Origin of the sequence: Pseudomonas baetica, assembly GCF_051216495.1 — a bacterium.
GTDB lineage: Bacteria > Pseudomonadota > Gammaproteobacteria > Pseudomonadales > Pseudomonadaceae > Aquipseudomonas > Aquipseudomonas baetica_B.
In genome coordinates this window covers 286368-401710 of the sequence record NZ_JBPKAM010000001.1, presented here as the reverse complement: position 1 = coordinate 401710, position 115343 = coordinate 286368, and the positions used below count along the sequence as shown (strand labels likewise).

Below are 115343 nucleotides of genomic sequence, written 5' to 3'. Positions count from 1 at the left end.
CCTCTGCTTGTTATTGTTGGAAATGCAGACCCTTGGGGGTAGGTGGCCTGTAGTATAGGTGGCATTACGCCGCTGTCAGGTTGGGTCTCCAGCCCCCTGAACCAACGCATTTCAAGGTCTGAGCTAGCATTGCCAGTAAGGTCTGAATCCAGCCATGGGAGGAAAGCCGCAATGACCGAGCGCCATCTGGAACATAAGGAAACGCTGTCGAACGGATGCAGCATCAAGGTCAAGGCCGAGATATTGAAAGACGGTTCGTTGGGCATGTTCATCGGGGTCTACTGGCCGGATGGCTCGGTGATTGACGAGAACCATGATCCCAAACCTCACATGCTGGACATGGAGGCGGCGATGGACTGGGGGATCGATATTGCCAAGGGCATTGGCAATAGCCAGCGCACGTTGTGAGGCAGCGTTGAACCTGTGGGAGCGGTTTGAAACCGATAGCATTTTTCTGTCCTGCGACGCGGGTCACAGTACGAAATCGGTCTAAAAACACCATTCCATTTCCGGAGCGCTTTGCTAGTCTGAATCTTGTAGGTGAAAACGCAGACTGATGCGCAAGCGGATAGCGAGGACGCGTGGGGCGCGCTCCGAAGGGTACACGGTTAGAAAGATCTCCGCGCTGAGATCCAGCCCTTATGCCGTGTGAAGCAGGACAGCGCATATTGCTGTTGCTGTGGGAGTCCTGATAAACCTCGTAAGCCAGAGACCAGCACTGGCCACCTACTAAACCCACTAGAGCCCGCCTTGTGCGGGCTTTCTAATGCCTGTTGATTCTGTAGGAGCGAGCTTGCTCGCGATGGAGGCACAAACACCGCTGGGTGTCAGACAGCCAGCGTTATCGTTAGCGTTCATCGCGAGCAAGCTCGCTCCTACAGGTATCAGGGTTAAACCAGGTTGATCGTGACGTCGATGTTGCCACGGGTGGCCTTGGAGTAAGGGCAGGTCTGGTGTGCTGCATCCACGAGGGTGCGGGCCAGCACCGGGTCAATGCCCGGCAGGCTGACGTTCAGGCGCGCCTGCAGGAAAAAGGCGTTGTCAGTCTTGCCCAGATCGATTTCGGTAGCGACGCTAACGTCAGCTGGCAAACCAACCTTCAGCGCCGCCGCGGCCTTGCCCATGGCGCCAATGAAACAGGCCGACCAGCCGGCCCCCAGCAGTTGCTCAGGATTGGTGCCGCTGACGGCAGAGCCCGGCGGGGAGAGTTTGACGTTCAGGCGTCCATCGTCGCTGCGCGACTCGCCCTGGCGGCCGCCGGTGGTGACAGTCTTGCCGGTGTACAGCACGGTTTCGATTTGATTGATCATGGGGGCTCCTGAAGGTTTCGGTGCTTGGGCCGTGACGGCGTTCGTTCAATCGAAGACCACCGAAAGGCGACCGCTGCACTTTTTCACCCCCATGTACGCCGCATGTGTCCTTGATACCCCCGTTGTGTATCGCTGTGTACCGTCGCCGGGCAAACCTACACAACGATACAAATCGCCTGACTCGACAAGTTCACACAACAACCGGGTGGCGTTTGCTAGCCTGCGTCTTCCGTCATTCAACAGGCACCTTTCGATGTTCAAGATCCGCGTCATGACCCTGGACGATTACGAAGCGGTCATCGACCTCATGTGCAACACACCTGGCATCTCCCTGCGCGATGCCGACTCCCGCGAGGCGACTTCCCGTTACTTGCAACGCAATCCGGACATGAGCTTCGTGGCCGAAGTCGATGGTGTGCTGGTCGGCTGCGTGATGTGCGGGCATGACGGTCGACGGGGCTATCTGCAGCATTTGCTGGTGTTGCCGGCGTATCGGCAGCAAGGCATCGCCGGCGCGCTGGTTGAGCGATGCCTTTCCGCTCTGGAGGAACAAGGCATCCAGAAATGTCACCTCGATGTGTTCAAGAGCAACGAAGCCGCTGCACGTTATTGGCAACGCCAGGGTTGGCAGTTGCGCACGGATATCGATCGGTATTCGTTTATCCGCTCGGGAAACAGCAATGCCTGACAGCCCTTTGTAGGAGCGAGCTTGCTCGCGAAAAACGATTGGGCAATGCGTTCATTCAGAGAGCACGTGTAATCGTTGACCTCCATCGCGAGCGAGCTCCTACAGGGTCTATGGCGTTCAAAGGGGTATCTGATGCGTCGATAACACCTGGCGCAGCCCCATGAACGAGCGGATCTGCCTGACACCCGGCAGGTACAGCAATTGCTCGGCATGCAGCCGGTTGAAGCTTTGGCTGTCCCGGGTCCGTATCAACATGAAGTAGTCGAATTCGCCGGTCACCACGTGGCATTCCATGCAGCCCGAGACCTTTTGCGCGGCAGCCTCGAAGGCGGCGAAGGATTCCGGCGTGGAGCGGTCCAGCACCACGCCGATCAGCACCACCATACCCGCGTCCAACGCCTCAGGTTCAAGCAGGGCAACGATGGCCTTGATCAGGCCGGCCTGCTTGAGCCGCTCGACACGCCGCAGGCAGGCCGGGGGACTCAACTTCACCTTTTCCGCCAAGGCCACATTGGAGATGGACGCGTCCCGTTGCAGGGCCTTGAGGATGGCGCGGTCGGTCCGGTCAAGCTGCGTAAGCTCTGTAGCTTTGATGCTGGATTTCTTTTGATTGTTTGTTGCGTTCATATTGGTTTTCACGCAATAAAAGGTTTTTATTGATTGCTTAGATCGATCAATAGTTCGAAATTACGGCTAAGTTTGCAACACCAATTTTCAGGTTTTTCCCTAAGATTGATTCATCGAAGCCCTCGCGACAGAGCTTGGATATCCCAACCTTCAAGGAATAGCGCCATGAACCTGAATCGTTTCAAACGTTATCCGTTGACCTTCGGTCCATCTCCCATCACCCCTTTGAAACGCCTCAGCGAGCACTTGGGCGGCAAGGTGCAGCTGTATGCCAAGCGGGAGGACTGCAACAGTGGCCTGGCCTTTGGCGGGAACAAAACCCGCAAGCTCGAGTACCTGATTCCCGAGGCCATCGATCAAGGCTGCGACACCCTGGTGTCCATCGGTGGCATTCAGTCGAACCAGACCCGCCAGGTCGCCGCGGTCGCCGCACACCTGGGCATGAAATGCGTGCTGGTGCAGGAAAACTGGGTGAACTATTCCGATGCCGTTTACGACCGCGTGGGCAACATCGAAATGTCGCGGATCATGGGCGCGGATGTACGGCTTGACGCTGCAGGCTTCGACATCGGCATCCGGCCGAGCTGGGAAAAGGCCCTGAGCGATGTGAAGGAGGGTGGTGGCAAGCCGTTTCCGATTCCGGCGGGTTGTTCCGAACACCCCTATGGCGGCCTCGGATTCGTCGGCTTCGCCGAGGAAGTACGGCAACAGGAAGAAGAACTGGGCTTCAAGTTTGACTACATCGTGGTCTGCTCGGTGACCGGCAGCACCCAGGCCGGCATGGTCGTCGGTTTTGCGGCGGACGGTCGCTCGAAGAACGTGATCGGCATCGATGCTTCGGCCAAACCCGAGAAAACCAAGGCGCAAATCCTGCGCATCGCCCGGCACACCGCCGAGCTGGTGGAGCTGGGGCGCGAGATCACCGAGGACGATGTGGTGCTCGATACCCGTTTCGCCTATCCCGAATACGGTCTGCCCAACGAAGGCACGCTGGAGGCGATCCGGTTGTGCGCCCGCCTTGAAGGCGTGCTGACGGACCCGGTGTACGAGGGCAAGTCGATGCACGGGATGATCGAGAGGGTGCGTCGCGGCGAATTTCCGGAAGGCTCGAAAGTACTCTACGCCCACTTGGGCGGGGTGCCGGCATTGAACGCCTACAGCTTTCTGTTTCGTAACGGTTGATCGTAGGCCGCTTGGTTGAATGAAGAATCCTGTGGGAGCTGGCTTGCCAGCGATAGCGGTGGATCAGTCAGCATTCATGTTGAATGTAAAACCGCCATCGCTGGCAAGCCAGCTCCCACAGGGATTGTGGTCATACCGGGAGCACCGCCATGCACGCGATATCGCAATCCGCAATCTGGGTCAAAGCACCTTCAGCGAACGCTGGCGTGGTCATCGTGACCAGCGCCGCGTTACCCCAGTACATGATCGATCAGCTGCGCCTGGCGATCGATGACTGGGACCAGGTGGGTTATTTGGTCGTCAGGCAATCCACTGCGTTAATGCTCGACTGGTTGCGAGTCGGCTCCAGCACCATCGAGTCGACGCAGGTCGACACCTGTGATGCCCGTCAACTGCTGAGTGGCGTCTCCAAAGGCTGCTTTTTACTGGATGTCGAAATTGACCCGATCCCTGGCCTTGCGTGGCTGGGGTCGGTTTGTGGCCACACGCTGCGCGTCCTCGAAGTGGGACAAGTCGAGTCATCCAGCGCAGCGATGGATCGACAGGTGGAAAGCATTTTATCGGTGACCCGGGCGCTGGCGAAAAACGTGCTGCAAGAGCGCTGTGTCATTTAGTGAAAGTCGGCCATATTGACTGAAATACATCATGGTTTCCGAGCGTCATCCGACACTGGCAGGAGTTGCCCATGAACCCTTCCGATACCCTTGCCCGTTTCCTGGGGCAGACAGCAGAAGAGACCGAGGAAATTGCCGAGTGGCGTGATGCATTGCTATCGGTCATCGCCCATGGCGGTACGGCACAGGCCAAACAGATCCTCGACATGCTGGTGGCGGTGGCAGGCACCTCGGACATCGGGTGGCGGCCCAGCCTCGGCACCCCTTACATCAACACCATTAGTGTCGAACACCAACCGCCGTTTCCGGGGGACCTGGCCATCGAAGAACGCTTGGCGTCGATCATGCGCTGGAACGCCTTGGCCATGGTCGCCAGGGCCAATTTCGCCTATGGCGAATTGGGCGGGCACATCGCCAGTTATGCCAGCGCCGCCGATCTGTTCGAAGTAGGGTTCAACCATTTCTTCAAGGCCCGCACCGAAGGCAGCGGCGGGGATCTGGTGTTCTATCAGCCGCATTCGGCACCGGGCGTTTATGCCCGGGCCTTCCTCGAAGGTCGTCTCGACGAACAGGACCTGCAGCACTATCGACAGGAAATCGGTGCTCGCACCCACGGCGCGCGGGGCCTGTCGAGTTATCCGCACCCGTGGCTGATGCCGGACTTCTGGCAGTTTCCGACCGGGTCCATGGGCATCGGTCCGATCAGCTCGATCTACCAGGCCCGTTTCATGCGTTACCTGGACCATAGAGGTCTGCTGGACACTGCGGGCAGGACCGTGTGGGGTGTGTTCGGCGATGGGGAAATGGATGAGCCGGAAAGCATGTCGGCACTGACCCTGGCGGCACGGGAAGGGCTCGACAATCTGGTGTGGGTGGTCAACTGCAACCTGCAACGGCTGGACGGGCCGGTACGCGGCAACGGTCGCATCATCGACGAGCTGGAAGCGTTGTTCGGTGGCGCCGGCTGGAACGTGATCAAACTGGTCTGGGGCTCCGATTGGGATGCCTTGTTTGCGCGGGATGCGGATGGCGCGCTGGTCCAGGCGCTGTCCAGTACCGTCGATGGCCAGTTCCAGACGTTTGCGACCAAGGACGGGCGCTTCAATCGCGAGCAGTTCTTCGGCCAGAACGAAGCATTGGCGCGGCTGGCCCAGGGGTTGACCGACGAACAGATCGACCGCCTGAAACGCGGTGGACACGACGTGGTGAAGATCTTTGCCGCTTATCAGGCCGCTTTGCGCGAAGGCCGCAAGCCCACGGTGATTCTGGCGCAAACAAAGAAAGGCTTCGGCATGGGAGACGCGGGGCAGGGCAGGATGACGGTGCACCAGCAGAAGAAGCTCGACAAGGAGGCGTTGATCGCATTCCGCAACCGTTTCAACCTGCCGTTGAGCGATGAACAGGCCGCTGCGTTGAGTTTCTTCAAACCCGACGAAGACAGCGTTGAAATGCGTTATCTGCATGAGCGCCGTCGGGCGTTGGGCGGTTACCTGCCGGCGCGATCATCCGCTTGCGAGCCGTTGGTCGTGCCCGGTATCGACAGTTATGGCGCCTTTGCCATCGCTGCCGAAGGCAAGGAAATGTCGACCACCATGGCCTTCGTGCGGATGCTCGGCGGGTTGCTTCGAGACAAGCAACTGGGACCGCGCATCGTGCCGATCGTGGCGGATGAAGCCCGCACGTTCGGCATGGCCAGCCTGTTCAAGCAGATCGGTATTTATTCCAGCGTCGGGCAGCGCTATGAGCCGGAAGACATCGGTTCGATCCTCAGTTACCGGGAAGCCTTGGACGGGCAGATTCTGGAGGAGGGCATCAGCGAGGCCGGGGCGATCAGTTCCTGGGTGGCCGCCGCGACCAGTTACTCGGTGCATGGCCTGCCCATGCTGCCGTTCTACATCTACTACTCGATGTTCGGCTTCCAGCGCATCGGCGATCTGATCTGGGCTGCGGCGGATCAGCGAGCCCGCGGTTTCCTGCTTGGCGCCACGGCAGGGCGCACGACCCTGGGCGGGGAGGGACTGCAACACCAGGACGGCAATAGTCACCTGATGGCGTCGATGGTCCCTAACTGCCGCGCTTACGACCCGGCCTTCGCCGGTGAGTTCGCGGTGATTCTCGACCACGGCATGCGCCAGATGCTGGAGCGTCAGGTGGACGAGTTTTACTACGTCACATTGATGAACGAGAACTACCCGCAGCCCAACCTTCCCGAAGGTGTTGAACAAGCAATCATCAAGGGCATGTACCTGTTCGCCCGACATGAACTGACGGATGCCCGGGGACGCGTGCAGTTGCTGGGTTCCGGCGCCCTCCTGCGCGAAGTCATCGCCGCCGGCCAATTGCTGGCCAGCGACTGGCATGTCGACAGCCAGGTGTGGAGCGTCACCAGCTTCACCGAACTGGCCCGCGAGGCCCGGGACGTCGAGCGCTGGAATCGCCTTCATCCAGGGCAACCGGCGCGCCGAAGTCATCTTCAGGATTCGCTCAACGACCCTGCGCCGATCATTGCGTGCACCGACTATGTGCGTGCCTTGCCGCAGTTGATCGCCAGTTACCTGGATGCCCGTTACACGGTACTTGGCACCGATGGTTTTGGCCGCAGTGACACCCGCAGCAGGCTGCGCTCGTTCTTCGAAGTGGATCGGTATCAGATCGTCTTGAGCGCGCTGACGGCACTGGTCCGGCAAGGACAACTCGATGCCGGTGTCTGTGTCGAGGCGATTGCCCGGTACGGAATCGCCGTTGACAGCATGGCGCCCTGGACAGTGTGAGGCTGACGAAACCGACTAAAAAATCAGTCTCGCGGGACTATGAGGTGGGGTTGAGTCAGCCAGCGGCTCGCTCGCAGGCTGCGCCGGCAGCTTCATATTCAAGAAAGCCATTCTCGAACTGCAGGGCGTCATTGAACATCAGGCCTTGCCAGGAGGAAGCCGCGCTGGCTGCCGCTTCATTGCACTTATGGAACGGGGTGAACAGCACCCCGAACTTTTTACCTTCGGCCTCGAGCGCGGCCAAATCGATCGCCAGTTCGCGTATCTGGATCGGATCCGCCTGTTGGTGATCAAGCTGGGACAATCCGCGTTTTACCGTAGCATCCAGGCGCTTGATGAAGTCCTGTGCTTCGGAGGCCGGAATTCTTGCCGCGGCGTTCTGCGCGTCTATCAAGGCCTGGCCGACTTTGAGGTCTTCCTTTGTCGTATGCCGATTGCTCAGGTCAATCACCTTTGGCGCTTCCTGGGCTGTTGCCGAGAAGGCGGTGATGCACAGCAGCGTGGCTAACAAAGTCTGTTTCATTGCGGTGTCTTCGCGCGGTTGTTAATGACCGCGTACTTTACGATGCGCCATAGGCGAGTCCAATCAGGCAATCCTGAATGCTCGGGTCAGTTTGAACGCGTCACGAGTCTTCAACCGTTGCCCGCACAATCCGTTCGCTTTTCACTTCGTCCGCGTAGGTCGTCAGCCGATCTTCCGTCTCCTGAAAGCCCAGCGCGATCTTCATCAACTCGTTGGCGCCGTCGTCATCGCCAAACGCCCGAAGACGTTGGGCAATCGTGAACAAATCCACGCCCGACCACTTGAGCAGGGCAGCCGCCTGCTTGAGGTCGCGTCGTAATTGTTGATTGGGCTTGGTCAGGTTCATGGCACTCCTACAGGCTTATTGCCGTTCAATCGGGTCAGTGTAGACATCACGATTCGGCGCCATAGGCCATCAGGGAAAACTGATTATCCACATCGGGGGTTTTCGGATTTGACTGATGTCTGTCACTGACACCGTCTGGTTAAGGTGTATGGGCTGATAACTTCGCTCAGCTTGATCGCTGGTGCCAAAAGATTAAAAACCGATGCATTGAGAGTGGGACTAAAAAAATGATGATAAGACGCATCAGACTAAGCGCGCGTGCAACTCTTTGCTTTGGCATCATTAGCCTGTTACTGCTGTGTATGGGCGGTTTGTCTGTTTGGAAAATGTCACAAATCGGCAGCGAAGCGAAAAGGCTGGAAGTCGATTGGCTGCCGAGCATTCAGGGCTCTGCGGCCGTCAAATCGACCGCTTACAAACTGCGTCTCGCGCTGCTTTATTACGTGATGGACAGTGCGACAGATAAGGATGCATCGAAAGCAAAGGTTGTCGACCTGGAAAACAAGCTCGCGGAGGTTTCTCGAATCTATGCGCCCAATGTTTCCTCTCAGTCTGAACAGGTCAAATACGAGAAAGTTCTGGATGCGGTCAAGAATTACAACGATAAGGTTCAGGTTCTTTTGGAGCGGGCTGACAAACAATCCCAGACCGAATCCTTTGCCTACATCCGGACGGTGACGGCACCGGCAGCGGAAGAACTGATGGCCGATATTGATCGGTTGGCAGCCGTGAATACCGAAGGTGCGGCCCGTTCCGGAGTCGGGGCACGTGAAGCTTTTGATAGCGGTCTCGAATGGGTGATCACGATTATTGTCCTAGGCCTGATACTCACCGTATGCATCGCCATTTTCTTCACACGAAGCATCGTGTTGCCGATGCAATCGCTGTTACAGGTCAACCAGAAGATTGCCGAGGGCGATTTGCGGAGCACGGTGGAGGTATCGGGTGAAGATGAATTGACCGAGCTGCAAAAGTCCGCCTCGGCGATGCTGACGAACCTCAAGGGCACGATCAATCATATTTCCGAGTCGGCTTCCTTGCTGGCATCGGCGGCTGAAGAAATGAGCGCCATCACCTATGAGTCGAAAGCCGGCATACAACGGCAGAACCTTGAAACCGAGCAGGCCGCGACGGCCGTCAACGAGATGACAGCGGCGGTCGAGGACGTCGCCCGCAATGCGGTGTCCGCTTCCCAGTCCACCCAGCAGTCCAGTACAGCCGCCCATACGGGCCTGGATCGGGTCACCCGGACGATTTCCTCGATCGAGAACCTGGCGGGATCCGTTGGCCAGACCAGCAGTGACCTCGAAGTGTTGGCGCAGCAAACCCAAGGCATCCGGAAAGTGCTGGATGTCATTCGGGCCATCGCCGAGCAGACCAACCTGCTGGCCCTGAACGCCGCTATCGAAGCCGCTCGGGCCGGTGAACAGGGGCGTGGCTTTGCCGTGGTGGCCGATGAAGTCCGGGCCTTGGCTCATAGGACCCAGGAGTCGACACAGGAAATCGAGCAAATGATGAGCGGCATCATGTCGGGCTCGGACAAGTCCGTGCATTCGATGCAACAAAGCAGCGTCGAAGCCATTAGAACACTCGAAATCGCACGGGAAGCAGGGGAGGCGATCAGGGAGATTTCCCGGGCAGTGACCGATATCAACGAAAGAAACCTGTTGATCGCTACCGCGTCCGAGCAACAGGCGGAAGTCGCCCGCTCCGTGGACCAGAACCTGATAAGCATCAAGGATTTGTCCATCCAAAGCACGTCGGCAGCCGATCAGACGTCCGTGGCTAGCAATGAGCTGTCAAAGCTGGCCATTAATTTGAGCAAGATCGTGGCTCAGTTCAAGGTCTGAACACGCTGTGAATTTATGACCGGCTTTGCGGGAAGGGATGTCGGCTGCCGATCGACGATGTCGGCGCCGGCTTCTCGTCCTTGTAGAGATGATCTTACCTATTCAATCCTGTTGACCACTCCCACTCTCCTTTCCATACGCAGGGCGGCATAGCCAGGGGCATACAGGTCCGGCTCGGCCCACTCTTCATGGGCATTGCCGTGTGGCCGAATACCAGGGCCTAAGGCGCGTTTCAAATCACCCGATAAGAAAAACCGATACCCGCTTAAGGATTTCCCAGAGGCGGGGCGGGCACTTGCGGCTTTAGAGTCACGGCCAGTGTTCGACGATGGGCTGGCCTCGACGCCATGGCGGACCCTGTCGGAATTTCTACAAAAATAAGAAGGTGAAAAACATGAGTCTCGAAACGGTCGACATCAAAGCGTGGATCGATAACCGCCCGGTTGCCAGGTATCAATGGCTCATCATGAGCCTTTGCTTCTTCATTGTGCTGTTCGATGGTCTTGACGTGGCAGTGATGGGGTTTATCGCACCTTCACTGATTCAGGAGTGGGGTCTTTCCAAGGCCGCATTCGGCCCGGTCATGAGCGCGGGCATGGTCGGGCTGGCCATCGGTGCGCTGACGGCCGGCCCTTACGCTGATCGCCTGGGGCGCAAGAAGGTGCTGCTGTTTGCCGTGACCGGATTCAGCGTGCTCAGCCTGGCGTGTGCGTTCGCCCGTAACCCCTATGAGCTTGCCGCTTTGCGGCTGTTGACCGGCGTGGCCCTGGGGGCCGCGATGCCGAACACCACCACGCTGCTGGCCGAATACCTGCCGGAGCGCAATCGCTCGTTGTTCATCACCATCATGTTTACCGGTTTCAACATGGGCTCGGGGCTGGGCGGCTTGCTGGCGGCCTGGCTGATTCCGCTGCACGGCTGGCAATCGGTGTTGCTGGTCGGCGGCATCCTGCCACTGATGTTGTTGCCTTTCCTCTGGTTGCTGTTGCCTGAGTCCGCACGCTTCCTGGCGGCGCGTCATGCACCGGCCGCGCAGATCGCCAAAGTGCTGAACAAGCTTGGTGGCACCTTCTCGGCAACCACGCACTTCACTCTCGCCGAACCCCAGGCCCAGCACAAGGCACCGGTGCGCATGCTGTTCACTGATCGCTATCGGACCGGCACGCTGGCGCTGTGGCTGACCTACTTCATGGGCCTGCTGGTGATCTACCTGACCATGGGCTGGATGCCGACCCTGTTGCGTGAAGGCGGTCTGTCCATTGAGCGGGCGGCGACCATTACCGGTCTGTTCCAGATCGGCGGTACGGTCGGGGCTATCGTGGTCGGCTGGATCATGGATCGGCGCAACCCGAACGGGGTTATCGCCACCTCCTATGCATTGGGCGGCGTCTTTATTCTGTTGCTGGGGGCGTTCAGCCTGGAGTCGAGCCTGCTAGCGGTGGGCGTAATTGCCGCGGGATTCTGCATGAGCGGTGCGCAGACCGGGCTCAACGCTTTTGCTCCCGGCTACTACCCGACCGATTTTCGCGCCACCGGTGTGAGCTGGATGCTGGGCATCGGTCGCTTCGGGGCTATCTTTGGCTCTCTCATCGGTGGTGCGGTACTCAGCCTCGGCTTGGGCCTGCCGTTGCTGTTCGCCCTGTTGAGCGTGCCGGCGTTCATCGCCGCATTGGCAATCCTGGCCAACGGTCATGCCCGGCGCCGGGTCAACCAGGCCCTGGTGGCGCAATAGTCTTTTGCGAACACTTTTTATCGGCCCTTTTTTCGAACACTTTTTATCAAAAGCAGGAACTCATCATGGCACGCATCATCGGTGGCCTCGCTGTCTCCCACACACCCACCATCGGCTTTGCCGTCGATCATGACAAACAGAACGAGGCGGCCTGGGCGCCGATTTTCGAAGGCTTCGAACCGATCAAGGTGTGGTTGAAGGAGCAGCAGCCGGATGTGCTGTTCTACATCTTCAACGACCACGTGACGTCGTTTTTCTTCGATCACTATGGGGCGTTCTCCCTCGGCGTCGATGAGCGTTACGAAGTGGCGGACGAGGGCGGCAACCCGCGCTCGCTGCCGCCGGTCGGTGGGCATGCGGCGCTGTCGCGGCACATTGGCCAAAGCTTGATGGCCGATGAGTTCGACATGAGTTTCTTCCGTGACAAGCCGCTGGACCACGGCTTCTTCTCGCCGATGTCGGCACTGTTGCCGTGCGATCCGCAATGGCCGGTACAAATCGTGCCGTTGCAGGTCGGCGTGTTGCAGTTCCCGATCCCCAGCGCCTTGCGTTGCTACAAGTTGGGACAGGCCCTGCGCCGGGCGATCGAAAGTTATCCCGAAGACCTGAAGGTGGCCATTGTTGCCACTGGTGGCGTGTCCCATCAGGTGCATGGCGAGCGTTGCGGTTTCAACAATCCGCAGTGGGATGAGCAGTTCATCGATCTGCTGGTCAACGACCCGCAGCGCCTGACCGAAATGACCCACGCCGAGTACGCCACCCTCGGCGGGATGGAAGGCTCGGAGGTGATCACCTGGCTGATCATGCGTGGGGCCTTGTCGGCCACGGTGAAAAACCTGCATCAGGACTACTACCTGCCGTCCATGACCGGCATCGCCACGCTGCTGCTGGAAAACCAGGATCGGCCGGTTCCGGCGGATGTGAATGCACGGCACTTGCAGCACATGCAGCACCAGTTGGCCGGTATCGAGAAGCTGGACGGGACCTATCCGTTCACCCTGGAACGCAGTGCCAAGGGCTACCGCTTGAACAAGTTCCTGCATCGCATGATCGAGCCGCAATGGCGTCAACGCTTTCTCGAGGCGCCCGAGGCGCTGTTCGAGGAGGGGGGCTTAAGCGAAGAGGAACGCGATCTGCTGCGACGCCGTGACTGGCGCGGGTTGATCCAGTACGGGGCGATTTTCTTCGTGCTGGAGAAACTCGCGGCGGTACTGGGGATTCCCAACTTGCAGGTCTACGCGGCGATGCGAGGGCAGAGCCTGGAAGCGTTCATGCAGACCCGCAATCAGCAGGTGCTTTACTCGGTGGCGGGCAAGGCCCCACGCTGATCTTCGGGAGCGATCGCTCCGTCAGTTCTCGGCGGCCCTGATCGGGTCGCCATTCACCATTTTCTGTTTGATCTCACTGTGCCCGGCACTCAAGGGCGCAGGGCATTTCTTTACCCAAAAACCGGAAAACAATAACAATGAAAACCCCCGTCAATCATCGAATCGCTTGCTCGCTGGCCGTTATTTGCGTGGCACCTCTGGGCGTTCAGGCCGCAGGTTTTGTCGAAGACGCCAGCGTCAACCTGAATCTGCGTAACTTCTACATCAACCGCAACTTCACCAACCCGGCTTACCCGCAAGGCAAGGCGCAGGAGTGGACCCAGAATTTCATTCTCGATGCCAAATCCGGTTTCACCCAGGGCATGGTGGGGTTTGGCGTTGATGTGTTAGGGCTTTACTCGGTCAAGCTGGACGGTGGCAAGGGCACTGGTGGTACGCAGTTGCTGCCGGTCGATAGCGATGGTCGTCCTGCCGATGATTTTGGCCGTCTGGCCGTCGCCGGGAAAATGAAAGTGGGGAAAACCGAGCTGAAGGTCGGTGAATGGATGCCGGTGCTGCCAATCCTGCGCTCCGACGACGGGCGCTCGCTGCCGCAAACCTTTCGTGGTGGCCAGGTCACTTCGCAGGATATCGATGGCCTGACCCTGTACGGTGGCCAGTTCCGGCAGAACAGCCCGCGCAACGATTCGAGCATGGAAGACATGTTCATGCAGGGCAAAACCGCGTTCACGTCCGATCGCTTCAACTTCGTCGGTGGCGAATACAGCTTCAACGAGAAACGCACGATGATCGGCCTATGGAATGCCGAGCTCAAGGACATCTACCAGCAGCAGTACCTGCAACTGGTTCACAGCCAGCCACTGGGTGCCTGGACCCTGGGTGCGAACCTGGGCTACTTCTGGGGGCGTGAGGACGGTAGCGCCCGTGCCGGCGACCTGGACAACCGCACCTTGTCAGCACTGCTGTCTGCCCGCTATGGCGGCAACACGTTCTACATTGGCCTGCAAAAACTCACCGGCGATGATGCATGGATGAGGGTCAACGGCACCAGCGGCGGCACACTGGCCAACGACAGCTACAACAGCAGCTATGACAACGCCCGGGAAAAATCCTGGCAGGTGCGCCACGACTACAACTTCGTCGCCCTGGGCATTCCCGGTCTAACCCTGATGAACCGCTACATCAGTGGCGATAACGTCCACACCGGCAGCGTTACCGATGGCAAGGAGTGGGGGCGGGAGTCAGAACTGGGTTACACGGTGCAGAGCGGCGCCTTCAAGAATCTCAATATGCGCCTGCGCAACTCCAGTATCCGTCGTGACTACAGCAGCAACGAATTCGATGAAAACCGTTTGATCGTCAGCTATCCCTTCAACCTGCTCTGAAATCAGACCCATTGTAGGAGCGAGCTTGCTCGCGATGGACGTCAACGATAACGCGTGCTGTCTGAATGAACGCGCTGTCCATGCGACCATCGCGAGCAAGCTCGCTCCTACAGGGGAATGGCAGCGTGCCAGTCACGCGGCCGCTTCGCGAATCACTTGGCGAATCATATCCAGCAGGGCCTGCGCCACCGGCGAATGCAGACAGCCCGTACGATAAGTCAGGCCGATGGCCCGGGTGGTCTGTTTCAGCTCCAACGGCAGGATGCACAACTCGCCCGAGGCAATCTCCTGTTCCAGCTGGTGGGCGGACACCGCCGCGAGCATGTCCGAGCGCAGCAACAGCCCCCGGATGATTGCCATGTCGCCGCTTTCCACGACTGGCCGGGGCGGCGCAATGCCGAACCGGTTGAAGCATTCATCCAGCATCCGTCGGGCTGGCGAGCCGGCGCGAGGCAGCACCCATCGGGCGGCGCCGAGTTCATCGTGCAGGTCCGGTTTTGAACAGAGCGGATGATCGCGCCGCGCCAACACCACCATTTCTTCCGTGAGCAATGCCTCGCCGGTCAGGTCGCTGGCGTAGGTGTCCGCGCGCAGGGCGCCAAAAATGAAGTCGACATCGCCAGCTCGCAGCTCGCTCGCCAGTAGATCGAACGGGCTTTCATTGGTGATCACCTGGATAGCGGGGTGCTCGGCCATCAGGCGCACGATGGCCTCGGGCAATATGCGCGTACGGCCCAAGGGCAGGGCGCCGACATTCACCACGCCTTGCAGCGTACCGCGGATTGCAGTGATGTCCGTTTCGATGTGGCGCAGTTCATTCAGCGCCCGGCGAATCGGGAACAGGATGTCCTGGCTGGCGCGAGTCGGCTGCAAACCGCGAGGCGTGCGCTCGAAGAGTGTTTGCCCGCAGCCGTTCTCCATGACCTTGATGGTCGAACTGATCGCCGGCTGACTCAGGCCGAGCAGGCTGGCGACGGTCTGCATGTGCTGGGTTTCACAGAGTTTGACGAACACTTGCAGGCGTCGGGCCTGGAACAGGTAAAGCGGTTCGACAGCGCGTTTGTCCGCGCCGCCGAGCAGTCGCGGGACGCTTTCCAGCTCCGCCAGCACGCGGCGCGCCCGCGGCAGCAACCGCGCGCCGTAATCGGTCAGGCGCATACCGTTGGCATGGCGTTCAAACAGCGGCACATCGAGTCGGGTTTCGAGCTCGGAAATCGATCGCGTCACCACTGATTGCGCCCGGAACAAGGCCGCAGACGCTTTGGATACGCTGCCGTAATCGGCCACCCTGACGAAGGCGCGCACGTTCATCAGGTTGGAGAGTTCTGTGGATTCCATTGGGGCGGGCTCGGGGGATCGGTGTCTGAGCCGGACTATGCATCGGCCTATACCGGCTAGCAATAAAAAAAACGCATACCTCCAACACTGCAACGCATTACTCCACCGGTGAGTCGCGGTGCGATGCTCTTTGCAACCGCAGGAGGAGTATCCGCAATGATCGATTCACCGAAAAACGCGCTGGTCGTCAGCGCCCACTCTGCCGATTTCGTCTGGCGTGCGGGCGGCGCCATCGCGCTGCATGCGCAACAGGGTTACAACGTGCACATCGTCTGCCTGTCCTTCGGCGAGCGCGGCGAGTCAGCCAAGTTGTGGCGCAAGGGCGAGATGAGCGAAGAGAAAGTCAAATCCGCCCGCCGTGAAGAGGCCCAGGCCGCTGCGGACATACTGGGCGCCAGCGTCGAGTTCTTCGACATCGGCGACTACCCGATGCGCGCCGACAAGGCCACCCTGTTTCGCCTCGCCGATGTGTTTCGCCGGGTCCAACCGGAATTCGTCCTCAGCCATTCGCTGAAAGATCCCTACAACTACGATCACCCGCTGGCCATGAACCTGACGCAAGAGGCGCGCATCATCGCCCAGGCCGAAGGCTACAGACCGGGAGAGAAAATAGTCGGCGCGCCACCGGTGTACAGCTTCGAACCGCACCAGCCCGAGCAATGCGAATGGCGTCCGGATGTGCTGCTCGACATCACCCAGGTCTGGGACAAGAAGTACGCCGCCATCCAGTGCATGGCCGGTCAGGAGCACCTGTGGGAGTACTACACCCGTGTCGCCTTGCAGCGCGGGGTACAAGCCAAGCGCAACGTCGGTATCACCTCCAGCCGCGACATCGTTTATGGCGAGGGTTACCAGAGCATCTTCCCCCGTGTGACGGAGAACCTCGGATGAGCGGGTTGATCGGAAAAACCGGCATTGTCGTGCGTCACATCGACCGCGCCGAACAGGCGTTGGTCGACGAACTGGGTCACTTCGGTGTCGCGACCATCCACGAGTCCCAAGGCCGAAAAGGCTTGCTGACGTCTTCGATCACACCGATCCAACGAGGCGTGGCCATCAGCGGCTCGGTGGTCACGGTGCTGGTCGCCCCGGGCGACAATTGGATGTTCCATGTGGCGGTGGAGCAGTGCCGGCCTGGCGATATCCTGGTGGTCGCGCCCAGTTCACCCTGCACCGACGGTTACTTCGGCGACTTGCTTGCCACTTCGCTCAAGGCCCATGGCGTGCGGGCGCTGGTGATCGATGCCGGTGTGCGTGACACCCACACGCTTCGGGAGATGGGCTTCCCGGTCTGGTCCCGCGCCATCAGCGCGCAAGGCACCATCAAGGAAACCTTGGGATCGGTGAACCTGCCGCTGGTGTGCGGCGGTCAATTGGTCAACCCGGGCGACGTCGTGGTCGCCGATGACGACGGCGTGGTCATCGTGCGTCGAGGTGAGGTCTCGCAGGTTCTCCAGGCCAGTCGCGCGCGTGCCGATCTGGAAGAACAGAAGGCGCTACGACTGGCCAGGGGAGAACTGGGGCTGGACATCTACAACATGCGCCAACGGCTCGCGGAAAAGGGCTTGCGCTACGTCGACAGCCTCGATGAACTCGGAGACTGAGCATGGGCCAGACACGTATTCCATGCCTGTTGATGCGTGGCGGAACGTCGAAAGGCGCTTACTTCCTGGCCCGTGACCTGCCTGACGACCCGGCGCTGCGAGACCGCGTACTGCTGGCGGTCATGGGGTCACCGGATGCGCGGCAAATCGATGGCCTCGGTGGTGGCGACTCGCTGACCAGCAAAGTGGCGATCATCAAGCCCAGCATCCGCGCTGATGCCGACGTCGATTACCTCTTCGCGCAAGTACTGGTCGATGAACCGCGCGTCGATTACGGCCAGAACTGCGGCAATATTCTCGCCGGTGTCGGGCCCTTTGCGATTGAGCGCGGATTGGTGGCGGCGTCGGGTGATGTCACCCCGGTGCGCATTTACATGGAAAACACCGGGCAGATCGCGATTGCTCAGGTACCGACCCCCGATGGCACCGTCAGCTATTCGGGCCAGGCACGGATTGATGGAGTGCCCGGCTACGGAGCGCCGCTGGTGGTTGAGTTCGAGGACATCGCCGGCTCCAGTTGCGGGGCACTGCTGCCCACCGGCAACGTGGTCGATGTGTTCGATGGGGTGGAGGTCACCTGCGTCGACAATGGCATGCCGGTCATTCTTGTCCGCGCCGACGACCTTGGTCTCAGTGGTTACGAGCCTCCGGAACAATTGGACGGCGACATCCCATTGAAGGCCCGGCTTGAATCGATCCGTTTGCAGGCCGGACCACGGATGAACCTGGGCGATGTGAGCCAGCGCAACGTGCCCAAGATGTGCCTGATTGCGCCGGCTCAAAGGGGAGGGGCATTGAGCACTCGCACCTTCATCCCCCATCGATGCCACACCAGTATCGGTGTGTTCGGTGCGGTCAGCGTGGCGGTTGCCTGCCTGATCGAGGGCAGTGTGGCAGCTGGAGTGGCGCGCGTAGTTGAGGGCGAGATCAAGCAACTCTCGGTTGAGCACCCCACGGGAGAGTTCACTGTAGAGCTGCGTCTTGAAAACGATCGCTTGGTGAGCTGCGGCTTGCTGAGAACCGCGCGGTTGTTACTGGAAGGGGCCGTATGCGTTCCGACGACGTTATGGGGAGGCAAGCGGGGCTAGTCGATCCTCACCTGTGCAAAGCGCTGAACCCCACGGGGACGTGGGGTCAGCTCAAGGAACAGATCGCAGCCTCAACGCTCCATGACATAGGTGCCCGGTGCGGGGCAGAGGGGTGGGTACTTACGTGAGCCGGGCTTTTTCGGCGCTGGCAGGCTGTCGCCCGAGCGCTGTCCGATCCATTCGCGCCAATGCGGCCACCAGCTCCCTTGTTGACGCTCGCCGGCGTTCTCCAGCCAGTTTTCCGGGGTCTCGGCGGCGGCAGGGGCCGCGTAGTAGAACGACTTGGGGTTACCCGGCGGATTCACCAGGCTCTGCAGGTGGCCGGCGTTGGACAGCACGTAGGTGGTGTCCTCGCCAAACAGTCGGGCGGTGCCGTAGCAGCCCTGCCAGGGGGTGATGTGGTCGGTGGTGCCGCCGACCACATAGGCACCCACCTTCACTTGGGTCATGTCGATCGATTCCCCGGCAATCTCCAGGGTGTTCGGGTTGCTGTAGGGGTTCTGCTGGACCAGGTCGAGGTAGTCCGCGTGCAGTTGGGCCGGCAACCGCGTGGTGTCGTTGTTCCAGGCCAGGATGTCGAAGGCCGGCGGCTTGTTGCCCAGCAGGTAGTTGTTGACCCAGTAGTTCCAGATCAGATCGTTGGGCCGCATCCAGGCAAACATGCGGGCCATGCCCTGGCCGCTCAGCACGCCTTTGCGCCGGGAGCTGGCCTTGGCCGCACGCAGGGCGGACGGGGTGGTGAACAGTCCAAGGGTGGTGTCGTCCAGCGCCGAGGGCATGTCGAGCACGCACACCGCCCAACTGGTGTTGGCCACCTTGTGGCCCTCGCCGCGGGCTGCCAGCCAGCCCAGGTAGGCTGCCAGGGTGATGCCGCCCGAGCAAGAGCCCCACATGTTCACATCCGGGCTGCCGGTGATCCTGCGCGCTACGTCCACCGCCTGGTCGAGGCACAGTGCGTAATCGGACAGGCCCCAGTCGCAGTGCTCGCGGGTGGGATTGCGCCAACTGATGACGAAGAGGGTGACACCGCTGTCCTGGATCCACTTGATCAGGCTTTTCTCCGGCGACAGGTCGATAGCGTAGTACTTGTTGATTTGCGGCGGCGACATCACCAAGGGGCGGGCATAGACATTTTCGGTGGTGGGCGCGAACTGCAGCAGCTCGAACATCTCGTTGCGAAACACCACTTGACCCTTGGCCGTGGCGACGTTTTCCCCCACCTTGAACGGTGTGCTGTCGACCTGCCTTGGGAGCCCACGGTTGGTCAGCATATCCTGGCCGAACTGGCGCATGCCCCGGGCCAGGCTCATGCCACCGGTGTCCACCAGCTTGCGCAGCGCCGCCGGATTGGTCAGTGGCGAGTTGCTCGGTGCCACGGCATCGGCCAGGAGCGCTGCGACGAACCGGGCCCGGCTCTTTTCCATCGGGGCCAGATCGGTGGAGTCGATGAAGCGGGTCAGCTCACTTTGGCCGGCCAGGTAGCTCTGCAGCAGTGCGCGCAGGAAGGCGTTGGTTTGCCAGGCCGGATCGGCGAAGCGCTTGTCCTTCGGGTCCGGCGCGATGCTGGAGTTACCCCCGACGATGCCGCGCAGTGCCTTCAGGTAACCCCCCAGATGAGCGCCAGCCTTGAGCGGCGACTTGCCCACGGCCTTGAGCAGGTAGCCGGCCGAGCTGGCCAGGTCCGCCGCGCGCACACTGACCAGCGGATTACCGGCCAGGGTCTGGTTGGCAGCCGTGCCGATCAGTTCTTGTTGCCGGGTGTTGTCCGGGAGATCGCCATCGTTGCGGACACGACGCTTTCGGCCGGTCGCCGAGGCGCGTTGGGTAGGGGGTGTGGACTCGCTCGTTCGGGTGGATCTGCTCATGGCGGCTCTCGTGCTTGCGGGCACTGTGTTGTTGTTTTGCACCGACTCTAGGGCAGCAGCGGCTGAAGCCACCTCGCATTGCACGACAGCGAGTTTTCATTTCATGACAAAAGGCAGCGTGGGCCGACGAGCTGAACGGGAGGTCTGCGGGACGGCCCCTTGGCCGATAGCCACTGAGTGACTGTTGCGCACCCATTCAAATGACTTCTGGCTCAACCACCCACACGCTGCATGGCATCTTGTACAGAAGATGTTCAACGGTACTGCCGACCAACCGCTCCATGGCTCGGTGACCGACGCGACCCATGACAATGACATCAGTGTCGTAAGCCCCGGCATAGCTGGAAAGCACCTTGGCCGGATTCCCCATGATCATGTGCTGGCGCTCCGGCGCAATGCCGTTGCGCTCCGAAAGCATGCGGAACGCATCAGCCTGCGCATCGAACAGTGTCTTGGCTTTGCTCGAAGAAAAAAAAGCCGAACCATCACTAAAACCAAATTCATCTGCGCTGATGGACGAGAGGTCATGGGCGTAGACCACGTCGAGTTCGGCGTTGCAGGTAGCGGCCAGTTTTGACGCCTCGCGCAGAATCCTGTCGTTGAAACCTTCATATCGGTCATCACGATGAAAAGGGTCGACGGCGGCGACGATTTTGCGCGGCAATGCGTGGTGCGCATGGCTGACAAAATGCAGCGGTACCGGGCATTCCCGTAGCAGATGAATATCCAGTGGCGTAAACATCAGGCGTGACAGCAGGGATTCGTGTTCCAGCGCCTTGATCACAACGGCCATCTGCTGTTCTTTCAGATGTATGAGGATTTCCTGCAACGGCCGCTCCACCCACACCACTTCAGTGGTGACGTGCACCCCGATTTTACGTAGTGGCCTGGCTTGATCTTCAAGCCATTGACGATGGCGCTCGACATAGCCCAGCCGCATCTGTTCCAGCGCTTGTTCATTGACCATTCCAGCCGTCGCAAGCCCTTCAAGGTAGTCGAACGCCACGATGTGCAGTGCCGCGTCCGAAGCCTTGGCCAGTGCAGCGGCCCGGTCGAAGGCAGGGCTGTTTTCCATCAAGGGAGAAACGATCAACATGAAACGTGATTGATCAGACATGACAGATCTCCGTTAGGTAATCGCGTAACGGCTTGCACCAATGGCTGCGGCGCCGGGCAGTGAAGCCTTGCACTTATCCTGCTGGAGGCCAGGGCGACGGGGTTGATCTTTGTCAATTGGAATGAGGCAGGACGATGGGGTCCGACGTGCGGTTGTCCAGTTCGCGTCCAGCGACGAGATTGTTGATCGTTATCAATCTTTCGTCCGTCACCTCGGCGCAGTCTTGGGGCTCATGCTGGACTTTGGTTTGTACAAGACAAAGGAGAGAACACCATGGCAACCATGAAAGCGGCTGTTTTCGTCGAACGAAACCGGATCGTGCTGGAAGACAAGCCCATCCCTGAAGTCGGGCCGCTGGATGCATTGATCCGTGTCACCACCACGACCATTTGCGGCACCGACGTGCACATCCTGCGCGGTGAGTATCCAGTGGCCAAGGGCCTGACCGTGGGGCACGAGCCGGTCGGCATCATTGAACGGTTGGGTTCACAGGTGTACGGCTTCGTGGAAGGGCAGCGGGTGATTGCCGGTGCCATCACGCCCGGCGGACAGAGTTATGCCTGCTTGTGTGGTTGCGGTTCACAGGACGGTTCCGACACTCGCCATGGTTTCCGCGCTACCGGCGGCTGGAAGTTCGGCAACACGATTGACGGCTGCCAGGCCGAGTACGTACTGGTACCGGACGCCATTGCCAATTTGTGCCCGATTCCCGACGGACTCAGTGACGAGCAGGTGTTGATGTGCCCGGACATCATGTCCACCGGCTTTTCCGGGGCTGAGCGGGGCGAAGTGACCATCGGCGATACGGTTGCCGTGTTTGCCCTTGGACCGATAGGCCTCTGTGCGGTGGCGGGTGCACGGCTTAGAGGCGCGACGACGATCATTGGCGTCGATGCCGTGGCTGAGCGGATGAGTGTTGCCCGGCGGTTGGGGGCTACCCATGTCGTCAACTTCAAGGATGGCAATGTCGTCGAGCAGATCATGGCCCTGACGGATGGTCGGGGTGTCGATGTGTCCATCGAGGCGCTCGGGACCCAGGGGACGTTCGAGTCCGCACTGCGGGTGCTGCGTCCGGGCGGACGGCTGTCCAGCCTCGGTGTTTACTCCAGCGATCTGCGCATTCCGCTGGACGCCTTTGCCGCGGGGTTGGGTGACTACAGCATCGTCACCACCCTGTGCCCCGGCGGCAAGGAACGCATGCGCCGCTTGATGGCGGTGGTGCAGAACGGTGGCGTGGACCTGTCGCCGCTGGTGACTCACCGTTTCAAACTCGATGATATCGAGGCGGCTTATGAGTTGTTTGCCCACCAACGGGACGGTGTGATGAAGGTCGCGATTACGCCGTGAAGGTATGCAGGGCGAAACTCGACGTCGAAGCCGGTGCACCTGGTGACCACGCCCCTGAATCCCCGGCCACGTAACGTATTGGCCATCATTGATGTGTTGCCCTGCATCGGGCGCCATGCAGTGTGCTGGCGATCAAGCCGGGACGAATGCTGCAATCCTGAAGACTGGATCGCCCCGTGATGGACCGTTGGCCGGAAAATCGCGGGGCGCTCTTTTTACAGGTAAAGGCGATTCACGCGTGTTTGATGTAAATCAACTCGCACAACGTACCAGGGCGCAGTGTTAAAGCACGCCGGCACCTGAAGGCCGGGGTCGAACGGAGGTGTGTGATGTATCAATATCAACGGTTGCTGTTGATCGTCGATCAAAGCCTGCGGCAGTCCCCCGCCGTGCAACGTGCCGTCGCACTGGCCAAGGCCGTTGGCGCGGTTCTGGATGTTCGAGCCTTTGTCGAACCGACACCGGTGGTGCATTTGTGGGAGGAAAAAGTCGACGACGCAGAGCAACAGCGCTATGTGCGCCGCTATCGCCGCTGGGAGGCTGAGGAGTTCGATCGGCTCTGCGACCTGGGTCTGGAGGTGACGGTCAAGGTTGTCTTCACCACCCATCCGCTGCTGGATATTTTGAAGACAGTCGAAGATCTCAAGCCATCCCTGTTGATCAAGGATGTGACCCTTGAACCCGCTCTGAAGCGGGTGTTCATGACTCCACTGGATTGTCATTTGTTGCGTGAATGCCCGGTCGCCGTGCACCTGGTCAACCAAATCCGGTACAGCTTGCCTCACCGGATCGTGGCGGCAGTGGACCCGTTCGATCCAGCGACACAAATCAGCGGTTTGAATGACACCATCATCCAGACTGCCAATGCCCTGGCCCTGCAATGTGATGCGCCGTTACACCTGCTGTACGCCTATGACTTGTCGCCCGTCTTCAACAGCGATGCGCCACTGGCCGGAGGCAGTTGGGGCGTGGACTTTATCGAGGAACTGCGTCAGTCCCTGCATGAGGCGTTTATTACGCTGGCGGAGCGCTACGGGGTACCGCCTGAACGACGCCATTTCGTCATGGGGTTACCGGTACCGGTGATCAGCGGATTCGTCGAGGAATATTTGGCCGATGTGGTGGTAATGGGCGTTGAGCAACGCGTGGGAATCGACCGGCTGATTGGCAGCAATACAGAGCGGGCCCTGTACTCGGTGCCGGGGAGCATTTTGGCAGTCAGGCAGTGAGCGCTATCGGGCCGTTGAATTGGCCGGCCCGCACCGTTCAAGCGTATGCCTCCGTGTAACTGGAATAATCATCGGTGCAGAAGCACCCTGGACGATCTTTAGATCCAACTTATTGTGGATGCAACAGACGAACGGATGTAAGTCCCGTTCCGTCGGCGAGTTGCCCTTGCATTCGTGCGCTATTCAACTCGAACACAGTCCTTGAGAGTTGATGTAAATCAAGTCATGAACGCGTCAGGCTCTCAAAATCGAGGAAAAGCTTCGATGTCGATGATCTGGCAGCCGGCATCGACCGATGGGCTGCAAGCGCCCAGCATCGTAGCTTGCTTGAAACGATGTTCTTGCTGGAGACCCTACATGAGCCAGTATCAAAGGTTATTACTCATCATTAACCCGACCCTGCGTCATTCCTCAGCCATGAACCATGCTGCAGCGCTGGCCAAGGCCAGCGGCGCGAGTTTGCATATCGCGGCGCTAATCCCTTCTTTCAAATGGTTATCGCTACTTGAAGAAGGGGATCGAGAACTGGCTCGGGAGCGTTACCTGCAGGACCATCACGACTGGCTTAAGGTCCAGGCAAAAAATCTGCGGGGAAGAGATATCGACGTGACTACCGAGGTGGTTTGGGCTGAGGATATGAAACAGGACATCCTTGATCACGTCGCAGCGTTGCAGCCCGACCTGTTGATCAAGGAAATTCAGCATGAATCGGCGCTCAAACGGGCCTTCTTCACGCCTTTGGACTGGCATTTGCTGCGCGGCTGCCCTGTTCCGGTTTTCCTGGTGGGTGGCAGCGGCTTCGTGTTGCCACGCAGGGTAGTGGCGGCGGTTGAGGTCTCGGACCGTGAGTCCGCCGACAATGAACTGAATGAGCGGATCATCAAGCAGGCTTCCAGCCTTGCCATGCAGTGTGATGCCGAGCTGCATTTGTTGTACGCCTGCGATATCACGGCTGATTATCTGGCGGACATGGGCGGCCTGACGCTCGCCGACCTGACCAAAACGCTACGCAGAGATTTGGAAGCGTCCTTCTTGAGGTTGGCCGGCCGCTTCGGCGTACCCTCTGATCGTCGACATTTCATTCTGGGGCATCCGGTTTCGGCGTTGAGCGAGTTCGCTAATGAACACAAGGTGGATGTCATCGTGATGGGAAGGGTCCAGTCCCATGGGGTGGGCAAGCTTCTGGGTAGCACCACCGAGCATATCCTGTATCAGGTGCCATGCTGCGTTCTGGCGGTTTAGATCGAGCGGGGGCGGGACTGGATCGGTACAAACTGGGGACATCCTTAACGTTTTAAACCAGAGACATCGTTTACAGGTATGAAACACGGTCAGGAGGTGCCTGACCGTGCGCTGGAATCGTTGGTGGTTGATGTGATCACGCTGAGTTGATCATGGAAACGAGCAATGTGGATTGCCGAGCGATGGAGTCAAACAGGACGTGCACTGTTGTAATGCTCTGTGCTTAACAAAGTGCACCACTCGGAAGCGACGCGATGGACTTTCACTTCCATTGGCCCAAAGCTCATCGATTTGCTGACCTTGGACATTCACTTTCTCGGGATATCTGCCCAGGCCACTGAAACTCGATTGGATCGCGGTCGCTGTGATCGTTCAGGAACCTGGAGTTCCGCACAGGATGAAATGCATATGCTGCCGGCTGGCACAAAGGCTGCAAGACCTACATCAGGTTTACCTACCACATATTCAGCTGGGCTCCTCCTCGGTCAACGATGATCGATGTTTCGAACAGCCCATGAATAATGTGGGTACCTCAGACAGGGATCATTGGCTTTAACACTGCAAAACAACAGGCAAAGGCGCCTGGAACCGAATGGTTTCAGGCGTTTTTTTTTGCGTTTTTTATCCGTAATTATCCTCGGAGCCATCCATGAAAACAGCCGCACAATTGCTGAAACTAAAAGTCTCGCAAAACCAGCAGGTACATAGCATCGCGCCAGATCAGATGGTGTATGAAGCGCTGAAGATGATGGCTGAAAAGAACGTAGGTGCTTTGCCCGTAATAGAAGAGGGTCAGGTAGTTGGTGTTATCAGTGAACGCGATTACGCGCGCAAGGTTGTTCTCCAAGGGCGATCTTCAGTAGGTACACCGGTCAGGGCCATCATGAGCGCACCCGTCGTGACGGTAGAAAGTCAGCAAAGTATTGAGCGTTGCATGGAAGTCATGACCGATAGACATCTGCGCCATTTACCGGTGGTTGAAGGTGACCAACTGATTGGCCTTTTATCGATTGGTGATTTGGTGAAAGAAGCCATCGTCGAGCAGGCCGACCTGATCCGGCAGCTGGAACACTATATTCGCGGGCACTAAGCGACTGATTGTGCTGCGGATGTAGAGCTTATGGGCCTTGTTGATATGAAGGTGATGCCCATCGAGCAGGAATTAATCATGGAGCTTTTGATATGGCCAAGCTAACCACGGCACGACGTATTTTTATCGGTTTTGCAATTGCGCCGATGGTTCTGATTTGCCTGACTTTCTATGCGTTGCACGATCTGGCAACGCTGAAAGACCAGGCAATGGTGATTGTGAAACAGGACTGGCCGAAAATCGATCCGATCCTGGTCATTGCCACAGGCGTGCGGGACAACGCCAGGAACACCAGGGATTTGCTGATCGACAAGGAAAATCAGCAAGCGCAACAGGCGATTGATGCCACTAAAAAGCGCATCAGCCAAGCACTCGAAACGCTTGAGCCATTGTTCGATTCACCGGATGGCAAGGCCGCCTATTTTGCTCTGAAAAAGAATCGCGAGGCCTACGTCTCCGCGTTCACCCAGGTGCAGCTATTGATCAAGCAAGGCGCTTTTGATGGCGCGATGACGCAGTTGAAACAACAAGTCATCCCCGCCGAACAGCAAGTTTATAAAAGCCTGGATTCCTTGATGGTGACGCAAGGTCAGATCTTTGCCGATCGCGAAAAGTCGGCACAGGCGCTGTACAGCGATGCGCGATTTAACATGTTGGGATTGCTTGTGTTCTGCCTGGCCTCGGTCATCGTCGCTGCGGTTATCGTGACGCGTAGTGTCACTCGACCTTTGGGTGGAGAACCCGATGATGCTGCGCGGGTCTTGAGTCAAATCGCACAAGGTGATCTGACGATTGAAGTGCCAGTGAATGCTAGTGCTGGCGACAGCGTAATGATGAACATGCACCAGATGCAGCAAAGCTTGAATGCAATGGTCAAACACATCGCGGCGTCGGTCGAACAGGTGGCGAGTTCGTCCGAAGAGCTGAGCGCAGTGAGCTGCCAGGCCAGCAGCAGCTTGCAAATGCAGGGTCTGGAGATCGAGCAGGCTGCGGCGGCGGTCAATCAAATGACGGCGGCCGTCGATGAGGTCGCACGAAATGCAGTCAGTACGAGTGAGGCTTCGCGGGTGTCCGAGCAAACCGCGCAACGCGGCCGTGAGCAGGTTCAGGAAACGGTATCCTCGATAGGGGCACTGGCGGGGGGCATGACGGATACCTCGGAGCGTATCCAGCAATTGGCCAGGGGTGTTCAAGATATCAGTACGGTGCTGGACGTGATTCGCAGCATTGCGGAGCAAACCAATTTGTTGGCCCTAAACGCGGCGATTGAAGCAGCGCGTGCCGGCGATGCCGGACGTGGTTTTGCGGTGGTCGCTGACGAGGTGCGGGCGCTGGCCCATCGCACTCAGGTGTCGACCCAGGAAATCGAGCAGATGATTGGCACTATTCGTCTCGATACCGTGCACGCTGTTAACGCCATGCAAAGCAGCAGTCACCTGGTGCAGTCGACTCTGGAAGTCGCGCGACGCTCCGGCGTTGCCCTGGAGGAAATCGCCTACTCGATCTCGCAGATCAATGAGCGCAATCTGCTGATCGCCAGTGCTACGGAGCAGCAGGCCCTGGTGGCACGTGAGGTTGATCGAAACTTGATGGGGATTCGTAACGTGTCCAACCAGGTCTTGGTGGGTGGGCAGCAAACCCAGGTAGCAAGTTTGGAGTTGGCGCAGATGGCAGGAGCACTGAACGAGACGGTAGCGCGTTTTAGAGTCTGAGCTAGCACTTTCTGTTCTTTCTCAGTTACGCCTTTGAATCGCCCCGGATTCTCTAGACAGAGGGTGGGGGAACAGATGGGGGAACAAAAACTGCTGAAAGCAAAAAGGCCCCATAAAATGGGGCCTTTCGGTGCGAATATGGCGGAGGCGATGGGATTCGAACTCTTATCATAGGTTACCCCCTCTATTGCCTAAAAAATAGTAGATCAGACCCTACCCCTAGGTACACAAAACATAACAAAACCGGACGTTTTAGGGCGCATATGAACGTCTTCTAAGTGCGCAACCAGTTGCATACTTGCGGAAGACCCACCAAAGATCCGTAAGCTCGTTTTTCGATTTTCAATACGGCGCGCTGGTAGGAAGTGGAAGATCCGTCACTGTATGTAAAACCAGTGTTATGCTTGGGCGAGCATTTCCTTCTGACAAAAATATGCAGTGAGGTAGCCGTGGCCGTATTCGAGCGAGAATCGATGTACCAGATGTTGGCTAATCGTGACTGGGAGGGCTTATCCAATACACTCGTGGTGCATGCGAAAGAGCTAACAAATGATCCCATCACCCAGCAGGCGGTTGGATTTTTTGAGACCGAGTTTTTTGCCGATTGTGCCGACTACCCGAGTAAAGCCAGGTATCAAAAATTCGAACACATTGCGCTGATGATAGAGTTGGGTAAACACGGATTCTCAAAAGCGTTTCAAGATCGCTTTGTGGATGAAAAACTCAAAGTGATGCAGGAGTTGAGCTTGCCATCGCTTTTGAGCTTTGCGTTATCCAATCAGCACCGGCCACTTGCGAAGCAGATCATCCAAGAGCGCAGATCAGTTCAGCCTGAGCAAATCGCTCAAGCGCGTCGCGGGGACATCAGCATAAAGGCCAACCAAATACACGACGCAGCCCCCAAAACTGTGAAACTCTTCAAGTCGCAACAGGAGGAAAACTTCTTTGAAGCTGTGCGGCGGGTATTCCCTACGTATAACCCTTACCCCAATGTGGCCCTAAGTAGTGTGCTGGACATCAATGCGTTCAAGGACGACCTGACGTCAAAGGAGCACAGCTACTTCTTCAGGGCTGTCGTGGACAGCGTCGTATTCGATGCTCGCGATAGCTATACCCCAAAGTTTTTTTTCGAACTTGACAGCGTTCATCACGACAGCGCCCAAGCTCGAGAAAATGATTCAATGAAGGACGCGATTTTCAGAGCGGCCAATGTGAAGTTGACTCGGATTCGTGGGTACGGTTCTAAGGCACTCACCGTTCAGGAGTTTGAACGATTGGTCGTTGATGTCATGCAAGCTGGCGTCCTTCGGTAGCGAAGACGTCTCGCTTGATGTTCGACCCGTTTTAGAGGGTTCAAGTTTGTTGGAGTAATGGCGGACTGCCCACAGACCTGCCCGCCGACGCCCTGAACAAATGGAACAGCTCCGGTACTGCGCGGCTACTCACACATCTCACACCTAGTGACGTTACTTACGTACGTACCTGGCTCACGGTGAACGTCTCGGATGCGCTTGGGGTGGTAGTGCGCCTTGATGCATTCTGGCGGGATATCCTGATGGATGACGTAGCAAGGAGAAGAGTCCCTGCCAAGCTGCCTGCCTGTGACGTTCTGCCCCCACGCAAAGAGGATCATTTTCGCTAGTTCAACCCGCTGTCCCTCTCGGACAAGGGCGAATGGAATATCCACCTCAAGAACCGTGGGTATCCCGATTTCGCGAAGCCTCCAGCGATAATCCTCCCCATAGAGGTCAAAACGGGTCAGCCTGGCGGTAAGTGCCATCAAGTACTCACTGCCGTTGATGGCTTAATGGCCAAAGTCGTTGAGCATTTTACGGTCATCCCCGGTTAGCCAGATTTTCCCTTTTTCACAGTTGCTTCGATCCTGCAGTTCGTCGAGGGCCTTCTGGATTTTATCTGGATCAACATCATGGAATAGCGCTCGAAAGCGTGCCTGGATGCGGTCAGTCTGCTGTCCCCGCAACCCTTGCTCGTAATAGGATCTGGGGTTTTCAGGGCGGCACCCATGGAAGGCCTTCGCGTGGGCGTAGTAGCCCACCATGTTCTCGCAAAATGCGGAAATGATTTCCTCATGGTCAGGCAACTAGGCTAGATCATCTGACCAGCATTTCGGGCGTCTCCGCTCCAGATACCGGCGCAGGGCCGGGTCTAACAAGTCGCACGCGTAGATCCGAATTGAAGGCAGCCAGCTACGGCGGTTACGCCAGTCAAGAGTGCGGTGTTTCATCTGCCATTCCTTGGGCAATGTCTCTACTACCGGTGGATTAGCAGGTGAGACGGTATTGAGATGATCATTGATTCAAGTGGGCGCGCCGAGCAAATCGAAGCAGCGTAAAACCAAGTCTGAGAGGTCTTACAGGGGTACACAACATGGCGCTTTGCTTGTCGCTTCAGATGGTAATGCGTCACGAAGCTGAAAGCACTGGAGTGCCGGCAGGCAGCTCACCTATTGCTAGCTATGTTTTACGGTTGTAGGAGGCGAGCTGTGCAGTACCTGCGAGGTCAATCGTCAAGGTTGGACGCAATGTGGTGGATGATCTTGAACGGAGTTAGGCTGTCCACTCCATCGTGCGCACCGGAATACGCTTCTACCCAATATCCCAAGCAATGTAGTCAGATGCTTGGTGCAATGCGGATACTCTCTGGCGTGGAGGGGAGCATCTATCCAGGTCTTCACCCGCACCAGCTATCGGCATCCGGTCTCCTAGACATCGTCACCCAGGTCGAGTGCATGGAAATTGCATGAGGGTGGGCAGGCTCGCTGGGTCGCCTTTGGTAGGTTGTCTTTGGTCAAAGCTTCTCCTCCCGATCACGGATTATTTTGTTGCCCATGTGCAAGCACTGCCGTTACTTTTGACAGGTAGCTGATTCGTTTTCCATTTTCAGTGCGTTCTCAAAAACATAGTCATCACTCCCTTCGGGCTCGAGAAATCTGAGGGATTCATCATGCATCACTTCCGTACTGGTAAATAAGTACACTCAGTGTACTTAGTTGGAATGGAAAGTATTTTTTTTGGTGATAATAAATACACTTGGTATATATGTTTAAAAGTACACTTTGTGTACTTATTTTTTGTTGTTAAAAGTTTAAAAAGTGCTCTTGCGCGACATAAGATTTCTGTGGAATGATCGTTATACAAAACCACCCTAGGAAGTCCCCGTTGTTAAGAGCACCCACCAATAACCCGCGCATCTCGGTGCCGCACGTAGATATGTTCGAGACGGTGCGTGATGGTCGTAGAACGTTCAGGCTTGTCTCCGCAGATGAGCTTCAGAATACGTTTTTTGATAACTGGGCCTATCAACTTAGTCGTAAGCTTAAGTACAAGACCGTATCGACTTACTGTTATGCGGTTAAAACCATGTTGAACTATGTGGCTGAGGTGGGATTTCAGAATGGCGGGCTGACGCCCGAGCTTCTGGCGGATGCTCTGGACGCCTATGAGAGTTTTCTGGTGTTTGGCACCTCCAGCAGTACCGAGATGGTTCGAAAAGCAGCTCGGGTATTGGGGGATCGAAATTTATCTGGCTCTTCGGTAGTTACAAATTTTGCCGGTGTTAATCGATTTATCGATGCAAGCGAAATGCTGCGCAGAGGATTGATTGAACTCGAGGAGCGTGGCGCTATTAGGACAGCATCCCTGTCAGGCTTCTCCTTACAGACGACTGTTAAAAAGAAGACACCTGAAAAAGTTAGATCCGCAATAAAGTCAAACAGCTGGTTGGCAGGGTGTATAGCTGGTGGTGCCAAGCGAATCAAATGTGCTGGTTTGTCACCCATTTCAAAGCCTTCGGAGCTGGCGTTCACCGACGAGTTTGGTGGGGATGAGCTGACATTTCCAATTGACATGTGCGTCGAGCTGATTAAGAGAGCGCCAAACCTTCGAGATAAGGTTCTTTGGAGCCTGATTGCTGCTACGGGATGCCGTGTGTCTGAAGCGCTCACGATGATGATGAGCGATCTGAGGCCTAGCACTAACGCTGATATAAGTAGCAGTGTGGTGATAATCGATCCGGCAACGCGGCGTCATGTGTTGATCAATTATATATCTGAAGAAGACATCAATAAGCTTCCCCACAAAGGTCGGGCTCATGCTGAGACCTACATGATCGAACCCTTTGCCTCTATGTTTTGGATTGCTTTGGCTGAGTATAAGCAAGCGGAACGAGAGAAGGAAAAGCTCCGTTTATCACCTGTACGACACAAATTTCTGTTTCGTAATCTGAGAAACGGTGATCCGATGCCGCTTTCTTATCAGACCGTGTACGAGCGGTTTACAAAGGTAGCATTCAAAATAACAGGTGAAACATACGGATTCCATAGCCTGCGTCATATGTATGGTTATTACCTGGTAAACCACTGTGTGAACCCTAACCCCAATAGCACTCGGCGCTACGGATTAGATCTGCACCAAGTGCAGAAATACATGGGGCATAGTCAGATATCGACCACCAAACGTTACGCGCGTCAAGATGCGCAGATGCTCCACGCTACCTTGGCTGCAATCAACCTGGCAAAACTGGGAGGAGGACCGCGTACGGTTCGAGAGGCCCGAATTGCCTACCTGAAAGACGAACTTTCCCTCCTCGAAAATCAAGCGTTGGAAGCAGCATGATTAATCTATCGAAAACTGATGCAATATGGCTTGTGCCACAAGAAGATATCGCTATTGAATTTGATGAGGCGGTAAGCCTGGTAAGAGGTATGTATAAGCGTAAGTATGATGCCTTTTCGAGATGTGCTGCAAAGTCTTTTTTGAAAAAGTTGGAGGCGCTTGGGCCTGTAATATTTCGGAAGTGGAGTCAGGATCGCATATCCGAAATTTTGCGTTGCTGTGCATGGAAGGGTAGAGATATTCGATCACTTGATGAATTTCAAAATTTAAACCTTTCTCAAGCAGGTGTTGCACATACATTTTTCAAAATGGCTTTTGTTGTGCTTTGGTGTGAGCGCAAGATATTGTTGCCACTGAATTTTACAGTGCCTCATAATCAAGAGGATCTGGTTGATAAAATTACGCTTCGTTATGGATCTAAAACTCTTACCTATGCGCGTAGTGTAAACCCTTGCTCATCAATACCGTACACAGGCGCGCTTGATGAGAAGGATCGCAGCCTACGAGGCACGTTTTGGTATCGGCTGGTGCTGTGCTCTACTATATACGATCCCGATGATCTAACGGAGGAGGATATCCGGGTATTGCACTCAAACTCCATTGGAACCGAATTTGAGTTCCTGAGGCGTTATTACGTCAAGGATTTTTTGCTAGTCGTTGCTGAAAAGACGCCAATGCGGGAGGTGCTTGCAAACTATCTCATGGTTGAGGCTGAGAAGGCTGCTTTGCAACGAATTGAGACAAAAAAGAACAAAAAGCAAACGATCAGAAAAAACGCGAACGCTGTAGCAGTAGAAACCACATTAAATTATCTGGAGGGAAATGATCACTCTCTAGATGGGCTCGTTCGTTTTTATGGCAGCACTGGCATTGTTCGGAAATGCTTTGCCATTGAGGATGAGAACTCATTACCGGAAGGTTACCTGCATTTACCTAAAAAAGTTACAGATTTTTGCATTTTGATTGACAGGACGTACAAGTCGTTTATTCGCTACAAGCGCCTGCAGGAGGAGAAAAACGTTGTGACTCCTCTGAACTTTATGTTGTGTTATTGCGCAATGTATCTATTCAAATATTACATGGATAGGGATGGTCATTTAGGTAATTATCCGACAACCTTGAATGATTTTTCCTGCTCACTCTACGTGACCGCAGATGAACTTTTACTTGAAGGCTTTGCTCAGTTCATAACAAAGCCCCCCCAGACCCTTCTCAGCTTTATAAATGGGGTGAGCAAACGCAATTTTTGGACCAATGATACCCATTACATGCGTATCCAACCCATTGATCATTTTTTTAGCTACATCGTAGATAACAACCGTAGATTTGCAGGCGCGGACAGGGTCGAAAACACGTTTACCGATGCATGTTATCCAAGAGTGAAAAAGCGCCACGGCACCGTAAAAAAGCCAATTCCACGTGCCTACTTTGCTACTTTCCTCAGTATGCTCTATTCGTTGGAGTATCTTGTGATGCATCTCAACGAAATGGCTGGCGGTGAAGTGCCGGGAGTTGTGAATGGCAACCTGGTTTACCCGAGTGTCACTGAGCTCAACGAACATCCTTATTGGTCAGGTATCTGGGGTTCCGAAGGGTTAGCCTGCGAAAACGTAAACTTTGCAGTCCTTAACTATTCACCGATCTTCTATCATGAAGACAAAATTCAACGATTTGAGTATATCCCTCGGTTTTACCGGATAGCCGAGATGGAGATTAATAACCGCGTTGAACGTAGGGTTGTTCCGAATGATATCCGGCTGACTATATTAATGTGCGAAACAGGGATCCGCCAGAAGCATTTGATCTGGCTTGATAAGGAGCAGTATGACCGCTATCTGGACCGTGGTAGCAGGAGGGTTCTTGCGCCATTGTTTGTGAGTACTGACAAGGCTCATGGCGAGTGGAGTGCTATCACTTCGCGACATGTTATCGACTTGTTAGATCGCCAGCGCGATTGGTACGACGCCTGTACCAGTTCAGAGTATCAAGACAACTTGTGGTACGGCATGAAAGAAGAATCGCAGTTTGGCATGTTCAAGCCACTTTTTCGTACCGCTGGCATCGCTAGGCACTGGGCCAATTACAAAAGCTTTCCTTTGTTGTTGTTGTGCCTACAGTATTTTATTCGTGCTCAGCTCAAGGATTTCGAGCTTCGAGACATAGTTTGGGAGCGGGATAAGGGGCAGGCGAAAGAATTTATCTCGGACTATCGTCTGGATAGTTTAGCGACCGTGCCCGTCGCGTCTGTTCGAAGTGATATAACACCACACGGGTTACGAGCAGGTTTTGTATCCGAGGCGATAAAATTCCTTCCACCCTCATTGGTAGGACGCTTTTTTACGGGGCAGACTGAAGAGCTCGTCTACTACTACGCGCTTATAGATGATGACCCTGTCGTGAGTCACGAGCAGTTGCTTTTCAGTGCGGTCATGAAGAATGTCGATAAGGTTCAGAGGGGAGAAGCGCCGCATCTGTCAGATGCGGTGTATAAACTCAATAAGAGACTTATGGAGGCCATCCAAAGGGATCCAGAGGAAGCCATTGCAAATCATCGATTGATGAGTCTATCGAGGGTGAAGGGTGCCAAGAGTGGCATCGATATCATTCGTGCTAAGGAGTCGACGACGCCAGCTTACAACGCTACCCATATCTGTCCATTTAATAACATTTGCCCGAAAGAAGTGGCCGAGATGTTTGGAATCACCAACGTCTGCGCTATATGCCCGTTTGCCATTCGCGGCGTTGACCACCTCCCAGCGATCAGTGCAGAAAAGGATAAGTACAAGGAGTTGATGATTGGTGTCCTTAAAATGATTGATGATTTACTTCAACGCAAGCCAGAAAATCGTAACGAGGTCGAGCTCGAAAAGCTTGAACGCGAACACGATCATTTCGCCCGTCAGGCTGTTGTCCTTGAAGCAATCGAAATGCAGTTGGTGGAGATGGCCAATAGCGGCCAGCGGAATGAGTTGGTTGTTCAGAAAAAAGAAGAAATCATAGGTCACTATCAGCGCACTACGGTGGGTGACAACGAAAAACTGCTCAAGCGATTGATTGATGCACAGAACTTCCCTGACCTCACTAGTCCTGATCTTGACTGCCGGCTCGCTTATCTTCGTTCTGTACTGTTGATGCAATCAGGTGACCTCAAAGAGCATTTAGGGATCCAGTATAGGTCGTCCGGGACAGTAGCTACACAGCTTGCTGGCCAAATCAGCAGCATGGTGAACGCTGGGGCAATTGACGTATTTGATGTTTACAGTGCGTTTGAGGGTGAACAACAGCAGTATAAACTGTTGGAGCAGCCCGTTAAACGTATTTCTCAGTACATTGCATAATATGGGTACCCAATTGAAGAGGCAGTCAAAATTTGGCCCGTATATAGCCAGGCGATCCGCGCATATAGAAGCGATGATCGGGCTGGCGATAAGCACGATTGATGCTTCGAAATACGGGCTCATCACTGATTACTGCAGGGCACTGAGTGCGATCATTACAGAGCTTAGGGCAGCAAAGTCGGCCAGCCCCAGCTCTCCGTATTTCAATAGAAAAGTTAAGCCATTCAGCCACGTTACGTTAATGCGGAATACAATATATCGTGAGATGGTTGAAAAGCCATTTAACAGCAGCAGAATGATTGTTGAGGAACAGAAAAATAATGAAGATGAAGATGAAGATGTCGAAGAGTTGAAGTACAAGGTGGTTAGCCTTATGGCGCAGACTAATCTTCTGAAGGAGAGGGTCATTGCATTGGATGCCGGTAGGGGGCTTACAGCTATCGATAATGCTGAGGCAGAAAAAATTATTGATAAGCTCAATCAGCGGATTGAAATGCTCATTCGGGTTAATCAGGACGTCCTGGATTCAGTTAATGGCGCGTTTCGGCTCGTTTTAGACCCCACAGAAAAGCAACCAGTGGCGGGTATGTATGGGCCTAAGGGGCTAGTCGCGAGCCTTGATGATCTAGAGGAAATTAAAAAGGCAATGAAGGAGCACCCTGTCACTCTCTCGGCATGACAGATTTGTCATAGTGCACTTTAGCGACCCAAGTGCTGCCTTTTCAGCTGGACACAGTACTTCTTCGTTCTAAGATGGTTGTCCGACAAAAGACAGAACATCTATCGGCGATCATCTTCAATTACCGTCACTAAGCTTGTGTATTGATCGTATTTCAGTTGGACTCATCCGATACAGATTGTGGAATTTTCTTTGCTCCACATGTACTAGGGTATGGCACCCATTACATAGCGAAATCAGATCGAAATCGTTTTCAGCTCCTAATCTGTCGTAGAGGATGTGATGCACGCATTCGGCGGTGTTCTTACATGACTGGCACTGATAGTCATCCCTATGCAGTATGCGGGCACGCGTCCTTGCCCATTCCGGCGAGTCATAGTAGGTACCAAACGTGGAATTATCTTTCCAGCTCAGTTCTCTTCGTTGAAGCCTCTGCTGGATGCTGGACTTGTAATCCTGAAAGTCACTGCTCAAAGCTTCAGACCGTCGCCGATGCCACGCTGCGAGCTCCTCCTTCGATCTTTTGGTTAACGCCTCATCGAAAGGAGAAAGAAATGCCCAGTTGGGGTATTTACTTTTGCTTGATGCTCCGACATGGTGACCACACGTTATGCATTGCATAACCACAGCATTTCCACCCGATGGATAAGTCCGAAGGCGAGCGTCTATCAGCTTATGGTCACAGCCTTCCAAGCATGGGGCAGGATCCATCCTTTGAAATTTGTCTTCAAAGGCCTTTCTGTCGTAATCCGGTACATCACTGCCATTTCGCATCTGCGCTTCATATACGGCCCAGCGGGCCTCTGCCCAAAGGGTTCGCTCAGCAGTGAGACGGTGGTAGAGCCCTTCATCAAAGTCTGGCAGTGTGCCAAGGTCATACTCGTTTTTGGGAAGCGACCTCGGCTGCGTTCCGCACTCAGGGCATTGAAGTACCACATGCAAGCTACCGTCACGGAAAACCCGTTTCGCGGGCTTGGCCTGGGTATGTTGGCAGCTGGAAATATTTAACTTTGGAGGCTCTGGATGCTCTCGGTCGAAGCGTTCAACGGCAAGTTCGGCGGCGCTTTTGTAGCGATCAAACGCCCTCTCAGGAAGATCGTACTCCAGCTTGAGTGCCCGAATTTCTTGCTGTAAAGCCAGGATGGTTTTTACTGCGCTTGCCCTTGAGTCCGGAGCGGCGTCTTCATCTAGTGTGATGCAACTCGCTTCGAATTCCCGAAACCGCAGATCGAAGAATTTGCCCAGGTATTCATCGAGAGGATTGTCATAAAAGGGGTATCCCATCTTGCTTCGTGCTTCCTTGATGGCGTGCTTTTATAGCTTGCCGCATTTATCGGTACTCAACAGGGGTGGCGAACCTGCAGGAGGTTCGCCTGCATCATCTGTCACTTGTTGAGATGAGCACGCACATCGTCAGCCCAGGTACCGACAGCATCGACTGCCTTTTTGAGTTCAGTCTCGGTGCAACTTAGGGATTTGCACCAGTTTTTGACCTCAAAGGGGTCGTTGATGTCGATGCGCTGAGCGTCGGTAGGGTGGGTAATGTGCTTATTGTCCGGCATGATGAACATCCTTAATGATTGATGGCGAAACGCCATCCAAAGGAGTGAGGGCGCCCATACCTGATTTCAAGAGGGCGAGTAAGCTATCCACCACTCGTTCTAGAGTGGCTGCGTGCATGGCTGCCCATCCAATGGATCAACAGATAGTCAAACTAGTCATCAGTAGCTTCTAACTCAACCTGTACTTGGCCGCTATGCGGTACCTGTCGGATACGGCAACCAGATTCGATTAACACTTTGCCTATTCGATGCGTGAGGTCAGCAGGCAATTCCTGCACCGGCTTGTACCTGATGCTGAGGTTGTAAGGTGCCCTTGGTATAGGCGCATCGCGATAGAGGAGGGAGCCATTGCCAGGTCGGTGCGAGCTGCCTAGGCTATCCACGGTGATCTTCCTGAGGGGGAGCTAGGGCGAAACTCTAAGACTCGATATCGTTGAGATGATCAAGTGCCTGAAGGTCGGCAATCGACGGGGTAGCTATACGCATGATGTTTTGAAACGAATGGGCGGGTAACGGCAACCCAATTCCTAATACGTATAACGGTAAACCAAACAAAAAACATTGTTCCCATGTGTTTCTGAATCCATCGAGCACAGGGTATCCAGGGAAGTAAATTCTGTATGCACATCAGTCGAATCACCATCAAGAATTTCAGGAACTTTAAGCATCTCGACGTTGAGCTTGGGCAGCATGCTGTTGTCCTTGGCGAGAACAAGGTGGGCAAGACGAATCTGTTGTTCGCTTTGAGGTTGATCCTAGATCCGACCCTTCCTGACTCAGCACGCAGATTGCGTCTTGATGATTTCTGGGATCGCCTGCCTAGGCCGCTGAAGGCTAATGATGTAATTGAAATTTCGGTGGAGTTCAGTGACTTCGAAGGCAGCGAAGAGCTGTTGGCAGTGCTCGCCGACCATCTGATCCAACCTTCGCCTATGGTGGCGAAGGTTACGTACCGCTATCAACCAATCGCAGGCATTGATCGAGTACCACGAAGCGAAGCGGACTATGAGTTTGTAATCTTCGGTGGTGATCGCCCGGAAAACTCGGTCAGCTACGAATTGAGACGGTGGATGCCAATGGACCTGTTTCCCGCGCTTCGCGACGCTGAGTCGGATCTTGCACGATGGACGCGTTCCCCACTGCGACCGTTGCTGGACCGAGCGGCTCAAACCATTGACGAAGAAGAGCTGGAAGAGATCGCCAAAGAGGTGCACACAACGACATCAAGGATTGCAGGCTTACCTCAGCTTGCTGACGTGGTGAAGCAGGTCAATGGCCAACTCACAACAATGATCGGTGATAAACATGCAATCGAAACGGCTCTGGGCTTTGCGCCAACGGAACCCGAACGGTTACTTCGTGCATTGCAAATGATGATTGATGGAGGTAAACGAAGGGTTGCGGAGGCCAGCCTTGGCTCCGCAAATGTGCTGTACCTTGCGTTGAAGCACCTTGAGCATCAGTACTTGGTGGAAGAAGGGGAGCGGCAGCACACGTTCTTGGCAATCGAAGAACCCGAGGCGCACCTGCACCCCCATCTGCAACGCTTGATCTACCGAAACTACTTAAAAACTCGTGATGAGGATCAGCAAGGTCAGGAGCTGCGTAGCATCCTATTGACAACGCACTCGCCAAACGTCGCCAGCGTTGCTCCTCTCGCCAACGTCGTAGTGCTAAAAAATGTTCCGAAGGGAGGGCATACGGTTGCTAGATCCCTCACGGGGATCAAACTCGAGTCTGCTGATCGAGAGGATCTGGAGCGCTACATCGACGTAACGCGCGGTGAGCTTTTCTTCTCTAAGGGCGTCATCTTGGTAGAAGGCGATGCCGAAAAGTTCCTCCTGCCTACGCTAGCCAAGTTGTACGATAAAGCTTTCGATTTCGATGCCATGGGCATCACTGTCTGCTCGATCGCCGGGACCAATTTCGCTCCTTACGTAAAGCTACTTGGGCCTAAAGGGCTCGACATCCCATTCGCTGTACTCACCGACTTCGACCCGAAAGGCTCAGAAGTGAGCCAGGAAGATGACGACCCGGAGGGCGGTGGAGTGAACGACAACTACGGGGAAAATCGAGTGGTGAATCACATCATGGAGAATTTGATTCCCGAAGATATGTGGGATGGGCTCGAATTCCATGAAGTGCTTGAGCATGCACCTGAGTACGGCATTTTCCTCAATGAGTTCACCTTTGAGGTCGATGTATTCAAGGCCGGTGCTGAGGAGCACTTCAAGACGGCCGCTCTGGCGCTGTCGACCAACAAGAAGATGCATGCACGCTTCAGCGCCTTGGCAATTGACCCCACGTCCTTGGATGCGAAGCAGTTTCTCAAAGACATCGACTCTATCGGCAAAGGGCGGTTTGCCCAGCGGTTGGCTTCAGCACTGCTCGCGGCAAAGGCTGATGTATGTCCCGACTACATCAAGAATGCCTTGAAGTACATGCAGGAGAAACTGGGATGAGCATCGTCAAACCAGCCTATCTCGTTGCCGCTGAGGATTTGCGTGGTAACGAGGATCAATGGAATGCCTACGAGTCGACAGGCAACTGCGTCATCCTGGCAGGCCCCGGTAGTGGGAAGACCAAGACCATCACCGTCAAGATCGCCAGGCTGCTCGCGGAGACAGTGCGCCGCCCGCAACGCATCGCCTGCATCACCTATAGCAATGCCTGTATTAGCGAGCTGAGATCGAGATTGACAAAGCTTGGTGTTGAAGATGGGAATCGCACTCTCATCTCCACCGTGCACTCGTTCTGCTTGACGGAGCTCGTACTACCTTACGCGGCAATGGCTGGACTTGCCGTGCCCACCCCACTGGCCGTGGCGACGCCGGCAGAGTCTCGCCAGCTCTTCGGCGAGGCTTACCGTTCCGTGTATGGCGCAGCCCCGAGCAGCTCGTCTCGCACGGCGTGCGACAAGCTGCGACGTACCGTCGTGGATCGAGACTCTGAGGAGTGGCGGTCGTGCGCTGAGCGAGAAACACGAGTTGTCGAAGCCTACGAAGATCTCCTCCTTGCACGGGGGCTGATCGATTTTGACGGCATAGTGCTCGCAGGTCTGGAATTAATCGAGAACCACGACTGGGTGCGGCTGGCCTTACGGGCGAAGTATCCCGTCGTGGTGATTGACGAGTACCAAGATCTCGGTTTACCACTGCACCGTATAGTGCAGGTATTGCTTGATGCGGGGGTGAGGATCATTGCCGTAGGAGACCCGGATCAGTCGATCTACGGATTTACCGGTGCCAATCCGGCCCTGCTAAAAACCCTGGCGCAGAACCACCGTGTTGAAGCCATAACACTCAGGATGAACTATCGCTGTGCCGATCGCATCATTGCCGCGTCCAGGTCGCTCTTTCCGGACCGCGCGGAATTCCAATCCCATGATGACCGGCAAGGTGAAATTCGTATCCACAAGCTAGAGCGTGACCTCGCGGGACAGGCAAAGTATGCGCTCGAAACGCTGGTCCCAGCCCTGCTCGACGCCAATCCGACTTGGAAGCCAGGAGACATAGCCCTGCTGTACCGATCCATGGCTGAGGGTAAGCAGATCGCCATGGCAGCTGATCGTATACAAACGCGCTACTTCCGCCTCGACAATGGTTCACCTATCAAGCGTACACGCCTCACAGAGTGGCTAACAGAGGCCGCGCAATGGTGTGCCGGGGGATGGCAAACGGGGCAGGTGCAACTTTCGCAATTGCTCAAGTCCTGGCAACGCATGCAACGCACAGGAAAGAGCGAAGCTCAGTGGCTTGCTTCTCGTAAACGGGTGATTGCAGCTCTTTTCTCATTGCGGGATGGCCACCTGTCGCTTTTCAAATGGCTAAAATCTCTAGCTGACGCTGTCCTCGACGAAATGCTCCGCAGCGAACTTGGCCTGAGCGACGAGATCGACATCCTCGCTGACCTTATCAACGAGGCGGATACGGGTGGGGCGCTTGAAGAGTTCACCGTCGAGATCTTTGGCAACCAGGGTAAGAGCCCAGATCAAATCAACCTGATGACGCTTCATAGCTCAAAAGGACTGGAGTTCCAGGCTGTCATCATGGTCGGTCTTGAGAAAGGCGCATTACCAAGTAGTTATGATAGGACTCCCGAGCAGGTGGAGGAGTCCACACGCTTATTCTACGTAGGCGTTACCCGCGCCAAATCCCAGGTCCACTTGACGTTCAATACTATCGAGTCGCCACTACTCACTACGATTCGAACGGCGACCTAGCAGTGTCCACGGTTTCCCTCGGGAATTTGGGCGGGTAAACGGACAACTCATGGGCTGAGTTGATCGTCTTTGGAGTTGGCTGCTTCAAAGCATGACATTGAGGGAGCCTCTCGGTCTTGCCAAAGGTAACGCTGTTGGCAATGACCGGAAGTGAATGAATCGAAGGTTTGACAGGTAACACTCGTCGGATCCTGAATAATCCTGAGCTATTGTTTGTGAGTACATAATAGAAAAAATGGATCGATAGTTTTAGATTTGCCAATGAGCCAACCGTCCGTCGAGTGGGTACAGTTCTCTCCATCAACTTCTCAACCCCTGACGGAGAGTCAACGATGCCTATCATCAACAGCCAAGTTAAACCGTTCAAAGCTGACGCCTTCAAAAATGGCGACTTCGTAAAAGTCTCGGACGCTGACCTGAAGGGCAAGTGGTCTGTGGTTTTCTTCTACCCAGCCGACTTCACCTTCGTATGCCCGACCGAGCTGGAAGACCTGGCTGACAACTACGACGCATTCCAGAAACTGGGCGTCGAGATCTACAGCGTTTCCACCGATACCCACTTCGCCCACGCAGCCTGGCACAACACTTCGCCAGCCATCGGCAAAATCCAGTACACCATGATCGGCGACCCGACCCACGCCATCTCCCGCAACTTCGACGTGCTGATCGAAGAAGCCGGTCTGGCTGACCGTGGCACCTTCGTGATCAACCCGGAAGGCCAGATCAAGATCGTTGAACTGAACGATGGCGGTGTAGGCCGTGACGCTTCCGAGCTGCTGCGCAAAATCAAGGCTGCCCAGTACGTCGCTGCTCACCCGGGTCAGGTTTGCCCAGCCAAGTGGAAAGAAGGCGAGGCCACTCTGGCTCCGTCCCTGGACCTGGTCGGCAAGATCTAAGTCAGTGACTCGCTCCACAGGGCGGACTACCGCACCTACTCAGTAAGCTGCACCGCCCAATAAAAACGCCCGGGCGAGATTCGCTCGGGCGTTTTTTATGCAAAAAATTTGATAAAGGAAATCGCCCGTATGTTGGACGCCAATCTTAAAGCCCAGTTGAAATCGTACCTGGAACGGGTCACCCAACCGATCGAGATCGTTGCTTCGCTCGACGACGGTGCGAAATCCAGTGAAATGCTCAAACTGCTGAAAGACGTAGCCAGTCTTTCCAGCCAAATTACCTTGCTCGACAACGGTGACGATGCACGCAAGCCATCGTTCTCGATCAATCGCCCGGGTCAGGACATCAGCCTGCGTTTCGCCGGCATCCCGATGGGCCACGAATTCACCTCGCTGGTACTGGCCTTGCTGCAGGTCGGCGGTCACCCATCGAAAGCCAGTGCCGAAGTGATCGAACAGATCCGCTCGCTCAAGAGCGAGTTCAGCTTCGAGACCTACTTCTCGCTGACCTGCCAGAACTGCCCGGACGTGGTCCAGGCGCTGAACCTGATGGCGGTGCTGAACCCGAACATCCACCACGTCGCCATCGACGGCGCGCTGTTCCAGGCCGAAGTCGATGAGCGCAAGATCATGGCGGTGCCCAGCATTTACCTTAACGGCGAAGTGTTCGGCCAGGGCCGCATGGGTCTGGAAGAAATCCTCGCCAAGATCGACACCAGCGGCGCCGAGCGCCAGGCCGAGAAAATCAGCGCCAAGGATGCCTTTGACGTGCTGGTGGTCGGCGGTGGCCCAGCCGGTGCTTCGGCAGCGATTTACGCAGCCCGTAAAGGCATTCGCACCGGTGTCGCGGCGGAGCGTTTTGGCGGTCAGGTGCTGGACACCATGGCCATCGAGAACTTCATCTCGGTGCAGGAAACCGAAGGGCCGAAACTGGCCAGCGCCCTGGAAGAACACGTCAAGCAGTACGACGTCGATATCATGAATCTGCAGCGTGCCACCGCGTTGATTCCGGCGAAGAACCAGGGCGACTTGCACGAAGTTCGCTTCGAAAGCGGCGCCAGCCTGAAAACCAAGGCGCTCATTCTCGCCACCGGTGCCCGCTGGAGAGAAATGGGCGTGCCGGGCGAGCAGGAATACAAAGCCAAAGGCGTGTGCTTCTGCCCGCACTGCGACGGCCCGCTGTTCAAGGGCAAGCGTGTTGCGGTGATCGGCGGCGGCAACTCCGGTGTCGAAGCGGCGATCGATCTGGCGGGTATCGTCAGCCATGTCACGCTGCTGGAATTCGACAGCAAACTGCGTGCCGATGCGGTGCTGCAGCGCAAACTGTTCAGCCTGCCCAACGTCAATGTCATCACCAGCGCGCTGACCAGCGAAGTGAAGGGTGACGGCGAGAAGGTGAATGGTCTGGTCTACAAGGATCGCGATTCGGGCGAGTTCCACACGGTCAACCTCGAAGGCATCTTCGTGCAGATCGGTTTGCTGCCCAACACCGACTGGCTCAAGGGCACCGTCGAGCTGTCGCCTCGTGGCGAGATCATCGTCGATGCCCGTGGCGAGACTTCGCTGCCAGGTGTGTTCGCCGCCGGTGACGTGACGACTGTGCCGTACAAGCAGATCGTGATTGCGGTGGGAGAGGGCGCCAAGGCTTCGCTGAGTGCCTTCGATCATCTGATCCGGACTTCGGCTCCGGAGTAAGTACCAAGGCTGACCAAGAAGCCCTGCAAGTTCTAGCTTGCAGGGCTTTTCCCATTTCCGACGGATCATTTGTATCAAACGGATGAAGCCTTGCCGGAGTGGACTGATGATGGCTTTCGGGTAGCAAAAGGACGTCTGTGATGCTTGCCATTGTCCTGGTTGATTGCGATCATTTTGCCATTATTTGCAGTCAGATTTTATCGAGTAGGCATCGGTGCGAAGCTTGCTGAACTCAGGGGAACTGGTGGGAATGACGGAACGACTCAAGGATGAATTTTTGGCGTCGATCAGTGGCGTAGTCACACCCGATATCGTGGTATCCAGCCCATCGGTCGCACGGTTGTTAGGGTGTGAGTCGATTGCCAATATTACCGCTTGATGGGGAACACTGAAGTGACGCAGGGAGATATTCCTCTACGGGATATGGAATCGAACGCTGTGTCTCGATTCTCGAAAGCCTTCGAAGCCAGGTTCGACACCACCCATGGTGAAGAGAGGGCCGGTTGGGCTAACACGACACTTGGAGCGCAGGACACGGAATTCGCAGATCACCTTGTCGCGGCAAACGCCCGCTTCGCAATCATTGAGTTCAAAGCAACGCTTGAAGCGATAAGGACTGAGGCAGGTAAAGATCTCCGAAAGAAGCTCTTCAACGAATTGGCGCTGAGACGAGATTTTCTCAGGCGTTGCCTGGATCTCCACATGATTTGTTGGAGCACAATTGAAACCCACCAACCGGCAGGATATCCGATACCGATCCATGAAGAGATTGACCTGCTTAACCGCTACGCCGTGAAGGTGGCGCGATTTCTAAAGGTAGACCTCCAACTGAAGGCAGACCGGGACATGTCGACCGAAAAATTCCTGGATCGATTCATTGGGGCCCGTATAGTCGGCGGTACGTACAAGCGCTTTAAGAAATATCTGGACGAGCTCGGCGCGATTGCCGGCGGGGTGAGCGGGGACAGTTCAACTATTCAGGGTATGGTCTTTGTTTACCTCCCGGGAGACGAAAAGGCCCCTGGGAGATACGCTCATGCCCGATTTCGAGGGCTGGAGGAGCTTAATCTTCTGATGCAGCCACTTGGTATTGAGAAAGATCATCAGCTCCAACGCTCCAAGAACCTCGAACGCGATACGCCTTCTGACAGAAGCTTTGGCCCCAGCTTCTAACGGCTGGCTGGTGGCGCAACAGGCGCAGCGGGTAGGCGGCTCCAAATTTTCTGGAGCTCAGCCTTCTCTTTGGGGGTGGCCTTACTCCAGATTAATTCGAAATGCGCAGCATTTTGCCGAGTCTCCCGTTCAAGAGGGGACTCCCGGAGGCTGGCAAAATAAACAGCACCGAAGATCGCCAAGCCACTGACCACAAGAAATCCGATTCCCAATCTGAAAATGAATTTCCTAGATTGTGTAAAGCTCTGGTCGACCCGATTGGCTGCCAGCTGGTTCGCCTGGGCTGATTGGGCGAGTGCCTCAGTGGCGCCGGTAAGTGACGCCTGCACGCCTCGGAATGCTGCTTCATGAGCGTGCTTTGCAGCGACCAGGGCCACCTTATCCGCATTAGCCCACGCGCGCTCTGCAGTCACAACTTGCTCACCGATTTTTTTACTGGCAGCGTCAACTTGCGCAGTGAATTGTCTAGCCTGGACAAGCACTGCTTTGCTGTCGCGAATCTCATCGTGAAATCGGTCGAGCTCTTCGGTAAGTCTTTCAGAGCAGGCGAGGAAGTCCTCGTAGGTCGCCGTCCAGGTATTTACATTCTTCATTTCTTAACCATTAGCCTTGACTGTCATTGCCGGGCGGTCGTTACTCGCGTGGCCGCTCAAGAGATAGATCGAGACGTTGTGAATTGTCGCAGTGGCGAAAGAGGTCTGGGCTGAAATTATGCCTCCCACCAAGGCCGCCATCTTTAAGAGGATCATTTAACCTCAAGGGAAGGCGTCGAACATTTAAGGATTCTTCGACTGAGATGTCGGCCATGACCGGAGGTGTGATGGATTGAATTTCTGCCTGAGGTTCGATATTTGGTGTGAGCGACTGCTCGACTGTTGGGTTACTCGTTGATGCTCCTGAAAAATGCAAGTCGAGAGCGAGGCCAATTTGCTCCATGATCCTCTGCATATGGCGAAGGGAAAAGCTTACATCCTTACGCATTGGATTTGGCACCAGTCTCAGCTTTAGTGAATACTCTAAGGGCCTACTGAAGAACGGAACCTTACCCCTGAATCGCAAGCTCGCACTCTCCAGTATTCTTGCCAGTCGGTCCGTAAGAAAACCCTATCTTGCGATTACTCAATGTTTTCTATGAGAGCCAACCCTAATCGATAGCCACCTCGAGCGGTGGTTGGCTAGACGAGGGAAGAGTACGAGCACTGGTCTACTCTAATGTGCCAAGCTTAAGACTGACGGTGCCAATGGCGCCGAACCGTCGACTCCGCCATACCCAGTTCCCGTGCAATTTCAGCTTGCGTAAAGCCTTTATCCTTCAGCTCCTGTACTTCGCTTCGAGCTTTCGCTGCTGCAGCCACTCGAGGGTGTGGCCCTTTCTCAGTTTCCAGCGCAATGGGGGTCTCGAGTAGAGATCGGGAATGAAGGTCTCTTTGGGCAACCTCCAGGACCTCACTCGCCGTCAACTTTTCATGCGCTGCACACACCAGGGTCATCAACGCGACGGGATGTAGCTTCAGAGCATTGCTCAGTTCGATGATCGCCTCAAGGCTGGGCGAGGTCTTTCCACTCTCAATTTGGCTCACGTGTGATTGAGCGAGCGTATCGCTCAGATCATCTTGCTTGATGCCGCGTCCCGTTCTTAAGAGCTTTAGCGCCGCGGCGAATGCGATTCGCACAGACATTTTTCTGTCCCATAAAAACAGAGGTGTATGCCGCGTTTGCCATCCGCCACTCAAATCTATATATTGATATGAGTGGCGGTATCGGATCCTTTGTGCATTCATGACGCATCAAAACCCAGCCCCACTCTCGAGTTGGTTGTTTCAATTTAGCTTTAAATCGAGATCGGTCTACAGATGAAGCTATACGTGCTTTCAGATCTGCATAACGAATTTTCTCCCTTCGAGCTTGTGCCCGCGGAGTACGACTTGGCCGTTTTGGCGGGGGATGTTGATGTCAAGTCGAGGGGAGTGGGGTGGGCAAACAAGGCTTTCTCGTGTCCCGTGATTTACGTGGCTGGCAATCATGAGTTTTACGGTGGCCACATCGACTACACGTTGCAGAAGATGAAGGAGGCTGCCCTCAGTCATGTCCATGTTTTGGAAAATGAGGCCTTCGTTTTCAACCAAACACGCTTCCTTTGTGCAACAAGCTGGACTGATTTTTCTGCAACGGGAGACGCAGTGGCTGCTACCCAAATTGCTCAGGATTGGATGAACGATTTCCGAGTTATCCGCGCTGAAAACTACCGGCGTTTACGCCCGTCCGATGTCGTCAGCCGAAACCATTTCTCGCACGAATGGTTAGCGGCGGAATTACGAAAACCGTTTGATGGAAAAACTGTCGTCGTGACGCATCACGCGCCGCTCTACGAACTGGTCGGTGATAAACATGATGGTCATCTGAACGCTGCTTATGCGAACAATTGGCAGGACCTTGTAGAGAAGGCAGACCTTTGGATCTTTGGTCATACCCACCGATCCATTGATGTCCAAATAGGTCGGTGCCGCGTGGTCTCGAATCCTCGCGGTTATCCCAACTCACAGACCGGTTTTAATCCCGCTCTGGTGGTCAACGTCATCTGAGTTGCGTCTTGAAAGCCACTGATAGTCGATGGCTTCTTCTCATTCCCGATTTTCTAATGCGACTGGGATCGTTGTTCAGGCTCAGCGTGAAGGGTGGGCTGGGCGGTACACAATTTGGATGAAATCAGGAGCTGTGAGTGGAATACGGCACGAACGAAAGCAAAATCGCGGTAAATAGTCTGATTGATTGTCCAGGGATATCACAGCATGAATGACCCACTGTGCGTGTCCATTCCAGAGACCGTCACAACGGCAATGGCAATGGATTTTGGTATGCCCGTTACCGCTTACTTGCTGGCAGCTGTCGACAGCCCACCGATACTCATGGGCACGGTGTATGGCGATACCAAAGGACGGTTCAGAGAGGGCGCCAGCATAAGAACATCGAGGATACAGAAGGCCCATTTTATTGAGGGGTATTGGCTGTTTCAGACGATCGGAGGCAGCACTTATGTTGTGGTGAGTTGGGTTCCGCCTGGTGGCAATATTTATATGAATCGCATTTATCACTGACACCTCATGGGAGGTTTGGAGCGATCCAGTCCGACGTGCTGTCGAGTGATGGTAGTACTGGATTCCATGCAATCAAGATCCTGCCAAGCAACAGGCAGGGTAAGAGCAGATTAGAGTGGCAATGAAGAAGACGACCGTAACGGATGCCCAGCTACTGGGTGATTTGCTTTTTGGCGCTGCGCAAATAATAGGGGGTTCCAGACTCGATGATGATGAGTTGATCAGGGTCGCCAAAGAATTATTTGTGGAAAGGCAATTTTGTATCGTCCGACACTGGATGTTGGTTGATGTCATGCTGCCACAATTCCACGCACGGGAAATCCAAAAGCAGGGGTTAGAGGCGACCATCTTGTTTGCCCAGCAGGCTGTATTCGATAATCAAGGTAAGCATCAGGAGGGGGACATCATCCTCAGCGACTACCAGCGTGATTTTGACGGCTGCATTTTTGAAAGCAAAGACACGCTGTACATCTTGGCCGGCCGTGGAGCGCGCAAGCATGCGAGTTTGCCTGCAGTCGAGGCGCTCGGGGACTCGATCGATGACTCGTCATCCTACACTTGGAAAACGCATGGCAACTGAAGGTCTGATGAGGCGGTATGTTGAGGTTTGAGCCTTCAGTTGATGACTATTGGATTTTGCTCAGATGTTCCTATCACTATTTTTGGATCGGAAATGCTCCTGATTCTGATAGGTAATAAAATTGAGCTTTTATCCCAATGCTCTGCCCTAAATGATAGTAGTTGTTGCAGAGTATTTCGGAACTGATCAGCGACTCCACTGGAGTTGTGAAGGGGATATAGCCAATGAACACAGGCTTGTCTGGTTCTGAGGGGTGGGTGTTTAAGTGAAATACAGCAAAAGAGTCCTTATGCTCTTCGTCGGTGGAAAGCTGAATCTCCCAATCGCAATGCTCGCTCAGAGTTTTGTTGTACTGCTTGATGTATTTTGCAGAGTTGTAGTTCATGATACTCTCCTTTTTTTTGTTATGAGTTAATTATAAAAATGGAGCAATGACGGTCGCAACCCTCTTTTTCGAAGTTTTAAGTGCCCTGCTGTGGCACGATAATATGCTGAGGCGTATGGAATCCATCACACTTCAAGTTCACGCGGATGGCCGTTGGCGCGATGCGATGGTGGTCAGCTTCGATTCACCTGGAGATAGCCTGCGAAGTCGGTGCAACATCAACTATGTGCCCGAATACCTTGCGGATCAGTTCATTCAACTGGGTACGGTTAAGGCGCCGGCCGTCAGTGCGAACCTCCCATTGGAATGGGAGATTCGGCGAGAGCTTGCCCCTGCTTTTCTGCACGATATCATCCCGGCCGGTGCTGCACGTCGGCACATCTTGTCGAGAATGGCGGTACCGCCAGGGATGTCGATTGATCTCTTTCTGCTTTACCAATTCGCTTCTGCTCCCATTGGAAACATGCGCGTAAAAAGCGCGGGCGAAACGCTGTATCCCACAGGCAAAGTGCCTGATGGAGCTACACGAGCAGAGGTTGTTCAGGAAGGTATGGGCTTTCTCGACCAGGCCAGGGAATCGGGAATGCCAATAGACGGTGCCCTAGGGGTCGGTGGTCAAGCTAAAAAAATGCTGCTGGTCGAGGATGCTGCGGGACGGCTTTATCCCGACGGAGCGGTAGGCGACGCAGTTGCGTGCCGCCATTGGTTTGTAAAATTCCCGCGTAATAACGGAACCAAATTAGACCGGGACATCCTGCATTCCGAATACTGCTTTTACCGCGCGTTGGGCGCGTTGGGGATCGACACGATCGCCGCCGAGGGGCTGACATACGAAGCGGCGAAGGTACCCAGTATTTGGATGCAAAGATTCGATCGCAAAGTCTCTCCGTGCGGGGTTGAGCGTATCGCAGTAGAGTCAATGTACTCGCTCTGTGGCGTCACTAATTCGGTTGTCCGTATGGATCATATCGATGTCGTGGATCGGCTAGCGAAAACATGGATTGCCGCAGACCAAGAATCTGAAATACCCGACATGATTAGCGAATACCTGCGACGGGATTTGATAAATCTGATTGTCGGGAACACCGATAACCATTGCGGAAACCTCTCGATCCTTCGGAGTAAGGAGCGAGTGAGCTTTGCACCGGTTTACGATCTTGCACCCATGGTACTGGATGTTGAAGGCATAGTGCGGATTACCCGGTGGCCAACAGCAATGGAACGATTCGGGTCGGTCGATTGGGCGGCTGTTTGTTCAGGCTTCGCGCATTGGGCAGATCCGCAATGGTTGTTCGATCGCTTAAAGGCGGACGCTCAATTGCTGCTGGCGTTGCCGGATCTGCTATCGGAGCTAGGGTTACCACAGCAAGTTTGGCGCTCGCCGCTGATTCCGTTGAGTCGTCTGGAAAATACGTTTCGTAGTTGGAAGTTGAAGTGATTGATCCAGGCAACCACTTGAGTGGACTTGATCGACCAGCAGCTCGTAGAAATCTTCGTCTTTCAGATCCCCCTGGTGCAGCTTTGTTTCGCAGCAGCGCTGCCAACCAGGTGGCGACAATGAGGTTTGTCTATGTTTATCCGTTACTGAAGAAAAGCGTACAGGTCTACCCAGAAGTCCTCCTGACCTCCTAGTGCGAAGTCTTAGCGAAGTGCGATGCAACTGACTGATGAGGCGATGCGAAAGAATGGGTATTTCTGTATGACTACCTAAAGAGTCTTCAACACACCTAAAAATCCCGTATTCACTCGGGTAATCATCTATCGGTACGAACCCTCATACTGCCTGAGCAATACCTCGCGGCCGTTTGTGTTCAAATCAAAATCAATCCATGTTGCAGCACTCTCTATGTGCGGCAAGGTGCTGCACCTCGCGTACCCAGCCCCTGAGGAAGCGGCGCCAGTTGCTTGCGTAACTACCTTCAAGCAATCGAGTAGACAAGGCGCTCGCCACTTCGAATCTGTCGCGCTAGGGCTGGGGTATATGCTGGTCGAGCACAATCATAAAAGGGTAGCCATCGGTACCCACGTATTGCGTTTCGGGTATCCATCAGTATTTCCCGAGCGCAGTAATCGAACTTCAAACCGCAAAATGTCTAACCACATACTAACAGCGTTAGTTCGCTGAGAGCGTTCAGAATTGCGTTGAGCAGTGTCGGGTGCGGAGCAGGAGGGGCCATCTTGGGGGCTGTTCGATCGTGGTTGGCCAGGCTGTATTTCACTGTTTAGTCGTGTTGAAATTTTATTCATTTTCAACCCTTGAATGTTTTTGAGCGAAGGGTCTTTATGCCTGCACGGCGTTCGTTGAACGCCGACTCTCGAATCACTTCATGTTGGTCGCCGGATTGACCTGGCAACACAGCGAAGACTATGCGCGCGAGCCGCGCCCTGTTGTATTTGCATGACACCTTCGATCCTTGCCAAGGACCTGCCATTGCCGATTGAGCCGATATCGTCATATGCAGATATGCGCTGAGGGATTGAGGCGTCAAGATAAAGCCAGAACACCGACGGCACCGTAAGCCTTCAACACGCAAAACACCAAATGTCGGCGGGATCTCAAACCTGTCGCAGGGATTTAATGCGGGTCAAACCGCTTTCGCCTGGAGAGGCGTGGAGAGGAGATCGAGAAATGGTGCAAGAGGATCCCGGGGGTCATATCCAATAAGAACTCGCTCACCGTGCGTGCCGGTTCTCAGGTCGTGCCATCTTCACCACTTGACGTTCTACCAAAGTTCGAGAAAGCGCATTAAAACTCACCGACTCTATACACAAAATTATTCCAAGAAGAATTACGGTGTGTTCAGTTGAATATTCGTTTTCGACATTATATCTACTGGTGAATATCAGTGTGACAATGGGGTAGGTATACTCCTGTCTTTAGTAGGGGGTCCCTTATTAATTTTCAGAATTACCCTGCTGTTATAGTCGACAGTTTTCGATAAGATCTTACCGTCAAGGAGTCCAAGTGGAGCAAGACGCGTCCGAGGGGACGGCTGAGAGAACCCACGCTAAGGAGCTAACCATGTATGATTTTGAGAAGGACCTGATTGACCAGTATCTCAATGAAATTGGCGTTCTCTATGCAAAAGCAGCGAGCGGAGAAAACGTTTCCGAAAGAGTAAAAGAGTTAGCTGCTCAGTACTGCGAACGTATCAAGACTTTAGAGTCCAACATGCTGATGCGAAACACTGAGTAGCTCAAAGCGGTTGAAGAAAAGGCGGCGAGGTCGGTAGCTAGCCAGACCGATTTGTTGAGCCCTAAGTTGGCACCTAGGTAGGCTGCGGCGAAAGCAGGCAGGTTACAGACGGCAAATGGTGCTTGCAGTTAACCTCAGATTAGATTGCCTTTACAGTTACACAGACGCGGCGGGTATGCTGGTCGATACGGCTAACATCGGTTTTCCTACTGCTTTTTATTTTTTCGAAATAAATAATTCACGAAGCTGTAATTGAGTTTCTAATTGACGATTGCACAGCATTCTCTCCCCAATAGCGGTAAAGAGCCATATCGAGGGATTGAATATGTACCCACCCGCCCTCGTGGGGAGGCTGTGCCTGGCTTTGCTGTGCCTTTCTTCGCTGAATCTTGCTCACGCCGCCCCCACCCCTGGTGAAACCGATCTGATCCGCGAGCGTCTGGATCGCTTGCTCGAAGAGCAGCGTCGGCGTCTGGAGGAACTCAAGGAATTACCCGGAAAGGCAGCCAAACCTACTCAACCGACGGCCCCGGCCGACGCCCGTTGTTTCCCCATCAAGGACATCGAACTCAAAGGCGCCGACAGTCTCTCGGACCGCGAGAAAAATCGCCTGCTCAAGCCATATATCGGTCAGTGCCTGGGCGTCCCGCAGCTCAACGAGTTGCTGAAAGTCATCACCGATCACTACATCGAAAAAGGCCTGGTCACCAGCCGTGCCTACTTGCCGCCGCAGGATTTGTCCGGCGGGCATCTGAAGGTGCTGGTGGTCGAGGGTCGACTTGAAGGGTTGAAGGACGCGGAGGGCAGCCAGCTGTCGGACCGTGAACTGAGGATGGCTTTTCCCGGCAAGAGCGGTGAGCTGGTCAATCTGCGGGAAATCGAGCAGATGGTGGATCAGCTAAACCGTCTGCCATCAAATCAGGCGCAGATGGAGTTGTCCCTGGGCAAAAAGGTCGGTGGCAGCGAAGTGCTGGTCAAGAACACGCCGCAGAATCCGTGGCGTGCCGGGTTGTCGCGCAGTAATGACGGCCAGCGCGGCACTGGCGAGAAGCAGTGGGGCACGACGTTTGATTGGGACAGCCCGCTGGGCCTAGCCGATCAGTTGATGCTGCGCGGCGGTCACGATGCGATGACCGATCACCAGCACACCTCCAACAACGCGATGCTCAATTACTGCGTGCCGTGGGGCTGGTGGAACTTCAATTATACCTACAGCCAGAGCGAGTACCGCTCGCGAGCTCAGGCCAACGGTTTCAATTTCAAGCAGACCGGCGACAGCGAAAATCATCAACTGCGCGTCGAGCGGGTGATCCATCGCGACGCACTGAGCAAGACCTCCGTCAGCACCGGCCTCTCGTACCTGCGCACCAACAACTTCATCGAAGACAGCAAGCTCAAGCTGAGCAGCAACCGCATCAGCGAAGCGCAGTTCGGCATCAACCACGGTCGGCGGGTCGGCACTGCCTTCGTCAACCTCGACCTGAATATGCAAGAAGGTAGGGACGCATTCAAGGACAAGCATGGCTGCGCCCGCATCTGCCAATTTCATCGCGTCCTCTCTCAACTGACGAGCTTTCAATTCATCACGGCCCTGTACTTTGAAACTGCCAAACACGTTGACTGATTGCAGAGTTAATCCGAGATATGGACACACAGGAATGCCCATTTTGAGTAGTTGTGCGACAGCACTTTTAAGCCATTCACCGCCTTTAATCTTGACCATCTCGGCACTTGCCTGCATGACCGTCACGGCATCTTCCAGCATCCGATTAAGCGATCATGCAGAGCTGAAAGGTAGATCCGCGACGATGAGCGCATTGCTATTACTAGTCGACAGGCACCGAGTGTTGTTAGCGATATCTTCGATGGTCACCGGCAGGGTAGTGGGGCGGCTTTGAGAAACCATACCTAACGAATCTCCAATAAGGAGTACTTCTACACCCGCTGGCTATCCGATGCTGTAGGTAGGCGGGAAATCATTCTGTCTTGAAAAAACGGATAAGGGTCTGCACAAATCGGATAGTCCCGGCTTTTAACCTCTCGCTAGCATGAATAGCCATTACGCCTTTTTGAAGGCTTGGGTGCATTTATCTACACCTGTCCGACCCGGTTGTTGCGGGTTGTACCTATAACAATAACGAATCGAGTCCGACAAGCCTTACAGGCATGCGGGCCGGGGAATCATGATGCTGAGACTCACGAAGCGCACTCACTTGGCGGCTCTGATGCAGGGCGGCGCGGTAATGGCCTGTCTTGCCACAGGTTTTTATCCCCAGCACCTTTACGTCTGTTTACCGGTCATCGTGCTGGCGCTGATCGCGGCGGGCTGGCTGTATCACTTCGAAAGCGTGGAGAGGGTAGAGGTGCGGATCGAAGTGCCGGTAGAAGTGCCGGTAGAAACCAGGTTGCTGCCAATGGAAACCTCTCTCGAATCCGACGGTAAGCCTGAGTATGAGCCACTAACGCTTCATCCGCTTCTACGCAGTAATGTGGGCGAGTTGAGCCTAGCGATCGGAGAGACCGAGAAAGACATGCATTTTGCCAACCAGTTGGCACGCGAAGCGGGTGGTAAGGTTAATGCCAGTTCGCAGAGCATCCAGACCTCAGCCACTATTTTCTGCGAGCTCAATCAGTCTATGGAGAAACTGGCTCAAACGTTCGTCGAGCTGGGTGGCCAATCCGTGCAAATCAGAGGGTTGGTCGGCAGCATCCAAGACATCGCCCGGCAAACCAACCTACTGGCCCTCAATGCCGCTATCGAAGCGGCTCGTGCGGGCGAGCATGGTCGCGGCTTTGCCGTAGTGGCTGATGAAGTGCGTAACCTTTCCAAGCGTGTCGCTGATTCCAGTGCGCAGATCCTTCAGATCGCCCAAGGCCTGGAGCGTACCGCCGATGACGCCCGTGGTGGTATCGATGACCTGAGCGTGTCGGCGCGCAACGGCCTAGCGCAGTCCGATGAGGCGCTGCAGTCGATGCAAAGCTTGCGTGACGCTGCCGTGGCTCGAATGGAGATTGTCGAACGAGTCATGTCGCGGCTGGCCGAGCAGCAGCTGCTGGCAGCTCAGGTGGAGTCGTTGCTGCCTGAGTCGGTGCATGTCGAGCACGTGTCTTATCCGGGACGGGCAAGCCGGCGACCAGCCCGTGTTCAATAAACTATTACCAGCGTCGTCAGAGGGGAAGAGGTAACTCCGTCCTGAGGCGTATCCGGAGCAAAACGGTGTCCTATCTTTGATGGGCCTCGTTCGGGCACAAGGTCACGCTGGGCCATCACTCAGGTATGTAGTGCGTCGATAGTGAGTGCCGCTACGCAGGACATATCAGTTTGTGATCGCTCACGACCGGCCGAACCTGAAATGTCTATGCGTTCCAGCCTGGCCTGGTCGGTTCAGTTTCTATCCTGTACTGCCTGACCAGCTTATTTGGTCAAAGTCTGACTCTGTGCAAAAACGATAGCAGTCGAGATATCCAGCGATATAGAAGCAAACGATTTCATCAGCAATGACTCCGGCAATGCCCAATCCCATTTCTCGCGCAGCATGTTCTCCACATTCGCAAGAATCGAATCGAGATCGCCTGCATCCAATCTACCGACATCCTCCAGCGCTGCTAGGGTTCGACTGATGTCGGCGTCAATCTCAATGGCAAGGCCTGAGTTATCACAAGAATGACCTACATGATTGAGCAGCAGGCGCAGTGCATCGTTGGCATGATCGCCCAGCCAACTGATCAGATAGCACTTGCCACTCGACTCGATGATGTGGCGCTCACCGAGGCCCAATGAGGCAAATGTCTTCCGCGCCTCGTCTAGCAGCTCTTGAGCACCGCCATCAATAAATCGGCAGGGAGTCGTATCCGCCAGCACCGCACGCATTTCTTCGCGCACAGTGTCATGCACCATTGCACCTAACCCATCGAACTGGGGAGGCGCACCGCCGCGCGCGGCTGCCACAATGATCACCTTGGCCTGGAGGTCGACGTCATGCACTTGCCATCGTCGACCCCCAAAGATGATTCGCTGACCTTTGGTAAGCGGTCGGCTGACTGGCACTGACCCCAAGGTTTTTCCATCACACACGAGGCGAAACTCTTCATCGCTGGAAAAGGCGCTGTAGAACTCGTAGTGGTTGATCAAGCGCTCTCCAACCGTCCCGGGAAGCAACAATCCTGAACTGTCTTGAACAATGAGTTCATGCTCGCCCAATGACCTGAGCAGGCCCACGAAATCAGTTTTTTCGACCTTGGAAAAAGCCCCATCGGCGATCAGGCTCTTCCAGAGATCCGCCGCTGATGCACCTCCACACTGGGCGATGATGGAGAGGGCTTGCTGAACCAAGGTGGAGGCGTGAACGCCTTGAGCTCTCGGGGGTTCGAACCATCCACGAATCAGTAGGCGAACCATGGCAATGGTCTGTACCAGGCCTTGGCGCAGTTGGTCGGAAAGGCTCGAAGAGTCTTTGAGTGGCGACTCTTTGCAATACGCACGCAATACCGCATTTTCCCCTGGGCGTCTTCCCGAACGACCTAAGCGTTGGCGTAGACTCGCCACCGAGGGAGGGGGGCCAATTTGCACCACGGTCTTGATGCTGCCGATGTCTATTCCCAGCTCAAGGGTTGTGGTGCAGATCGCCGATGCTGCCTGGTTGCCAGCCTTCAATGCATGCTCAGCTTGCTCACGTAGATCCTTCGAAAGGCTGCCGTGATGAGGCCAGAACTCGTTGGGCATACCGTCTTTCTCGCAGCGCCGACGCAGTTGGTCTGCGTACCATTCAACCTGCTGGCGGCTGTTCGGGAAAATCAGGTTATTGCTTCCTCGCAAAACCTTGTAGAGGTGATCGGCGATTGCAAAGTCAGGGCTTGCCTTGTTTTCCGTTTCGTCTTCATCGCCGTCCTCATCAGAGGACTGGACGGCAATCTTTCTAAGCTCGCTCATGGGCGGCTGGATGTAACCGCGGATTTGCACCTGGAGTGTCTGATTGGAGTTTTTGGACTCGATCACGGTCACTGTGTCGGCGCCCGCCGGACGAAGAAACTCTGCTGCCAATGTCATATCGCCCAAGGTCGCTGATAGCCCAACTCGGGGAAGGCGACGTCCTGTTACAAGCTCGACTCGGTGCATCAAGGACTGCAACTGTTTGCCGCGCTCGCTGCCAATGAATGCATGAAGTTCGTCAATGACGATGTAGCGCAGGTTCTGGAAAACGCCGGCCAGGCTTGAGCCTCGGTTAACGAACAATGCTTCAAGGGACTCAGGTGTGATCAGTAACACACCCTCCGACGACTTCAGAAATCGATGCTTTTTGCTCGATGAGATGTCCCCGTGCCAGCCGACCACAGGAATTTCAAGTTGCTCGCAAAGACGACTGAGTCTGCCCCATTGATCGTTGATCAAGGCTTTGAGTGGGCTGATGTACAGCACAGAGCCAGGAAGGTCATTGTGGTTCAGTAAATGGGTGAGGATGGGGAGGAACGCGGCCTCGGTTTTCCCCGCTGCTGTTGCGGCGGCGATGATGACATCCTGGTCTGCATCCACCAGAACAGGCACTGCCCATTCTTGGGCGTCACGCAAGGACGTCCAGCCTTCATCCCAAATCCATCGCTGGATACGGGGTTCTAGCTGGTCGAAACCCGATGACTCAGAGTGAGAAGGTGGCAAGTTCATCGTCCGCGTCGACCTTCGTGTCCTCTTCTCCGCCGAGGTCTTTGGCTACCTCGACACCTCCCAGCAGCGTCCGCCAGTTAGTTCCCGGGTTTTGTTCCAGGATGGCCAGCAGATTGATGAACGCAGTGATAGTGGTGCGCGGCGTACGGAAGTAGGCTTCACCCAAACGCTGGTTACAGTGCGCCATAAACAGTGGGAGTGCTTCGTCAGGCAGTAGATATTTTTCTGCATCGCCGCCTGCGTAGACATGACGAAGCTTCTGAAGCAATACATAGAAGTCTTCAGGGGTGAGGCTGGTTAGGCGAATAACAGGGCCCGAAAGATCAACCAACCCTGTTTTTGCGAACGAGTTTTCGGCTAGTCGCGATTGCAGGGCAGGGTAGCTGAAGAGGCCTCGGCGAGTGTCCATCAGGAACTCGGGAGTGCCGCCCAATACGAAACCAAGCCCTTCAGACGAACCTTGCAACGAATCATTGAGGATACGCAGAATCTGTTCATAGTTTGCATTTCGAGCTTGTGTGTTCGCCAGCTTGTAGAGGTTTACAAGCTCGTCAAGGCAGATCATCAGACCGCCGAAGCCCGCAAGTCTTACGAATCTCGACAGCAGCTTGAGCTGATCGTAGACGGAGGCGTCATCAATGATCGTTCGCACACCCAGAGCCGCCCGCGCATCGGTTTTGGTGGTGAACTCACCACGTAGCCAGCGGATGGCGTCAGCCTTGAGTTGCTCATTGCCGTCCTCGAAACCTCGGCAATACGCAGCGATCACTTCAGCGAAATCGTAGCCGTTGACCATCTCGGTCAACTCAGCCAGGTGTGTACGGATGACAGTCTCACTGTCAGTACCCGCCGCCTTGGCTTCCGTTTTGGCTTGGGAGATGAATTTCTCGACGATGCCTTGCATAGCCCTACCGTCAGGCTTTGTGCGTGTCGACATGTTCTTGGCCAGCTCGGAATAGAGTGAGCGTGCCTGTCCCCCAGTGGCATGCAGCCTGCGATCGGGGTTTAAGTCAGCGTGCATGGTTACGAGTTTGCGCTCCATCGCAATGGCTCGTACCAGATTGAGAAAAAACGTCTTGCCGGCGCCGTACTCGCCAATCACAACGCGAAATGCCGAACCGCTTTCAACCAGGCGGTTAACGTCGGTGATCAGCGCATCCAGTTCGCCCACCCGGCCGACCTGAATCAAGTGTTGGCCGACACGAGGGACGACGCCGGCGCGTAGTGATTGGATGACCGCGTCGCGATCCTTGGCTCTGATAGTGGTCATAAGGCTAACTCTTCCAGAATGTCTTTATTGATTTCGATGGGATCATCACCTTCGGTGATGGGCATGTCGAAGCGGTCAAAGGCCATGTCGTTGATTTGCTCCAGAGCACCGTCGAGCATCAGCTCCATGTCGCTCGCAGCGGACTCAAGTTCAGATCGACTCCACTCTGGACGTGAGACCAATAGGCGTAGGAACGCCGAATGTTCCAAGTCGAGACCCGCAACGTCGGCACTCGACGCAGAAGTCGATTCGGCATACTCAACAAGCTGCTCAGATTCCTTAACCTGGTCATCAGTGAACACCTGAGCCAGTAGGGCGGATACCTCAGCTGTTTCTCGTTGCAATTCAGCAATTCGCTCATGATCGAGCACGAACCCTTGCTTGGCGTTAACTGGGAGGGGCACCCCAGGCTCGGACTGAGTGGTGTTGGCGGGTGGTATGACGGATGCAACACTTGCTCCGGATGCAGCACCGTGAAGATCGCTGTAGAGCAGCTGACTGTCCAGTTGCAACGCTTTATACACTCGCTCCAGAAGCTTCACCTCCGAAGGGCTGACGGTGCCATCGGCTTGTGCGAGGTGGGCCAGGAAGCTGGCAATCGCGCGCTTTGCTTCGACGGTTAATGGGTCGAGCTTTTTCTTCAAACTTGCGAGTGTGGGAGGTTGCTGAATTTGGATTCGTAAGTGCGCCTTGAGACGTTTGCGATGGGCAACACTCAGGTGACTCCATGAGTCAATGTGCTGACCCAGCATGGTGACTTCTTCATTTGAAGTATCCCCGTCGGCAGATGCCACTGCACTGGCGAGGTCAAGAGTGACCGAGGCCGCGTTATAGGCCGCCGAAGCTCGCAGTGATCCGTCCTCTGGTTGGGTCACGAACAATGCAATTTGGTCTTCGGTTTTCGGTGTTTTACTGCCTGCCAGAACGTCAGGTTCCATACCGATATGGAGTGACTCCAGCGCGCGGGCAAGTGCCAGTACTTTGTCGCGAGACAACGCCCCTGCGCTCTTGAACCGTCCAGCGAGTTCGCCAAAACTCATGGCAATCAGGTCATCACCGATCCTGTGTTGAAGATCGTCCAATTCTGCACGGGCCGGCGCCGGCCATAGCGCGACAGGAAGCTGCAAAAGGCCCTCCAGCGCGTCTGCGCTTTCAGGGTTTCGGCCCAGATAGCGGCTATAGGGTTCCAACTCGCTGGTGCAGAGCTCAACAATCAATTGCAGGTTTTTACGCGTTCCTGACGTCGCCATGACATCAGGAAGATCCCCCAGGTTAACTGCGGGTGCCATTAACACTGCGGAGGCCGATCGATAGCTTGCTTTGAGCTTGGTCTTGTTTTGCGCGAGGATTAGCCCGGCAGGGTGGGTACTCGCGTACTTGAGCTTGAACAATGCAGCGAAGACATCCTTACACCGAGTTACCGGGGTGCGCTTGCTGATGTTGGGGTCGGCTAGCGCCCATGCCAATGCCCAGTCGGCATGAAGTGGCCGTTTGTTTGCGGCGAGTTGCCCTAACCCTATGCGCAGTGGAAGCGGCATTTCGTAGCTGTAAGCAACGGCATCAGGAGGTGGGCCAAGGTAAAGGTTAGGATCGAGCGCTTGATTGCTCAGGTAATCCAGAAAGCCCTCCGCGTACCCCCTGAACGATCGACTGTCCCCATAGATATCCAGCAGCCGTTGGACTTCTTTGGTGATCAGAGGAATCTCGGCCTTCACCTGCGGATCGCTTACTGCATCAACAAGTGCACGGCGCTCAAGGCCATAAAAAAATAAAAAGACGTAGCCGGTGTCTGCCAGTGGATCACGACGTCCGCCTTCTAGCCACTGCAGGTATCCGCGCCGAGCCTCTGGCGAAATGGAGTGAAAACTCGGCCAGTAGGGCATCAGCCGCTCTTCGATATCAACGTACGATTTGGCTATCCGCAGTTTGGGATTGATCAGTGATGGTTCTTGCGCATCGTATCGACCCAGTGCGCTTCCTACATAGAGCATTCCACCGGGAAGTGAAAAGCCAGCCACAGAAACTGACTCGCCTGCTGGCACCCAGCGGGTATCTGATGTCTGCTTGCTTGCGTCTGGAATCTTAAAGGCGGTGGAAGGCGAGGAGCCGAGTTGGACGGTATAAAACTCGGAGGTTTCTTCAGGCATATTGTTTGACGAAACCTCTTGCATGGAGAAGGTCACGTCTTTACTGCGCGGCTCCCGCAGGTGCGTTGTCGCTGAAGCAGACCTTTGAATCTGTTCAAGCTGTCGTTTAGTGCGAGTGGCTAACAACCACATAATGGCGACGATGCAAGCGACGACGCCAATAGCGATCCATGCATTCTTCGGGATCGAAGCGACTGCTCCAAAAGCGAGCGCAAAAATAATCAGGATGCCGGTGCCGCTGGAGTTTTTTGCCTTCTTCCTTGCCATGAGTATTTCAACCTTGAAAGATGGATGCTGGCTCAATGGAAGTATCCGATAAATACCTTCAGAGAACCATGGTCTGCGCAGCGCTTCTGATCGGAAAAATGCCCATCAACGAACCCTTCAGCGCTAGCTGTCACAGTCATCCCAATGATCGAATGATTGGGCTACGGAGGTTTTGCCCACCGGTTTATGTCGTTAAAGCCTGTGAAAGCGACGTTCGATTCATCTAGGCAGCTAGGAAGCTGCGGGTACGTAATAGGCCTACGATTGACGACGCCTGCGGCTTAGCCTCAGCTCCAGTCTTTAACAGTTCTGTCGTTTCACAGGTATAGACGGTAGAGCGGAAGGTATGGCCTCTATTTCTCCGTCCACGTCAACAAAAATATTTTTTTGATAGCCCCCTTAAAAAAATTTTTCAGCGACGGATCTTTATATTTGAGGACAACAAAAAAGCAGCGATCTCGGCGCTCCTCCTTACGCCGTTCCTTCTGGGGAAACGGTGTTGGTTTTTGCTTTTGCAGTGCTCTTGCTTCTGGCTTTTTCTTGCGATTTATCCTGCTGACGCTGACGTATGGCCTGCCCCATGGGCATAGCAAAATCGGCCCTGTGCGGCGTAAGCCGCTGCTTTCAGGTTTGATTTCAAACACAGAGCGTTTTTTTTGAAAAAATACCCGTGTTGGACAACATCTGGATGGGAAATCCCAGTGGACGGGCGATGGGGGGGTAAATGCACGGTGAACTCGAATCTCAAGTGTGGCTATCGGTGCAGAAAACTTGTGGCGTCACAGCGTTTGAAGCATTAATTCAGCGAGCTGTGGATAGCTTCAAGAGGCATCCAGGGTTCGACCCCCTTGTGCGGTTGCATGCGTCACATATCGGTCAGCTAGGCTTTCAGGTTTTGCGCGATGTACTGCGCAGTCGTGGGGTTCGTTATGAGTATTCTGCTGATCTTCCTGGTTTCCTTGAACTAAGGTCTCGCCTCAAAGAGCACATACGATGCCAGCTGCAGGAATATCTGGTGAGAGGGGGGCATTCAACTGAAGATATGCAGGAAGATCAGTTGGGTAGAGATTTAGGTCTATAAAACGCTATATTATGTTTACCCTGCATTCTGTGCTATCCAACCACTAAGGAAATTGCCATGTCTCGTCTCGCTGAGTTTCGCAAGTTGGAACAACAACTGGCCGCCCAGATGGCGGAGCTTGAATCCATGAAAAGTGATTCCGGCCTGAAAAAAGAAATGGAATTTGAGAACAAACTGCGCGCATTGCTGGGTGAGTACGGCTACAGCTTGAAAGACGTGATCAACCTGCTCGACCCGCAGGCCGGTCGTCGCGCTCCAGTCACTGAGTCTAAAGCCGGCACCCGCAAACCCCGCCAGGTTAAGACCTACAAAAATCCGCATAGTGGCGAAGTCGTCGAAACCAAGGGCGGTAACCACAGAACACTGAAAGAATGGAAGGCTAAGTACGGCTCTGACACCGTCGAGTCTTGGTTGATCAGGTGATGTTGATTTGAGTGCAAAGGGCCCAGTGGGGCCCTTTGCATTGGGGGTTGTATGGAGATCATAGAAATAGAGCGCCGTAAGCGTCCAGCAAGCACGCCGTTCTGACGCCATCGCTATCCGCGAAAGCCTGACATCGCGTAAGCGTGGTGTTAAAGATTCGGCTTAGGTTGCAGTTGATGAGATTCGATCGCGCGCAGTATTGAAGACGGAATTTTGACTGATACTCCTTATCCTGATGCTGCAGCTGAACTCGCCGCACTCAACAGTCGTGAGCACGGCGTCCTTCATTTCAAGCGCTTCCCCATACCTGCTAATAACAACATCAGCCTTTAGGTGTTGAGAGCAGATCAGGACGGCTAGACTTCAAAGCCGCTTCGCTGATCTTGCCTTGAATCGAGCAGGTCAACATGCTTTTGCTGCCCTTGAGATCCTCAGGTGCTGGCTCAACCATGAAAACTCGTTCCGAGGTATCCGCTACCAACTTGCCCGCTGACTCGTCAGAGATTTCCGGTAGCCACGCCAATTGTTGTTCGGACCAAATCTCCGGCCGCGCAAACACACTGTTGGAGACCAGCAAATCGAGGGCGTGCGACCTCTTCAGCGAGGCCGCGACTTGCTCAGGCGACTGCTGAGAATAGAAGCCCCAACTGATGATGCGTGCCCCCATTAAATCAGTGTCCTCGGCAAAGAAACCGGTTAGAGATATACCGTCTACGACAACTGGCTTATCGAAAATCCAACGCTGGCCCATATCACTCTTGCTACCCCCTTGCAGCTTGATATGGGCATTTTCAAGCTTGTTGGAAATCAGCGATTTGAAAGGCGCTTGCGCAACTACCGAGAACGACTGAGCCCCACAACTTATATAGTCAGACAGTGGTGCGGTAGCGGCGAAACCTGCTGGTGGCCCATTCCTTTGGTACCGGGCTGGCTTTGAGCGCCTTGCTGGAACAGCCGCGACGCTTGCCCGAGGTGAATGTCGCGGGCGCCTTTTTGCTGGGCACCCAGTTGGAGCGCCCCTTGAGTCGGGGTGGCCTAATGGCCTTGCCCACGTGGCTCCTGGAAATACTCCGGCCCCTGCTGTCCAGGGGGGCGCAAGCGTGCCTGGCACCCCGCGACCGATCCGGCGCTAGTGGCCTACGAGGAGCAACTGACCCGGCGCAATCGCCTGCACGTCTTCAAGGCCTTGCTGCAAAGCGCACAATGGCCGGACGCGAAGGCCCTAGCCAACCTAGCCTTGCCGACCTGGGTACTGGCCGGCGACAGCGACGGCTTGACCCCTGCCAGCGGCGGTGAGGCCCTGGCGCGGCGATTGCCGACTGGGAGTTTCCAGCTGCTGGAGCAGTGTGGTCATCAATTGATGCTGGAGCGGCTCGTCGAGGTGCTGGCGGCCTTTCAATCACTGCTGGAAAAGCTCGATCAGACGTTAGGCCTTGTCAGATAACGCTCACCCTACGAACAAGGCCGATGACTGCTTGCTCGCAGGGACGCGTTTGGGTGCAGGTGGACCGGACATCACACCAATGAAAATGCCTAGGCAATGGTGGTTTGGTCGGTCTCGGAAGGACTTTGACCGGAAACTGACTGGATTTTGCGCATCCCGAACGACTGCTCCTTTTACTTCGATGTAGAAACAACTTCGGTGTGGGCTTGGCAAATAGCCTTCGTCGATGATTCCGATAGGCCGTTGAGCGTGCATTGGGTCAAGTCGAATGGGACTCTACAATCTGCTATATTTCGCGCCACGTTCTCTTCCCATCAGGGTGATAGTGAGAAAATAGAAGCCTTGGCCGGCCACGCACCGCCAAGGCTTTGCAGAAGAATGCAGCCATCTCCCCCGGCAGAGTGTTGAACTTTTTTTGAGTTTGCAGGAGTGCACAATGGATCTCAGTAAACCTGGGCAGGGTCTGAAGCGTGACCTCCAGGGCATTGCCTCGGACCTTAAATGGTCTGCGGTAGAACTGATGCGAATTGCCGAGCGATTGAGTTTGGCCGGTAATGAGTCCGATGCTCAGGCCATTTATCGCATGATTACAGTCTTTCAAAGTGATGAAGCCCGACTTCAATCCCATGCAGCCGGGATCGTGAGTGCCCTTACGTAGGTGACCGTTACGGTACTCAACAAGTCGACGCAAGTCTTGACGCAAGACCTAAAAACCTCGCTCCACTTCGAGTAGGCAACCAACGAAGTGCTAATAAGTTAAGCCCTGACCAAGGCAACTTACTCGACGACCTGCTCGACGCTGATATCGCGGCCATCGAAGCCGAGTTGAAAGCGGTCAATCCGCCATATGCACCAGCTAAGCCACGTCAGAGGCCCAAGCGTGCGCCGCGGCCACCGCAGTTTCCACGCATGGAAAATGGGCCGGCTGCCAATGCATAACACTGATCCAGGCTAAACACTGGGTAACGCTAACGCGCCACCTGAACGACGGGGCTGTGCCCATCGACAATAATCAGGTCGAGAATCCGATAAGGCGCGTGGGCGCTTGGACGCTCGAACTGGTTTTTCACCGAGTCACTTCGCAGCAGCAAGCGGGGCAGTTGGGATCATGAGTTTTATCCAATCTGCGCGGTTGATATGGCCATGATCCGTATGCCTATCTGAAGGGATGCTCTTACGCGTCTTCCTATTCGGCGATCGTGCGAAAAATCAATCAGTTGCTGCCGCATAAGTGGCAGCCAGCTCAATAACGCTAGACGGGTTGCCCGGGGTGCATATTGTCGACCTTCCTGAAGCCCTGCGGTTATCCCGACTAGGATTCCTAACTGTATCGTGCCGTGCATCCACGCGACGTCGTGCCACATCACTCCAATGTTGATAGCGCTAAGGGGACAAAGTGTCTAAATGCGCCCGAATACTATATGGCGCAGCACCAAATGTGATCCAGCGACCCTTTAATTAGGTGCGAGCCTCCTCAAACAACCAGTCTCGAAAAGCTTTTAATCTCGGCAGGCTTACACATTCCGAGCGATAGACAACGTAGTAAGCCAATGGAGAGACAAACGGAATGTCCGGAAACAAGCGGATCAACCTGCCAGCAGCCAAATCATCTCGGGCCATGACGCTGCGCGCCAGCGCGACCCCTTGTCCATCTATTGCCGCTTGAAGCACCGCTGCAGAGTTGTTGATCTTCATCCCCCGCTGCGTCGATACGTCTTTCACCCCAACTGTTTTCAACCAGGTAGCCCAAGTTGTGAATCCGGCGTGCCCATCCATCGACAGGTCATGAATCAGCGTTTCATTTGCCAGTTCAGTCAGCGTCTGCAAACAATCTGGGGTGTTTTTCAGTAGAGGTGAGCAAACAGGGTAGATGTCCTCTTCCATAAGTTTTTCTGCGATCAGGCCAGGCCATTGACCGGAACCGTAGCGCACCCCGATGTCAACTCTCTGAGTCAGGAAGTCTACTGCCTTGAGTTGGGTATCAAGTCGGACATCAGTATCTGGCCAAGCGGTTTGGAAGCGTTCAATACGCGGTAATAACCATTTTGCGGCAAAGGCGGGACTGACCGTGACAGTCAGAACCCCGCTGTGTGAGCTCTCCCTCATGCGCTCTATTCCCAGTGTAAGCCGCTCGAAACCGGCCCGAATGTCAGGAAGCGCACGCTCAGCGGCCTCCGTAGCGACCAACCGCGTCTTGCCACTGGAACCTCGATGAAACAAGGGCGTGCCTAACCACTGCTCAAGAGTGCGCACTAACTGCCCAACGGCTGCCGGGGTGACATTCAACTCTTCAGCAGCAGCAGAAAAGCTTTGGTGCCGGGCACTAGCTTCAAAAGCCCTCAGTGCATTGAGATGGACGGGCGTTGCCATGGCGGTAAACCTTTTCTTTATCGTATTGACACTTTATCTCGTTTGTACCGCCATCGATAGAGGCCAATAATTCGCTCATACCTTAGCAGCACATTATGGGCTGGGATGGTTAGGGGCCGAATTTTAAAGGCTGCTGATGATCGGTTCTCGGTTTCCCGAATAGCCTCACTCACTATCTGGAGTATTTAAATGAACAGTCAATTCACCGGAAAGAAATTATTGGTCGTCGGCGGCACCAGTGGAATGGGCCTGGAAACCGCGCGATTGGTATTACAGCAAGGCGGTAGCGTTGTCATCGTGGGCAGCCGAGCAGAGAAAACCGAGCAGGCTCGTCAGGAGCTGGCAGCATTCGGCCAGGTAAGCGCGCTGACTGCAAATCTGACCGACGCGCAGAGCCTGGCGACGCTGCTGCAGGAAATTGATCAGCATCACGCTGATGTCGACCTTCTGGTCAACGCGGCGGGCGTATTTTTCCCCAAGCCTTTTCTGGAGCATCAGGACGCCGACTACGATCAGTACATGCAGCTGAACAAGGCGTCGTTTTTCATCACCCAAAAAGTCGCTGCCAACCTGGTTGCCAAGGGGCGTCCCGGCGCAATCGTCAATATTGGTTCCATGTGGGGCAAGCAGGCAATCGCCGCCACCCCGTCATCTGCCTATTCGATGGCAAAAGCCGGCTTGCATTCGCTGACTCAGCACTTGGCGATGGAACTTGCATCCGAGCATATCCGCGTCAATGCCGTATCGCCTGCGGTGGTGCAGACCCCAATCTACGAAGGTTTCATCCCCAAAGCGGAGGTTCATTCAGCGCTGCAGGGCTTCAACAGCTTCCACCCAATCGGACGGGTGGGTACTCCTGAGGAGGTGGCGGAGGTGGTCGCCTTCCTGTTGTCCGAAAAGGCCAGCTGGGTCACTGGCGCAATCTGGGATGTCGATGGTGGTGTCATGGCCGGGCGTAACTAATGTAAATCCAAGCATGTCTACTGAGGCAGGCATGCTTGATTGCTATCAACTGAATCTGCTGGAGACTCTGCAATGATGCAAGACTGGAATGCCTATCGCGACGTTCTTCTCGATCGCGTAGGCGAATACGCCAAACAAAGCCCCGATGTTGTGCGCGGTTTGACGACGATGGACGGTGCAGCTGCCAAGACAGGCCATCTGGATGCCAAGACGCATGAATTGATTGCCTTGGCTGTGGCGGTGACTACCCGCTGTGATGGGTGTATCAGCGTCCACACCAAGAAGGCCGTCGAGCATGGCGCAACCCGAGGCGAGATTGCCGAAGCACTAGGTGTTGCCATCGCGCTCAATGCGGGCGCTGCATTAGTATATTCGGCAAGAGTCTTGGAAGCACACGCTCAACTGCCTGCTGCTTGAGATCCGAATGACGCGGCGGCGGTGATCGCCGTCGCTAACAAATGCATTTAATTTCTTGGAGAACAGACTTGCTCGTTAATGCGGACTTCACCCAGCGTGCCGCTGTCGCTATTCATGACTACCACTGGGTTGCATCGCCACAGCCGGGTGTTGAGCGAGTCATGCTTGATCGAGTCGGCGGCGAAAAAGCTCGTGCGACGAGTATCGTTCGTTACTCAGCCGGTTCCAGTTTTGCCCCTCATCAACATCCCGGTGGAGAGGAAATCCTCGTCCTGTCTGGTACTTTTGTGGACGATGATGACAGTTATTCCGCAGGCTGGTATCTGCGCAACCCTCCAGGTTCCAGTCACGCGCCTTCGAGCCCTGAAGGCGCGGTCATTTTTGTGAAGCTCTGGCAAATGTCTGCGGATGAGCGATCCAAGGTACGGATCGACACGCGGCGACCAGATGCATGGTTACAAGAAAATGGTCGCGAGGTCTGCCCGTTACATGCCAGTGAATCTGAGGCCGTTTGCCTGGTGCGCTTACCTGCGGACGCGCTGTTATTCAATGCATCTATCGAGAACTCCGAGCTTTTGGTCTTGGCTGGAAGCTTGGTCGAAGCCGGACGGCATTATGAGCCTGGCAGCTGGCTGCGTTTTCCATCGGGAGAACACCCGCAGCTGTATGCCGCAAAAGAGGGGTGCACGATCTATTTCAGACGTGGACGCCTGATCGGTCTCTCAAGCGAGGCATTACCGTGAACCAGGCTCGTATCGCGATCATTGGCGGCGGCATCAGCGGGCTCTACGCGGCTTATCTACTCGAACGCCAAGGTATCTTTGATTATGTACTGCTCGAAGCCCGCGAGAGACTCGGAGGACGGGTTCTATCTGTCGCACTTGATGGCACAGTCGCGGGTCTATCAGATCCCATCGAGCGCTTTGATCTGGGGCCGTCCTGGTTTTGGCCTGATTTCCAGCCGCAGCTTGACAGTCTGGTAGCTGAACTCGGTTTAGAGCGGTTTGTGCAGCCCGTACAGGGCGTTAGTGTGATCGAACGCGTTGCCGGAGCGGTGCCTGTACGCATACAGGGCTACGCCACCTCGCCATCTTCAGTGCGTTTGCTTGGAGGCATGACGGCTTTAGTCGATGCGCTGGCTGCCAACATAAATCCTGACAAAGTGCGCACCGGGCAGGCAGTACGCTGTCTTCGTGCCTGCGAGCAGCACTTGGAAATTGAGAGTGTGAGTGGCAATGGCAGTCAAGAATCATGGGTGGTTGAGCACATGCTGCTAGCCGCTCCGCCGCGACTGCTTACCCGAAACATAGAATTTTCACCGGCATTACCCCCTTCGGTTGCACAGCTATGGCGAAGTACCCCAACCTGGATGGCTCCTCACGCCAAATACCTCGCCGTATTCGAGTCCGCATTCTGGAACAAAAGCGGATTGTCCGGACAAGCACGGAGCGCAGTAGGGCCTATGGTGGAGATTCATGATGCCTCGTCGCCTGGTGGGCATGCCGCATTGTTTGGCTTTATAGGAATGCCGGCTCAGACGCGCAACGTAATGCCTCAAGAGCAGTTGCAGGCGATGTGTCGCGCTCAGTTGGTGCGGCTTTTCGGGCTAGAGGCGGGTAACCCTGTGGCTGAATTCCTCAAAGACTGGGCGCAGGATCCTCTCACCTCTGTTGCTCAAGATTTGCTCGACGGCGGGCAATATTCATTCAGCTTGGAGCCAACTTTCGATACCTCCCCTTGGGCGGGGCGGTTGATTGGAATTGGTAGTGAATGGTCACCACAGTTTCCGGGGTACATCGCAGGCGCCATCGAAGCAGCTGCGTCAGGCGTGCGCATGATACTCCAAAAACAGAGCTGATCAGGCTCGGCAGACTCGGCCAGGCAAGACAAAGCCTCGAGTTTGGGGCCGCTTCTGAAAACATCAGCCATGCCGTTCATGACACCAGCTAACAGCTCGTGCGCACCACTCACGTAATGAGCGGCCATTTCAGCCACTTTCGGCAAGAGCACGTTCTGGTAACCACGACTCGCTCCAGTCCGGTTGTCCCGAGATTAATATTTCTGTTCAGACTTTGACTTTCGGAATTTTGGCACTGAGAACAGTCAACCGACAAGTACTGTCTCGGAAAGGGTGTCATGCATATTTCGGGGGTGAGCAAATGCCTACCAACCCCCACCCAAATGCCTACCAAAAAAACAGCGAAATCCCGATGTTCCGCCGTTGCGCATGCTCTGCATTATAGAGTGATAGCATTTTGATGTTGTTTTTTTTCGATGCTGGGCTACTCCATTGGCGAGCTTATGGCAACTGGCTGACCAAATGAATCGTCTTCTAGGCCTATTCCCGGTTTGAGCCGTACGTCGATTACTACTCACTTAAGGCGTTTTAGAGTTTCCATGCGCAAACGTTCATTGCATTTCAAGCTTTTCTGTACCGCTCTGATTGGATCTATCGGAGTCATGGCTCTTCTGCTTGGTTCGTTCGCCTACATCGCTTATGGCTCATCGGTAAAAGCAAACACCGCGTTGATAGATGAGATTGTGAAATCGAATGCCAAGGAGGTAGAGGTCGAATTGAGCGTAGCATGGACGGTGGCTGAGTCGGTCGCCAGTCTTGCCAAAGCGATGCAGCAACAGCATCTGGATCGCGCGACAGCCGATGCATTAACGCGTCAACTATTCGAGTCAAATCAACAGATATTGGCCTTTGGTCACTATTGGGAGGCGAATGCTTACGATGGTAAGGATCGTGAGTTTATAAATCAGCCTAACAACGACGCCACTGGTCGTTACATAGTGTACTGGAACCGTATTTCAGGGACGGTAGCCTCCGAGCCTCTTGTCGGTTATATGCCTGAAAGCGCTGACAACCAGTATTATTATCGCCCACTTCGTTCCCGGGTGGCCTGGGTGACCGAACCCTATACCTACAGTACTGAGACCGGCAAACAGGTAATGATGGCGTCGCTTGTGTTGCCTCTATTAATTGACGGCAAGGCTCAAGGGGTTGCTGGGCTCGATGTTTCGCTTGAAGGTATCAATCGGCAATTAGCGAACGTCCGCGTTTTCGGAGGCTATGGGGCACTTGTTTCTAGTGATGGTCTTTACGCGAGTCATCCGGATGTGAAACGTTTGAGTAAGCCGGCAGATGATCTGCCGAGCGAAGCGAAAGACGCTATCAAAGCTGGACGCCCTTATGTATTTCAACGTGACGGCTGGGCTTATGTTTTGCGCCCTGTTCACATAGGTAATGCGCCTAATACCTGGGCATTGATGGTGGCCTATCCATTGGCGGAGGCTATGGCCGATATCAACCACATGCTTTACACGAGCATGGGCATTGGTTTGGCAGGATTGCTGGTGCTGGCCATCGTCCTCTGGCAGTTACTCGCCTGGCAAGTACGCCCGCTATCCGGGCTTGCCGCTGGCATCTCGGGGTGGAGTGGGGAGTTAGGCCTACGCTTCGAACAGCGTAGCGGCGATGAAACGGGCAAGCTGGCTGGTGCCTTCAATCAGTTTATTCAGCGTTTGGGCAGCTTGGTCGATTCTATTCGTCAAAGCAGTACGATTCTGCTGCAAGTGTCCACCTTGTTAGGGGATACAACCAAAGCAGTGGCGGAGCGGGCAACGTCGCAGCATACAGCCACGGAAGAAATGGCCAGTGGTATCACTTCGTTGGCGCAATCGGTTACCGAAATGTCCCAGCAAGCTGAAGATGTGGAACAACTGGCACGCAGTGCGGAGATGTTAACTAGCAATATCTCGGATGACATGGCAAGAACGCTCGCTGACATTACCCGCATCGATAAAACCATGGACGCTGTCGCTGAGACAGTGGGTGCTCTTGAGGGGCGATCTCAGGATATTGCCGGCATCATTGCGGTCATTCGCAGCATTGCGGATCAGACCAATTTGCTGGCCTTGAATGCCGCGATTGAGGCCGCACGAGCGGGTGAGCAAGGGAGGGGGTTTGCGGTAGTCGCAGATGAAGTTCGGCAACTGGCCGAGCGCACCAGTCGCTCGACCGGAGAAATTGGAGGAATGATTAGTGCAATCGGATCAGATGTGCAGAGCACGGTGAGCAACGTTCAGCAGGCGGGGAGCGCCGTCAGGGAGGGAGTGGCTCAGTTGAAGGCCTCGGTCGCTGGGGTTGATCAGATTCGTCAACACGCGCAGCACATTCTGTTGCGCATCAGCGAGGTGGCCCGTCAGACCCAGAGCCAAGCCGCGACGGGTGAGCAAATTTCTGTGGCCATTCAAGGTGTGAGCAGGATTTCTGAACAGAACGATTTAGCTATCCAGAGTCTGGTCGAGCAATCCGCTCAGCTACGCAATCAGGCAGGGGAGTTGACGCAGCAACTGACACATTTCAAAGATTAAGCAATGCTGTGCTTTTGATCGAGCGAGTACCGTGCCTAGTCCGCTCCACGTAGACGGAGCACCAGGCGCGTGGCTTGCTACTGACCAAGTGCGCCTCAGTCCTTCTTGCTCGATTGTTGCTCATCGATACGGTTGCTTCGTGCCCTGTTGTTCCGAGTTGATGAGCAGTTTCGTCCTACCCATCGGGGTCGTGTCTTTCGAATGCACATCATTCCTCGCCATCCTAGCGAGGAATGATGTGCATTTTAATTTTATAATCCATTAACCCTGCCGGCGGTTAGAGCATCGCTTTATGCAGTATGGTGTCATAGGGCAATGCTTACCTGGCTCCTCTCATGGGCCTATCCATAAATCGGCATAGCCCGATGGCTTGTCATAGTGAGTGAGCAGCATCATGCGTAGTTAATAGCATATGCTTTCTTTTTTAACGCAAGGCTGACGGCATCTCTTAGTAGACCTGGTCATCGGATGGAGAGTCCGCATTGAGAACCCTAACCCCAACAGTAGTTGCGATGGCTGTCCTGTTTCACGCTGCTCTAGGGAAACTCTGAATAAGACTTCCTGATTTTGGCAAGACACAGACTCCACCCGCAGAACTTTCCGATGAAGCAAATGACTTTGGCCGATGCCGAGTACGCTGGTAAACGCAAGCAGACCCGTAAAGAGTAGTTCCTGATCGAGAGGGAGCGGGTGGTGCCGTGGAAGAGTTTGATTACATTGATCGAACGGCGCTACCCGAGGGGTGATGGTGGTCGTCCGGCCTATCCACTGATGGCGATGCTAAGTGTCCATCTGATGCAAAACTGGTTCGGCTGCAGCGATCCAACGATGGAAGAGGCACTGTACGAGACTACTATTCTGCACCAGTTTGCTGGGCTGAGCCTGGAGCGCGTTCCCGACGAAACCACGATCCTCAACTTCGGTCGCCTGCTGGAAAAGCACGAGCTGGCGGCAGCGATTCTGGGCGTGATGAATGGCTATAGTTCTATGACGTTCAGTCGACAGCGTGGAATGACAGCTACGAAGTACCGATAGTTTTTATTAAGAGAGTAAAAAATGAACGTCAGGACAATGAACCTCGCTCCAAGGGCTGCGGTATTTTTCTCACTCATTATCCTGGTGGTTTTTGCACTGGGCATTGTCGCTGTGCTGCAAATGGGCAAGCTCCGAGAGTCCGAACAAGATGTAGAAAACAATTGGATGGCGGGTGTTCGTGAGATCGGTAAGATGAAGGCGGGTACCTTGCGGCTGCGTTTGGAAAGTATCCGCATTACTTTGACAACCGATGAGCAGAAACGGCAAACCCAAATCGCTGCCTTAAGTGGCTATCGAAACGCTCTCCAGAGCACCCTCACCAATTACGTTCCTTTGATCTCGGGGCCGGCGGAGCGGGAGCTGTACCAGGCGGTCGCAACCGATGCGCAGGAGTACTTCAAACTGCTGGATGAGTTGGTGTCGCTGCTGCGAAGCGGTGATAATGCCGCTGTAATCCCTTTGATCAATACCCGCATCCCCCCTATGGCCGACTCCCTGCAGGAGAAGATGGACAAACTCTCGGACTTCAACGACGAGGGGGCCAAGCGTGCGGGGATCAATGTCTCGTCTGTCTACGGCAGTGGCGTGACGCTAGTGATTGCCCTGCTGGCGGTTACCGTGCTGCTCACCGTCGTGCTGGCCACCGTGCTGACCCGCAGCATCACTTCGCCGATCAGTGATGCTCTGGCAGTGGCTGAACGCATCGCCGGCAGTGACTTGTCCAGGGACATTGGGGCCACTGGCCGCGATGAAGCCGGTCGCCTGTTGGCAGCACTGTCGAAGATGCAGGCGAATTTGCGGGAAACCATCGCCCACATCGCCGACTCCTCTACCCAATTGGCTTCGGCCTCGGAAGAAATGATGGCGGTGACGGAAGACGCCAGTCGCGGGCTGGTGCGGCAGAACGACGAGGTCAATCAGGCGGCCACGGCGGTGACTGAAATGAGCGCAGCAGTGGACGAGGTCGCACGCAATGCCGAAGCCGCCGCGCAATCTTCCCGCGAGTCCATGGAGTTCACCCGCTCCGGTATCGAGAACGTGGCGCAGACCTTGAAAGCCATCGAAGGCCTGGCCGGCAACGTGTCCAGCACCGGTGAGCAGGTCAAGGCCTTGTCCGGCAGGGCGCAGGACATCAGCAAAGTGGTTGAAGTGATTCGGGCCATTGCCGAGCAAACCAACCTGCTGGCACTGAACGCGGCTATCGAAGCCGCGCGCGCCGGCGAACAAGGACGCGGGTTCGCGGTGGTGGCCGATGAAGTACGGGCACTGGCCCACCGAACCCAGCAGTCGACCCAGGAAATCGAGCAGATGATCACGGCGATTCAGGCGGACTCGACCCAAGCGGTGAGCGCGATGAACATCAGTACGGAGATGGCCAACAACTCGATCTCAGTGGCGCAGAATGCGGATGTTTCGCTCAAGCAGATTGCTCAGGCCATTACCCAGATCAACGAGCGCAATCTGCTGATCGCCACCGCCTCTGAAGAGCAGGCCCAAGTGGCCCGTGAGGCCGACCAGAACCTGGCCAGCATTCGCGAGCTGTCCATCCAGAGCTCGGCGGGCGCCAGCCAGACCGCCAGTGCATGCGGTGAGATGGCCAATCTGGCGACTGAGCTGAATCGCTTGGTTGCGCGTTTCAAGGTTTAACAGCCGCTTCAGTCTGGCCTGCGGCCGCCCGACGTTAATCATTCTGACGTCGGTCGGGCCGCTGGCCTGTATTCGATCAATGCTCAAGACCGTGCAAATCTTGAGCGGTTATTGCCCTTGCCCTTTCCGCCACTGAATAACCTCCAACATCGGACAACTCTCCCCAGGTGGCAGTAGCTGGCCCCACTCTGAAAAAGACTCCCACCTCTGGTGAAATACCCCTTCTCACGCGAATCGAACGGTTGAGCCCCGATGCAATAGATGTCCTTCGCCGATGCCGAGTACGCCGGCAAACGTAAGCAGACCCGCCGCGAGCGCTTACTGATCGAGATGGATCAGGTGGTGCCCTGGAAGGGCCTGATTACCTTGATCGAGCCACACTATCCGAAGGGCGAAGGTGGCCGTCCGGCGTATCCGTTGATGGCTATGTTGCGGGTTCATCTGATACAGAACTGGTTCGGTTACAGCGATCCGGCGATGGAAGAATCACTGTATGAAACGACGATTCTGCGCCAGTTCGCGGGGTTGAGTCTGGATCGGATTCCCGATGAAACGACGATCCTCAACTTCCGGCGTTTGCTGGAAAAACATGAGTTGGCGGGCGGGATTTTGCAGGTCATCAATGGCTATCTGGGGGATCGTGGTTTGATGCTGCGCAAAGGCACGGTGGTCGATGCGACGATCATTCATGCACCGAGTTCGACCAAGAACAAGGACGGCAAACGCGATCCCAAAATGCATCAGACGAAGAAAGGAAATCAATATTTCTTCGGGATGAAAGCGCACATCGGCGTCGATGCCGAGTCGGGTTTAGTCCATAGCCTGGTGGGCACGGCGGCCAATGTGGCGGACGTGACGCAGGTCGATCAGTTGCTGCATGGCGAGGAAACTTATGTCTGCGGCGATGCGGGTTGCCAAGGAGTAGCAGGACAAGGTATTCGGCCAATTCAGCGAGGAACAGGTCGAGCATTTCAAAGCGGTGCTCAAGGGCGTGATCAAAGGCGCTTGAGTTTGTATTGACACCGAAAGCAATGAAGCTGGGGCTGCTCTGACGACCGGAAGAGGGTAGGGCGAACCTTACTAATACAGTCAATACGCCTATTTTGAATCAGCATCTGCCGATAGCTGTCGCCTCTTATCGTCTGCATTATGCGCCATCATTTTGATACCGCTGTTGTCGAGTGTGGGATGGGATTGTGTCGTTGATTTTTTGATCCGTCCGAATGCTTGGGTGTGATGCCTGGCTTTTGGGATAGACGAGTCACTCACTCATTGCACTGGAACGGGAGAGCGCACGTTTGAGTCATGTTTCCTTGGCTATCCGGAATCTTCCGGATGAGCAGTTGTTGATGCGTCAGGGAGGACTGTACTGGGTAGCCGTCGATCAGACCCGCGATGTCGAAGCTCTCGCGCTGCAAGGCTTGATCGCATTACCTGAACAGCAGCGGGCCAGCCTGGTGTGGAGTGGTCATTATCCCGAGCAGTTGATTGGCGCGATGAGCGAGCGATCCGGGCCTGGAGAATTGTGCCTGTTCGAAGTGCCTGAGTCGGTTCTCCGCTTGGCGCTCAAGTCGCTGTCGTCCGAACTGAGGCGTGCCGGAATGGCTCCGGGCAGTCTGCTGCTTTTGATGCTGCCGGCTACTGCCTGGCAGGCTTTCGACGCGGCGCAATTGCAGCAGTGGTGCAGCGGACTTAGGCGCTGGTTGCGCGAACAGCGTTGCACGCTCCTGGTGCTGTGCTATGGACAGGCTCCTCAACTGCATGCCGAGTTGGTTCGCCTCAATGAGTATCTGTCCGGGTTGGCGCAGTTGTACCGGCGTGATGGCGGCATACGCTATCAATCTCACTTCTGGCACAACGAACAAGGCGTTTGCGGCGCACGGGAGTTCGAACTCGACCTGCAGGCCTCGGGCTTTGGCCAGGTCTGGAGCGAACAGGACAGTCCTGCACCGACACGCACCAATGATCAGCGCATCTATCTTGCCCAGCGCGTTGTGCTGGAAGACGCTGCCGGGCTATCCGAGCAGTGGCGTGTGTTCGAGAGACGTGTCGACCTGCTGCAACAAGCCACCCTGGCACGCGCCGCAAGTGTGATGGTGGCGATCGACAGTGACCAGCAGGTGGAAGCGTTGGCGCGCGAGCTGTATGCGTTGCGCGAGCGTTGCGGTACGGCGCTGAAAATCATCGTGCGGGAAATGGAGCCCTGCCTGCGCTATCGCGACGAGCGCCTATTGATGGCCTGTGGGGTGAACATCATCGTGCCCTTTGGCAACGCGTTGTCCCGGTTCTTCAGCTTGGTCGACAGTGTGCAGGACCAAGTCTGGCGCCGCAGGCAGTCGAGCGCTGACCTTGAGTCGCTTCTTAAACGCCTGCGGGCCCCGACGACGCGCGGCCTGTTGGCTCCCAGGGAGTTCCTGTCGGAGCTGGAGCAGATTTATGGCGGCGCTTCTGGCGAAGTCGAGCACCAACTGCTGCGGTTGCAGCCGCGCACCACGTTAACAATCGAACAGTGCCTGCACCAGGTCAGTCTACGTCGATTCGGCGATATCGCCAGTGTGGTGGATGGTGTGTTCTACCTTTTTCTGTTCGCTTGCCGTAGCGATGGCCTCGAGGCGGCGCTGAGCAATATCTGTCGCTTGTCGTGGCGCAATCTGTTTAGTGATTGCCAGCCCCTTGTCGAGCTGGACAACTTGCCGCGTGCTGCATTGCGTGAAGCAACGAGCCTGCCGGATACGTTGCGCCTGGCCCCGGATCGAACCGAGACGGCGACGCGGGCACAAGTCGAAACGAGTGCCCATATGCCGCGACGAACCACTTTGGCGATCACGGACTACTGCGAATGAGCTATTACGAATTACTTCAGGTCATTGCTTCAAGCAGCTTGCTGACACTGGCGTTGTTCCTGCTGCTGCGTGGTTTTTGGCGCCAGGGGCGAGCCTGGCTTCAGGGCCTCTTGCCGCCCCGTTACTTGAAGCCTCACCGTATGCCTCGGAGCACTTCGCCGCACCTGCCCCCGAGTGCGCCTCATGAGTAAGTTCGAGCCGCTGAACCTTGCAAGCTCGACGCGAGCCCGGCCCGGCCTGGGTTACTGGAACCTGTATTTCATACTCAAGTTCGCATTACAGTGGGGCGGCTATCTGAACATTCAGGTGCTACCCAATCTGCTGTTCGCGGCTTTTTTGCTGATGCCGTTGAGCAACCGTTTCGCCGCAATCGTGCGTCGGTTGATCGCCGTGCTGGTGGCGGTGGCGCTGCTTTACCGAGACACCTGGCTGCCGCCGTTGAGTCATTGGATGGATTGGCCTTCGGTGGCGGATCTTTCCTCTGGATACCTCTTGGCTTTGGCCGAAAGCGTGGTCGACTGGAACCTCTGTGGCTGGCTGCTGGTGTTGGTGGGGGCGTATCTGTTTGTCCAGCCTTGGCTGCGCATGACCACGCTGACCTTGGCTGGCCTGGCCTGGTTGAGCTGTATCAACCTGCTGACGCTGTACCCAAACCATGAGTCGAGCCCTGCCGCGCCGCGGGATACGGTCCTCCCTGCAAACGCGGCCGTCGACAGTTACTTGCAGCAGTTCTACGGCGCGGAGGCTGACCGACGGGTGGCATTCGAGCCTTCGACTTCTGCTGCTCAACCCTTTGATCTGTTGCTGATTAACATCGATTCCATAGCCTGGGACGATCTGGATTTCATTGGTTTGCGCGACCACCCATTGTTGCGGCAAATGGATGTACTGTTTGACCACTTCAACTCGGCCGCTTCCGATCGGGTACCCGCCACGCTTCGGCTGTTGCGTGCCGGATGCGGCCAAGCGCCTCGCCAACAGTTGTATGCCCCCGCCGCTGAGTCTTGCCTACTGTTCGATGAGCTGGGTAGGCAGGGTTTCGTCGGCGAAACCCTGCTCAACCATACAGGACAGTTCGAGGGCTTTCTCAATGCTGTGCAAACCCTGGGGGCGCTGCCAGGCCCGGAGAGTGATGTCAGCCATTTGCGACCGATATTCTCAGGGCCGGACGGCTCACCGGTGTGGCGCGATAGTGAGGTACTGGGCGCCTGGTGGAACCACCGTCAGGAGCAGTCCGAGCCGCGCGTGGCGTTGTTCTACAACAGCTTGACCTTGCATGAGGGTAATCGGGTCGTGACGGTCGATGGCAGCCTCCGGCGCGCCGACTACAAACCACGGGCCCTCGCCCTGCTCGACGACTTGGGCGTTTTTATCGAACAACTGCAGCTTAGCGGCCGTCGCGTGATCGTGGTGCTGGTTTCGGATCACGGCGCGGCCCTGCGCGGCGACCGCATGCAGTTCCCCGGCATGCGGGAAATACCCAGCCCGTCAATTACCCAGGTGCCGGTCGGCATCAAGTTGATCGGCATGGGGCGTAATTCACGCTCAACGCCTTTGCAAATCAGCGAGCCGAGCAGCTACTTGGCCTTGGCGCAAATCATCGAACGCCTGTATACCGCGCCACCCCAGGCCGAGGGGCAGCAGCCGGACTGGCAACCTGTGCTGGCGGGGTTGGCACAAACCTCAATGGTGTCCGAGAGCGAAGGCAGCACTGTGCTGGACTACGCCTCCACGCCTTATGTACGGATAAAGGAGAAAGACGCATGGCTTCCTTACCGGCCGATGTCCAAATGAGTGCCAGGTTGCTGTCGCGCAAAGAGCGGACCGATGATATCGCTCGATTGAAGGCCGAGTTGCAATTACCCGCCCTGAAATACGTCGACGTCTCGCTCCAAAAAGAGTTGCGGCGTGCTTTGCAGCGCTGGCCCCTGCTCGCCGAGTTCGAGCAGGCGCAACGGGCACCTGAGGCGCGGGTCTCGCTGGCGCGCCACGGCGAACCGCAGGTGACCACGTGATCTCTCTGGGGTTGTACGGACTACGTGGCGGCGCTGGCACCACTTCGTTACTGGCGGCGCTTGGTTACGCCCTGCACACCCTTGAACAGCGCGTGCTGCTGGTGGACATGTGCCCGGACAACTTGCTGCGCCTGCATTTCAACCTGGCCGTCACGGAAAAGGGCGGTTGGGCGCGGGCCTTGCTCGATGGTCACGACTGGAAGGCTCAGTCCTGGAGTGTTGCGCCGAACCTGAGTCTGCTGCCTTATGGTCGACTCACCAGGGACGATCAGGCGCGCTTGGAGCATGCGTTGCGCCTCCAGTCCGGACTCTGGGCCCGGCGCACAAGCGCTCTGGCCGAGCACTTCGATTGGATACTGTTCGATTTGCCACAACGCCTGCCCAGGCAGGACAGCGCTGCGTTCTGCCAGCTGCAGATTCAGGTGCTCGAAGCCGATGCAGCCTGTCACGTGCTTCTGCAACAACAGGAGGAGATGGCGGACTATCTGTTGCTCAATCGTTTTGACCCGGCGAGCCAGGTCCAACGCGATCTGATGTTGATCTGGCGTCAACACTACGATGTGCGGCTGCTGTCGCTGACCGTGCACAGTGACGAAGCGATGCGCGAAGCGCTGGCCTGCAAACAGCCCGTGGGCCGTTATGCGCCGGGCAGCCTGGTGGCCCAGGACGTGCTCAGCCTCGCAATATGGTGTCAAGCCCGAGAGGGAGTGGTGGCATGATCGCCCGTTGGTTCCCCTACCGGCATTTGCGCAATGAGTACGGATGCCAGCCGCTGGTCGCGCTGCTACTGGGCGTGTCGAGCGCCTTGGCCTGGTCGGTCTTACGCCTGGAGTCAGCCGCTTGGCGACAGTTGCTGGATCAGCGGCAGCAATGGTATCCACAGTTAGTCGACAAGACGCCGAGCCTCGGTGACCCGTTGCGTTACGTGCTGCAAAGCATCTGGTTGCTACTGATACGACCGGTCGCTCCTGAGCACCGCTCAAACTCTGCGATCTGGTGGTCGCGCGCCGCCACTTTCAATCGGGCATTGTGGAGTCGGCTGAGTTATTCGCTTGAACGACAGAGCAAGCGTATCAGTGACCACTCACGGGTCAATCAGGGGGTCCACTGGTGGAAAGGCCTGGAGCGGCACCGTCAATGGTTGCTTGGCGGTTTGCTGTTCACCCAATTGGTTCTCCTGACGCTGTTGTGCATCACCGAGCCGTTCGGTTATCTGGAGCAATTGGTCTTCGCGGTCTTGCTCTGGGGCCTGACCATGCTGGTGCGCGGTATTCCCGGACGTTTTTCGACCCTGTTAATGGTGGTGTTGTCCGCCATCGTTTCCTGTCGTTACCTGTGGTGGCGCTACACCTCGACGCTGAATTGGGACCAGCCCCTGGACCTGGCCTGTGGCTTGGCATTGCTGGCGGCAGAAACTTACTCCTGGATCGTGCTGATCTTTGGTTATATCCAGACCTGCTGGCCACTGAACCGCGAACCAGCGCAGTTGCCGGCCGATACCCGGCACTGGCCGACCGTCGACTTGCTGATTCCAACCTACAACGAGGATCTTTCGGTGGTGCGCGGTACGGTTTATGCCGCCTTGGGCATCGACTGGCCGGAGGAAAAACTGCGGATTTATCTGCTGGACGATGGCAAGCGTGAGAGCTTCCGGCAGTTCGCCGCCGAAGTCGGGGTCGGCTATATCATTCGTCCGGACAATCGCCATGCCAAGGCTGGCAACCTCAACCACGCCTTGGGCCGAATAGGAGGCGAACTGGTCGCGCTATTCGATTGCGACCATATGCCGGTTCGCTCGTTCCTGCAGCTGACGGTGGGCTGGTTTCTGCGCGATCCGAAACTGGCGCTGGTCCAGACGCCCCATCATTTCCTGTCTGCGGATCCTTTTGAACGCAACCTCTCGGTGTTTCGCAACAGGCCGAACGAAGGTGAACTGTTCTATGGGTTGATCCAGGATGGTAACGATATGTGGAACGCCGCGTTCTTCTGCGGTTCCTGCGCGGTGCTGCGTCGTTCGGCGCTGGATGAGATTGGTGGGTTCGCGGTGGAGACGGTGACCGAGGATGCCCATACCGCCTTGCGCCTGCATCGCGCAGGGTGGAACTCGGCCTATGTACGCATCCCCCAGGCGGCCGGCCTGGCCACGGAAAGCCTGTCAGCCCATATCGGCCAGCGCATTCGCTGGGCCCGGGGCATGGCGCAGATTTTTCGTACCGACAACCCGTTGCTGGGCAAGGGCCTGACGGTGTTCCAACGGATCTGCTACGCGAACGCGATGATGCACTTTCTCGCCGGTTTGCCGCGGCTGGTGTTCCTGAGCGCCCCCTTGGCGTTCCTGTTGCTGCATGCCTACATCATCTATGCCCCGGCGTTGATGATCCTGTTGTACGTTTTGCCGCCGATGATTCACGCCAGCCTGACCAACTCGCGCATGCAGGGCCGCTACCGGCAGACCTTTTGGGGCGAGGTTTACGAGACCGTCCTGGCCTGGTACATCGCCCGGCCCACCACGGTGGCGTTGTTCAGCCCGAACAAAGGCACCTTCAACGTCACTTCCAAGGGCGGCCTGATGGAGCATGACCGGTTCGACTGGAAAATTGCCCGGCCTTACCTGATCCTCGCGGGTCTGAATATCCTGGGGCTGGGTTTTGCCTGCTGGCGTTTGTCCACGGGGCCAGCCAATGAGGTTGGCACAGTGGTGGTGAGCTCTCTGTGGGTGATTTACAACCTGCTGATCCTCGGTGCGGCGGTAGCGGTGGCGGCCGAAGTTCGGCAGGTGCGCCAGACGCATCGAGTGCAGACCCGGTTGCCGGTGGCGGTGCGCCTGGACGGCGGCCATTCTTACCCAGGCATGCTGCTCGACTATTCCGATGGCGGTGTCGGCGTACAGATCGATGTGCCGTTGTCGCTTCCGGTCGGCGGGCACGTTTCATTGTTGATGCAGCGTGACTCGCGCGAATTCCTGTTTCCCGGTCTGGTCAGCCGTAGCCACAAGCAATTCGTCGGTATCAACTTCGCCCACCTGTCGACCCCACAGAAAATCGATTTTGTGCAGTGCACCTTTGCCCGCGCCGATGCCTGGTTGAATTGGGGGGAGAACTATGTCCCGGACAGGCCTCTGCACAGCCTGATCGATATTTTCAAACTTGGCGCTAAGGGTTACTTCCAACTCTATCAATACCTGCCTTTGTGGTTCCGCCGTGTGGCGGGACCGCCATTGCAGCTGGTGGGCTGGCTGTTGAGTTACCTGCCGCGGATGCCGTCCTCATTTTTTTCGTCCTCTTCTCGGTCTGTGAGCCCATCATGATTCGCTATTTCAGTAAATCCCTGGTTGCCGGCCTGGCGCTCCTGACCCTTGACGGCACCCAGGCTCAAGGCCTCGCAACGCCGCCGCTAGACCCGGTCCCAAGCTGGAGCAATACCTACAACTTCGGGCAGTTTGGCCACGCCGCCGATAACCTGTTGCTGGGTATTCACGACAGCGAGCAGATCGAATTCTCCTTGCGCCGCGACCGCATCGCCAGCGATGCCAGGCTGCGGTTGGAGTACACACCGTCCCCTGCGTTATTGCCGGTGCTGTCACATTTGCGGGTCTATCTCAATGATGTGCTCGTGAGCGTTCTGCCCATCGAGAAGGATCAGCTGGGGCGCAAGACAGTCCGCCAGGTGGAGCTCGACCCGCGCTTGATCATCGACTTCAACCGGGTGCGCCTGGAGTTTGTCGGCCACTACACCGACGTTTGCGAAGATCCGGCCAATAGCACCTTATGGGTCAGTATCAGCCGCCGCAGTGAGATCGAACTGCATGAGCAGGCGTTGTCGCTGAAGAGCGACCTGGCCTATTTTCCGTTGCCGTTCTTCGATGCGCGGGGTCAGGACAAACCCAGTCTGAACATGGTTTTCGCGGCTTCGCCCACATTGGGCGAACAACGCGCTGCGGGCGTCCTGGCGTCTTATTTCGGCAGTAAGGCCGGTTGGCGTGGCATGCGTTTTCCGGTATTGCTCGACCGTCTGCCCGGTGCCGGTGCTGCGGCCACGCCTGCGATTGTATTTGCCACCAATGACCGCCGTCCGTCGTTCCTGGCTGACCTGAAGCAGTTTCCAAAGGTTGAAGCACCGGTGTTGCAAATTATCGACAACCCGCAGGCACCTCACAGCAAGGTGCTGCTGGTACTCGGTCGTGATGATCAGGATCTGCTCGTCGCGGCTCGTGCGCTGGCGCTGGGCGGGGATTTGTTGCGCGGTTCGCGGGTGACGGTGGACAAGGTGCAGCAACTGCAACCGCGGCAACCCTACGATGCGCCCAACTGGATTCGCACCGATCGTCCGGTTCGATTCGCCGAGTTGATCAGCTATCCCGGGCAGTTGCAGGTGAGTGGCCTGCGACCGGCGCCGATCAGCGTCGATCTCAACCTGCCGCCGGATCTGTTTGTCTGGCGCAGCCAGGGGATCCCGTTGAAGCTCAATTATCGCTATACCCCCAGTGTGGTCAACGATGAGTCACGGCTGAACATCAATCTCAATAATCAGTTCATCAGCAGCTTGCCGCTGCCAAGCAGCGACAGCTCGAAGCTGCAAGGGCTGAGGCTGGCGGTGCTGCCCAATGACCCAGCCAATCCCACCGAGAAGGTGTTTGTGCCCGCGTTGCAAATCGGCGAACGCAATAACCTGCGTTTCGACTTCAACTTTGCCAGCACTATCGGCAGCGCCCAGCGCGATCATTGCCAGACGATGCTGCCGCTGAGTAATCAGGCGGCGGTTGACGAAGCCTCGACGATCGATTTGTCCGGCTATCACCACTTCATCGCCATGCCGGATCTGAAGGCTTTTGCCCGCAGCGGCTTCCCATTCAGCCGGATGGCCGATCTGTCAGAAACGCTGGTCGTGGTACCGATACAAGGCAATGCCGTGCAGATCAGCACATTGCTCGAAGCCCTGGCAGCGATCAGCGCGCGTTCGGGGGCGCCGGCGCTGGGTCTGGAACTGTCCGCGGACTGGAGCGTCGCGGCTCGGACGGACGCCGACCTGTTGGTGTTGGGAGGGTTGGGAGCGGGTATTGGTGAGTTCGCGAATACGAACCTGATGCTCAACCAGTTCCACGATTGGTTGTTGGAGCCGTCCAGCCAGACGCTGAATGGTTCTTCAGCGCGTGCCGGGCAGCTCAACGATATCAGGGACCAGGCAGCCCATCGGGTCGAGGTCTCGGCCCAAGCGCCGATTGCTGCATTCGTCGGTCTCAAGTCGCCGTTCCATGAACAGCGCAGCATTGTCGCGCTGCTTGCCAACGATGACGCCGATTACCAACTGCTGCGAGATACCCTCGCCGACGGCGCGAAGATGGATTCCGTGGCGGGTTCAGTAGCGCTGCTGCGCAGTAGCGGCGTAGAGAGCAGACAGGTCGGCGAGCAGTACTTCGTCGGTCATCTGCCCTGGTGGTTGCTGCTCTGGTTCCAGCTCTCCGCGCACCCGGTGTTGCTGGCAATGACGGTGGTACTGATCGTGCTACTAATCGCTTTTGTGTTGTGGCGCTCGCTCAGTTGGGTCGCTCGGCGGCGGCTGATGAGCCAGGAGTGATACGGGTGAAAGCTTTCCTGGCGCTGCTGTTGACCCTGAGTGTCATTGGCCCGGCGAGCGCGGCCCAGTGCGGCTGGCCGGCCTGGGAGCGTTACAGGCAGGCGCTGGTGAACCCTGACGGACGGGTCGTCGATCCGTCCACCGAGCAACGGATCACGACGTCGGAAGGGCAGAGCTATGGCCTGTTCTTCGCGCTGCTGGCCAATGACCGGGCAAGCTTTGCCCGGTTGTTGCGCTGGACCCAGGACAATCTGGCCGGGGGTGATCTGTCCCGTCAGTTGCCGGCTTGGCAATGGGGCCGAGACAAGGAAGGGCGCTGGAAAGTACTCGACGCCAACAATGCCAGCGATGCCGACCTATGGATCGCCTACAGCCTGTTGGAAGCAGGTCGGCTATGGCGCCAACCCGCCTATGAAAAGCTCGGGCTCAATATGCTCTGGCTGAGCGCGACGCAGAGTTTGCGCAAACTGCCAGGGCTGGGCCTGATGCTGCTCCCGGGAGGGCAGGGTTTTGATGGCATCGACAGTTGGCGCCTGAATCCCAGCTACCTGCCTCCGCAATTGCTGGCGCGTTTTGCCCAGGTCGCGTTGATCTGGCGCGAGCTCGCAGACAATTCCCAGCATCTGCTGATGGAGGGCTCGCCCATGGGGCTGGCCCCCGACTGGTTACAGTGGCGAAATGGGCAGGGCTGGGCAGCCGATAGTGTCACAGGTGCCAAGGGCAGCTACGACGCGATCAGAGTCTATCTATGGCTCGGCATGCTGGCCGAGGATGCGCCCGGAAGGCGTGAACTGCTCGGCCACTTCCAACCCATGCTGGCGTTGACCACTCGTCTGGGGGGCGTGCCGGAAATACTCGACACCCGAACCGGTGCTGATACCGGCAAAGGTCCCGTGGGGTTTTCCGCGGCGCTGCTGCCCATGCTGGCCAGTGTGCCCGGCGGCGCTGAGGCGTTGATGGGGCAACGTGAACGCCTGCGTCGGGAACCGCCCGCGCCCGATGCTTATTACAACCAATCCCTGATCTTATTCGGCCAAGGCTGGGATGAGCGGCGATATCGTTTTGACAAGAACGGACGTCTGATACCGAATTGGGCGGGCGCATGCAAAAAGTAACGGGGTGGGCGTTGCTGTTGGGATGTCTGTGTGGGCCCGCGCTGGGCCAGGCCACCGACCCAATTGATCAGCAACAGCGGTTTCTGGAACAGATGCGTGTCGGCGAAGCGCTTTACCGCGAAGACCTGGTCCGTGACGCGTTGGCGCGCCTGAACCTGATCGCCCCCGACGAGCCCCAAGTGCTGGTCGCCGGGATCCGGCAGGCACTGCTGCAACATGATCAGGCGCAGGCCCAGCTATTACTGGAACGATTGCAGCGCCAGGCGTCGGGCTCCCCGGAATTGCGCCAGGCCCAGAACCTGTTGACGCTGCAAAGCGCAGATGGGCAGAAGGGCTTGCATCAGGCGCGTGAATTGGCAACGGCGGGGAAAGCGCAAGAGGCCGTCAGGGTATACCGGCAATTGTTTGGCGATGCTCCACCGGATCTTGCCAGCGCACTGGACTACTGGCGGGTACGCAGCGGCATGGCCGGGCAGCAGGCAACGGCCATCGAGCAACTGCGGGTGTTGGACCGTCAGTATCCGGGCAACATCGGACTGCGGCTGGTGCTCGCGAACCTGCTTCTGGCGCAGAAAAAAGACGCCGAGGGCCTGGCGATACTGCATCGGTTGGCGAGTGATCCGCTGGCGAGCAACGACGCCGCCGAGCAGCAATACAACTACCTGAACCGTCTGCCGATCAGTCAGAACAGCGTACGGGGCTGGCAGGACTTTCTCGCCCATTACCCGAATTCACCTCTCAAGGGCAAGGCGGCTGGACAGTTGCAGCTTCAGCAGCAGCGCTTGGCCGATCCGGCCAGGCAGGCGGCGGCCAAGCGTCGGCAGCAAGCGCCGAAAACCGTCGACCACTACTCGGTATTGTTGCGCGAGGGTGACCAGGCTCTGCGGCGCAAGGACCTGGCCAAGGCCGGCAAGGCGTACGAGCAGGCCCGCAGAATCAGGCCAAGCGATACCAGGGCGTTACAGGCACTGGTCCGTCTGTACCAGGCACAATTGCCGCACAAACTTGAAGCCTTTCTCGATACGCTGACGCCTGGCGAGCAGCGTGAATTCCAGGCGTTGCGCCAGAGTCTGGCGCTTGCGCGCTTGAAGACCCAGGCCGATGCCGCCACGCAACGGTCCGATTGGGCAAAGGTCAACAGCCTGCTGTTGAAGGCCTGGACACTTGATGCGGACGATCCCTGGTTGGCCTTTCATTTGGCCAAGGCCCAGCAGGCGCTTGGACAGGCCCGCGCGGCGGATGACACCTTCCGCCAACTGATGCAGCATCAAGCAGACAATCCCGAGGCGCATTACGCCCAGGCGTTGTATCTGAGTGCCAATGGTCGCGACAGCGAGGCTTTGGACACGTTGGCGTGGATTGCGCGACCGGCCTGGAGTCAGCCCATGCGTGACCTGGCCGAGCAATTGCAAAGTCGCCTGTTGCTGGCGCAGGCCAATGCGTTGCGCGACGGCGCCAAGTTGATGGCCAAGCAGCAACCTCAATTGGCGTTGGATCAGTACGCCCAAGCGATGGCGGCGACCGGCCTGTTGACCCCCGCCCAGGCCAGTCCCCGGGACGATCGCGCACTGACCTTGGCCAGCCGTGAGCAGGATACCGACGGCGGAATGTCGCGCAGCCTGCGCAAAGAGGTCAATGCCTTGTACCAGCAGCAGAATCCGACCCTGCATCTCTACCACGACATCGCCTGGCGCTCCGACAACACCACACCGGGTATCTCCGACTTGCTGGCCCAGACCTCAATCCTGCGGCTCGACATGCCGATCACTGAAGGCAAGGGCTTCGTCCAGGCCGAAAACGTCGACCTCGATGCCGGCCGCTTTCATACCGATGCCGACGGCCTGCATCGCGAAAGATTCGGAACCTGCGCGATCCGCCTGCGCAATCGTGCAACCGGCGCAGTGCTGTCCGACGGTTGCCAGAGCGACACCCAACGTGCCCGCGGTAACACATTGGCAATCGGTTGGCGAGATGAGCGTTGGGCGCTGGATATCGGTCATTCTGCTGAAGGCTTTCCCGTCTCGAACTGGTTGGGCGGGGTCAGCTTCGCCAGTGATTGGAATTCCCTGGGCTGGAAACTGATGGCCTCTCGGCGCCCCGTGAACGATTCACTGCTGTCCCGTGCCGGGGCTGTCGATTCCGTCAGCGGCGTCCGCTGGGGCGGCGTCACTGCCAATGGTCTGCGCCTCGATCTGAGCCATGCCACCAGCGCAGTGGATGGCGTATGGGCCAGCCTTGGCGCGCATTGGCTGCGGGGTGAGAACGTCGCTGACAACAGCCGTCGTTCGGCGATGGGCGGCTACTACTACAACCTGATCGAACGGGCCGACGAGCGTCTGAGCACTGGCCTGATGCTGATTTATTGGAGCTATGACAAGGACCTGAGCGAGTTCACCTTGGGGCAGGGCGGCTACTACAGCCCGCAGAAGTATTACTCGATGGGTGTGCCGCTCGATTACGCCTGGCGCAACGCTGACTGGTCGGTTCGACTGGAAGGCTCGCTCGGCTGGGCGTATGCAACAACCAAGGCCAGCGAACTTTACCCGCTGGAAGGCGGGGGGGGGAAATGGCTGAGCAGTATCGAACAGGCCGGTTTCTCTGCCGAGGATGTGAGCGAGGTTAAGGGCGCAGGCACCACCAGCGGTGCCAACGTGCGCCTGCGAGGTCTGGTTGAGCGCCGTCTTTCGGAGCACCTCGTGCTGGGCGGTGGATTGGCCTGGCAACACAGCGAAGACTATGCGCCGAGCCGTGCACTGCTCTACTTGCGTTACACCTTCGACCCTTGGCAAGGCAACCTGAGTTTGCCAGTCGAACCCCTATCGCCCTATGCGCAAATGCAGTGACTGGTCAGGATTTCATGCGGATCAAGACGTCGTGATCGGGAGATGGCGGCAAAGGAGATCGATAGATGGTGCGAGAAAACCCCAAAGTCGTATCCCATAAGCATTCGCTCACTACGCGCGCCTTGCGTCTTGCCATATTACGCATTGGCCTGGTATCGCTGAGCGCGGGGGCTATCTCTTACTACGTCAACTCCACCTCGATCGAGAGGGAAGTGACCGGCCAGTTACTTTTGTCCACCGAGCAATCCTTGCAACGTGAGTCCTTACCGTTTCAGGAAATCAAGGATCTGCAGCAGAACTTTCTCAAGGAGTTCAAGGAGACCCTGGCCCGTCCTGGCATGCAGGCGACGCTGGTACACAACTTTCAGCAGATTTTCTACCGCCACGAGGACGGCTCTTACACGCAGCGTCCACAGTTGTTTGAAGGCCAGCCGCTGGCCGACGGACGCCGTTTTGCGGGGATGTCGGCGACCTACGCTCCCGACATTGCGCCCAACGACGATATCCGGGCGCGATTCACCCTGTCCTATCTGTTGTCCCACAAGTACGGTTCCAGCACCAAGGGGCGGCTGTTCAATTTCTACGGCGTGGTGCCTGAAAAAGGTTTTCCTGTCTATCAGGACGCCGATATCGCCAAGGTGTTCGGCTACTCGGGACCGGATGCCCTCAAACTCGAAACCTATGAATTTTATGAGCGTGGCTTCGGTACGCCCGCAAGCGACACGCTGTTCACCCGCATGTATTGGGATTTTTCCAACAATGCCTGGATGACGACCATCGCCACGCCCGATGTGGCCGATGCGTCCGGCAAGCACCACATCCTGGCGTGTGTCGATGTGCTGCTCGATGAGTTGATGAAACGCACGGCCAAGCCCGCCATGCAGGGGGCGTACAGCACACTGTTCATCGCCGATGGGGAGGGCACGCTGATCTATCATCCTGCAGTCATGGAGCAGGTCAAAAGCAGCGCGGGCAATGCGTCCATCCGGTCCCTCAAGATGACTCAATATTATCCGTTGCTCGAAGCCGCTCCCGCGCTGGCGCCCGGTCAGGCGCGGATAATCCAGACACATGAGGACATCGTCGCGATGGGCCTCATTCCCGATACGCCCTGGGTGCTCGCTGTCCACTACCCGCGCAAACTCATGATCCCGGCAATCTTCGATAACCTGCTCATTGTGGTTGTACTTGGCTTGCTGACCCTGCTGGTGGAGATATTCATCCTGCGTTCCATTCTGCAAAAGCAGGTAGCCGCTCCGCTGTTTCGACTGATCCAGGCCACGCGACTGCTCGGTGTGGGCAAAGAGCGCTTGCCGCCTCAGCAGCTGCCGACTCAGTCCTGCGATGAGATCGGTGAACTGGCTCGCGCCTTTACTAAAATGGCTGAGCGGGTTCAGGACGCGCATGACCATTTGGAGCTCAAGGTGAAGGACCGTACCGCCGAACTGGAAAAAGCCAATCAACAATTGTACAAACTGAGCACTATCGATGGCTTGACCGGTATCGCCAATCGTCGGCATTTCGATGAAACGCTGGTCAGCGAATGGCGGCGCGGCTTGCAGGCGAGTACCGTTTTTTCGCTCATGCTGATCGATGTCGACTACTTCAAGAAATACAATGATCATTACGGGCACCAGGCTGGTGATGATTGCCTGCGAAGTGTCGCCCAGGCGCTTAAGGCTCATGTCCAGCGAGTGGGGGATTTAGCGGCACGCTACGGCGGCGAGGAGTTTGTGCTCATTACCACGATCGCCAGTTTCGACAAGGCGATGGAGCATGCGCAAATGGTTTGTCGGGCGATAGAAACAATGGCATTGCCTCATGCGATGTCGCCGTTCGGCGTAGTCACCGTGAGCATAGGTCTAGCGGTCATGGGCATTACCAAGGAAGGGGCGGCGGACGACCTGCTCAGGCACGCCGATCAGGCGCTTTACAGCGCTAAGGCGCGGGGCCGCAATCAGGTGGTGCTAGCGGATATTCAGTGAGCGTATTGCAGTTGATCCCTTGATTGAGATGCCCCACGGGACAGTGATTTTCGTGAGGACAATGTTTGCCGCTACGAGGAGTCACCGACAAGCCCTCCCTATAAGCGACTGTTTGATGAGTGAAGATGATGCTCTCTATGGAAGTGGATGCGTTGAACGCACGAATGGCGCAATCCCCACTGTTCGAGGCTACTTTCGAACTGGTGTCCTGTGCCCTGGTTCTACTCGATGATCTTGGGCGGATATTGAAGGTCAATACCGTTTTTATTGAGCAGTTCGGCTACTCTGCGGCGGATTTGTCAGGCGTTCCGTTTGCCGAACTGATTCATCCGGCCGATCGTGTGGTCCCAAACGCTGTAAAGGGTCACGTCTTGCCATGGCGTCTCGTTGACCAGCCTGATGAACTGTCCTATCGACACAAGGATGGCACTCTGCTTTGTGGTCGTAGCAAGCTGGCGATTGTGGGCGCATTTCTGCTGGTCGAGATCGTCCCGGTTGAAGCCCCTAAGAGCCTGGACGAATTTCTGGAGCAGGATCACTGGCTGCAACGGATCACCGAGACCGCTCCAGGCATCATCGGTACCTTGCGCCTGGGCAGTGATGGCACGTATTCCATGCCTTGGATCTCGCCTGGCTACGAAAAATATTATGGCGTAACAGTGCAGGAACTGGAGCGCGACGTCGGTATTTTATTCGAACGCCTTCACCCTGACGATGGGGTCCGGCTCCAGGAAACGATTGCCGAGTCGGCACGCTCCATGGCTCCCTGGCACTGTGAATACCGGGTGCGACATCCACAAAAGGGTGATATATGGCTCGAGGGCCGTGCCAAGCCGACGCTGGAGGCGGACGGTTCGATTATCTGGTTCGGTTTCCTGCACGACATCAGCGAGCGCAAAGGCGTCGAACAGGCACTGCTCGAAAGCGAAGAGCGGTTCCGCCTTGCTTTTGAATCCACAGCCATCGGCATGGCGCTGCTGGCCCTCGATGGCCGCTGGTTGCGCGTCAATCCTCATCTGTGTGAGATGCTCGGACGCAGTGAGGACGAGTTCCTGCAGACCACCAGCGAATCACTGATTCACCCGGACGATCTGTCCAGAGCGCACGCTGACGCCCAACGCCTGATCATGGGCGAGGTTCCCTACGTGCGTCTTGAAAAACGCTACCAGCACCGCGATGGTCGCTACCTGCGGGTGCACTTGACCGCCAGCATGATACGCGCCAAAGACGACAGTCCTTTGTATTTTGTCATCCAGATCGAAGACCTCAGCCGGCTTATCGAGGCCCAAGAGCGCGTTTCTCTGATGGATTTTGCCCTCAGTCATGTGCAAGAGGCTGCCTTTTTGCTGGATGAACAGGCCCGCTTCCACTATGTCAACGACCAAGCCTGTCGACGTTTGGGATACAGCAGAGAAGAGCTGCTGTGCATGACCGTCGCCGACATAGATCCTAACTGGAGTAACGAGCGGCTGCGGGAGTCTTGGTTCGATGCTTCGAAGATTTCAGGGCGTTCTCTCGAAATTATCGAGAGCTACCACCGGACCAAGGCCGGTGCCATTTTTCCGGTCGAAATCAGCGTTTCTCATTTCGAGCTTGACGGTCAGCGTTACAACCTGGCGCTCGCCCGTGATATCAGTGAACGCAAGCGACTACAAGCCGCGCAGTGGGACACTGAGAGGCGTTATCGGGAGATTTTTGACAATTCGTCGGACTGTCTCTATCTGTTGGAAGTGACGGAAGATCAACGCTTTCGATGTCTCGAGGTTAACCAAGCGTTCAAACGGTCTTCAGGGTTTCGTCGCGAGCAATTGATTGGCCAATACGTGGGCGAATCAAGCCCAGAGCAAACAGCACGCAAGGTCCTGATTGTTCTGGAACGCTGCCTGGCGAGTGGAGAAAGTATCGAATGGGAAGATGAATTGGAGTTGCCGGCGGGGAACATCGCGGTTCTCTCGACGTTCATTCCTGTTCGCGACGAACAGGGAAAAATCTACCGTATCGTCGGAATCAGCCGTGATATCACCGAACGCAAACAAATGGAAAACCGTTTGCTGACCAGCGAGCAGGAGTTCCGCGCCTTGGTGGAAAACACTCCCGATGTCATTGCTCGCTTCGACCTGCAGAACCGAATCTTGTATGCCAACCCCGCAGCGCAACGCATGTTCGGCTGTCCGCTGAGCTTTCTGCTGGGTAAAAAAACTTGCGAAGTGGCACCTGATTTGGATCAGGCGCGATTCTTTCAAAACAAGCTCGAATACATCATTCGTACCTGCAAAGTTACCGAGGAGGAGATATCCCTGGACGTTCCGGCTAAACAGGGCGCAAAAGTTACCAGCTACCAGGTTCGCCTGGTACCGGAGCGTGATCAACATGAGGCGCTTGTCAGTGTTCTTGCGGTCGGGCGCAATGTCAGCGCCATGCGGGCGGCGGAGCAGCGACTGAAGGAGTCCCATGCGCAACTTCGCCAGCTATCCAGCTACCGCGAAACCACGCGGGAAGAAGAGCGCAAGCGCATTGCCCGGGAAATTCATGACGAACTTGGGCAGCAGCTGACCGCTCTACGTATGGGCATTTCGCTGTTGCGCCTGCAATTCGGCAGTGAACAACCGGCGCTGGTGGAGCGAGTCCAGGTGCTGATGGGGCGGATCGACGAAACGATCCAGGTGGTTCGCAACGTTGCCACCAGCCTGCGTCCCTCTGCACTAAACATGGGATTGATCTCGGCGCTCGAATGGCTGGTTTCCGAGTTTTCGCACAATGCGGGCATTGCCTGCCGCCTGAGAGCACCATCGGCTCGATTGGAACTCGACGACGAGCGCGCTACTGCGATTTTTCGAGTGATTCAGGAGTCCCTGACCAATGTCGCTCGCCATGCGCATGCGAGTCGGGTGGATATTCATCTGGAGTGCAGTGCCGAGCACGTCCTGATCGAAGTGCGGGACAACGGTAGGGGCTTCGACCCGAAGCAACTGTCCAAGGGCACGCTAGGTATGCTCGGCATGCGCGAGCGCGGGCATATGCTCGGTGGAACGGTGACTGTAGACAGTGCCCCCGGGCAAGGAGCGTGCGTGCAGGTGAATATTCCCTTTCAAGTAGATCCAGAGGCCCTATGATCCAATTAATGATTGCTGACGATCACGCCATCATGCGTGAAGGTTTGAAGCAGCTGTTTGCGTTGGCCGACGATCTCCACGTCGTGGCTGAAGCGGAGAACGGCGTACTGCTGCTTGAACAGCTACGCCATGAGCGTATCGATCTATTGCTGCTGGACATGAGTATGCCAGGCATTAGCGGTGATGATCTGATTGCGCGAATACGCGCCCATTATCCGCAACTGCCGATTCTGGTACTGAGCATGCACAATGAAGTGCAGATCGTGCAGCGTGCACTCAAGTCGGGAGCCTCCGGTTATCTCACCAAGGACCGGGATCCCGAGACGTTGCTCGCTGCCATTCGCCGAGTAGCCGACGGCGGGCGCTATATCGACGCCGCCCTGGCAGAAAAAATGGCCTTCGTTGCCACGGGCGTGGAACCCTGTAGCCCGCATGATGTGCTCACTGATCGGGAGCTGCAGGTCATGCGGCTGCTCGCCCGGGGCTTGAGCGTCTCGCGGATCGCGACCGAGCTGATCATCAGCCACAAGACGGTCAGCACCCATAAGGCTCGGTTGATGGAAAAGATGGGGTTCCTCAGCACTGCGGATATCGTCCGTTATGCGATGACGCAACAACGGTTCTAATCCGATGGGTACTCTTGGTATCACGGGAAAGGGAGCAGATAAGTAAACGGCTGGCATACGACCTAAGGTGAGCTGGCCAAAGGATTACAACATGAGATCCATCATGCCATGACCCACTCATGTTGGCTTCCCCGACCGCCCAGTCGTTCGATACCCTCAGGCTGAATCAGCAAATCGACGCGCTCACAGAGCGTGAGTTGCAGGTACAACTTCAATTCATACGCTCCTTATTCCTTCCGGTCCTCCCTGCCCAAGATAATTTGCGACAGCTTCTCCTGTGAAATGCAAACTCCAAAACGCTGCACGTGATCGGAACCAGACTACGAGGCGCGCATGGCCGTGCTCGATAGGACATCATTTCTAACTGTCTTCGCTACTCCGAAAGCGGAATTTCGTTTTTGCATGGGGTAAGTAAATGCTTAGACGCGGTGGCAGAGAAAGTGGCGGCTCTTTAGAAGCGATCGCAGGACATCGCAGCCATTTTTGCGGTCATTCGCAGTATTGCGGATCAGACCAGCTTGCTGGCTCTGAATGCCGCGATTGAAGCCGAACGAGCAGGTGAGCAGGGCAGAGGGGCGCGGTAGTCGCGGATGAAGTCCGACAACTGGCCGAGCGCACAAGTCGCTCGACCGGAGAAATTGGAGAAATTGGAGAAATGATCGGTGTGATCGGATTGGATGTGCACAACACCGCGAGCAATGTCCAGCAGGCGGGGTGTGCCGTTAGAGAAGGCGTAGCTCACTAGACGACTTAGGTCGCAGGGGGTAATCAGATTCGCCAACATGTGCAGCACATTCTGTTGCGCATCAGCGAGGTAGTCCGTCAGACCCTGAGCCGAGCCGCGACGGTTGAGCAAATATCTGTGGTCATTCAGGGCGTGAGCAGAATTTCCGAACAAAATGATTTAGCTATCCGAACTCTGGTCGAGCAGTCTGCTCAGCTACCCGATCAGGCGGGGGCTTTGACGCAACAGCTGGCACAATTCAAGGATCGAACAATTCTGTGTTTTGATCGAGCGGGTTGTCGGCATCACCCTACATGAAGGCGGATTTCCTTACTCCATTATCAGTCTGTCCTTATGGTTTTGCACTGCAATGGGTGGCAATTTGGAATCATCTTCCTTCGAGGTCGTCGCTGTTCGGTGGCTGACCTCGAAGTAAAAAAATCTACCCGTCAGGACAAGAATGCGAGGTCGACCGATATCGACCTCTCGAAGTTGGATCGGTCCGAACGCAGTGACTTTAGCGCAAGACCGAGAGAGTCATACCTCCTACATGTCATTACACCACGCCATCTCGCTGCCGACACGGTATGCCCTGCGAAGTATCTGTCGATGTCTCTGCGCGTCGGGTTTCTGGTTGTTGTCTCGCGCGGTAGCCGCCCAAGATTTGACGGGTGTCCCCTTTGAACAGTTGCTCGAAACCGAAGTCGTCGGTGCGTCGCAGTTCTCCCAGCAACTTATCGACGCGCCATCCGCCGTCTCGGTGGTCACCGCGGAAGAGATACGTCGCTTCGGTTACCGGACGCTGGCCGAGATTCTGAACAATATGCGCGGCTTGAACATCGGTTTCGACGGCGCTTATTATTTCCCCGGAGGGCGTGGCTACGGCCTACCCGGCGAATACGCCGGGCGCGTCATGCTGCGTATCGACGGACAACCGGTCGCCGACAACATTTTCAACCAGATTTACCTCGGTGAGGATGGTTTGCTCGACACCGCGTTGATCGAGCGGGTCGAGTACGCGCCAGGGCCGGGCGCCGCGTTGTACGGTAATAATGCCTTCCTGGGCGTGATTAACGTTGTGACCCTCAGAGGCCGTGACCTGAATGGCGGTCAAGTGGCGGTGACGACCGGTTCGAACCAGGACCGCACGGCACGCGGCAGTTGGGGCAAGCGGCTGGAAAATGGTGCCGAATGGCTGGTCTCGGCCTCGACATCTCAGGCAGATCTTCCCGATATCCAAGTCGACGGTGACGTCCTGCGTGATGATTTGGACAGCCAGCGATTGTTTGTCAAGGGCTCGCAAGGCACATGGAGCTTGGAAGGCGCGTTCGCAGAGCGTAGTCAGCAAGAGCTGACTATCCCCCTCGGCGCCAGATGGAATTTTTCCGACGCAAATTCCTTCTGGAAACTCGGCAACGATTCCGACTACGGCAGCTTTCGGTCTTCTATCCGGCTTTCCCACGGAAGTTATCGATACCGCAGTGCATATCGTGAGCCTATCGACGATGGACGTCTTTTCACCGAGGACATAAGGGCTGACGGGCAATGGTTTGATCTTGAGGGGAGTGTCAGCAGCGTAGCCTTCACGGGCCACCGTTTGGTGCTGGGTAGCGAATACCGCAACGACTACCGGCAGGACCAGCAGATACGGCGATACTTCCCACGCCGCGACGAACACGAAGAGAAGTACAGCCAGGGTTCCGCCCAGACGTTTAGCCTCTATGCCCAGGACGAGATTGCACTTCCATACGATTTTAGCCTGAACCTCGGGCTGCGTGTTGATCGGCGCAACAGCAGAGACACTGTGGTGCGGAGCGCCCCTCGGGTCGCACTGATCTATACCGGTCTGGCAGACACCACGCTGTCTCTGTCCCATGGTACCGCCACTCGTTTCGCAAGCCGCAACGAGGAGACTCTTCACGAACTCCCCTCCACCGAGTCGGAGCGTGTCACCACCACCGAATTTGTCGCCGACTATCATAGTGGTGATTTTTGTGTGCTGAGCAGCCTCTATCGTTACCGCATTTCAGACCCCATTCAGCGTTTCACCGACCCGACACTGGAGTGGATTGACACTCTCGGGGCGGAGCTCGAAGCACAATGGCAATGGCAAGGTGTTCAGCTACGAGCCAGCCAAACTTGGCAGCGGTCACAAGACAATCTCGATCGCAACCTGGTCAATTCACCGCAGCAGCTGAATAAGTTGCAGGTTTCCGTGCCCTTGCTCGGAGAACATCTGCGAGCGAGCCTTGCCGCTCGCTACGTAGGTAGACGCTTGATAGCGCCCGAAACGAGCGCTGCCGGCTACACGATCGCCGACCTTACCCTGACGAGCGAGGAAGTCTTGCCGGGTGTGAGTGTCAGCGCCGCGGTGCGCAATATCTTTGACCGTCAGTACAAGGACGCTTCGCTCTTCGACGTCGAGAGTGAGCGTGGAGAGCGTAGCCTGTGGTTGAGTTTGGGATATAGGTTCGAATGAAGACCATCTTCCTCCACGCGTTCATTCTCGTCATCTTGTACCTGCCTGGCCAACTAGTACGAGCCGACGTAGCGGTGGACGAACGTGCGATGAAGGTTGCCTACCTCTATAACTTCACTCTTTTCGCCCAGTGGCCTTCCTTGCCCGACGCCGACTTCCAACTCTGCGTGCTCGGCAGCACGTCCCTGGATGAAGAACTCACCCACCTGGAGGGCAAGCGCGCTCAGAACGGCCTGCCGATCGCCATACGGCGGATCATGTCCAGCGCCTCGCTAACCGGCTGCCAGGTACTCTACATCGACGAGCACAGCCGGCGGTCTCTCGACTCCGTGCTGCAACAGCTTGCCGGGACGCCGGTCCTTACTATCACGGACGCAACTGGCTTTGCCGATCAGGGCATTATGATAGAGATGCGCCGGCAGGGCACACGAATCGTTTTCGACGTCAATCTGGCAGCTGCGCGGCGCGTGAGTCTCGACTTCAGCTCCCGCTTGCTAAAACTCGCCAGTTACGTGGCTAACAGGCCTTAAGCCTATGTATACCGTGCCCTTCAAGGATCGGTCGCTACGTGAGAAGCTCACCCAAACGGGTTTTTTGCTGACCGCCATGATGATGGCTGTCCTGCTGGTGGCACTGCTGACTTACCAATTGATCGTGCAACGTAACGCTTTGGCAGTAGGTGTGAGAGCCCATGCCATGGTGATTGGCAGCAACGGCGCCGCAGCGATCATGTTCCGCGATGCCCAGGAGGCGCAAGAAACGCTCGCGTCCCTGAAGCATATCCCTGACATCACCTGGGCGGCCTTCCTGCTGCCTGGTGGGCAAGAGCTGGCCACCTACCAGAGGGGAGCCTTGGAAGCAGGCATTGAGCACGCACAGACCGAAGGGATCGGTTGGAGTGCTCTACTCGTGCGTGAGCCGGTGATGCTTCACGGCCAGCACATCGGCACTGTCGCGGTGCAGGCGAGTCTTGCGTCCCTGTACAGCGGCCTGGCGTTGCAGACCGGGTTCGGGGTGCTCGCGGCTGCGCTGGCACTATCCTTGTCCCTGGTATTCTCGCGCCGAATGGCCTCCAGCATCGTGCAGCCTTTGCTGAGCCTGGTACAGCTGACCGAGCAGGTACGCGCCAAGCGCGACTTTAGCTTGCGGGCAACCTTGTACGGAAGCGACGAGGCCGGCCGTCTCGCTCGAAGCTTCAATGACTTGATGGCGCAGCTTGAATGGCACGACGCCCGGACCAATGCCGAACTGCAACAGCGCCGGCTGGCTGAGCAGCAACTCAACAAGTTGGCTTACTACGACCTCGTTACCGGCCTGCACAACCGGCATTACTTCAAGGAAAAACTGGAGACTGCGGTGGCAGAGGCCATGCATTACGGAACGTCCTGTGCGGTACTTTTCATCGATCTGGACGACTTCAAGGTCGTCAATGACACCCTTGGCCACGAGACTGGGGACACACTGCTGACCCTCGTCGCCAAGCGACTGCGCGGTACGTTACGCAGTATTGATGTGGTGTGCCGAATCGGTGGTGATGAATTTGCGGTGATTCTGGAGAGTGGTGTCGGCGTCGACCAAGTCAGCCGAGTTGCCTCGAATATCGTCGGTGCGTTGTCCATTCCTTTTAACATTGAAGACCATCAAATAAACATTGGAGCAAGCTTAGGCATCAGCCTGTGCCCCGATCACGCATCAGACACTGTTAGCCTAGTGCGCAATGCGGATATGGCGATGTACCACGCCAAAGCCAACGGCAAGAACAGCTTTTATTTGCACGCGCCGCAAATGGACATCGGTTCGGTCAACCAATAACCATCAAGGCATTACCTTATGTGGTTCTGCGTCCACTAGGGAATCCCCTATCTAGCTCCTACCCAAGGCCTACCTATAAGTCAGCATAGCCCGATGGTCTGCAATAACGCATTAGCAGCATCATATGCGACTAATGGCACATTGCTTTCTTTTTAAGCAAGGCTGTCGATATGTGTTTAATGGTCCGGTGATTGGATGGAGGGTTCGTATTGGAAGTAACACCCGCTCCCCTCGATTTATCCCCAGCAGGAGTAGCGATAGCTTTCCTGTTGCAGGCTGCTCTAGGTGCTGCTTGCCTGCTGGACGTTGGAGGGTTGTACATTCAGTACTTGGCATCAGCTGTTTTCCTTCTGACATTGGGTATGGCGGCAGCCTTTTACTACCATGCGTGCGTCCGTACGCTGCCCTCAGGTATCGCGACGGAGTGCATCGACAAGCCGATCGCTAGTTGCGAAGAAACGAATGTCCAACCTTATCCGCTGGTGTCAGGTTCAGTAGTCGGAGCGGCGCCTGAGCACACTCATGACGAAAAAATGTTCGAATTTGCCGAAATGATAAATGGACTCGCCGAGCTTACTACGGACCTGCTCGAAAAAAGAGAATATCTCCTGGAGAAAATCATCAATCCGATATCGGCTGCTGACCAAGCAACATCCAATAAACACTATCTCTCTTTTGTCATCGACGACGAGTTGTTCGCGGCAAATATCCTCAATATCCGCTGTATTGTCGAGGCGACTCAACTCTCCACTACATCGAGCGTGCCGCCGAAGCTTCGTCGAGCGATCAGGCTGCAAGATGTTCTGGTCCCCGTAATCGACTTGGGGATGCATTTCGGTTGTCCACCTGTCGAAGTCAATCTCGGGACTGGCATTGTAATTCTAGACGTCGTCAGAGATGGGCACCGACAAATGCTGGGTGTGGTGGTTGATGCAGTTTGCGATGTACTGCAGATTGCTCCGATGAATATTGAGCCGCCCAAGGCCACCGATAACGAAGTCCGCAACAACTTCACCATCGGTAGGGCTACGGTCGGCAACCTGACATTTACATTGCTGGATATCGATCAAGGTTTTTCGGCGAGTGATTTGTTTCTGCTGAGTCCGTCATCCCAAGCGATCGTAAAGCAAGCCTCTCGATATAAGCCTTCGCATGTTTGAACGAGCAGGCTACCGCTAAGAGATTAGATTGCTGCCGCTACAACAACTGATGAGCTTGTAGTATCAGATTCCTTGGCTATGAATGGAGTCCATATATGAGAATGCTAGAACGTCTATCTTTGCCTGGGAAGTTTTTGCTGCTGGCTATTCTCTGTCTGGCGCTTATTGCGACGCCGACCTCTTTCTACGTGCTGGGTGCCTTGAGCGAGAATCGCCAGGCCGAGCAAGAGTCTCGCGGTGTGCGACCTGTACAGCAATTGCTTAAACTCGTTGAACTGACGCAACAGCATAGCGTCCTCTCATCCGCCGTGCTGGGTAGCGCCCGAGCCTTAAATGGGGCAAGGCAAAGCAAGCAGGCAGAGGTGGAGCGTGAGTTCGAGCAAACCGAGCGTATGTTGCGCGAGTCTCAGGTTCCGTCGAGTATCCTGGATTCCTGGGAGCAGGTGCAGCACCAATGGCATGACTTGGTAGACCAAGTCTCGAAGGCCGCAGTCGAGGGCTCCCAAAGCCTGACGCTACATACTCAATTAATTACCGCTTATCTTCAAATCGAAGACTCGTTGCTCGATCACTTCGAGTTATCGCTGGACCCGGTCTTTGAAACCTATTACCTAATCACTGGCACCCTGGTTGAGTTGCAGCGAACCAGCGAGTTGCTCGGACAATTGAACTCCGCTGGAGCACTGTATTTGGCGCGGGGAAGCGTCGAGCCCGAGCAACATGCCGTTCTTGGTAGCTTGACTACTCAAACCCTGAGCAGTTTGGACAAGTTGGACCGTGCCTACACCAAGGTTAACGCTGCCAGCCCGCAGTTTGATGCTCTATTACGCGATCCGCTGGCAGTGCTGCGTACACAGATCAAGCGGGCGCTCGATCTGACGGACACACATTTAATATCAGCCAGCGAATTGAGCTATCCGGTGGCTGACTATATAGCGGCCTATACTCAAACCGTTGACGCTCTGTTTGCGTTCGAACAACCAGCTCTGAGCGCTCTGGCTGAGGCACTGGCGACGAGGCGCGACAATGCGCGAAAGGCATTTATCGTGATGTCTGCATCCCTTCTGGTGTTCGTACTGGCTGGTGCGACACTGGCAACGTTGGTGATACTCCGATTGCTCAAGCAACTCACCATCGCCTTGAAAGCGACCGAAAGTATTACTGCGGGCGATCTGAGCCAATCGATCGATATTCTTGGCATGGACGAACCTGCCCGCTTACTGCAAGCACTACAGCGTACGCAAGAAGGGCTGCGCGGCACCGTCAGGCAGATCGTCAATTCCGCTGAGCGTCTGGCGACCACCGCCGGGGAGTTGAATACGGTTACCGAGAGTGCCATCCATGGACTGCAATTACAAAACGGTGAGCTTGATCAAGCTGCCACTGCGGTCACCGAACTCACCACGGCGATAGAGGAGGTGGCACGCAATGCAGCCTCGGCATCTCTGGCATCCCAATCTGTAGATCAACGTTCCCGCCAAGGCCAACAGCAAGTCGACCATACCGTAGGTGCCATCGAATCCCTAGCCGGTAATATCGAATACACAGCCCACGCTTTGCAATCTTTGGCAAGTGAGGTGAACGATATCGGCTCTGTGCTGGATGTAATCAACGGTATTGCCGAACAGACTAATCTTCTCGCCTTGAATGCCACGATCGAGGCGGCCAGGGCTGGTGAAAATGGTCGTGGTTTTGCAGTCGTAGCGGATGAGGTGCGAGCCTTGGCTCGAAGGTCCCAAGAGTCGACCAAGCAAATTGAAAGAATCATCGTCTCTGTGCAGAAGGGTAGCCAAGAGGCGCTCGGAGCCATGCAAAACAGTAATGAGCAAACTCAGAAAGCTTTGGCGGTTGCCCGTGAGGCAGGTATCGCGTTGAATGTAATCACCGCAGCCACTAAGCAGATCACCGAGGGCAATCTGAGCATCGCCAGCGCCACCGAGCAGCAATCACAGGTCGCCCGCGAGGTTGACAGTAACCTGATCAACATGCGCAATGTTTCTGTACAGGCTGCCAGTGGAGCCAATCAGATCCATGTCTCCAGCCGCGAACTCTCGAGTTTGGCTGGGGAACTGAATGTCATGGTCAAACATTTCATCTTCTAACGGGCACGCAGTGTGCCTTGATGCGTTGCCATTTTGGTCAGCGCGATCTGAAGGCATTGTGCGTGTCAGTCACCTAACCCCAACATGCACAGCCAAACCCTGGCGCGCTGCTCGACACTTCTCTTCAAGGCGGCGCCAAAAAGTGCGACGAATTCTTCACGGTAAAAATAAGTTGGCGACATGAACGAAAAGCTACCTCTCTTCAGCTCGCTCGAAGGTACTCCGCTCACCGAGCGCATGGCGACCTACTTTCGGCTGTATCGTGAGACATTCGAGAATAATACGGACTGCCTGGGTTTTTACGAATTCGACGAAGACAACCGCTTACGCGTTCTTGAAATTAATCGGGCATTTGAATCGCTGCTCGGTCAGAACAGAGCTGAAGTGCTCGAGCGATACTTGGATGAATGGCTGCCTGAGGCCATGGCGCGCCAAATAGTCTCTGATAGCCACCTATGTATCGCCACCGGCGCGCCGCTCAACGCTGAGCACGAATTCGATCTGGTCATGGGCCGCAGTTACTTCCTGCACCGTCTGATCCCTTTGCGTAATGAGGCTGAGTGCGTTGTGTGCTTCCTGCACATCCTGCGCGACAACACCGCGATCAAGCTACATGAGCAACGACTGATGAATGACCAGTTTGCATTCCGCACTCTGGCGGAGCATTCCCCTGACACCATCGCTCGGTACGATCGGGATCTCCTGCGTACCTATGCAAATCCCGCTTTCGTGCGCATGACCGGAGTCTCTGCGGAAGACTTACTTGGCAAGAAACCCAGCCACGCTACCAAAACGCCGGAGATACTCCTCTATGAAGCAAAACTGCTGAAGGTGCTGCGCAGCGGTCAGCCCGAGGAACACGAACTGACTTGGTGTGGTGCGGACAATAGTCTTGTTACCAGTCATATCCGGATCGTCCCGGAGCGAGTGGCCAATGGCGAGGTAGTCAGTGTGCTGGTCGTGGGCCACGACATCACCCATTTGCGCCACACCGAGCAAGAACTGCGGAGCAGAGAACAGGAATTCCGCACCCTGGCGGAAAACTCGCCGGACGTCATCGTTCGCTATAACAAAGAAGGCCTACGTGTCTATATCAACCCTGTCTACGAGCAGTTATATGGCATGTCGACCAGCGAGGCCATCGGGACCCCCATCACCTATAGAAGTCCGCTGCCGATAGAAGCCGTAACCCGCCATCACGAAGGCATTCTGAACATCTTACAGAGCGCCCAGCCCGCTTCTGTGGAGGCTACTTGGACTAGGGCAAATGGCGAGCAGATTGTTCAGCATATCCAGGCAGTGCCCGAGTTCGACCAGCACGGCCAAGTCGTCAGCGTGCTCAGCATCGCCCGGGACATTTCCACTCTCAAGGCAACCGAACGTCGTCTCGAACAGGCCGAGACCCTGGCCCGTCTCGGCCATTGGCAGCTGGATTTTCGATTGGGCACCTTGCGGCTGTCGGGGGAACTCTGTCGTATGATCGACAAACCTCGCAATTGGTCCCCGACCCAAAAGGAGGTTCTCGCCATGCTCACGATCAAGGAGCGTAGACAGGTCCTCGATCGTTTCCACCAAGCATTCTCTGAACGCAGTACATCCTTGGCGCTGGAATACTGCATAGCGGTAGGCGAGCAGTTGCTGCATATGCACTCCCATATGAGCATTGAATACACTGCCGATGGCGCACCCCTGCAAATGCTAGGCACTGCCCAGGACATCACTGAGCTGAAAACTTATCAGAAGCGGCTGCACACTCTGGCCTATTACGATGTGCTGACCGAACTACCTAACCTCGAACTGTTCAAGGAGCGTCTGCGGCGAGCGCTGCTCCAAGCTAGGCGTAGTGGTGGCGAGGTCGCCGTGGCGATTCTCGATCTCGACAACTTCAAGGTGGTAAACGATACCTTGGGGCATGGGGCTGGCAATGAGTTGTTGCGGGAAGTAGCCCAGCGCCTACGATGTTCAGTGCGCGACATCGATACTGTGGCGCGCCTCGGAGGAGATGAGTTCGCCTTGATTTTCCCCCAGTTCGCTGACGTAATTGAGTTAGACAATCTGGGCGGGCGAGTCGTGCGGTCCATTGCCGGGATCTATCGGATCCGGGGCCGGGAAGTCTTCGTTTCTGGCAGTCTTGGTATTGCCCGTAGCCCCCAAGATGCCGGCAGCATCGGTGAACTCTTGCAGTACGCCGATTCGGCTATGTATCACGCGAAGGCACGCGGGCGGAATAATGTACAACTCTATACGTCGCGGCTGACCGAGCAGATCACAGAGCGCCTAGCCCTGGCAGCCAGCTTGCGTCATGCTCAGCATAATGGCGAGTTGACGCTGCACTATCAGCCTCAGATCGACTTGGCGAGTGGACGACTTATCGGCGCCGAAGCGCTATTACGCTGGAACCATCCTCAACATGGACAGGTACCCCCAGACAAGTTCATTCCTATCGCCGAGGAAACCGGGTTGATCGTAGGCATTGGTGAGTGGGTTCTGGATCAAGCCTGTCGCGTTGTTTCCAATTGGAACCGTGGCGATCGCTATCCACCACTGAAAATGGCCGTCAATCTGTCGCCTCGGCAGTTCCAGATGAACAATCTACTCGACTCTATCCGCGCCATTCTGCAGGATGCTGGCTGTAAGCCAAGCTGGTTGGAGCTGGAAATCACCGAGGGCTTGCTATTGGAAAATAGTAGCGCCGTGCATGAAACCCTCGAACAATTGAATGCCATGGGCGTTTCCATTGCCATCGACGATTTTGGTACCGGTTATTCAGCGCTTGGCTATCTGAGTCGTTTTCCCATCGAAACCTTGAAGATAGACCGATCATTCATTCACGAGATTGAATACAATCGCAACAGCGCCGAACTGGTCAAGGCAGTCATTTCCATCGCCCACAGCCTTCGCTTGGCATTGGTAGCTGAGGGCGTTGAAAATTCCTCTCAGCAAGCATTCCTCCAGCTCCACGGCTGCCACAGCGCACAGGGTTGGTTATATGGGAAACCTATGCCGGAGGAGGATTTTAAAAACCTACTGCAATCCCAGGCCTAATCAATGGCATCTATGCGAGCGGCTCGACAGCGAACTGGAACTTTTGCGTCCGCGGCCGCTATACACCTCGTGAAACTTTGCCTGAGATTGCTATCGCCTCCGGTCCTCTGAGTCTATAGTCCTTAAGCTATTTCTTTTTGCGTGGGCACTAGGAAGTGCTCCTGCCGGCTTTGCGATACCGGGGATCGACCTCAGTTAGTCTGCCTGAAGGATCGACATACTGAAGTCAATGCGTTGCTTCGGTTTCTGACTGTTCTGGAATCATCTGCTCACTTGCTCTTAGTTCAAACGAAATTCAGCGAGTTCACACCTTTGAACGGGCGTGACTCAGTTGATCGTATAAGGCGCCAGCCTTTCAGGTTGTGAGCGTGCTCGTCGGGGGCGTGGGTCTGTATATGGCTCAGGTAAGGTGGCTGTGCATTCGCTGGCTGGATCAGAATGTTGTTCCCCCAGTACGCTATTGAACAACAGTTGCACTGAGTCAGCTGTGAGGAATTATTTAGCCAAACCGAGCCAGATCTTAGCACGGTGATTTACGTCTACGTCTCGCCACAGTACCAGGTAGATCAGTTGCAAGGGCTAGACAACGAAGCTCTTCATCATTTCACGCAAGTGCTTAGCCACCTGGCTGAGTTTTTTGGTAGTCGTCAATGACTGCGCCGCTACCTCCTGTGACTCGACGGAGAAATCTCTAATGTTCAGTAAATTTTGGTCCACCTCCCGAGCTACCGCTGCTTGCTGCTGCATCATGCTGGCGATTATCTGATTACGCTCTGATATTAGTTCTATAGCATGGGTTATTTCATCCAGTGCTCCGCCTGCTGAGCGCGCAACATCGAGCGTGCCATCGGCTTTTTGTGTGCATCGTTTCATCAGAAGTACGGAATCTTCGATATCGCCGCGGATGCCCGTGACCATGTCTTCGATTTCCGAAGTGGACTGCTGGGTGCGATGAGCCAGACCTCGTACCTCATCGGCAACTACTGCAAAACCCCGGCCAGCGCTCCCAGCACGAGCTGCTTCTATCGCAGCGTTCAAAGCTAGCAGATTGGTTTGCTCGGCAATCGAGTGGATGACCTCCAGTACCTTTCCAATATCCTGGCTTTTTCGAGCCATTTCGCTGACCTGAAGGGAGGTTTTTTTTACCTCTTCGATCATTTGCTGAATCGCGCTGACGGTCGCTACCACCATTTCTCTCCCTTGCTTCGAGGAGTTGTTGGCGTTTCCCGATGCCTGTGAGGCTAAAAGCGCATTACGAGCCACTTCTTCCACCGCAATGGACATTTGTGTCACCGCGCTTGCTGCCTGCTCAATTTCCTGGGTTTGACGATGCAACCCTGCTGAACTTCGCTCTGATAGGTTCTTCATGTCCTCTGAGGTATGTGACAGATCGTCGGCGGATGAATAAATGTTTTTGATTGTGTTGCGTAAACTTTGCTGCATGCGCTCTAACGCACCGAGCAAACGGGCTGGCTCATCCTTCCCCTCAATTACCGGTGTCGAGGTGAGGTTGCCGGTCGCGACTGACTCGGCTAATGCCAGCGCACGGCTCAATGGCTGCAAGAAGCTGCGAGCCAGTGCCCAAGCCACAATGCTGCCCAAAACGATAAGCGCGATGGTCAAGCCCCACATCAACAGACTGAACCCACTGGCCACCGTATAAGCTTGATTGGCAGCAAGTTTGCTCATACCCTCTTCGAGATCGATCATTTGATTGATCGAATATAGCCATTCTATGAACGCAGGACGGGCTTGGGAAAGCAACAAATCCAAGGCTTCGGAAGTATGACCATTCATGCGCAGTTCTACCGCTTGAGTGACCAGTGGCAAGGTTTTCGCTTCGACATTTTTTATCTTGGCTAGAGCGTTGCGCTCCTCTGGAGTAATGTCGCCCTGGCTGGCGAATAGTCGATCCAACTTTTCGGCGGAGTCGGAATAACTCTCCGTGAGTTTTTTAATTTTTTCGATCTCTATCGGAATTTTTTTATTGTCAGTGATTAGCATGATATCGCGCAAAACAATCGCCCGATCATGCACGCTGCCACGAAAATTTATCGCATAGCGGGTTTTGACGTTATTAACATCATTAATTCGGGATAGGGTGTCTTTAATGTAGGTGACTTGAGAGGTGCTAAGCCCTGTTAGCGTAGTCGATAGTGCTAAGATGAAAGCAAAGCCGAAACCTAGTCTAGTACTAACATTAAATTTCATTGTTGCGATTTCCTAGAGCGTGTTTGCGATAGGTGCGCGAGAAAAAATCGGGGAAATACCAGCAAAAGCCTTCCTTGTTACGATATGCAGCATGGTGCTGGGATGGCTTCATTGCTATAGGATGGCGCTGATTCGTAGGTAGGGCTAGGACTATGTTGCGTAGTCCGATGGGACGCCAAAGCTGTCACTCGTAAACCACACCAAGTGCGCAGCGCTCAGGCAATGAGCAATCACTTCCGCCATTTGCTGAAATACCATGTTCTGGTAACTTTTTCACGGAACCATTAGCTCTATTTCGGTTATTTCGAGAGGAGTATGTTTTCAGACTTTGACCTTCGAAATCATTGGCGCTGAGAGCAGTCAATCAACAAATACTGTCTCGCTATGGTGTCATACCTAACCATTGCTCGCTACTGTCAGCCGGCTGATTCCTGACTGCTTGTTGGCCGCATTGCTCGACCCCCCCTGGCAACTATTACATACAGCCTCAAATCTCAGTCCCCCAGTTTTGCCCCCCGGTTACACGCAATGTACAAGAAACCCATCCGGGATTTTTTGGAGGAATTTCGCCAGTCAGCACGCCATTCGCAGCGGGGCGCATTTGGGGTTCTATGGAGGCATAAAAACTAAACCATCATCAGGTCGGGGGGGCTTGCATTTCCGACCGACGTCTTGCCGAGGAAGAGAGCCTCATCCGGTCGCATCTTGCGGCCAGAGGGTCCGGCGCCTAATGTTATGAAGTAGGCACTAGGCAGCGGAGGAGGTCGTATGCTCTGTGCAAACTGCGGATTCGAAAATCCTTCCGGGACCAGCTTCTGTGACGCGTGCGGCGCCAAGCTGTCTCGCAGTTGTACGCGCTGTGGTCACGAGGCGGGCTTGTCCGCCAAATTCTGCAGTGAATGCGGCGCGCCGCTGACTGATGCGTATACTGCACCATCATCGCGCTCCAAGCCCGTTTCAGGGCCTTCTCCAGCGCCTATTCATTACACGCCCCACCACCTTGCCGAACGCATTCGCGCCGAACACGCAGCCATGGAAGCCCGGGGCGAGACCGCCGGCGAACGCAAGACCATCACGGCGCTGTTTGCCGACATGGCCGGCTCTACGGCGCTGATCCATGACCTCGATCCGGAAGAGGCCCAGCGCCTGATCGAACCCGTCGTTGCGCTGATGATGGAAGCCATCCACTACTACGAAGGCTACGTGGCCAAGACGATGGGCGACGGCATCCTCGCGCTGTTCGGCGCACCCATCGCCCATGAGGACCATCCGCAGCGGGCGCTGTATGCGGCGTTGCGCATGCAGCAGGCGATACAGCGACATAGCGACCGCATTCGTCTGGAGAAAGGCATTCCCTTGCAAATCCGCGTCGGCATCCACACTGGAGAGGTCATCGTGCGTTCTATCCGCACGGACAATTTGCACACCGATTACGATCCGGTCGGGCACACGATTCACATTGCATCCCGGATGGAGGGAGTCGCCGCACCATCGACGATCCTGGTAAGCGAGTCCACCCACAAGCTGGCGGAAGGCTATTTCGAATTCAGAACGCTGGGGGCCACCCAGGTCAAAGGCATTCCCGATCCGCTCGTCGTGTACGAGGTGCAGGGGCTCGGCGCTCTGCGCACGCGCCTGCAGGTCGCGGCACATCGCGGGCTGGCCAGGTTTGTCGGCCGCCAGATCGAGCTCGACCAGTTGCATCAGGCGCTCGAGCAAGCCAAAGCGGACCATGGGCAGATTGTCGAGGTGGTGGGGGAGGCCGGGGTCGGGAAGTCGCGGCTGTTCCATGAATTCAAGGAGTGCTCGCGGCACGGCTGCCTGGTGCTAGAGACGTTCTCGGTGTCGCACGGCAAGGCCTTTGCTTATTTTCCGCTTATCGAGCTGCTGAAAAACTATTTTCAGATCACTGCCCTGGACGACGAGCGGCGGTGCCGGGAAAAGGTCATGGGCAAGACGTTGACGCTCGAGCGCAGCTTCGAGGCTCTCGTGCCCTATCTGCTCTATCTGTTGGGTATTGGCGAACGCCATTCGGCGCTTGCGGAAATGGATCCCCAGATCCGGCGCGATCGCATCTTCGATGCGATTACCCAGCTTCTAGCGCGCGAGAGTCGCGATCAGCCGATCGAACTGCTGTTCGAGGACCTGCAATGGCTGGATCGCGAGACTGAAACATTCCTCGGGTACCTCATTGACCGTGTGACGAGTGCCCCGATCCTGATCCTTGTGAACTACCGGCCCGAGTATCAGCCTGCGTGGACGCGCGCGGATCATTGCAGCCAGCTGCGGCTTGAACCGCTGGGCCCAGCCGAAGCCCAGGGACTGCTCGCGGCCCTGCTTGGCAACGATCCCTCCCTCGTCCCCCTCAAGCAGCTCATTCTGGAGAAGACAGAGGGCAACCCTTTCTTCATCGAGGAAGTGGTCCAAACGCTGGTCGAGGAGAAATCGGTTCTCGGCGAACCTGGCCGTTACCGGATCGAGCAAACTCCGACTACGCTGCATATTCCTACCACCGTGCAGGGTGTGCTCGCTGCCCGTATCGACCGGCTCCCCGTTGCGCAGAAGGAATTGCTGCAGACACTTGCCGTCATTGGCAAGGAGTTTGCGTTTAGTTTGATCCAGCGCATCTGTGATGGAGGGGGCGCTTGGATGGACGAACATTTACGCGATCTGCTGGCCCGACTGGAGTCCGCGGAGTTCATTTACCAGCGGCCCGCATTTCCGGAGGTGGAATATTCGTTCAAACATGCGTTGACCCAGGAGGTCGCGGGCAGCTCACTACTTACGGAGCGGCGTAACGCGCTGCATGAACGCACGGCGCAGGCCATCGAAGAACTGTTCCCGACCCGCATTGCGGATTATTGCAGCGAACTGGCGCACCATTACAGGCTGAGCGGCAATGTCCCGAAGGCCGTGGAATACCTGCACCGTACCGGGCAACAGGCCCTCCAGCATTCTGCCAATATTGAGGCGATGCGTCACCTCGGCGCGGCGCTGGAATTGCTCCAGCATTTGCCTGACACGCCCGCGCGTGCTCATCAGGAACTGACATTGCTACTAGCCTTGGGCCCGGCTTTGATGGCCGTGCGAGGCTATGCTGCGCCCGAGGTGGCGACCACTTACACCCGCGCACTGGCGTTATGCGCGCAACAAGTAGGCGACGACTCAGTGCTTTTCCCAGCGCTGTTTGGGCTGGGAACTTACTACTCGTTGCGTGCGCAATACGCAACTGCATGCGAACTCGCTGAGCGATTGCTCAATATTGCGCATGCTGCGCAGGATCCGGATTTGCTCGTGGATGCCCATGCTGCACTCGGGGCGACATTGTTTTTCCAGGGTAATCTGCGCGATGCCCATGAACACCAGGAGCGGGCGCGTGTCCTCTACATCCCGGACCGTCATCGCACACATGCCATTACCTACGGCATGGATCCGGGCTACGTCCTGACATTTTCGGCCTGGAGTCTTTGGCACCTCGGTTTCCCCGATCAGGCAAGCACGCGCAGCCGGGATACCCTTACTCTGGACAAGAAGATTCCTCACCCAATTAGCTTGGCCTTCACCCTCTCCGCTACGTCGATACTGGGGCAGTTTCAGCACGACGTACAACTCGCCGAAGAGTGTGCCGATGCCGCCATCAAGCTTTCACTCGAACGAGGATTTCCGTTTTATTGGGCATGGGGGACTATCGTCCAGGGTTGGGCTCGCGCCGAGCAGGGAAACATTGACGAGGGTGTCGCTCAAATAACCGATGGTATCGCTACTTACCAGGCAGCCGGAGCAGAGCTTGGATGCTCTTATTTCCTGGCCCTGCTGGCCGCAGCTCAAGGGCGCGCCGGGAATTCGCAGGCAGGATTGGATGCCGTGACCGAAGCTCTGGCTATGGTGAGCAGAACAGGCGAGCACTTTTACGAAGCGGAGCTGTACCGGCTTAAGGGAACACTTATTCTCCAATCTTCGGGCGACGCCAGACTGGATTCTTCCATGCAGCAGGAAGCGCAAGGATGTTTTCAAAAGGCAATCTCGGTCGCTCGACAACAAGGGGCAAAGTCACTCGAGCTACGAGCCACAGTGAGCCTTGCTCAGCTATGGGCAGTACGAGACAAGGAGGTAGCCAGACAAATGCTGGCCGACATTTACAGCTTTTTCACTGAAGGCTTCGACAGCGTTGATTTACTACAGGCCAAGATGCTGCTCGATGCATGGGCATCAAACGGGGAGTGAACGATCGATGGCGCAGGATGCTCATTGGTCGGGGTGAAGCGCCGCAACAAGTTCCGATTCGGCTCAGTACCGACGAGGAGACTGAGAATGACCACGAAGAACGGAGCGCGTCGGGGGCAGTGATGAGCGTAAGGCGGTCGCGCTGGCTTTGCGGGACGGGGGGATGCACGGTGCGTTCACTTGGGGTGTGCCCGATCGGTCGCTCGAGGACGGCAGCCTTGTCATTGAAGGGGTGAACGCAACCAGTGCCGGCGCGATGAATGCAGCCGTGCTGGCCTATGGCATGCTCCAAGGTGGCGACGCCGGCGCGCGCCAGGCGTTGCACGATTTCTGGTACGCCGTGGCGCAATCCGCCGAGCGTTATAACCCGTTGCGCTGGATGCCATGGTTGAAAGGGGCGCACAGCTTCGGGTTGGACTATTCGCCCATGTATACGTTCGCGGACATGACGCTTCGTATCTTCTCTCCTTACCAGTTCAATCGCCGCAATTTGAGTCCGCTACGGGAGGTGCTGGAGAGGCAGGTAGATTTTGCCGCCTTGCGAAGCCAATGCCCGTTCCACCTCTATCTGTGCGCGACCAATGTCGAGACGGGGAAGATACGCATCTTCACGGGCGATGACATTTGCGCTTAGGCGGTGCTTGCTTCGGCCTGTGTGCCGACATTGTTCCAGGCAGTCACGATTGACGGGCAGAACTACTGGGATGGCGGCTATATGGGGAACCCGGCTATTTTTCCGTTGATCTACCACTGCGATACGCGCGATGTTGTGATCGTCCACATCAACCCGCTCGTCCGCCCGGGTGTGCCCACTACAGCTGCCAACGTCCTTAATCGCATCAATGAAATCAGCTTCAACTCGTCGCTGATGCGTGGGATGCGCACCATCACTTTTGTCACCGACCTCATCCAGTAAGGGACGGTTG

General features: G+C 55.9%; 84 protein-coding genes and 12 pseudogenes. 73 read left to right on the top strand and 23 right to left on the bottom strand.

Annotated features, from left to right (window positions below):
* Positions 1 to 171 precede the first annotated feature (171 nt).
* Complete coding sequence (locus ACSFE6_RS01820) at positions 172 to 408, top strand: hypothetical protein (protein WP_435426011.1); 237 nt, start codon at positions 172 to 174, stop codon at positions 406 to 408.
* Between the two features lie 482 nt (positions 409 to 890).
* On the opposite strand, the gene ACSFE6_RS01815 is transcribed toward ACSFE6_RS01820, so the two are convergent.
* Entirely contained in the window at positions 891 to 1310 is a 420-nt protein-coding gene (locus tag ACSFE6_RS01815) for an organic hydroperoxide resistance protein (protein WP_435426010.1), read from the bottom strand.
* A 253-nt stretch (positions 1311 to 1563) separates the two neighbouring features.
* Here ACSFE6_RS01815 and ACSFE6_RS01810 point away from each other — a divergent pair, with 253 nt between their 5' ends.
* Positions 1564 to 1998: a GNAT family N-acetyltransferase gene (locus tag ACSFE6_RS01810; protein WP_435426009.1), complete on the top strand. Its 435-nt coding sequence runs from the start codon at positions 1564 to 1566 to the stop codon at positions 1996 to 1998.
* Between the two features lie 117 nt (positions 1999 to 2115).
* On the opposite strand, the gene ACSFE6_RS01805 is transcribed toward ACSFE6_RS01810, so the two are convergent.
* Positions 2116 to 2625 (bottom strand): Lrp/AsnC family transcriptional regulator, encoded by a 510-nt coding sequence (locus ACSFE6_RS01805; protein ID WP_435426008.1) that lies wholly within the window; start codon positions 2623 to 2625, stop codon positions 2116 to 2118.
* A 165-nt stretch (positions 2626 to 2790) separates the two neighbouring features.
* Between ACSFE6_RS01805 and ACSFE6_RS01800 the strand changes: the two genes are divergently transcribed.
* From ACSFE6_RS01800 to mdeB, 3 genes are all read left to right on the top strand, one after another.
* Positions 2791 to 3807, top strand: coding sequence for a 1-aminocyclopropane-1-carboxylate deaminase (locus tag ACSFE6_RS01800; protein WP_435426007.1), 1017 nt, complete (start codon positions 2791 to 2793; stop codon positions 3805 to 3807).
* A gap of 149 nt (positions 3808 to 3956) precedes the next feature.
* Positions 3957 to 4421: a transketolase gene (locus tag ACSFE6_RS01795; RefSeq protein WP_435426006.1), complete on the top strand. Its 465-nt coding sequence runs from the start codon at positions 3957 to 3959 to the stop codon at positions 4419 to 4421.
* Positions 4422 to 4492: 71 nt separating this feature from the next.
* The gene (gene mdeB, locus ACSFE6_RS01790; protein ID WP_435426005.1) at positions 4493 to 7192 is read left to right on the top strand and encodes an alpha-ketoglutarate dehydrogenase; all 2700 of its coding nucleotides are present in this window, start codon (positions 4493 to 4495) and stop codon (positions 7190 to 7192) included.
* 55 nt (positions 7193 to 7247) lie between these two features.
* Here mdeB and ACSFE6_RS01785 read toward each other — a convergent pair whose 3' ends face one another.
* Both ACSFE6_RS01785 and ACSFE6_RS01780 read right to left on the bottom strand, forming a co-directional pair.
* A complete protein-coding gene (locus ACSFE6_RS01785) occupies positions 7248 to 7715 on the bottom strand; it encodes a hypothetical protein (protein WP_435426004.1) in 468 nt (155 codons plus the stop codon).
* Positions 7716 to 7815: 100 nt separating this feature from the next.
* The gene (locus ACSFE6_RS01780) at positions 7816 to 8061 is read right to left on the bottom strand and encodes a hypothetical protein (protein WP_435426003.1); all 246 of its coding nucleotides are present in this window, start codon (positions 8059 to 8061) and stop codon (positions 7816 to 7818) included.
* Positions 8062 to 8288: 227 nt separating this feature from the next.
* Between ACSFE6_RS01780 and ACSFE6_RS01775 the strand changes: the two genes are divergently transcribed.
* The 4 genes from ACSFE6_RS01775 (at position 8289) to ACSFE6_RS01760 (ending at position 14356) form a co-directional block, all read left to right on the top strand.
* Positions 8289 to 9911, top strand: a complete 1623-nt coding sequence (locus tag ACSFE6_RS01775) for a methyl-accepting chemotaxis protein (protein ID WP_435426002.1) — start codon at positions 8289 to 8291, stop codon at positions 9909 to 9911.
* A gap of 394 nt (positions 9912 to 10305) precedes the next feature.
* Positions 10306 to 11643, top strand: a complete 1338-nt coding sequence (locus ACSFE6_RS01770) for an MFS transporter (RefSeq protein ID WP_435426001.1) — start codon at positions 10306 to 10308, stop codon at positions 11641 to 11643.
* A 65-nt stretch (positions 11644 to 11708) separates the two neighbouring features.
* Positions 11709 to 12971: a gallate dioxygenase gene (locus ACSFE6_RS01765; RefSeq protein WP_435426000.1), complete on the top strand. Its 1263-nt coding sequence runs from the start codon at positions 11709 to 11711 to the stop codon at positions 12969 to 12971.
* A gap of 137 nt (positions 12972 to 13108) precedes the next feature.
* Positions 13109 to 14356, top strand: coding sequence for an OprD family porin (locus ACSFE6_RS01760; RefSeq protein ID WP_435425999.1), 1248 nt, complete (start codon positions 13109 to 13111; stop codon positions 14354 to 14356).
* Between the two features lie 132 nt (positions 14357 to 14488).
* Here the strand turns inward: ACSFE6_RS01760 and ACSFE6_RS01755 are convergent, their stop codons facing one another.
* Positions 14489 to 15694, bottom strand: a complete 1206-nt coding sequence (locus tag ACSFE6_RS01755) for a LysR family transcriptional regulator (RefSeq protein WP_435425998.1) — start codon at positions 15692 to 15694, stop codon at positions 14489 to 14491.
* A gap of 156 nt (positions 15695 to 15850) precedes the next feature.
* On the opposite strand from ACSFE6_RS01755, the gene galB reads away from it, so the two are divergent.
* From galB to ACSFE6_RS01740, 3 genes are read left to right on the top strand one after another with little or no spacing between them, the layout of a single operon-like run.
* Complete coding sequence (galB, locus tag ACSFE6_RS01750; protein WP_435425997.1) at positions 15851 to 16585, top strand: 4-oxalmesaconate hydratase; 735 nt, start codon at positions 15851 to 15853, stop codon at positions 16583 to 16585.
* Entirely contained in the window at positions 16582 to 17298 is a 717-nt protein-coding gene (locus tag ACSFE6_RS01745) for a 4-carboxy-4-hydroxy-2-oxoadipate aldolase/oxaloacetate decarboxylase (RefSeq protein WP_435425996.1), read from the top strand. Before galB ends, ACSFE6_RS01745 begins: the two co-directional genes overlap by 4 nt.
* Before the next feature lie 2 nt (positions 17299 to 17300).
* Positions 17301 to 18386, top strand: coding sequence for a 4-oxalomesaconate tautomerase (locus tag ACSFE6_RS01740; protein ID WP_435425995.1), 1086 nt, complete (start codon positions 17301 to 17303; stop codon positions 18384 to 18386).
* A gap of 71 nt (positions 18387 to 18457) precedes the next feature.
* On the opposite strand, the gene ACSFE6_RS01735 is transcribed toward ACSFE6_RS01740, so the two are convergent.
* Positions 18458 to 20251 carry an alpha/beta fold hydrolase gene (locus ACSFE6_RS01735; RefSeq protein ID WP_435425994.1) on the bottom strand — a complete coding sequence of 598 codons (1794 nt, stop codon included), beginning with the start codon at positions 20249 to 20251 and terminating at the stop codon, positions 18458 to 18460.
* Between the two features lie 196 nt (positions 20252 to 20447).
* Entirely contained in the window at positions 20448 to 21368 is a 921-nt protein-coding gene (locus ACSFE6_RS01730; RefSeq protein WP_435425993.1) for a universal stress protein, read from the bottom strand.
* Between the two features lie 273 nt (positions 21369 to 21641).
* Here ACSFE6_RS01730 and ACSFE6_RS01725 point away from each other — a divergent pair, with 273 nt between their 5' ends.
* The 7 genes and pseudogenes from ACSFE6_RS01725 (at position 21642) to ACSFE6_RS01695 (ending at position 29301) form a co-directional block, all read left to right on the top strand.
* The gene (locus ACSFE6_RS01725; RefSeq protein ID WP_435425992.1) at positions 21642 to 22715 is read left to right on the top strand and encodes an NAD(P)-dependent alcohol dehydrogenase; all 1074 of its coding nucleotides are present in this window, start codon (positions 21642 to 21644) and stop codon (positions 22713 to 22715) included.
* A gap of 329 nt (positions 22716 to 23044) precedes the next feature.
* A complete protein-coding gene (locus ACSFE6_RS01720; RefSeq protein ID WP_435425991.1) occupies positions 23045 to 23944 on the top strand; it encodes a universal stress protein in 900 nt (299 codons plus the stop codon).
* A 357-nt stretch (positions 23945 to 24301) separates the two neighbouring features.
* The gene (locus ACSFE6_RS01715; protein ID WP_435425990.1) at positions 24302 to 25186 is read left to right on the top strand and encodes a universal stress protein; all 885 of its coding nucleotides are present in this window, start codon (positions 24302 to 24304) and stop codon (positions 25184 to 25186) included.
* A 649-nt stretch (positions 25187 to 25835) separates the two neighbouring features.
* Positions 25836 to 26276: a CBS domain-containing protein gene (locus tag ACSFE6_RS01710; RefSeq protein ID WP_435425989.1), complete on the top strand. Its 441-nt coding sequence runs from the start codon at positions 25836 to 25838 to the stop codon at positions 26274 to 26276.
* A gap of 92 nt (positions 26277 to 26368) precedes the next feature.
* A pseudogene (locus tag ACSFE6_RS01705) lies at positions 26369 to 26896 on the top strand (MCP four helix bundle domain-containing protein); the annotation flags it as partial.
* Between the two features lie 30 nt (positions 26897 to 26926).
* Entirely contained in the window at positions 26927 to 27988 is a 1062-nt protein-coding gene (locus ACSFE6_RS01700; protein ID WP_435426028.1) for a methyl-accepting chemotaxis protein, read from the top strand.
* Positions 27989 to 28437: 449 nt separating this feature from the next.
* The gene (locus ACSFE6_RS01695; RefSeq protein ID WP_435425988.1) at positions 28438 to 29301 is read left to right on the top strand and encodes a DUF2726 domain-containing protein; all 864 of its coding nucleotides are present in this window, start codon (positions 28438 to 28440) and stop codon (positions 29299 to 29301) included.
* A 491-nt stretch (positions 29302 to 29792) separates the two neighbouring features.
* On the opposite strand, the gene ACSFE6_RS01690 is transcribed toward ACSFE6_RS01695, so the two are convergent.
* Entirely contained in the window at positions 29793 to 30089 is a 297-nt protein-coding gene (locus ACSFE6_RS01690) for a hypothetical protein (protein WP_435425987.1), read from the bottom strand.
* Positions 30090 to 31167: 1078 nt separating this feature from the next.
* Here ACSFE6_RS01690 and ACSFE6_RS01685 point away from each other — a divergent pair.
* From ACSFE6_RS01685 to ACSFE6_RS01675, 3 genes are read left to right on the top strand one after another with little or no spacing between them, the layout of a single operon-like run.
* Complete coding sequence (locus ACSFE6_RS01685) at positions 31168 to 32622, top strand: site-specific integrase (RefSeq protein WP_435425986.1); 1455 nt, start codon at positions 31168 to 31170, stop codon at positions 32620 to 32622.
* Positions 32619 to 35960, top strand: a complete 3342-nt coding sequence (locus tag ACSFE6_RS01680; RefSeq protein WP_435425985.1) for a hypothetical protein — start codon at positions 32619 to 32621, stop codon at positions 35958 to 35960. Before ACSFE6_RS01685 ends, ACSFE6_RS01680 begins: the two co-directional genes overlap by 4 nt.
* 1 nt (position 35961) lies before the next feature.
* A complete protein-coding gene (locus ACSFE6_RS01675) occupies positions 35962 to 36639 on the top strand; it encodes a hypothetical protein (RefSeq protein ID WP_435425984.1) in 678 nt (225 codons plus the stop codon).
* Positions 36640 to 36756: 117 nt separating this feature from the next.
* Here the strand turns inward: ACSFE6_RS01675 and ACSFE6_RS01670 are convergent, their stop codons facing one another.
* Positions 36757 to 37923, bottom strand: a complete 1167-nt coding sequence (locus ACSFE6_RS01670) for an HNH endonuclease (RefSeq protein WP_435425983.1) — start codon at positions 37921 to 37923, stop codon at positions 36757 to 36759.
* A 101-nt stretch (positions 37924 to 38024) separates the two neighbouring features.
* Positions 38025 to 38201: a DUF3606 domain-containing protein gene (locus tag ACSFE6_RS01665; RefSeq protein WP_260956279.1), complete on the bottom strand. Its 177-nt coding sequence runs from the start codon at positions 38199 to 38201 to the stop codon at positions 38025 to 38027.
* A gap of 245 nt (positions 38202 to 38446) precedes the next feature.
* On the opposite strand from ACSFE6_RS01665, the pseudogene ACSFE6_RS01660 reads away from it, so the two are divergent.
* The 6 genes and pseudogenes from ACSFE6_RS01660 to ACSFE6_RS01635 form a co-directional block, all read left to right on the top strand.
* Positions 38447 to 38575, top strand: a pseudogene (locus ACSFE6_RS01660) (hypothetical protein); the annotation flags it as partial.
* 246 nt (positions 38576 to 38821) lie between these two features.
* Positions 38822 to 40663 carry an ATP-dependent nuclease gene (locus ACSFE6_RS01655; protein WP_435425982.1) on the top strand — a complete coding sequence of 614 codons (1842 nt, stop codon included), beginning with the start codon at positions 38822 to 38824 and terminating at the stop codon, positions 40661 to 40663.
* A complete protein-coding gene (locus ACSFE6_RS01650; RefSeq protein WP_435425981.1) occupies positions 40660 to 42423 on the top strand; it encodes an ATP-dependent helicase in 1764 nt (587 codons plus the stop codon). Before ACSFE6_RS01655 ends, ACSFE6_RS01650 begins: the two co-directional genes overlap by 4 nt.
* A 332-nt stretch (positions 42424 to 42755) precedes the next feature.
* Positions 42756 to 43319: an alkyl hydroperoxide reductase subunit C gene (ahpC, locus tag ACSFE6_RS01645; protein ID WP_007975937.1), complete on the top strand. Its 564-nt coding sequence runs from the start codon at positions 42756 to 42758 to the stop codon at positions 43317 to 43319.
* 129 nt (positions 43320 to 43448) lie between these two features.
* Positions 43449 to 45014 carry an alkyl hydroperoxide reductase subunit F gene (gene ahpF / locus ACSFE6_RS01640; RefSeq protein WP_435425980.1) on the top strand — a complete coding sequence of 522 codons (1566 nt, stop codon included), beginning with the start codon at positions 43449 to 43451 and terminating at the stop codon, positions 45012 to 45014.
* 393 nt (positions 45015 to 45407) lie between these two features.
* A complete protein-coding gene (locus tag ACSFE6_RS01635; protein WP_435425979.1) occupies positions 45408 to 46187 on the top strand; it encodes a hypothetical protein in 780 nt (259 codons plus the stop codon).
* On the opposite strand, the gene ACSFE6_RS01630 is transcribed toward ACSFE6_RS01635, so the two are convergent.
* From ACSFE6_RS01630 to ACSFE6_RS01620, 3 genes are all read right to left on the bottom strand, one after another.
* Positions 46184 to 46780, bottom strand: a complete 597-nt coding sequence (locus tag ACSFE6_RS01630) for a hypothetical protein (RefSeq protein WP_435425978.1) — start codon at positions 46778 to 46780, stop codon at positions 46184 to 46186. The genes ACSFE6_RS01635 and ACSFE6_RS01630 overlap by 4 nt on opposite strands.
* Before the next feature lie 40 nt (positions 46781 to 46820).
* Complete coding sequence (locus ACSFE6_RS01625) at positions 46821 to 47168, bottom strand: hypothetical protein (RefSeq protein WP_435425977.1); 348 nt, start codon at positions 47166 to 47168, stop codon at positions 46821 to 46823.
* Positions 47169 to 47410: 242 nt separating this feature from the next.
* Positions 47411 to 47866 (bottom strand): helix-turn-helix domain-containing protein, encoded by a 456-nt coding sequence (locus tag ACSFE6_RS01620; RefSeq protein ID WP_260956264.1) that lies wholly within the window; start codon positions 47864 to 47866, stop codon positions 47411 to 47413.
* Between the two features lie 174 nt (positions 47867 to 48040).
* On the opposite strand from ACSFE6_RS01620, the gene ACSFE6_RS01615 reads away from it, so the two are divergent.
* From ACSFE6_RS01615 to ACSFE6_RS01605, 3 genes are all read left to right on the top strand, one after another.
* Positions 48041 to 48769 carry a metallophosphoesterase gene (locus ACSFE6_RS01615; protein ID WP_435425976.1) on the top strand — a complete coding sequence of 243 codons (729 nt, stop codon included), beginning with the start codon at positions 48041 to 48043 and terminating at the stop codon, positions 48767 to 48769.
* Between the two features lie 207 nt (positions 48770 to 48976).
* Complete coding sequence (locus tag ACSFE6_RS01610) at positions 48977 to 49282, top strand: hypothetical protein (protein ID WP_435425975.1); 306 nt, start codon at positions 48977 to 48979, stop codon at positions 49280 to 49282.
* Between the two features lie 121 nt (positions 49283 to 49403).
* Positions 49404 to 49862, top strand: a complete 459-nt coding sequence (locus ACSFE6_RS01605; protein WP_435425974.1) for a DUF6957 family protein — start codon at positions 49404 to 49406, stop codon at positions 49860 to 49862.
* Positions 49863 to 49938: 76 nt separating this feature from the next.
* On the opposite strand, the gene ACSFE6_RS01600 is transcribed toward ACSFE6_RS01605, so the two are convergent.
* On the bottom strand, positions 49939 to 50247 hold the full coding sequence (locus ACSFE6_RS01600; RefSeq protein ID WP_435425973.1) for a hypothetical protein: 309 nt from the start codon (positions 50245 to 50247) through the stop codon (positions 49939 to 49941).
* A gap of 46 nt (positions 50248 to 50293) precedes the next feature.
* Here ACSFE6_RS01600 and ACSFE6_RS01595 point away from each other — a divergent pair, with 46 nt between their 5' ends.
* From ACSFE6_RS01595 to ACSFE6_RS01585, 3 genes and pseudogenes are all read left to right on the top strand, one after another.
* Positions 50294 to 51685, top strand: a complete 1392-nt coding sequence (locus ACSFE6_RS01595; RefSeq protein WP_435425972.1) for a type II toxin-antitoxin system HipA family toxin — start codon at positions 50294 to 50296, stop codon at positions 51683 to 51685.
* Between the two features lie 1584 nt (positions 51686 to 53269).
* A complete protein-coding gene (locus ACSFE6_RS01590) occupies positions 53270 to 53443 on the top strand; it encodes a hypothetical protein (protein ID WP_435425971.1) in 174 nt (57 codons plus the stop codon).
* A 325-nt stretch (positions 53444 to 53768) separates the two neighbouring features.
* Positions 53769 to 54953: pseudogene (locus ACSFE6_RS01585) on the top strand (ShlB/FhaC/HecB family hemolysin secretion/activation protein); the annotation flags it as partial.
* A 39-nt stretch (positions 54954 to 54992) separates the two neighbouring features.
* Here the strand turns inward: ACSFE6_RS01585 and ACSFE6_RS01580 are convergent.
* Positions 54993 to 55349, bottom strand: a pseudogene (locus ACSFE6_RS01580) (3-methyl-2-oxobutanoate hydroxymethyltransferase); the annotation flags it as partial.
* A gap of 277 nt (positions 55350 to 55626) precedes the next feature.
* Between ACSFE6_RS01580 and ACSFE6_RS01575 the strand changes: the two are divergent.
* Positions 55627 to 56595: a methyl-accepting chemotaxis protein gene (locus ACSFE6_RS01575; protein WP_435425970.1), complete on the top strand. Its 969-nt coding sequence runs from the start codon at positions 55627 to 55629 to the stop codon at positions 56593 to 56595.
* Between the two features lie 263 nt (positions 56596 to 56858).
* Here the strand turns inward: ACSFE6_RS01575 and ACSFE6_RS01570 are convergent, their stop codons facing one another.
* The 4 genes from ACSFE6_RS01570 to ACSFE6_RS01555 all read right to left on the bottom strand — a co-directional run bounded on the left by ACSFE6_RS01570 (position 56859) and on the right by ACSFE6_RS01555 (position 63430).
* On the bottom strand, positions 56859 to 59033 hold the full coding sequence (locus ACSFE6_RS01570; RefSeq protein ID WP_435426027.1) for a DEAD/DEAH box helicase: 2175 nt from the start codon (positions 59031 to 59033) through the stop codon (positions 56859 to 56861).
* Positions 59034 to 59076: 43 nt separating this feature from the next.
* A complete protein-coding gene (locus ACSFE6_RS01565) occupies positions 59077 to 60372 on the bottom strand; it encodes an ATP-binding protein (protein ID WP_435425969.1) in 1296 nt (431 codons plus the stop codon).
* Positions 60369 to 62786 carry a TerB N-terminal domain-containing protein gene (locus tag ACSFE6_RS01560; RefSeq protein ID WP_435426026.1) on the bottom strand — a complete coding sequence of 806 codons (2418 nt, stop codon included), beginning with the start codon at positions 62784 to 62786 and terminating at the stop codon, positions 60369 to 60371. Before ACSFE6_RS01560 ends, ACSFE6_RS01565 begins: the two co-directional genes overlap by 4 nt.
* A gap of 353 nt (positions 62787 to 63139) precedes the next feature.
* Positions 63140 to 63430, bottom strand: a complete 291-nt coding sequence (locus ACSFE6_RS01555) for a hypothetical protein (RefSeq protein ID WP_435425968.1) — start codon at positions 63428 to 63430, stop codon at positions 63140 to 63142.
* 80 nt (positions 63431 to 63510) lie between these two features.
* Here ACSFE6_RS01555 and ACSFE6_RS01550 point away from each other — a divergent pair, with 80 nt between their 5' ends.
* Positions 63511 to 63867, top strand: a complete 357-nt coding sequence (locus ACSFE6_RS01550; protein WP_435425967.1) for a hypothetical protein — start codon at positions 63511 to 63513, stop codon at positions 63865 to 63867.
* Between the two features lie 57 nt (positions 63868 to 63924).
* Positions 63925 to 64290, top strand: coding sequence for a histone-like nucleoid-structuring protein, MvaT/MvaU family (locus ACSFE6_RS01545; protein WP_260956242.1), 366 nt, complete (start codon positions 63925 to 63927; stop codon positions 64288 to 64290).
* Between the two features lie 322 nt (positions 64291 to 64612).
* On the opposite strand, the gene ACSFE6_RS01540 is transcribed toward ACSFE6_RS01545, so the two are convergent.
* Positions 64613 to 65041, bottom strand: coding sequence for a hypothetical protein (locus tag ACSFE6_RS01540; protein ID WP_435425966.1), 429 nt, complete (start codon positions 65039 to 65041; stop codon positions 64613 to 64615).
* Positions 65042 to 65422: 381 nt separating this feature from the next.
* Between ACSFE6_RS01540 and ACSFE6_RS01535 the strand changes: the two genes are divergently transcribed.
* From ACSFE6_RS01535 to ACSFE6_RS01520, 4 genes and pseudogenes are all read left to right on the top strand, one after another.
* On the top strand, positions 65423 to 65734 hold the full coding sequence (locus ACSFE6_RS01535) for an alpha/beta fold hydrolase (RefSeq protein WP_435425965.1): 312 nt from the start codon (positions 65423 to 65425) through the stop codon (positions 65732 to 65734).
* A 436-nt stretch (positions 65735 to 66170) separates the two neighbouring features.
* A complete protein-coding gene (locus ACSFE6_RS01530; RefSeq protein ID WP_435425964.1) occupies positions 66171 to 66392 on the top strand; it encodes a hypothetical protein in 222 nt (73 codons plus the stop codon).
* 95 nt (positions 66393 to 66487) lie between these two features.
* A pseudogene (locus tag ACSFE6_RS01525) lies at positions 66488 to 66643 on the top strand (IS66 family transposase); the annotation flags it as partial.
* 26 nt (positions 66644 to 66669) lie between these two features.
* Positions 66670 to 66984, top strand: a pseudogene (locus ACSFE6_RS01520) (IS66 family transposase).
* A gap of 208 nt (positions 66985 to 67192) precedes the next feature.
* On the opposite strand, the gene gcvA reads toward ACSFE6_RS01520, so the two are convergent.
* A complete protein-coding gene (gcvA, locus tag ACSFE6_RS01515; RefSeq protein ID WP_435425963.1) occupies positions 67193 to 68104 on the bottom strand; it encodes a transcriptional regulator GcvA in 912 nt (303 codons plus the stop codon).
* A gap of 189 nt (positions 68105 to 68293) precedes the next feature.
* On the opposite strand from gcvA, the gene ACSFE6_RS01510 reads away from it, so the two are divergent.
* The 29 genes and pseudogenes from ACSFE6_RS01510 (at position 68294) to ACSFE6_RS01370 (ending at position 107982) form a co-directional block, all read left to right on the top strand.
* Complete coding sequence (locus tag ACSFE6_RS01510) at positions 68294 to 69067, top strand: SDR family NAD(P)-dependent oxidoreductase (RefSeq protein WP_435425962.1); 774 nt, start codon at positions 68294 to 68296, stop codon at positions 69065 to 69067.
* A gap of 75 nt (positions 69068 to 69142) precedes the next feature.
* Positions 69143 to 69484, top strand: a complete 342-nt coding sequence (locus ACSFE6_RS01505) for a carboxymuconolactone decarboxylase family protein (RefSeq protein ID WP_260956394.1) — start codon at positions 69143 to 69145, stop codon at positions 69482 to 69484.
* 68 nt (positions 69485 to 69552) lie between these two features.
* On the top strand, positions 69553 to 70227 hold the full coding sequence (locus tag ACSFE6_RS01500) for a cupin domain-containing protein (RefSeq protein ID WP_260956192.1): 675 nt from the start codon (positions 69553 to 69555) through the stop codon (positions 70225 to 70227).
* Entirely contained in the window at positions 70224 to 71342 is a 1119-nt protein-coding gene (locus ACSFE6_RS01495) for a flavin monoamine oxidase family protein (protein WP_435425961.1), read from the top strand. The genes ACSFE6_RS01500 and ACSFE6_RS01495 overlap by 4 nt, the downstream gene beginning before the upstream one ends.
* A gap of 539 nt (positions 71343 to 71881) precedes the next feature.
* Positions 71882 to 73003 (top strand): annotated as a pseudogene (locus tag ACSFE6_RS01490) (PDC sensor domain-containing protein); the annotation flags it as partial.
* A 135-nt stretch (positions 73004 to 73138) separates the two neighbouring features.
* Positions 73139 to 73864: a methyl-accepting chemotaxis protein gene (locus ACSFE6_RS01485; RefSeq protein WP_435426025.1), complete on the top strand. Its 726-nt coding sequence runs from the start codon at positions 73139 to 73141 to the stop codon at positions 73862 to 73864.
* Positions 73865 to 74536: 672 nt separating this feature from the next.
* Positions 74537 to 74845, top strand: a pseudogene (locus ACSFE6_RS01480) (transposase); the annotation flags it as partial.
* Positions 74846 to 74920: 75 nt separating this feature from the next.
* Positions 74921 to 75691: pseudogene (locus ACSFE6_RS01475) on the top strand (MCP four helix bundle domain-containing protein); the annotation flags it as partial.
* Complete coding sequence (locus ACSFE6_RS01470) at positions 75683 to 76546, top strand: methyl-accepting chemotaxis protein (RefSeq protein ID WP_435426024.1); 864 nt, start codon at positions 75683 to 75685, stop codon at positions 76544 to 76546. The pseudogene ACSFE6_RS01475 and the gene ACSFE6_RS01470, both read left to right, overlap by 9 nt.
* A gap of 261 nt (positions 76547 to 76807) precedes the next feature.
* Positions 76808 to 77471, top strand: a pseudogene (locus ACSFE6_RS01465) (IS5 family transposase); the annotation flags it as partial.
* A gap of 373 nt (positions 77472 to 77844) precedes the next feature.
* On the top strand, positions 77845 to 79389 hold the full coding sequence (locus ACSFE6_RS01460; protein WP_435425960.1) for a BcsE family c-di-GMP-binding protein: 1545 nt from the start codon (positions 77845 to 77847) through the stop codon (positions 79387 to 79389).
* Positions 79386 to 79580, top strand: a complete 195-nt coding sequence (bcsF, locus tag ACSFE6_RS01455; RefSeq protein ID WP_435425959.1) for a cellulose biosynthesis protein BcsF — start codon at positions 79386 to 79388, stop codon at positions 79578 to 79580. Before ACSFE6_RS01460 ends, bcsF begins: the two co-directional genes overlap by 4 nt.
* A complete protein-coding gene (gene bcsG, locus ACSFE6_RS01450) occupies positions 79573 to 81183 on the top strand; it encodes a cellulose biosynthesis protein BcsG (RefSeq protein ID WP_435425958.1) in 1611 nt (536 codons plus the stop codon). The genes bcsF and bcsG overlap by 8 nt, the downstream gene beginning before the upstream one ends.
* Positions 81153 to 81404 (top strand): cellulose biosynthesis protein BcsR, encoded by a 252-nt coding sequence (bcsR, locus tag ACSFE6_RS01445; RefSeq protein WP_435425957.1) that lies wholly within the window; start codon positions 81153 to 81155, stop codon positions 81402 to 81404. The genes bcsG and bcsR overlap by 31 nt, the downstream gene beginning before the upstream one ends.
* Complete coding sequence (bcsQ, locus tag ACSFE6_RS01440) at positions 81401 to 82123, top strand: cellulose biosynthesis protein BcsQ (RefSeq protein WP_435425956.1); 723 nt, start codon at positions 81401 to 81403, stop codon at positions 82121 to 82123. Before bcsR ends, bcsQ begins: the two co-directional genes overlap by 4 nt.
* Positions 82120 to 84711, top strand: a complete 2592-nt coding sequence (gene bcsA, locus ACSFE6_RS01435; RefSeq protein WP_435425955.1) for a UDP-forming cellulose synthase catalytic subunit — start codon at positions 82120 to 82122, stop codon at positions 84709 to 84711. The genes bcsQ and bcsA overlap by 4 nt, the downstream gene beginning before the upstream one ends.
* On the top strand, positions 84708 to 86978 hold the full coding sequence (gene bcsB, locus ACSFE6_RS01430) for a cellulose biosynthesis cyclic di-GMP-binding regulatory protein BcsB (protein WP_435425954.1): 2271 nt from the start codon (positions 84708 to 84710) through the stop codon (positions 86976 to 86978). Before bcsA ends, bcsB begins: the two co-directional genes overlap by 4 nt.
* Before the next feature lie 5 nt (positions 86979 to 86983).
* Positions 86984 to 88093 (top strand): cellulose synthase complex periplasmic endoglucanase BcsZ, encoded by a 1110-nt coding sequence (gene bcsZ / locus ACSFE6_RS01425; protein WP_435425953.1) that lies wholly within the window; start codon positions 86984 to 86986, stop codon positions 88091 to 88093.
* A complete protein-coding gene (locus ACSFE6_RS01420; protein WP_435425952.1) occupies positions 88081 to 90936 on the top strand; it encodes a cellulose synthase subunit BcsC-related outer membrane protein in 2856 nt (951 codons plus the stop codon). Before bcsZ ends, ACSFE6_RS01420 begins: the two co-directional genes overlap by 13 nt.
* Positions 90937 to 91001: 65 nt before the next feature.
* Entirely contained in the window at positions 91002 to 92921 is a 1920-nt protein-coding gene (locus ACSFE6_RS01415) for a diguanylate cyclase domain-containing protein (protein ID WP_435425951.1), read from the top strand.
* Between the two features lie 125 nt (positions 92922 to 93046).
* Positions 93047 to 96034, top strand: a complete 2988-nt coding sequence (locus tag ACSFE6_RS01410) for a PAS domain S-box protein (protein ID WP_435425950.1) — start codon at positions 93047 to 93049, stop codon at positions 96032 to 96034.
* Complete coding sequence (locus ACSFE6_RS01405) at positions 96031 to 96660, top strand: response regulator transcription factor (protein ID WP_435425949.1); 630 nt, start codon at positions 96031 to 96033, stop codon at positions 96658 to 96660. The genes ACSFE6_RS01410 and ACSFE6_RS01405 overlap by 4 nt, the downstream gene beginning before the upstream one ends.
* Positions 96661 to 97145: 485 nt before the next feature.
* Positions 97146 to 97300 (top strand): annotated as a pseudogene (locus ACSFE6_RS01400) (methyl-accepting chemotaxis protein); the annotation flags it as partial.
* A gap of 721 nt (positions 97301 to 98021) precedes the next feature.
* Complete coding sequence (locus ACSFE6_RS01395) at positions 98022 to 99863, top strand: TonB-dependent receptor plug domain-containing protein (RefSeq protein WP_435425948.1); 1842 nt, start codon at positions 98022 to 98024, stop codon at positions 99861 to 99863.
* A complete protein-coding gene (locus ACSFE6_RS01390; protein ID WP_435425947.1) occupies positions 99860 to 100393 on the top strand; it encodes a YfiR family protein in 534 nt (177 codons plus the stop codon). The genes ACSFE6_RS01395 and ACSFE6_RS01390 overlap by 4 nt, the downstream gene beginning before the upstream one ends.
* Positions 100394 to 100397: 4 nt before the next feature.
* On the top strand, positions 100398 to 101675 hold the full coding sequence (locus ACSFE6_RS01385) for a diguanylate cyclase domain-containing protein (RefSeq protein WP_435425946.1): 1278 nt from the start codon (positions 100398 to 100400) through the stop codon (positions 101673 to 101675).
* Positions 101676 to 101884: 209 nt separating this feature from the next.
* Positions 101885 to 102835: a chemotaxis protein CheW gene (locus ACSFE6_RS01380; RefSeq protein ID WP_435425945.1), complete on the top strand. Its 951-nt coding sequence runs from the start codon at positions 101885 to 101887 to the stop codon at positions 102833 to 102835.
* A gap of 95 nt (positions 102836 to 102930) precedes the next feature.
* Positions 102931 to 104937, top strand: a complete 2007-nt coding sequence (locus ACSFE6_RS01375; RefSeq protein ID WP_435425944.1) for a methyl-accepting chemotaxis protein — start codon at positions 102931 to 102933, stop codon at positions 104935 to 104937.
* 180 nt (positions 104938 to 105117) lie between these two features.
* On the top strand, positions 105118 to 107982 hold the full coding sequence (locus ACSFE6_RS01370) for an EAL domain-containing protein (RefSeq protein WP_435425943.1): 2865 nt from the start codon (positions 105118 to 105120) through the stop codon (positions 107980 to 107982).
* A 579-nt stretch (positions 107983 to 108561) separates the two neighbouring features.
* On the opposite strand, the gene ACSFE6_RS01365 is transcribed toward ACSFE6_RS01370, so the two are convergent.
* On the bottom strand, positions 108562 to 109350 hold the full coding sequence (locus ACSFE6_RS01365; protein ID WP_435426023.1) for a methyl-accepting chemotaxis protein: 789 nt from the start codon (positions 109348 to 109350) through the stop codon (positions 108562 to 108564).
* A 69-nt stretch (positions 109351 to 109419) separates the two neighbouring features.
* Positions 109420 to 110193, bottom strand: a pseudogene (locus tag ACSFE6_RS01360) (MCP four helix bundle domain-containing protein); the annotation flags it as partial.
* 768 nt (positions 110194 to 110961) lie between these two features.
* Here ACSFE6_RS01360 and ACSFE6_RS01355 point away from each other — a divergent pair.
* From ACSFE6_RS01355 to ACSFE6_RS01345, 3 genes are all read left to right on the top strand, one after another.
* Positions 110962 to 114417: an adenylate/guanylate cyclase domain-containing protein gene (locus ACSFE6_RS01355; protein ID WP_435425942.1), complete on the top strand. Its 3456-nt coding sequence runs from the start codon at positions 110962 to 110964 to the stop codon at positions 114415 to 114417.
* Between the two features lie 163 nt (positions 114418 to 114580).
* The gene (locus ACSFE6_RS01350) at positions 114581 to 115051 is read left to right on the top strand and encodes a patatin-like phospholipase family protein (RefSeq protein WP_435425941.1); all 471 of its coding nucleotides are present in this window, start codon (positions 114581 to 114583) and stop codon (positions 115049 to 115051) included.
* 3 nt (positions 115052 to 115054) lie between these two features.
* On the top strand, positions 115055 to 115333 hold the full coding sequence (locus tag ACSFE6_RS01345; protein ID WP_435425940.1) for a patatin-like phospholipase family protein: 279 nt from the start codon (positions 115055 to 115057) through the stop codon (positions 115331 to 115333).
* Positions 115334 to 115343 lie beyond the last annotated feature (10 nt).

Coding starts and splice junctions, on each gene's coding strand:
- ACSFE6_RS01820 (WP_435426011.1), top strand. CDS start 172: ATGACCGAGCGCCATCTGGAACATAAGGAAACGCTGTCGAACGGATGC.
- ACSFE6_RS01815 (WP_435426010.1), bottom strand. CDS start 1,310: ATGATCAATCAAATCGAAACCGTGCTGTACACCGGCAAGACTGTCACC.
- ACSFE6_RS01810 (WP_435426009.1), top strand. CDS start 1,564: ATGTTCAAGATCCGCGTCATGACCCTGGACGATTACGAAGCGGTCATC.
- ACSFE6_RS01805 (WP_435426008.1), bottom strand. CDS start 2,625: ATGAACGCAACAAACAATCAAAAGAAATCCAGCATCAAAGCTACAGAG.
- ACSFE6_RS01800 (WP_435426007.1), top strand. CDS start 2,791: ATGAACCTGAATCGTTTCAAACGTTATCCGTTGACCTTCGGTCCATCT.
- ACSFE6_RS01795 (WP_435426006.1), top strand. CDS start 3,957: ATGCACGCGATATCGCAATCCGCAATCTGGGTCAAAGCACCTTCAGCG.
- mdeB (WP_435426005.1), top strand. CDS start 4,493: ATGAACCCTTCCGATACCCTTGCCCGTTTCCTGGGGCAGACAGCAGAA.
- ACSFE6_RS01785 (WP_435426004.1), bottom strand. CDS start 7,715: ATGAAACAGACTTTGTTAGCCACGCTGCTGTGCATCACCGCCTTCTCG.
- ACSFE6_RS01780 (WP_435426003.1), bottom strand. CDS start 8,061: ATGAACCTGACCAAGCCCAATCAACAATTACGACGCGACCTCAAGCAG.
- ACSFE6_RS01775 (WP_435426002.1), top strand. CDS start 8,289: ATGATGATAAGACGCATCAGACTAAGCGCGCGTGCAACTCTTTGCTTT.
- ACSFE6_RS01770 (WP_435426001.1), top strand. CDS start 10,306: ATGAGTCTCGAAACGGTCGACATCAAAGCGTGGATCGATAACCGCCCG.
- ACSFE6_RS01765 (WP_435426000.1), top strand. CDS start 11,709: ATGGCACGCATCATCGGTGGCCTCGCTGTCTCCCACACACCCACCATC.
- ACSFE6_RS01760 (WP_435425999.1), top strand. CDS start 13,109: ATGAAAACCCCCGTCAATCATCGAATCGCTTGCTCGCTGGCCGTTATT.
- ACSFE6_RS01755 (WP_435425998.1), bottom strand. CDS start 15,694: ATGGAATCCACAGAACTCTCCAACCTGATGAACGTGCGCGCCTTCGTC.
- galB (WP_435425997.1), top strand. CDS start 15,851: ATGATCGATTCACCGAAAAACGCGCTGGTCGTCAGCGCCCACTCTGCC.
- ACSFE6_RS01745 (WP_435425996.1), top strand. CDS start 16,582: ATGAGCGGGTTGATCGGAAAAACCGGCATTGTCGTGCGTCACATCGAC.
- ACSFE6_RS01740 (WP_435425995.1), top strand. CDS start 17,301: ATGGGCCAGACACGTATTCCATGCCTGTTGATGCGTGGCGGAACGTCG.
- ACSFE6_RS01735 (WP_435425994.1), bottom strand. CDS start 20,251: ATGAGCAGATCCACCCGAACGAGCGAGTCCACACCCCCTACCCAACGC.
- ACSFE6_RS01730 (WP_435425993.1), bottom strand. CDS start 21,368: ATGTCTGATCAATCACGTTTCATGTTGATCGTTTCTCCCTTGATGGAA.
- ACSFE6_RS01725 (WP_435425992.1), top strand. CDS start 21,642: ATGGCAACCATGAAAGCGGCTGTTTTCGTCGAACGAAACCGGATCGTG.
- ACSFE6_RS01720 (WP_435425991.1), top strand. CDS start 23,045: ATGTATCAATATCAACGGTTGCTGTTGATCGTCGATCAAAGCCTGCGG.
- ACSFE6_RS01715 (WP_435425990.1), top strand. CDS start 24,302: ATGAGCCAGTATCAAAGGTTATTACTCATCATTAACCCGACCCTGCGT.
- ACSFE6_RS01710 (WP_435425989.1), top strand. CDS start 25,836: ATGAAAACAGCCGCACAATTGCTGAAACTAAAAGTCTCGCAAAACCAG.
- ACSFE6_RS01700 (WP_435426028.1), top strand. CDS start 26,927: ATGTTGGGATTGCTTGTGTTCTGCCTGGCCTCGGTCATCGTCGCTGCG.
- ACSFE6_RS01680 (WP_435425985.1), top strand. CDS start 32,619: ATGATTAATCTATCGAAAACTGATGCAATATGGCTTGTGCCACAAGAA.
- ACSFE6_RS01675 (WP_435425984.1), top strand. CDS start 35,962: ATGGGTACCCAATTGAAGAGGCAGTCAAAATTTGGCCCGTATATAGCC.
- ACSFE6_RS01670 (WP_435425983.1), bottom strand. CDS start 37,923: ATGGGATACCCCTTTTATGACAATCCTCTCGATGAATACCTGGGCAAA.
- ACSFE6_RS01665 (WP_260956279.1), bottom strand. CDS start 38,201: ATGCCGGACAATAAGCACATTACCCACCCTACCGACGCTCAGCGCATC.
- ACSFE6_RS01655 (WP_435425982.1), top strand. CDS start 38,822: ATGCACATCAGTCGAATCACCATCAAGAATTTCAGGAACTTTAAGCAT.
- ACSFE6_RS01650 (WP_435425981.1), top strand. CDS start 40,660: ATGAGCATCGTCAAACCAGCCTATCTCGTTGCCGCTGAGGATTTGCGT.
- ahpC (WP_007975937.1), top strand. CDS start 42,756: ATGCCTATCATCAACAGCCAAGTTAAACCGTTCAAAGCTGACGCCTTC.
- ahpF (WP_435425980.1), top strand. CDS start 43,449: ATGTTGGACGCCAATCTTAAAGCCCAGTTGAAATCGTACCTGGAACGG.
- ACSFE6_RS01630 (WP_435425978.1), bottom strand. CDS start 46,780: ATGAAGAATGTAAATACCTGGACGGCGACCTACGAGGACTTCCTCGCC.
- ACSFE6_RS01625 (WP_435425977.1), bottom strand. CDS start 47,168: ATGCGTAAGGATGTAAGCTTTTCCCTTCGCCATATGCAGAGGATCATG.
- ACSFE6_RS01620 (WP_260956264.1), bottom strand. CDS start 47,866: ATGTCTGTGCGAATCGCATTCGCCGCGGCGCTAAAGCTCTTAAGAACG.
- ACSFE6_RS01615 (WP_435425976.1), top strand. CDS start 48,041: ATGAAGCTATACGTGCTTTCAGATCTGCATAACGAATTTTCTCCCTTC.
- ACSFE6_RS01610 (WP_435425975.1), top strand. CDS start 48,977: ATGAATGACCCACTGTGCGTGTCCATTCCAGAGACCGTCACAACGGCA.
- ACSFE6_RS01605 (WP_435425974.1), top strand. CDS start 49,404: ATGAAGAAGACGACCGTAACGGATGCCCAGCTACTGGGTGATTTGCTT.
- ACSFE6_RS01600 (WP_435425973.1), bottom strand. CDS start 50,247: ATGAACTACAACTCTGCAAAATACATCAAGCAGTACAACAAAACTCTG.
- ACSFE6_RS01595 (WP_435425972.1), top strand. CDS start 50,294: ATGACGGTCGCAACCCTCTTTTTCGAAGTTTTAAGTGCCCTGCTGTGG.
- ACSFE6_RS01590 (WP_435425971.1), top strand. CDS start 53,270: ATGTATGATTTTGAGAAGGACCTGATTGACCAGTATCTCAATGAAATT.
- ACSFE6_RS01575 (WP_435425970.1), top strand. CDS start 55,627: ATGATGCTGAGACTCACGAAGCGCACTCACTTGGCGGCTCTGATGCAG.
- ACSFE6_RS01565 (WP_435425969.1), bottom strand. CDS start 60,372: ATGACCACTATCAGAGCCAAGGATCGCGACGCGGTCATCCAATCACTA.
- ACSFE6_RS01560 (WP_435426026.1), bottom strand. CDS start 62,786: ATGGCAAGGAAGAAGGCAAAAAACTCCAGCGGCACCGGCATCCTGATT.
- ACSFE6_RS01550 (WP_435425967.1), top strand. CDS start 63,511: ATGCACGGTGAACTCGAATCTCAAGTGTGGCTATCGGTGCAGAAAACT.
- ACSFE6_RS01545 (WP_260956242.1), top strand. CDS start 63,925: ATGTCTCGTCTCGCTGAGTTTCGCAAGTTGGAACAACAACTGGCCGCC.
- ACSFE6_RS01540 (WP_435425966.1), bottom strand. CDS start 65,041: ATGGGCCAGCGTTGGATTTTCGATAAGCCAGTTGTCGTAGACGGTATA.
- ACSFE6_RS01530 (WP_435425964.1), top strand. CDS start 66,171: ATGGATCTCAGTAAACCTGGGCAGGGTCTGAAGCGTGACCTCCAGGGC.
- gcvA (WP_435425963.1), bottom strand. CDS start 68,104: ATGGCAACGCCCGTCCATCTCAATGCACTGAGGGCTTTTGAAGCTAGT.
- ACSFE6_RS01510 (WP_435425962.1), top strand. CDS start 68,294: ATGAACAGTCAATTCACCGGAAAGAAATTATTGGTCGTCGGCGGCACC.
- ACSFE6_RS01505 (WP_260956394.1), top strand. CDS start 69,143: ATGCAAGACTGGAATGCCTATCGCGACGTTCTTCTCGATCGCGTAGGC.
- ACSFE6_RS01485 (WP_435426025.1), top strand. CDS start 73,139: ATGGCCAGTGGTATCACTTCGTTGGCGCAATCGGTTACCGAAATGTCC.
- ACSFE6_RS01470 (WP_435426024.1), top strand. CDS start 75,683: ATGCAGGCGAATTTGCGGGAAACCATCGCCCACATCGCCGACTCCTCT.
- bcsF (WP_435425959.1), top strand. CDS start 79,386: ATGAGCTATTACGAATTACTTCAGGTCATTGCTTCAAGCAGCTTGCTG.
- bcsG (WP_435425958.1), top strand. CDS start 79,573: ATGAGTAAGTTCGAGCCGCTGAACCTTGCAAGCTCGACGCGAGCCCGG.
- bcsR (WP_435425957.1), top strand. CDS start 81,153: ATGGCTTCCTTACCGGCCGATGTCCAAATGAGTGCCAGGTTGCTGTCG.
- bcsA (WP_435425955.1), top strand. CDS start 82,120: ATGATCGCCCGTTGGTTCCCCTACCGGCATTTGCGCAATGAGTACGGA.
- bcsB (WP_435425954.1), top strand. CDS start 84,708: ATGATTCGCTATTTCAGTAAATCCCTGGTTGCCGGCCTGGCGCTCCTG.
- ACSFE6_RS01420 (WP_435425952.1), top strand. CDS start 88,081: ATGCAAAAAGTAACGGGGTGGGCGTTGCTGTTGGGATGTCTGTGTGGG.
- ACSFE6_RS01415 (WP_435425951.1), top strand. CDS start 91,002: ATGGTGCGAGAAAACCCCAAAGTCGTATCCCATAAGCATTCGCTCACT.
- ACSFE6_RS01410 (WP_435425950.1), top strand. CDS start 93,047: ATGATGCTCTCTATGGAAGTGGATGCGTTGAACGCACGAATGGCGCAA.
- ACSFE6_RS01405 (WP_435425949.1), top strand. CDS start 96,031: ATGATCCAATTAATGATTGCTGACGATCACGCCATCATGCGTGAAGGT.
- ACSFE6_RS01390 (WP_435425947.1), top strand. CDS start 99,860: ATGAAGACCATCTTCCTCCACGCGTTCATTCTCGTCATCTTGTACCTG.
- ACSFE6_RS01385 (WP_435425946.1), top strand. CDS start 100,398: ATGTATACCGTGCCCTTCAAGGATCGGTCGCTACGTGAGAAGCTCACC.
- ACSFE6_RS01375 (WP_435425944.1), top strand. CDS start 102,931: ATGAGAATGCTAGAACGTCTATCTTTGCCTGGGAAGTTTTTGCTGCTG.
- ACSFE6_RS01370 (WP_435425943.1), top strand. CDS start 105,118: ATGAACGAAAAGCTACCTCTCTTCAGCTCGCTCGAAGGTACTCCGCTC.
- ACSFE6_RS01365 (WP_435426023.1), bottom strand. CDS start 109,350: ATGAAGAACCTATCAGAGCGAAGTTCAGCAGGGTTGCATCGTCAAACC.
- ACSFE6_RS01355 (WP_435425942.1), top strand. CDS start 110,962: ATGCTCTGTGCAAACTGCGGATTCGAAAATCCTTCCGGGACCAGCTTC.
- ACSFE6_RS01350 (WP_435425941.1), top strand. CDS start 114,581: ATGCACGGTGCGTTCACTTGGGGTGTGCCCGATCGGTCGCTCGAGGAC.